The sequence below is a fragment of the Aquincola agrisoli genome (assembly GCF_036621135.1).
GTDB lineage: Bacteria > Pseudomonadota > Gammaproteobacteria > Burkholderiales > Burkholderiaceae_C > Aquincola > Aquincola agrisoli.
This window is the reverse complement of record NZ_JAZIBG010000024.1, coordinates 112,871-199,362: the sequence shown is the minus strand read 5'-3', so window position 1 is coordinate 199,362 and position 86,492 is coordinate 112,871. Positions and strand designations below refer to the sequence as shown.

The window sequence follows — 86,492 nt, the reverse complement described above, 5'->3', positions numbered from 1 at the left end:
TCGGGCAGGTCATGAAGTCGATCCTGCCCTTCTACGGCGCGCTCACCGTGTGCCTGGCGCTCGTCACCTACGTGCCGGCGTTCTCGCTCTGGCTGCCGGGGCTCTTCAAGTAAACAGGCGGCGCTGCCGCGACCGGGGCCACGGCGGGCGACCGCCGTGGCTCTTTTTCCTGGAGGTGATAACAACCGGCAGAGATGGCGCCAGGCCCGCGCGGCAAGCTGCGCACGATTGCCCAAACCGCCCGCCGCGGGCCCGCGCGCCGCACTCACGGCAGCGGCGGGCGCGGCCGATATTCCCCAGCGGCACGTCGGTTTGCGTGTCGCCTGACGCAGGGAGTGGGTGCCATGAAACGCAGCGGTTGGAAGCAGTGGCTGGGCCTCGGGCTCGTGGTGGTGTCGGCCTGGGCAGCCCCCGCGGCCGCGGCCGACCTGAAGGAGATCCAGGCCCGGGGTGAGCTGCGCCATCTGGGCATCCGCTACGCCAACTTCGTGACCGGCGACGGCGACGGTTTCGATGTCGAGCTGGTAAAGGGCTTCGCGAAGCACATCGGCGTCGACTACAAGCTCGTCTACACCGACTTCTACTCCGTGCTGCGCGACCTGCTGGGCCAGGAGGTGGGCCGCGACGGCGGCAAGGTGGTGCTGTCGGGCAGCTTCCCGGTCAAGGGCGACATGATCGCCACCGGCTTCACCGTACTGCCCTGGCGCGAGCAGGTCGTGCTGTACTCAGCGCCTACCTTCCCGTCGCAGGTGCTGCTGGTTGCCCGGGCCGATTCGCCGCTGAAGCCGATCGCCGGCAGCGAAGACCTGGCCAAGGACGTCGCGCAGACCAAGGCCCTGATCGGCCGCAGGAGCCTGCTGGTGATGGAGCGCACCTGCCTGGACCCGGCCAACTACGGGCTGAAGGGCATCGGCCTGGACCTGCGCGCCTACACCCGCAGCACCAACCTCAACGAGATGGTGCCCGCGCTGCTGAACGGCCACGCCGAACTGACGCTGCTCGACGTGCCCGATGCGATCCTCGACCTGCAGAAGTGGGCCGGCAAGATCAAGGTGCTGGGCCCGATCTCGGAAGAGCAGGCGCTGGCCGCCGCGTTCCCGAAGGGGTCGCCCGAGCTGCGCGACGCATTCAACGCCTACCTCGCGAAGATCAAGGCCGACGGCAGCTACGGCAAGCTCGTCGACAAGTACTACCGGGGCATCCGGCGCTACTTCCCCGCGTTCTTCGCCCAGCGCTGAGCGGTCCGGCGGATCCTTGTCCATGCGCCTGCTGACACGCTGGCCGGTCCTCGTGGCGCTCATGTTCGGCGCCTACGCCGCCGCGCTGCTGTTCAACGCGTTCCAGGCCCAGGCGCAGCTGCGTTCGGCCGCGGAGGCCCGCGTGGTGGCCGACAGCAAGCGCGTGGGCATCCTGATGAGCGACGTGCTCGCCGACCGCATGCAGGACGCCGCCGGCCTCGCGGAGCTGCCGGAGATCCGCAGCTACTTGGCCAACAAGTCGCTGGGCATGTCGGGGCGCTACGGGCTCGACGCCAACCTGGGCGCGATCGAGGCCGCCTTCCACGGCGAACGCAGCCGCCAGACCACCCGCGGCGGCCTGGTCTCGGCCCAGATCGCCTTCTACGACGAAGAAGGCCGGCTGCTGGCCGAGATGGTGCCGGGCGCGCCGCCACGCATCGCGCCGGCGGAGGGTCCGGCGTCGCCGCAGCAGTCGGTCGACCGCGCCGCCGCCCGCCTGGTGACCACCGTGCCGGTGATCCACAAGGACACGGCGGCGGGCACCGTCGTCACGGTGGCCGAGCTCGCGCCGCTGACCCGCTCGCTGATCGCGTCGGACACCTACCGGGAGCTGCTGCTCACCGACCGCGGCGAGGAGCTGAAGCTGGCCGCCGCCAGCGGGCTGGGCGCCGAACTGCTGCGCAGGCTGGCCGCGATGCCGGCGCACACGCCGGTACCGATCGACGGCGGCCTGCTGGCGATCAACTCCCCGGTGGCCGGTGCCGGGCTGACAGTGGTGTCGCTGCTCGCTGCCGCCGACGTCTACAACCACCTGACCTCCCGGCCGATGCTGTACGCCGCCTGCGCGGTGCCGCTGCTGCTGCTGCTCGCGGCGTTGATGTACGAGCGCATGCGCAGCCGCACCGAGCGCCTGCAGTTCGCGCTCGACGGTGGCGGCGAATGTGTCTGGGAATGGGAGATCGAACGCGGGCGCTGGCGCTACTCGCCGGGCTGGCTGCGCATGCTCGGCCTGTCGGCAGCCGCGGCGGGCACCTCGCTGCGCGCATGGGAGGAGCGCATCCACCCCGACGACCGCCACCGCGCCCTGGCCGAGCTGCGCGGCCACCTCGGCGGCACGCGCGACACCTACGACAGCGAGCACCGCGTGCGCACCGGCGAAGGCCGGTGGCTCTGGGTGCACGACAGCGGCATCGTCGCGCGCCGCACGCGCAACGGCGCACCGGCCACCATGGTGGGCACCTGCAGCGACATCGGCGAGCGCAAGCAGGTGGAGGCCTCGCTGCTGTCCAGCGAGCAGCGCCTGCGCACCATCTACAACGGCATCGGCGAGGCGCTGCTCATCCTCGACCTCCAGGCCGACCGCATCCTCGACGGCAACGACCGCGTGCTGGAGATGTTCGGCTGCACGCGCGAGGCACTGTATTCGCTGACCTTCGCGAGCCTCGGGGAGGGGACGCCGATGTCCTGCGCCCCGGAGATCGAGCAATGGGCGTCGAAGGCGGCCGGCGGCACGCCCCAGTCCTTCGAGTGGCGCGCACGGGCGCGCGACGGCCGCGAGTTCTGGGTCGACGTGAGCATGCGCCGTGCCGACCTCGGCGAGAGCGAGGACCGCCTGCTGGTGCTGATGCGCGACATCTCGGAACGCAAGGAGTCCGAGGAGACCATCTGGCGCCAGGCCAACTTCGACGGGCTCACCGGCCTGCCCAACCGCCGCATGTTCCATGCGCGCCTGGAGCAAGAGATCCGCCAATCGCGCCGCACCGGCACGCCGATGGCGGTGATGTTCCTCGACCTCGACCGCTTCAAGGAGATCAACGACACGCTCGGCCACCACATCGGCGACGTGCTGCTGCTGGAGGCGGCGCGCCGCGTCGGCCTGTGCGTGCGCGAGTCGGACCTGGTGGCCCGGTTGGGCGGCGACGAGTTCACCGTCGTGCTGACCGGCCTGCAGGACCTCGACGGCGTGGACCGCGCCGCGCAGGCCATCCTCGACAAGCTCAGCGAGCCTTTCGAGCTCGACGACGAGCGCGTCTACATCACCGCCAGCATCGGCATCACGCTCTACCCGCGCGACGCCGCCGACGCGCACACGCTGCTGAAGCAGGCCGACCAGGCGATGTACGCCGCCAAGGCGCAGGGCCGCAACCGCTTCAGCCACTTCACGCCCTCGATGCAGACCGCCTCGCAGTCGCGGCTGCGGTTGGCCGGCGACCTGCGCGCGGCGATCGGCGGGCCGCAGTTCAGGCTGCTCTACCAGCCGATCGTCGACCTGCGCACCGGCGCCTTGCGCAAGGCCGAGGCGCTGCTGCGCTGGCAGCACCCGGCACGCGGCGCCGTGAGTCCTTCGGAGTTCATCCCCGTCGCGGAGGAAACCGGCCTGATCGTCGAGCTCGGCGACTGGGTGTTCCGCGAGACGGCGCGCCAGGTGCAGGCCTGGCAGCTGCGCCACGGCATCGACCTGGAGGTGAGCTTCAACGTCTCGCCGGTGCAGTTCCACCGCATGGACGGCCTGCAGGCGCAGTGGGCGCGGCACCTGCGCGAGATCGGCCTGCCGCAACGCTCGCTGACGCTGGAGATCACCGAAGGCCTGCTGCTCGATGCCAACCAGGCCGTCACCGAGCAGCTGCTGAAGTTCCGCGACGCGGGCCTGCGGGTGGCGATCGACGACTTCGGCACCGGCTACTCGTCGCTGTCGTACCTGAAGAAGTTCACGATCGACTACCTGAAGATCGACCAGTCGTTCGTGCGCAACCTGTCGCCGGACTCCGAGGACATGACGCTGTGCGAGGCCATCATCGCGATGGCCCACAAGCTGGGCATCCAGGTGATCGCCGAGGGGGTGGAGAGCGAGGCCCAGCAGGCCCTGCTGGCCCGCGCGGGCTGCGACTTCGGCCAGGGCTACGCGCTGTCGCGGCCGCTGGAAGCCCAGGCCTTCGACGCCCTGCTCGCTCGGCGGGCCGAGCGCCCTGCCCGGCCGGCCGCGGCGGGCCTCGGGGGCGCGGCGGCGCAGAGCGCGACGGTCAGGCCGGCATCGGGCGCCAGGGTCCGCAGGCGGCCCCGGCCCTTGTCCACCCGCTGGTAGCGCGCGGACGCGGTCAGCCCGCGAACGTCAGCACCTGGCCGTCGCGGAAGAAGGCCTGCAGGTTGTCGAAGGTGAGGTCGGCCATGGCTTGGCGCGTCTCGCGGGTGGCGCTGGCGATGTGCGGCAGCAGCACCACGTTGTCGAGGTGCATCAGCTCGCCGGGCACGTGCGGCTCGCGGTCGAACACGTCGAGGCCGGCGCCGGCGATGCGCTTGTCGACCAGCGCCTTCACCAGCGCCGCCTCGTCGATCACGCTGCCGCGGGAGACGTTGACGATGAAGCCGTCGGGGCCCAGCGCGTCGAGCACCTCGGCGTCGATGAGGTGGTGGGTGCCCGCGCCGCCGGCGGTGATGACGATCAGGTAGTCGGCCCAGCCCGCGAGCGCCAGCAGCGACGGCTCGTGCTGCCAGGGCACGTCGGCCACCGGGCGGCGGCTGTGGTAGCGGATGTCCATCTCGAAGCCGCCGGCACGGCGCGCGATGGTGCGGCCGATGCGGCCCAGCCCGACGATGCCCAGTTTCGCGCCGCTGACGCGGCGGCCGAGCGGGAAGCGGTGCTCCAGCCATTCGCCACGGCGCACGAAGCGGTCCGCCGCGGCGGTGCGGCGCGCGACGTCGAGCATCAGCGCGATCGCGAGGTCGGCCACGCAGTCGTTCAGCACCTCCGGCGTGTTGCCCACGGCGATCCCGCGGCGCGCAGCGGCGTCGAGGTCGAGCTTGTCGAGGCCGACGCCGAAGCTGGAGATCACCTTCAACGCCGGCAGCGCATCGATCAGCGCCGCGTCCGCCCCCACGGCCGCCGAGGTGACCAGCCCGACGAAGCCGTCGCCGTGCTCGGCCAGGAAGGTCTCGGGGTCGGCCTGGGTGTCGAGCCGGTGCAGGTCATAGGCCTCGGCCAGCCGGGCCTCCAGGCCGGGCATCAGCGGACCTTGCTGCAGGATGCGCTGCTTGTTGTTCATCAGGACTCCTCATGGATGGCAAAGAAGCAAAAAGCCCCGGCTGCGGTGGACCGCGCCGGGGCTGTCGGAGGTCGCCCGGCATCATGCCGCCAGGCGAGCCCGAATGGCACATCACGCTTGCGTGTATGCGGTTTTGACGGTGGTGAAGAACTCGGCCGCGTAGCGGCCCTGTTCGCGCGGGCCGTAGCTCGAGCCCTTGCGGCCGCCGAACGGCACGTGGTAATCGACCCCCGCGGTGGGCAGGTTCACCATCACCATGCCGGCCTGCGCGTGGCGCTTGAAGTGCGTGGCGTGTTTCAGCGAGGTGGTGGCGATGCCCGAGGCCAGGCCGAACGGGGTGTCGTTGGCCAGGTGCAGGGCCTCGTCGTAGTTCTTCGCGCGCTGCACGCTCACCACCGGGCCGAAGATCTCCTCGGTGTTGATGCGCATGCCGGGCGTCGTTTCGCTGAAGAGCGCCGGCGCCATGAAGAAGCCGGGCTGGCCATCCACGTTGGTCGGGATGGCTTCGCCGCCGGCCACGAGCCGGGCACCTTCGTTCTTGCCGATGCCCACGTATTCGAGGTTCTGCGCGAGCTGCTTCTCGTCGACCACCGGGCCGATGTCGGTGCCGGCCTTGCGGGCGTCGTCCACCTTCAGCGTCTTCATCTTCTCGGCCATCGCCGCGACGAAGCGGTCGTGGATGCCTTCGGTGACGATCACGCGGCTCGACGCGGTGCAGCGCTGGCCGGTGGAGAAGAAGCCGCTGTTGACGGCGGCGCCGACGGCGACGTTCAGGTCGGCGTCGTCCAGCACCACGAACGGGTTCTTGCCGCCCATCTCGAGCTGGAACTTGGCCATGCGCGCGACGCAGGCCGCGGCGACGCGCTGGCCGGTGGGCACCGAGCCGGTGAAGCTGATCGCATTGACGCGCGTATCGTCGAGCAGCACCGCCCCCACCTCGGAGCCGCGGCCCATCACGAGGTTGAACACGCCGGCGGGCAGGCCGCTGCGCGAGAGGATGTCGGCCAGCGCCCAGGCCGAGCCGGGCACCAGGTCGGCGGGCTTGAAGACGACCGTGTTGCCGTGCGCCAGCGCCGGGGCGATCTTCCAGGCCGGGATGGCGATCGGGAAGTTCCACGGCGTGATGAGGCCCACCACGCCGACGGGCTCGCGCGTCACCTCGACGCCCACGCCGGGACGCACCGAGGCCAGCAGGTCGCCGGCCGCGCGCAGCGCCTCGCCGGCGAAGAACTTGAAGATGTTGCCGGCGCGGACCACTTCGCCGATGGCCTCGGGCAGCGTCTTGCCTTCCTCGCGGGCCAGCAGGTCGCCCAGTTCCGCCTTGCGGGCCAGGATCTCGCTGCCGGCGGCGTCGAGCACGTCGAAGCGCTGCTGGGGCGTCGACACGCCCCAGGCCGCCTGCGCGGCGTGCGCCGCGGCGATGGCTTGCCTGGCCTGCGCCGCGTCGGCCTGCGCGTACTCGCCGATCACGTCGCGCGTGTCCGACGGGTTGATGTTGCGGCTCGTGCGGGCGCCCTGCACCCACTCGCCGCCGATGAAGTTCTGGTGAATCGTCATGGCTTCTCCTTGAAGCGGAACACCGGCTGCCACGCCGTCGCCGCCGACCCCGCAGCAACCGCGGATCCGGCTCCGCCGGTCCGCTGGTTGCGTCCCCTTGAGGGGGAGCGGCGAAGCCGCTACGGGGGTGGTCCGTTATTGCGGTCCGAGCTTGGTGATCAGGGCCTGCAGTGCGTCGACTTCGGCGGCCTGCAGGTCCGACAGCGGCGGGCGCACGGGGCCGGCGCTGTGGCCGACGAGGGTGGCACCGGCCTTCACGATGCTCACCGCGTAGCCTTCGCCGCGGTTGCGGATGGCGAGGTAGGGCAGGAAGAACTCGTCGATCAGGCGGTTGGTCGTGGCGGTGTCGCCGGCGGCCAGCGCGTTGTAGAAGTCCATCGCCGTGCGCGGGATGAAGTTGAAGACGGCCGACGAATAGACCGGCACGCCCAGCGCTGCGTAGGCCGAGGCATATACCTCGGCGGTGGGCAGGCCGCCCAGGTAGGCGACGCGGTCGCCCAGCGCGCGGCGCACGCCGACCATCTTCTCGATGTCGCCCACGCCGTCCTTGTAGCCGATCATGTTCGGGCAGGCGTCAACGAGGCGCTGCAGCGTCTCGGGGCTGTAGCGCGAGGCGCCGCGGTTGTAGACGATGACGCCGATCTTCACGCTGTCGCACACCGCCTTGGCGTGCTGGAACAGGCCTTCCTGGGTGGCTTCGGTCAGGTAGTGCGGCAGCAGCAGGATGCCCTGCGCCCCGGCCTTCTCGGCCTCCTGAGCGTACTTGATCGCCAGCGTGGTGCCGCCGCCGGCACCGGCGACGATGGGCACCTGGCCGCGGCAGGTCTCGGAGGCCACCTTGATGACCTGGCTGAACTCAGTGGGCTCCAGGGAGAAGAACTCGCCGGTGCCGCCAGCGGCGAACAGCACGGTCGCGCCGTAGGGCATCAGCCATTCCAGCCGCTGGGCGTAGCCGCGAGGATCGAACTGCAGGTCAGCGCCAAAGTCGGTCAGCGGAAAGGACAGCAGTCCGGACGACATCGCTTGCTTGAGTTCCTGGGGGGTCATGGGCTCTCCGGTGGGCCGCGGCGCGCGGCAGGGGGGTGGACGGGCTAGTGCGCTTTGTTGTCCGTCATCGTACAACATGCGCCTTCACGGCCACAAGCCCGCGCGGTATCCGTATTTCTGCTTACTAAGAAGCACGTCCACCCCCTTGACGCAACCGCTGCGTTTCGCACAAGATGGTTGTACGACAACTGACCTCATGCCGTCGTTGCGCACCCGCGTTGGCCGCCTTTCCCGTCCGCGCACCTGCCGTACCGGCGCCGTCCGCGGCGCTTCCCCGGAGACAACCGATGTCCACCTCCCCGACCCGCTCCCACGACACCCGCCGCCGCCTGGCGCTCGCCACGGCCGCCCTGCTCGGGCTGGCGGCCGCCGCGCCCGTCCTGGCGCAGGACAGCTGGCCGTCCAAGCCGATCCGCATCGTCGTGCCGTTCGCGGCCGGTGGCACCTCCGACGTGCTGGCCCGCACCCTCGGCGCGCAGCTGCAGACCGCGCTGAAGCAGACCGTCATCATCGACAACAAGGCAGGCGCCGGAGGCGTGATCGGCGCGGACAGCGTGGCCAAGTCGCCCGCCGACGGCTACACCATCCTGCTGGGCACGATCGCCACGCACGCGATCAACCCGGCCCTGCTGCCCAAGATGCCCTACAACGCCGCGAAGGACTTCGCGCCGGTCATGCTGCTGGGCAGCATCTCCAACGTGCTGCTGGTCGGCCCCGACCAGCCCTTCAAGAGCGTCAAGGACGTGATCGCCGCCGCCAAGGCCAAGCCGGGCTCGCTGAGCTTCGCGTCGGCCGGCCAGGGCACCTCGCAGCACATGTCGGGCGAGACCTTCAAGCTGCTGGCGGGCGTCGACATCTCGCACGTGCCCTACAAGGGCAGCGCGCCGGCCATCCAGGACGTGATGGGCGGCCAGGTGCCGATGAGCTTCGAGACGGCGCTGGTCGCGCTGCCGCAGGTCAAGGCCGGCAAGGTGCGCGCGCTGGCCGTGACCTCGGCCAAGCGCACGCAGGTGCTGCCCGACGTGCCGACGCTGCAGGAAGCCGGCGTGGCCGGCTTCGACGTCGCGAGCTGGCAGGCGCTGTGGATGCCCGCCGGCACGCCGCCCGCCATCGTCGGCAAGCTCAACGCCGAGCTGCAGAAGATCATCGCCCAGCCCGAGACCAAGGCCAGGATGGACGGCCTGGGCCTGGAGTACACGCCGAACACGCCCGAGCAGTTCGCCGAATTCCAGCGCGCCGAGCAGGCCAAGTGGGCCAAGATCGTCAAGGACGGGAACGTCAAAGCAGAATGAGCCCGGCCGTCGACGAGACGCCCCGGAGACCGCGCCGATCCATCCCCACCGAACCGCCATGCCCGCCACCACGCAAGCCCCGCTCACGATCCTGATGCACGAGCGCGACAACGTCGCGATCGTGGCCAACGACGGCGGGCTGCCGGCCGGCACCACGCTCGCGTCCGGCCTGGTGCTGCGCGACCATGTGCCCCAGGGCCACAAGGTCGCGCTGGCCGATGTGCCGGCCGACGGCGCAGTGCGCCGCTACAACGTGCCCATCGGCTACGCGCTGAAGGACATCCCGGCCGGCAGCTGGGTGCACGAGCGGCTGCTGAAGATGCCTTCGGCGCGAGGGCTCGACGACCTGCCGATCGCCACCGTCAAGCCCGCACCGCTGCCGCCGCTGGAGGGCTACACCTTCGAGGGCTACCGCAACCCCGACGGCTCGGTCGGCACGCGCAACATCCTGGCCATCACGCAGACGGTGCAGTGCGTGGCCGGCGTCACCGAGTTCGCGGTGCAGCGCATCAAGTCCGAACTGCTTCCCAAGTACCCGAACGTCGACGACGTGGTGGCCCTGGAGCACACCTACGGCTGCGGCGTGGCCATCGACGCGCCCGACGCGGTGATCCCCATCCGCACGCTGCGCAACATCAGCCTGAACCCCAACTTCGGCGGCGAGGTGATGGTCGTGAGCCTGGGCTGCGAGAAGCTGCAGCCCGAGCGCCTGCTGCCGCCCGGCAGCATCCCGCTCCAGGCGGCCCCCGGGACGCCTGCGGCGTCGGCCCCCCAGGGGGGCGCTGCCGGCTTGGGGCGGCCCGGCGCCGGCACCGACGAGCGCAACGTGGCCGACGTCGGCACCACCGAGGAAGCCAAGCTCGACGTGGTCTGCCTGCAGGACGACAGGCACGTCGGCTTCATGTCGATGATCGACTCGGTGATGCGGCAGGCCGAGGAGCACCTGGAGCGCCTGAACGCCCGGCGCCGCGAGACGGTGCCCGCGAGCGAGCTCGTGGTCGGCGTGCAGTGCGGCGGCAGCGACGCCTTCAGCGGCGTCACCGCCAACCCGGCCGTGGGCTTCTGCACCGACCTGCTGGTGCGCGCCGGCGCCACGGTGATGTTCTCGGAGGTGACCGAGGTGCGCGACGGCATCGACCAGCTCACCTCGCGCGCCACCACGCCCGAGGTGGCCGAGGCCATGATCCGCGAGATGGCCTGGTACGACGCGTACCTGAACAAGGGCCGCGTCGACCGCAGCGCCAACACCACGCCCGGCAACAAGAAGGGCGGGCTGTCGAACATCGTCGAGAAGGCGATGGGCTCGATCGTCAAGAGCGGCAGCGCGCCCATCTCCGGCGTCGTCCCGCCCGGCGAGAAGGCCCGGCAGCGCGGCCTGCTGTACGCGGCCACGCCGGCCAGCGACTTCATCTGCGGCACGCTGCAGCTCGCCGCCGGCATGAACCTGCACGTTTTCACCACCGGCCGCGGCACGCCCTACGGGCTGGCCCAGGTACCGGTGATCAAGGTCGCCACGCGCAGCGACCTGGCCCGACGCTGGCATGACCTGATGGACGTCGACGCCGGCACCATCGCCACCGGGGAGAAGACCATCGAGCAGGTCGGCTGGGAGATGTTCCGGCTGATGCTCGACGTCGCCAGCGGCAGAAAGACCTGGGCCGAGCACTGGAAGCTGCACAACGCCCTGGTGCTGTTCAACCCCGCCCCCGTGACCTGAGCCCCTGCGCCCCGCCCATTGAACACCTCCGCCTTCTTCACCCGCCCCCGCAACGTCTTCGCGCTCGCGCTGCTGTGCTGCCTGCTGTGGGGCAGCTCCTATCCGGCCATCAAGAGCGGCTACGCGCTGTTCGGCATCGCCGCGGGCGACCTGCCCGCCAAGCTGCTGTTCGCCGGCTGGCGCTTCCTGGCGGCGGGCCTGATGCTGCTGGCCTTCTCGAAAGCGATGGGCCGGCCGGTGGGCGTGGCCGGCGGCGCGCAGTGGGCCCGCCTCGGGCTGCTGGGGCTGACGCAGACCACCCTGCAGTACGTGTTCTTCTACGTCGGCCTGGCCTACACCACCGGCGTGAAGGGCTCGATCCTCAACGCCACGGGCACGTTCTTCAGCGTCATGCTGGCGCACTGGCTGCATGCCAACGACCGGCTCACGCCGCGCAAGGTGCTGGGCTGCATGCTGGGCTTCGCCGGCGTGATGGTGGTCAACGTCGGGCGCGGTGCGCTGGACTTCGAGTTCACGCTGCTCGGCGAAGGCTTCATCGTCATAGCGGCCTTCGTGCTGGCCGCCTCCAGCATCTACGGCCGGCGCGTGTCGCAGGGCATGGACCCGGTGGTGATGACGGGCTGGCAGCTCACGCTCGGCGGTGCCGCGCTGCTGGGCCTGGGCTGGGGCTTCGGCGGCTCGCTGCACGGCTTCACGCCGGCCTCGACCACGCTGCTCGGCTACCTCGCGCTGCTGTCGGCCGCCGCGTTCTCGCTGTGGAGCCTGCTGCTCAAGCACAACCGCGTGAGCCTGGTGACGGCCTTCAACTTCATGGTGCCGGTGTTCGGCACCGCGCTGTCGGCGATCTTCCTCGGCGAGCGGGTGCTCGAATGGAAGAACGCGCTGGCGCTGGTGCTGGTATGCGCCGGCATCTGGCTGGTCACGCAGCAGGCGGCGGCACGCCGGGCGCCGGTGCCGGCCGGCGGGCCGGCGTAGCGGCGCGCGGCAGGGCCTCAGCCGACAGGCCGCCGGCATGGCCGCCGACACGCGCGGCACGCCGCCCGGTGCAGCATCGCGTTCGCCGCTGCCCGAGCGGCGCCCCCACCGCACCCCCATGCCCCCTGCCTCCCCGCTCCACCAGATCCTCGGCCTGATCGCCTGGCTGGCGCTGTGCGCCGCCGCCGGCGCGGTCGGCGCCATCGCCTCGTCCGACGCACCGGCCTTCTATGCCGAACTGGCGCGCCCCGGCTGGGCGCCGCCGGCATCGGCCTTCGGACCGGTCTGGTCCCTGCTCTACACGCTGATGGGCGTGGCGGCCTGGCTGGTGTGGCGCCGCCATGGCTGGCGGCAGGCCGGGCCCGCCCTGCTCCTGTTCGTGGTGCAGCTCGCGCTCAACGCGTTGTGGAGCTGGCTGTTCTTCGCATGGCGCCTGGGCGGGGCGGCATTGGCCGACATCGTGCTGCTGGTGCTGCTGATCGCCGCGACGAGCGTCGCCTTCTGGCCGCTGCAGCGGGCGGCCTCCGTGCTGCTGTGGCCCTACCTGGCCTGGGTGGGCTTCGCGACGGCGCTCAACTACACGCTGTGGCGCATGAACCCGGCGCTGCTGGGCTGAGCAGCCCGCGCGGCCGGCGCCTCAGGGCCGGCGGAACGACACCTGCTGGCGCGACCAGTACGGCCCGTCGAGCCGATCCATGCGCACCACGCCGCCGGTGGACGGCGCATGCACGAAGCGGCCCTCGCCGACGTAGATGCCGGCATGGGTGGGCGCCGCGGCACGCGCGCCGAAGATCACCAGATCGCCAGTGCGCAAGGCCTCGCCGGACACCTGCTGGCCCCAGTCGCCCAGCATCGCGACCGTGCGCGGCGCGAGCACCGGCGTGCTGCCATGGCGGTACACGTAGCCGATCAGCCCGCTGCAGTCGAAGCCGCCTTCCGGCGTGTTGCCGCCGTAGCGGTACGGCGTGCCGACCAGGCCCAGCGCGTGCATCGCGACGTCGCGCGCGGCCTCGGGGCCGAGGCGCGAGGCGACCGGGCCGCCGGGGCCCTTCGGTGCCGTTCCGCAGGCGCTCAACAACAGCACGGCCGCCAGCAGCAGCGCCGGCAGCGGGCCGGCGGCGAACAGGCGGCCGCGGCCAGGGGGGCCAGCCGGCAGGCAGCGGTCTCGTGGTGGCATCAAGCGGGCTCCGGCGTGGGGGTCGCGGGAGCGTACCGCGCCTGGGCGGGCGCAGCGGTCCGCCGGGGCTAGATCCGGAAGCTGCCGACGGCATGCACCAGCGCCTGCGCCTGGTCCTTCAGGCTCTCGGCGGCGGCCGCGCTTTCCTCGACGAGCGCGGCGTTCTGCTGCGTCACCTGGTCGAGCTGCGTCACCGCGGTGTTGACCTGGCCGATGCCGTCGCTCTGCTCGGAGGCGGCGGCCGTGATCTCGCCGATGATGTCGGAGACTCGCTGCACCGAGCTGACGATCTCCTGCATCGTCTGGCCGGCATCGGCCACCAGGCGCGAGCCCGAGGCCACCTTGTCGACGCTGGCGCCGATCAGGCCCTTGATCTCCTTGGCGGCTTCGGCGCTGCGCTGCGCGAGCGTGCGCACCTCGCCGGCCACCACCGCGAAGCCCCGGCCCTGTTCACCGGCCCGCGCGGCTTCCACCGCGGCGTTCAGCGCCAGGATGTTGGTCTGGAACGCGATGCCGTCGATCGTGCCGATGATGTCGGCGATCTGCTTGGAGCTGGCCTGGATGTCGTCCATCGTCGAGACGACCTGCGACACCACGCTGCCGCCGCGCGCGGCCACATCCGCGGCCGAGGCGGCCAGCTGGTTGGCCTGGTAGGCGGAATCGGCGCTCTGCTTCACCGTGCCGGTGAGCTGCTCCATCGACGCGGCGGTCTGCTGCAGGTTGCTCGCGGCCTGTTCGGTGCGGCTCGACAGGTCGGCGTTGCCCACCGACACCTCGCTCGACGCGACCTGGATCGAATCGGCCGACTGGCGCACCTGGTGCACCATGCTGCGCAGGTTGACGGTCATCGTGTTGAGCGAACCGACCAGGCGGGCGATCTCGTCGCTGCCCTCGACCGCCACCTGCCGCGACAGGTCGCCCTGCGCGACCGCATCGGCCAGGCCCGCGGCCCCGGCCACCGGCCGCGTGATGGACCGGGTGATGACCCAGGCGAAGCCGCTGCCCAGCGCCAGCGACAGCACCGCCAGCACCGCCAGGCCGGTGCGGGCGTGGAGTGCGCTCTCGTCGATGTGCTGCGCGGTCTCGTCGATCGCGCGGCGCTGGAAGTCGAGCAGGCGCTGCATGCTCTCGATGTAGGTCTGCGAATGCGGCACGAAGGTGCTCGCGAAGATACGCTCGGCCTCCTCGGCCTGGCCGTCGCGCTTGGCCTTCATCACCGCGTCGCGCGCGGCGAGGTAGTCCTTGCGCTTGGCGGTGATGGTCGCCATCAGCTGCTTCTCTTCCTCGCTCGCGGGCAGCGCCTCGATCGCCTTGATGATCTCGTTGCCACGCGCGGTGGAAGCCTTGGCCTCCTCGGCGAAGAAGGTCTCCAGGCTCGCATCGGCACTCTTGGCGATCGCGGCCGTACGGCGGACGCCGACGTTGAGGTTGCGGAACCATTCGGAGGCGAGGCGCTCCTTGGCGAGCGGCACGTCCATCATGTCGCGCGTGGCGTCGGCCACCGCGGACAGGCGCCAGCAGCCGATCAGCGCCATGAGCGCAGCCAGGGCGAGCACGACGGCGAAGCCGCCACCCAGGCGGGTGCCGATGCGAAGGGCATTGAGGTTCAAAGGGAACTCCAGTCGGATGACGGGCCGGGCCCGATCGCGGGGCCGCGGCGCGAAGTAGGAAGGATCAGGGCAGAGCGCGGGCGCCCGGGCTCAGAAGCGGGTCCAGTCGTCGGTGCCGGTCGCGCTGCGCGCGGGGGCAGCCGCGGGCCGGGCAGCGTGGAGCGCGGGCTTCGGCACGAGGCGGCTGACGTTGGTCGCGCGGCCCGGGCCGCGGCGTTCGCTGCCGTTCCAGGCCACGGGCGCGGCAGGCGCTGCTGCGGCGCCGGCCTCGAGGCGGAACACCGCGACCGCTTCGACGAGCTGGTTCGCCTGCGTCTTCAGGCTCTCGGCCGCCGCGGCGCTCTGCTCGACCAGCGCGGCATTCTGCTGCGTGGCCTGGTCCATCTGCGTGACCGCCTCGCCGACCTGGCTGACGCCGGCCGACTGCTCGGTGCTTGCCGAGCTGATCTCGCCGACGATGTCCGCCACGCGGCGGATCGAGGCGACCACCTCCTGCATCGTCGAGCCCGCCTGGTCGACCAGCGCGGTGCCGTGCTCCACGCGTTCGACGCTGGTCGAGATCAGCGTCTTGATCTGCTTGGCGGCCTCGGCGCTGCGCTGCGCGAGGCTGCGCACCTCGCCGGCCACGACCGCGAAGCCGCGGCCCTGCTCGCCGGCGCGGGCGGCCTCCACCGCCGCGTTCAGCGCCAGGATGTTGGTCTGGAACGCGATCCCGTCGATCGTCCCGATGATGTCGGCGATCTGCTTGGACGAGTCGTTGATGCCCTTCATCGTCTCGACCACCTGGCCCACGACCTCGCCGCCGCGCACCGCGACGGTGGAGGCGCCCAGCGCGAGCTGGTTGGCCTGGCGGGCGTTGTCGGCGTTCTGCTTGACGGTGCTCGACAGCTCTTCCATCGACGCGGCGGTTTCCTCCAGCGCGCTGGCCTGCTGCTCGGTGCGGGCGCTCAGGTCGGCGTTGCCGCTGGCGATCTCGGCCGAGGCCGTGGCCACGCCTTCGGCATTGCGGCGCACGCCGCTGACGATGCCGCCGAAGCGCTGCTGCATGTGGGCGAGTGCCTGCAGCAGGCGCGCGGTTTCGTCGCGGCCCTCCACGGGAATGCGGGCGGCCAGGTCGCCGTCGGCCATCGCGGTGGCCGAGGCCACGGCCTGCTGCACCGGGCCGGTGATCGATCGCGTGACGAGCCACGCCGTCAGCACGCCCAGCACGATCGCGAGCACCGTGCCGCCCACCAGGATGGCCTGGCCGGTGCTGGCCGCCTGCGCCGCCTGGGCCTGGCTCTCGGCCAGTTCGCGGTCCATGTGCTTGAGCAGCGCATCGAGCGACGCGGTGTAGGTATCGGCCAGCGGGCGCAGGTCGCGCTCCACGGCAGCGGAGACGTCCTCGCCCGCATCCTTGCGCTTCATCAGCGCGGAGCGTGCGCTGCGGTAGGCCTCCCGCGGCGCGGCGACGCTGCCCAGCAGGTCGGCGCCGCCGCCTTCGAGCAGTTCTTCCAGGCGCTTGAGCTTGGCCGAGGTGGTCGCCGAGGTGGCGTCCATGTCGGCCCGCAGCTTGGCGATCTGTGCGGCGTCCTGGGTCGTCAGGGCGGCCGCGGTGCGCACCCAGTTCAGCCGGATGTCGTTGGTCCACGCCTGCGTCACGGTGGCGCGCTCCAGCTTCGTGGTGGCCAGGTCGTGGCTGGTGGCAGCCAGGCTGCCCAGCCGCCAGACGCCGACCACGGCGATGAGCACGGTGATCGCGAGGATCAGGGCGAACGCGGCGCCCAGGCGCGTGCCGACGCGGAATCGATTCAGATTCATGCGAACTACTTTCTTTTCCAGGCCATGCTGCGGCCGCCCAACGAGGTCCGCCCTTCGCGGAGCGGTGAGCAAATTACGGCGTGTAGGTAAAAGACTTGAGTTGCCCGAAGCTGCATCAAGCGAAGCGATCGAAGTGATCGAGCCGCACCGCCGCTGCGGCGCCGGCCCCGTGCCTCCCGCTCAAGGGGGAGGCTGCGGCGGCCGGGAAGCACAGCCGCGGAGGTATCCTCGCCCGCCTGTGCCGCCCACCGGCCGAAAGGAACGCATGACCCCGCCTTTCCCCCGACGTTCGCGCTGGCCCTGGATGCCCTTGCTGGCCTGCCTGGCCACACCGGCCTGGGCACAGACCCCTTCCTCTCCACCGGCGCCGGCGGACGCCTCGGCCTCCGCCCCCGCCGCGGCCCGGGTGCGCGTCGCAGGCTTCAAGGTGGATGGCAACACGCTGCTGCCGCCGGGGCGCATCGATGCCGCGCTGGCCCCCTTCACCGGCGAGCGCACCGCCGCCGAGCTGAACCAGGCCGCTGCCGCCGTGCAGGCGCTGTATGCGCAGGCCGGGTACGGCGGGGTGGTGGCCTTCCTGCCTCCCCAGTCGTCCACCGACGGCACGGTGGCCATCACGGTGGTCGAGGGCAAGTTGGCGCGGGTGCAGGTGGACGGCGCGCGGCAGTTCAGCGCGGGCAACGTGCGCGCCGCGCTGCCCGCGCTGGTGCCGGGTCGCACGCCCCGCCTGCCCGAGATCGACACGCAGATCCAGATGTCGAACGAGAACCCCGCCAAGCAGGTGCAGGTGCTGCTGCAGCCCGGCGCGGGCCCGGGCGAGACGGACGCCCGCATCGCGGTGACCGAGGAGCCGGTGCAGCGCTGGACGGCCACGCTCGACAACCGCGGCAACGACAGCACCGGCCGCCTGCGCGCGAGCCTGGGCTGGCAGCACGCCAACATCGGCGGCCGCGACGACGTGCTGTCGCTGCTGGCGCAGACGGCGCCCGACGAGCCCGACGCGGTCAAGGTGCTCAGCGGCAGCTACCGCCTGCCGCTGTATGCGCAGCAGCTGTTCCTCGACGCGTACGCGGCGTGGTCCGATGTGGACGGCGGCACCACCAGCACCGTGGTCGGCGACCTGAGCTTCGCCGGCCGCGGCCGGCTGGCCGGCGTGCGCGCCACGCGCCTGCTGCCGCGCTGGGGCGAGGCCGACCAGCGCGTCGCGCTGGGCCTCGACTACCGTGCCTACCTCAACAGCTGCGAGATCGCCGGCCTGCCGCCCGGTGCCTGCGGGCCGGCGGGCGAAAGCATCTCGGTGCAGCCGATCTCGCTGGAGTACACGCTGCGCCGCCTCGGCGGCACGGTGCCGGTGGGCATCGTGATCGGCCTGCACCACAACCTGCAGGTCGGCGGCGGGCGCTCGGACGACGACCGCTTCGAGGCGGTGCGCGAAGGCGCCAAGCCGCGCTACACGCTGCTGCGCGGCTCGCTCTTCGCGGCCGCCTCGCCGGCCGAGGGCTGGGACCTGCAGTTCCAGGCCAACGGCCAGTTCACCGGCGACGCGCTGGTGCCGGGCGAGCAGTTCGGCGTCGGCGGCGCGGGCTCGGTGCGCGGCTACCAGGAGCGTGAACTCGCCGGTGACCGCGGCGTGCAGGCCTCGGTCGAATGGATCGGCCCGCAACTGCTGGCCGGCAACGAACGCACGCTGCGCGCCCTCGTCTTCGCCGACGCCGGCTGGGTCGGCAACCGCCGCGGCACGCCCTGCCTCGGCCAGAAGGACGAATGCACGCTGGGCTCCCTCGGCCTGGGCCTGCGCGGCTCGGCCGGGCGGCTGCAGGCCCACCTCTACGTCGCGCAGGCGCTCAAGACCGCGCTGCGCACCGACCGCAACGACATCCGCGCCCACGTCGGCGTGAGCTACAGCTTCTGAAGCTGCAGCCTGCCGCCCCCGGAGACACGCCATGCGATCCAGATTCCCCACCCGCCCCCACCCGCTCGCCGCCGCGCTCGCGATGTGCCTGGCCGGGCCCGCCGTCCAGGCGCAGACCCTGCCCAGCGGCCTGCAGACGGTCAACGGCAAGGCCACGGTGACCACCGCCGGCTCGCAGATGACCGTGACCAACACGGCCAACGCGATCCTCAACTGGCGCTCGTTCTCGATCGGCGCCGACGCGTCGGTGCACTTCCAGCAGCCGGGCACGACGAGCCAGGTGCTCAACCGCGTGACGGGCAACGACCCGTCGAGCATCCTCGGCAGCCTGACGAGCAACGGCAAGGTCTGGCTGCTGAACCCGCACGGCGTGCTGTTCGGTGCCGGCGCGCGGGTCGACGTGGCAAGCATGGTCGTCTCGACGCTGAACCTCAACGACGCCGACTTCCTCGCCGGCCGCTACCGCTTCGGCCTCGAAAGCGGCCTCGCGGGCGAGGGGCGCATCGTCAACCAGGGCGAGCTGCGCACCGCGTCGGGCGGCCGCGTGGCGCTGCTGGCCTCGGCCGGCGTCGCCAACGAAGGGCTGATCCAGGCGGACGGCGGCCAGGTGATGCTGGCGGCGGGCCGGCAGATCGAACTCGTCGACACGCACGCGCCGAACCTGGCGCTGCGCGTCACCGCGCCGCAGGGCGAGGCGCTGAACCTCGGCCGCATCATCGCCCCCTCGGGCCGCATCGACGTGCAGGCCGCCATCGTCAACCAGCAGGGTGTGCTGCGCGCCGATGCACTGGCCGCCGGCCCGGCGGGCGAGATCGTGCTGCAGGCGGCCGACGGCCTGACGCTGGCGGCCGGCAGCCGCACCAGCGCCTCCGGCGGCACGGGCGGGCAGCTCACGCTGGACGCCGGCCGCACTGGCACCGCGCTGGTGGCGGGCACCGCCGAGGCCACGGGCACCGAAGGCGCCGGCGGCCGCGTCAAGCTGCTGGGGCGCCACGTGGGCGTGCTCGACGGCGGCGTGCTCGACGCCTCGGGCGCCGCGGGCGGCGGCCAGGTGCTGGTGGGGGGCGGGCCGCAGGGGCGCGACGCCTCGGTGCCCAACGCCGAAGCGGCCTACATCGCGCCGGGCGCGCGGCTGTCGGCAGATGCCACCGGCCGCGGCGACGGTGGCCGCGTGATCGTCTGGTCCGACCTCGCCACCCGCGCCTACGGACGCTTCAGCGCCCGCAGCGGCGCACTGGGCGGCGATGGCGGCCTGGTCGAGACCTCGGGCGGCTGGCTCGACGCGCGGCCGGCCGCGGTGTCGGTGCAGGCCGCCGCCGGCGGGCGGGCGGGCACCTGGCTGATCGACCCGTTCGACATCACGATCAGCGACAGCGCGAGCGACATCGGCGTGGGCACCGGCCCGGTCTTCGAGAGCACGGGCGCGAGCGCCACCCTGTCGACCGCCAGCATCGAGACCGCGCTGCAGCAGGGCAACAGCGTCACCATCACCACCGGCGCCGGCGGTGCGCAGGCCGGCGACATCACGTTGCAGAGCGGCTCGTCGATCGATGTCTCGCTCAGCGCACCGGTGACGCTCACGCTCAGCGCGCACCGCGACATCGTGATCAGCGGCGGCATCAACGCCACCGGCGCGGCGCTGGACATGAACTTCAACGCCGCGCAGGCCGGCTCGGGCAGCGTGCAGTTCCTTGGCGCTTCGCTGTCCACCGCCGGCAGCATCACGGCCACCGGCTCGACCTCGCTGGCCGACCCGCAGGGCTCGTACGGCGTCTATGCGTCGGGCGGCCAGATCGCGGCCCGCGCGATCCAGCTCAACGGCACCTCCGTGGGCGGCACCAACCAGGCCGGGGTCTTCCTCGCCAGCACGCGGCTCGTCGCGACGGAATCGCTGCAGATCACCGGGACGGCGCAAGGCACCACCAACGCGGGCTCGCCGAGCCTGCCCACCGAGCGCGTGGCCGGCGTGCGCATCCTCAACTCGCGGCTGGAGGTCCAGCCCTCGAGCCCCAACACCGGCGCGGTGATGCGCATCACCGGCACCGCCACGATGCGCGGCGCGGCCTCCGGCAGCCCGATCCCGGAGGTGGCCGGCGTCTACGTCAGCACCGATTCGTTCGGCCAGCTGCTGGCGGCCAACGGCGCCGCGCTGGACATCGCGGGCACCGTCACCTCGGCGGACGTCGCCTACTCCGTGCTGCTGAACGGCAGCGACTACGGCGGCGACCTGGTCAACGCCGACACCGGCAGCGCCGTCACCGTGCGCGGCACGGGCAGCGGCGGCGGATCGCACCGCGTCGAACTGAACGGGGCCTCGCTGCTCGCGCCGGCAGGCGGCACGCTCAGCATCGAGTCGAACGGCGACCTCCTGCTGACCAACAACACGCTCGGCAGCTTCTCGGGCTCGACCACGCTCGGCGGCGTGCCGGCCAGCGTGGTGCTGCAGGCGGGCGGCTCCGTCATCATGACCGGCGACACCCGCCTGGCGCTGGACGACAGCAGCGCGGCAGTGCGCATCGAGTCGCTCAACGGCGCCGTCACGCTGGCCGACACGTCGATCCGCACCGGCGGTGCCGTGCAACTGCTGGGGAGCGTGGTGAGCCTGGGCGACGGCGTCACCGTGTCGAGCACGGCCACCGGGGATGCCATCGTGGTGGCGGGCAGCGGCGGGGGCAACCTGACCGGCTTCCTCCACCTCTCCGAAGGCCCGGCGCTGGAGGTCTCGGACGGTGGCCGCTGGCTGGTCTACGCCACCACGCCCGACAGCAGCGTCTTCAACAGCGGCACGCTGGACCATGCCTTCCGGCAGTACAACGCCACCCGGGGCGCGGGCACCGTGCTGGGCAGCGGCAACGGCCTGCTGTTCTCGCAGGCGGCGTCGCTCTCCTTCACCGGCACCCCCACCAAGACCTACGACGGCTCGACCGGCATCGGCCTGTCGGCGGCCAACCTCGGCGTCACCGGCGCGCTGAGCGGCGACGTGGTGCAGGTCGCCACCGGCAGCGGCAACTTCGCCGACGCCCATGCGGGCACCGGCAAGGCCATCACCTTCGACCCCGCGCTGATCACCGTGACCGGCAGCGACGAGCGGCCGGTCTACGGCTACACGCTGGGGCCGCTCACGGGCACCGTCACGCCGCGGCTGATCTCGGCCTCGGCGGTCACGGCGGCCAACAAGGTGTACGACGGCAACAACCTCGCCGCCGTGACGCTGGCCGGCGCCGCCGGCCTGGTGGAGGGCGAGACGCTGAACTACGTGCTCGACGGCCGGTTCAACGACGCCAACGCCGCCACCGGCAAGCTGGTGACGGTGGGCATCACGCTGGCCGACGGCACGGCCGGCGCGGGCACCGTGGCCGGACGCGCCAGCGACTACCAGCTCAGCACCCCCACGGCCACCGCGCGTGCCGACATCACGCCGCGCCCGCTGTCGCTCACCGCCGCCGTCGCCAGCAAGCTCTACGACGGCAGCACGGGCGCGAGCGTCACGCTTGGCGGGCTGGACGGCTTGGTCGCCGGGGAGCAGCTCACGTTCACCACCCGTGCCAGCTTCGGCGACGCCAACGCCGGCAACGGCAAGTCGGTGCTCGTCGGCGTGACGGCCGCCAACGGCGCGGGCGGGCTGGCCAGCAACTACGCCGTGCCCGCGTCGCTGGTGGCGTCCGGCGACATCCTCCAGCGCACGCTGACCTACACCGCCGACGCGCTCACCCTGCCCGCCGGCAGCGCGCTGCCGGCGCTCACCGGCAGCGTCAGCGGCTTCATCGAGGGCGAGAACCTTGGCAACGCGACGTCCGGCACGCTGCGCTTCACGACCCCGGCCACCACGGCCTCGCCGGCAGGCAGCTACGCGATCGACGGCGGCGGGCTCGTCGCGGCCAACTACCGCTTCGAGCAGGCCGAGGGCAACGCCGTCGCGCTGACGCTGACCCCGTCGCAGCCCCCGCAGGACGCGGCCACGCCCGCGCAGCAGGCCACGCCGGCCGAGCTGGCGCGCACCCTGTCGCTGCTGGCGCCGCTGAGCAACCTCACGATGCCGCTGCAGGACCGGGCGCTCGATGCCACCCAGGCGCTCGCCACCGGCGGCGGGCTGCGTTTCCGCAGCGTGCCGGTCGGCTCGATGTCGCAGGACGAACTGGCCGCGCTGCTGGCCTCGCGCGACCGGCTCAAGCAGGCGATCTTCGCGGATGCACTGGCGCAGCTGGCGGCCGACCCGCAGGCGGCCGACGTGAAGCCCTGCGAGACCCCGGAACAGGCTGCCAGCGGCACCTGCATGATCACCGAGTCGCAGCGCGACATGCTGCGCAATGCGCGGGCGGGCAGCCTGACGGTGGCCGACGCCCCGGCCCCGGCCGCGTCCCCCGCGCCGCCGGCGGCGCCCGCACCGGCCCAGGCGCCCGCGGTCGCACCGCCGCCCGCGCCCGTGCCGCCTCCCACGAACGCGGTGGCGGCGCCCCAGGCCCCGCTGTTCCCGGCCCGGGCTTCGGTGCGCACGGCGGCGCTGCCGCAGATCCAGCGCAAGCTCGCGGTGCTGATCGGCACCGACCGCTACCAGGACACCCGCATCCCGCAGCTCGACAACGCGGTATCCGACGCACGCGCCGTGGCGCGCATGCTCGAGACCGCGCTCGGCTACGAGACGCTGGTGATCGAGGACGGCCGCAAGGACACCGTGCTGCGCACGCTGAACCGCCTGGCGGTGGAAGCCGGACCGAACGACTCCATCGTCATCTACTACGCCGGCCACGGCGCGGTGGTGCAGGGCACCGGCGAGGGCTACTGGCAGCCCAGCGACGCCGACGCGACGAAGCCGCAGACCTGGATCTCCAACGCCGACATCGGCCGCGCCGTCGAGCGGCTGGGCGCGACCCAGGTGGCGCTGATCTCCGACAGCTGCTATTCGGGCTCGCTGGTGTCCGATGCGCGCATCCGCGCGGCCACCAGCGCGCTGGACCCGGCGCAGGTGCTGTCGCGGCGCACCGCGGTGGTCATGTCCTCGGGCGGCAACGAGCCGGTGTTCGACGCCGGCAAGGACGGGCACTCGACCTTCGCCTGGAACCTGATGCGCACGCTGCAGCAGGTGCCCACCTGGCAGCCGGGCGGCAACGTCTTCGAGCGCGTGCGCTTCGCGGTCGCGCGCGAGCTGCCGCAGCGCCCGCAGTACGGCGCGTTCTCGAACAGCGGCTACGCGGCCGGGGCCGACTACCTGTTCGAGAAGCGCGACATCGCGCGCTGATCAGCGGTTGGTGACGATGGTGACGCGCCGGTTCTCCGGCGCGTCGGGCCGCTGCGGATCGGCCAGTTCGGTCGAGCCCTTGCCCTGCGGCGCGAGCCGCTCGGGCAGCACGCCGCGCTGGTTGACAAGGTAGTCGACCACGGCCTGCGCACGGGCCTGCGACAGCGTCATGTTGTGATCGGCCTGGCCGCGCGGGTCGGCGTGGCCCTCGACGCGGAAGCCGAAACCGGCGAGCTTGTCGGACTGCAGCGCCTTGGCCACCGTGTCCAGCGCGGCCTTGGTGTCGGCCGTCAGTTCGGCCGAGTTGGTCGGGAAGGTGATCAGCAGCGAGGCCTTGCCCGGCCCGGCCGGCTTGCTGCCCGCCGGCCGCACGGCAGGGCGGAAGCCGCGTGTCTTCGCATCGGCGGGCGGCTCGGGCGCGTCGATCGCCAGCGCGTCGACCAGGGCGGATTCGGTCACGTCGCCGCTGCGCAGCATCGGCTCCGCGGGGGTGGCCTGTGCCGACGCCAGGCCCGTCGCGCCCGCCAGGGCGAGGCCGCTCAACAGGTGGAAAGTGCGGTGCTTCATGGGGTCCTCTGCTTGTGCACGGGCGCCGCGGGGCGGCCGCCTTCTCGTCCTAGTTTAGGGCGGGCCCAGCCCTTCGGTTCCGCCCCGCCATCCCGCAGAAAAATGCCACCTTGACTGGAAATAGTTTCATTTTTGTCATATAAATCATCTTAACCCCCTCAAATTGGGGGCGCCGCATGCCAAGGAGCCCCGATGGATACGTGCCTGCCGCAAACGGTCTCTGCCCTGGCGCCGCGCTGCGCCGCCGCGCTGCTGGCCGCAGCCATTGCGTGCCTGCCGGCACCGGTGCAGACGCAGACGCTGCGCTGGGCGGCCCGGGCGGACGCGGAGAGCATGGATCCGCACACCTTGGCCGAAACGCAGACGATGGGCATGGCGATGCTGGTGCACGACGCACTGGTCGAGCGCGACCGCCAACTCGCCATCGTGCCCGCCCTGGCCGTGCGCTGGCAGGCGCTGACGCCCACGCGCTGGCGTTTCGAGCTGCGGCGCGGCGTGCGCTTCCACGACGGCACTCCGCTCACGGCCGACGACGTGGTGTTCTCGGTGCTGCGGGCGCAGCAGCCGACCTCGCAGCTCAGCTTCTACGCGCAGCCGCTCGGCACCCCCGTGAAGCTGGATGACCACACCGTCGAGCTGCGGCAGGCGCAGGTGAACCCGCTGCTGCTGCAGCACCTGGCCCAGGTGGCGATCATGAGCCGCAGCTGGACCGAGGCCCACCGTGCCGGCCGCGTGCCCGACTACCAGGCCCGCGAGGAGGCGCACACCACCCGCCACGCGATGGGCACCGGGCGCTTCGTGCTGAAGGAGCGCCAGCCGGGGCTGCGCACCGTGTACGAGCGCCATCCGGACTGGTGGGGCCAGGCCGCCGGCAACGTGCAGCGCATCGTGTTCACGCCGGTCGCCAACGACGCCACCCGCACGGCGGCGCTGGTCGCCGGCGACGTCGATTTCGTGAACGACCTGCCGGTGCAGGACGCCGAGCGCGTGCGCGGCACGCCGGGGCTGCAGGTCGTCGAGGCCCCGGAGAACCGGTTGATCCTCCTCGGCTTCAACCAGGGCGATGTCGGCCCGCAGCCCGGCGCGGCCGCGGCCGCCAACCCCTTCCGAGACCGCCGCGTGCGCGAGGCCTTCGCGCTCGCCATCGACACCGAGGTGCTGCGCACGACCGTGATGCGCGGCATGGCGGCGCCCACACGCTGCATGGCGGTGGCGGCCCCGGGGTGCATGGCGCCCGCCCTCGAAGCGCCCCGCCGCGCCGATCCCGGGCGCGCCCGGCAGCTCATGGCCGAGGCCGGCTACGCCCACGGCTTCGCGCTGGCGATGGACTGCCCGAACGATCGCTACCTGCGCGACCAGGCGCTGTGCCTGGCGCTGGTGGGGATGCTGTCGCGCATCGGCGTGCAGCTGCGCATCGACGCACGCCCCAAGTCCACCTGGCTGCCGCGCATCCAGTCCGGCCGCAGCAGCGCGTTCCTGTTCGGCTGGGCGGGTGCCTTCGCCGACGCGCAGCCGCTGCTCGACCCGGTGGTGCACAGCGCCGGCACCGTGCCCGGCAAGGGCGGCAGCAACTTCGCACGGGTGTCGGATCCGGTGGTGGACGACCTGATCGACGCGGCCGGCGCCGAGGCCGACCCGGCGCGCCGCGCCACACTGATCGGCGCCGCCCAGCAGCGCATCGCCGACGAAGCGCTGTACCTGCCCCTGCACCGCCAGACGCTGCTCTGGGCCGCCCGCGACGGCCTGGCGTTCACGACGACGCCCAACGGCGTGGTGCGTCCCGACTGGATGCACCTGCGATGAACACGACCACGGTCAACGACCTGCCCGCCCGGGCGGCGGGCGTGCCGCGCACGGGGCCGCCGGGCGCCACCGGCCGCCCGCTGGCCGCCGAGCAGCCGCGGCTGCAGGGCGACGCCGCCGCATGCATCCGCTACGCGCTGTCGCTGCTCGACACGCTGCAGGCGCTGCACCGCGCCGGCGTGCTGCACGGGCACCTGCATCCGGCCAGCCTGTTCATCGGCGACGACGGACTGGCCGTGCTCGGCGACCTCGCGGACGCCCAGCCGCTGCGCCACGCCCATGCCGAGGTCGAGACGGCGCGCCGGCCGCTGCGGATCAGCGCCTTCCACGCGCCCGAGCAGACGGGCCGCCTCGACGGCCCGCTCGACTACCGGGCCGACCTGTACGCGCTGGGCGCGGTGCTGTACTGGCTGCTGAGCGGCCGACCGCCCTTCGATGAGCGCCATGCGCTGCAGCTGCTGCACGCGGTGCTGGCCGTGACGCCGCCGGCGCTGGCCGAAGCCGGGGCACCGGTGCCGGCGGCGCTCTCGGCGGTGGTGGCGAAGCTGCTCGCCAAGCACCCCGACCAGCGCTACCAGTCCGCCCACCACCTGCGGGCCGACCTGCGGCACTGCCTGGCGGTCGCCGAAGGCGGCCCGGCCGCGGACGCCTTCCAGGCCGGCGCGCTCGACCGCCGCGTGCGGCCGATGCCGCCGTCCCGCCTGGTGGGGCGGGACGACGCGCTGGCCCGGCTCGAACAGGCGCTGTGCTTCGACGGGCCGCAGCGGCGCGTGGTCGCGGTGCACGGCGGGTCGGGCTGTGGCAAGTCGGCGCTGGTGGCGGCGCTGCTGCCGGCGGCGCAGGCGCGCGGCACGCTGGTGGCGCTGGGCAAGTACGACGAGTACCGGCGGCCGATTCCCTTCGAGGGGCTGGCGCAGGCGCTGGCCGACCTGGCCGCCTTCGCGCTGACGCTGCCGCCGCAGGAGCTGGCCGCCCTGCGCAGCGGCCTGGCGTCGGCGATCGGCCCGAACGCCGCCTTCCTGGCGCGCATGGCCCCGGGCTTCGCGGCGCTGCTGCCGCCCTGCCTGCCCGAGGCGTCCGACGACGTCAACGTGCTGGAGCGGATGAAGCGCTGCCTCAGCGCAGCAGTCACCGTGCTGCGGGAGCGCGGCGCTCGGCTGCTGCTCTTCGTCGACGACGTGCAGTGGGCCGACCGCGATTCGATCGCGCTGCTCGAGCACCTCGCCGAGGAGAGCTGGGGCACGCTGCTGCTCGTGCTGGCCTACCGCGACGACGAGGTGCCGCCAGGCAGCACGCTCGCCGCCGCGCTGGCGCGCATGCGCGCGGCCACGCCGGGCTGGTGCGAACTCGCGCTGGCCGGCCTGGCGGTGCCGGCCGTCGAGGCCCTGCTGGCCGACGTGCTCGACGCCGCCCCCGGCGAGACCGCGCCGCTCGCCCGCGCGCTGGCGGGGCGCACGCAAGGCAACGCCTTCCTGGTGCTCGAGTACCTGCGCCAGCTGTTCGAGGCCGGCCACCTGCACCGCGACCAGGCGACCTGGGCCTGGGACGGCATGGCGCTCGAGGCACTGCCCGCCGCGGCCGACAGCGGGCCCGGGCTGCTGCGCCGCCTGCCGCCCGCGCTGCAGCGGCTGGCGGGGGCCTGCGCCTGCCTGGGCGGCGAGTGGGACCTGCCGCTGCTCGCCGCCATGCTGGGCCAACCTCCCGAAGCTACGCAGCCTCTGGCACAGCAGCTGGTGCGGGCCGGACTGCTGGCGACCGCCGGCCCGATGGCGCATGCCCGCGGCCACACCGGCACGCCGCACTACCGCTTCGCCCACGATCGCCTGCACGAGGCAGCGCGGCAGCTGCTGGACGAGGCGGGCCGGAGGCGCTGGCACCGGCGCGCGGCCCGGGCCCTGCTGGCACGCCATCCTGCCGGCGCACCGGCGGCGGACTTCATCGCCGCCGGCCACCTGCTGGCGGCGCTGCCGGACCTCGCCAGCGACGCCGAGCGGCGCAGCGCAATGGCGCTGCTGGCGGCGACCTCACGCGCCGCGCTGGCCGGCGGCGCGCTGGAGCACGGGCTGCGTTTCATCGACGCGGCACGCCGCCTCGCCACGACACTGGCGGCCTGCGGGACGCTGCCGCTGCCCGACCGCGTGGTGCACTACAAGCTGCTGATCGGCCTCGGCCGCTTCGACGCCGCCGACGCGGTCTTTGGCGAGCTGCTCGCTGCGGCCACCGACAGCCCTGCCGCCGTCGCCGAGGCCATCGTGATCCAGATCCGCACGCTGGTCACCCGCGGCCTGGTCGATGCCGCCGTCGATGTGGCGCGGCACGGCGCGCAGGCCATCGGCTTCGCGCATCCCGCCCCGGCCGAACAGGCGCAGGCCGTGCAGGCCGAATTCGACGCCCTCGCCCGGCTGATCGCGGAGCGCGGCTGCGGCCACTTCGACACCCTGGCACCGCTGCAGGACGAGCGCCTCGCCGCCGCCGCCGCCATCCTCCACGCGTTCCCGTCGCGCGCTCAGTCGCGCCAGCCGCTGGTGCGCGACTGGTGCGTGCTGCGGGCGCTGCGCATCGGCTGGGAGCATGGCCGCTATCCGATGCTGCCGGTCGTGATGATCGACATCATCGGCGTGCTGATGGACCAGCAGGCGCAGGCCCTCGCGCGGGAACTGGCCGACACGGGCCTGCGCATGGCGCAGCAGGCGAGCACGCCCGAACTGCAGCACCGGCTGCACATGCGCCGGGCCTTCCTCTCCGGCTTCTGGTTCGAACCCCTGCCCCTCACGCTGGCGCATGCCGATCAGGCACGCCGCCTGGCCACCGACCTCGGCAACCGCGTCGACGCCTGCGGCTGCTGCACCGCCACCCTCGCGGTGCACCTGGAGCTGGCACGCCACCTCGACCTGGCCGTGGCCGAGATCGACCGCGAATTCGAGCTGGCCTGCCGCGTCGGCCACTACAGCGCGCTCGGGCTGATCCAGGTCTGCCGGCAGTTCGCACGTTGCCTGAGGGGCGAGACCGGCGGCCCCGGCCTGCTCGAAGGGCCCGGCTTCGACACCCGCGACTACGGGCCGCACACCCAGGGCAACCGCCTGGGCCGCGGCTACTGGCTGGTGTACCGCGGCGTGGCCAGCGCGCTGTTCGGCGACTGGCCCGCGGCGCTGGCTCGCAGCCGGGAAAGCCGCGAGCCGATGGACGTGCTGGGCCTCTACCCCGTGGTGCTGCAGCGGTGGATCCACGGCCTGGCGGTGTGCCAGGCGCTGCGCAGCGCGGCACCCGGCGAGGCGCCCGACGCCCTGCGGCGGGAGCTGGCGGACATCGACGCCTGGCTGCGTTCGCGCGCCGCGCACGTACCCGAGAACTTCGCGCACATGCTGCACCTGCTGGACGCGATGGCGGCCTGGGCCGAGGGCCGGCACGGCGCGGCGATGGCGTCTTTCCAGGCCGGCATCGACGCCTCGCTCGCGCAGGGCTACGCCTGGCACCACGCCATGGCCTGCGAGCTGGCGGGCGAGTTCTGCGCCTCGCAGCACTTCGGGCTCGCGGCGGACACCTACCTCAACGCCGCGGCCCAGGCCTTCGACGAATGGGGCGCCTGCGGCAAGGCGGCGCAGCTCCGCCGCGTGCACCCCGGCCTGCGCCCGCCGGCGCTGCCACCGCCCGGGCCGGGGCAGGAGCCGCCGCTGGCCGGCTGCGGCGTCGACCTGGCGACCGTCGCGCAGGTGAGCCGCCTGCTCGCCCACACCCGCGAACCGGCGGCGCTGCCGGGCGTGCTCTTCGACCTGCTGCGCCAGTACGCCGGGGCCGAACGCGGCGTGCTGTTCTGGCGGCAGGACGAGCAGTGGACGGCCCGCGCCGGCTTCACGCACGAGCGGCACTGGATCGACACGGGCGGCGCGGCACCCGAGCCTGTGCCCGAGGTGGCCGAGACGCCGCAGACCGTGCTGAACTACCTGTGCCACAGCCTGGAACCGCTGGTGCTGCCCGACGTGTCGCACCACGTGCGCTTCGGCCGCGACCCGGCGGTGCGGCGCCACGGCATCCGCTCGATCTTCGGCCTGCCGCTGCAGCACCGCGGCGAGACGGTGGGGCTGATCTACCTCGAGAACCGGCTCGCCGCGGTGGTCCTCGACGCCGGCCAGCTGCAGACGCTGGACCTCGTCGGCCTGCAGTTCGCGGTGGCCTACGACAACGCCTTGATGAACCACGGCCTGGAGCGCGAGGTGCAGCAGCGCACGCGCGAGCTGCGGCAGGAGAACGCCGAGCGCCGCCGCGCCGAACTGGCGGCCGAGGCGGCCAGCCGCGCCAAGAGCGAGTTCCTCGCGACCATGAGCCACGAGATCCGCACGCCCATCAACGCGATCATCGGCATGTGCTACCTCGCGCTGCGCAGCGGGCTGGACGCGCGGCCGCACGACTACGTGCGCAAGGCCGAACGCTCGGCGCAGGCGCTGCTGGGCATCATCAACGACATCCTCGACTTCTCGAAGATCGAGGCCGGCAAGCTCACGATCGAGCAGCGCCCCTTCGACCTCGCCGAAGTGTTCGAGAGCCTGGGCAACCTGCTGTCGCTGCGCGCGCAGGAGAAGGGCCTGGAGCTGCTGTTCGATCTGCCGGCCGGGCTGCCCGCCACCTTGGTGGGCGACCCGCTGCGGCTCGGCCAGGTGCTCGCCAACCTCGGCAGCAACGCGATCAAGTTCACCGAGCAGGGCGAGGTCGTGGTGCGCGTGGCCGAGGTCGACCGCAGCGCCGACGCGGTGCAGCTGCAGTTCTCGGTCGCCGACACCGGCATTGGCATGGCCACCGAGCAGCAGCAGCGGCTGTTCCTGCCCTTCGAGCAGGCGGACAGCTCCACCTCGCGGCGCTTCGGCGGCACGGGGCTCGGCCTGCCGATCAGCCGCAGCCTCGTGCAGCGCATGGGCGGCGACATCGCGCTGCACAGCAGGCCGGGGCAGGGCAGCCGGTTCGAGTTCCGCGTGCGGCTGGGCCGCCCGCCTCAGGCCGGCGCCGACGCCGACGCCGCGGCGCTGCAGCTGCTGCGGGGCCACCGGCTGCTGCTGGTGGAGCCGAACGCGGTGGCCCGCGGCCTGCTGTCCGGCATGGCGCGGTCGCTGGGCCTGCAGGTGCAGGAGGCCGCCGACGCAGCGCAGGCGCTTTCGGCTGCAGCCCAGGCGGCGGCGGCCGGCCAGGCCCCTGACTTCGTGCTGCTCGAGGCCCAGCTGCCCGACATGGACAGCATCGAGTGCGCGCGGCTGCTGGCCCGCCGCCATGGGCTGGGCCGGCTGCTGCTCAAGTCCCCCGCCTTCGGCCAGGAGGCCCTGGCGCAGCGGCTGCACCGCGCGCACATCGCCGGCTGCACGCTGCTGGCCAAGCCGCTGACGCCCGGCGCGTTGTTCGCCGCGGCGCTCGCCGCGCTCGGCCAGGGCGGCGAGCACGACGCCGCGGCCCACCCGCCGATGCCGGCGGCCGCGGCCGCCCATGCGCACCTGCGGGGCCTGCGGGTGCTGCTGGCCGAGGACAACGCAATCAACCAGGAGGTGGCCGTCGAGGTGCTGCGCGGCATCGGCCTGGAGGTGGTCGCCGTCGCCAACGGCCAGCAGGCGCTGGAGCGGCTGGCCCAGGAGCGCTTCGACGGCGTGCTGATGGACTGCCAGATGCCCGTGCTCGACGGCTATGCCGCCACGCGCCGGCTGCGCGCGGACCCTCGGTGGGCGGACCTGCCGGTGCTGGCGATGACCGCCGACGCGATGGCCGGCGACCGCGACAAGGCGCTGGCGGCGGGCATGAACGACCACATCGCCAAGCCGATCCAGGTCGACAGGATGTTCGCCACCCTGGCGCGCTGGCTGGCCCCCGCCACGGCGCAGGCGTCCCCCGCCCCGCCGCCGATGCCACCCTCGCCGCCGGCGCCGGTGCCGGCGGCCGCGGCGTTCGGCGCGGACCCGGGCTCGGTGCTCGCCGATCCACAGCTCTGCCGGCGCGTGCTCTCGGCCTTCGAGGCCGATTGCCGCGACCACGGCGCCCGCGTGCGGCAGTCGCTGCAGCAAGGCGACCGCCGGCAGGCCCTGCGGCTGCTGCACGACCTGCGCAGCACCGCGGGGCTGCTGGGCGCGCAGGCGCTGGTCCGCACCGCGCAGCGGCTGGAAATCGCCTGCCGGCAGGCCGGGGACGCCGAGGTGCCGGGCCCGCTGGTGGACGAGGTTGAGCAGCAGCTGCAGTCGCTGCTGTGCGAGGTGAGGCACTCGCTGCAGGCGGCGGCGTAGCGTGCGCGCCGCACCGCCGTGTGCAATCGACGGAAGGCCCGGGCGGCGCTCATGTCCGGCGCGCCGGTGACGAATACCCCGAGATGGCCCCCGACCCGACACCGTCCGCGCCGCCGCCGGACACCGAAGCGCATGCCGCGCTGCTGGCGCTGCACCACGCGAGTCCGCTGGTGGTCGGTCTCTTCGACCCGGCCGACCGGCTGCGCTACGCCAACCCGGCGTTCCGGCAGGCCTACGACCTTGCGGAGGGCGAAGCGCCGACCTGGGCCGAACTGATGCGGCTCAACCACCGGCGCGGCAAGGGCGCGGCGATCCGCAGCGACGACATCGAGCGCTGGATCGCCACCGCGCTGTCGCGGCGCGGCAAGGTGCCCCACCGTGCGTTCGAGGCCGACCTCTGCGACGGCCGCTGGCTGTGGATGCAGGAGCACCTCGACGCGGCGGGCTGGATGCTCTGCGTGGCCTGCGACATCACCCAGCTGCGCAGCGAGGAGCGGCTGCTGCGGCAGGCCCGCGACGTCGCCCAACGCGCCGCGCTCACCGATCCGCTGACCCACGTGAGCAACCGCCTGCACATCCTGCAGCTGCTGGATGCGGCCGTGGCCAAGGCGCGCAGCGAAGCAGCGCCCTGCTGCCTCGCGATCCTCGACCTGGACCACTTCAAGGGCATCAACGACCGCCATGGCCATCCGTTCGGCGATGCGGTGCTGGTCGATTTCGCGCGCCGCGTGCAGGCCCTGCTGCGCAGGAGCGACTGCCTGGGACGCCTGGGCGGCGAGGAATTCATGGTGCTGCTGCCGGAGCTGACGCTGGACGGCGCCCGCGAGGTGCTGGAGCGCCTGCCCGCCCACGTCGCCGAGCCCCACCGGGTGGCGGAGCGGCAGGAGGTCTGCTACACGCTGTCGGCCGGGCTCACGATGCTGCTGCCCGGCGACAGCGCGCACAGCGCGTACCAGCGCGCCGACCGGGCGATGTACGAGGCCAAGCGCCGCGGGCGCAACCAGGTGCGCGTCTCCCGCGGCGGCTGAGCGCCCGGGGCGCCCGCCGGCGCGGCATCGTCAGGCGACGATGCCCTTGCTGCGCAGCTCGGCGATCTGCGCAGGCCCCAGCCCCATGCCGGCCAGCACCGCGTCGGTGTCCTCGCCCAGCCTCGGCGCCGCGCTGCGGATGCCGCCGGGCGTGCCGGTGAGCCGCGGCACGATGCCCGGCACGTCGAGCTCGTGGCCGTCGCGCGTGGTTTGGCGCAGGATCATGTTGCGCGCCCGGTAGTGCGGGTCTTCGGCGATGTCCTTCGCGGTGTAGACCTTGCCGGCCGGCACACGCGCCTCGGCCAGCGGCCGCAGCACCTCGTCCACCGTGCGCTCCAGCGTCCACGCCTCGATCGCCGCGTCGATCTCGGCCACGCGTGCCACGCGGCCGGTGTTGTCGCACAGGTCGGGAGCGCTGCCGAGGTCGGGCCGTCCGATCACGGCCATCAGCCGCTTGAAGATGCTGTCGCCGTTGCCGGCGACCAGCACGTAGCCGTCGCGGCAGCGGTACGCGTTCGACGGCGCGATGCCCGGCAGCGCGCTGCCCGCGGCCTCGCGCACCGCGCCGAACGCGCTGTACTCTGGCAGCAGGCTCTCCATCACGTTGAACACCGCCTCGTGCAGCGCGACGTCGACGACCTGGCCCCGGCCGCCGTGCGCCTGGCGGTGGTACAGGGCCATCATCACGCCGATGACGCCATGCAGCGCGGCCAGCGTGTCGCCGATCGAGACGCCGCAGCGCACCGGCACGCGGCCGGGCTCGCCGGTCAGGTGGCGCAGGCCCCCCATCGCCTCGCCGACGACGCCGAAGCCCGGCAGGTCGCGGTAGGGGCCCGTCTGGCCGTAGCCCGAGATGCGCAGCATCACGAGCCCGGGGTTCAAGGCGCTCAGGTCGTCGTAGCCCAGGCCCCAGCCCTCCAGCGTGCCGGGCCGGAAGTTCTCGATCAGCACGTCGGCCTCGGCGATCAGGCGCCGCGCGATGTCCTGGCCCTCGGGGCTGCGCAGGTCGACGGCGACCGAGCGCTTGTTGCGCGACTGCACCTGCCACCACACCGAGGTGCCGTCCTGCAGCAGGCGCCAGCGGCGCAGCGGGTCGCCGCCTTCGGGCGGCTCGATCTTGACGACGTCGGCGCCGAAGTCGCCCAGCGTTTTCGCCGCGAAGGGGCCGGCGATGAGCTGCCCCATCTCGACGATGCGCACCCCCTGCAGCGCAAGGGTGCCGGGGGCAGGCGGGGGGGGCGGTGTCATGGCGTTCATCGGGTCGGCGGCTCCATCCGGCAAGGGCGCGAATTGTCCGCCGGAGCGGGCGCCACTGTTGACGCTTTCGCAATGGCCCATTGGCGCCGGCACGCTTTTTCCCGCAGGGGGCGCTGCCTAAAGTTCACCCCATCGACGGACCGCACAACACACCACTGCAGTCCACCGACGCTCCCTCCTCCACCCGATACCGAAAGGAAACACCATGAACACCAAGTCCCTCATCGCCGCTTCCGTGCTCGCCCTGCTGGGCTCCGGCGCCGCGTTCGCACAGGTCAACGGCGATACGGGCGGCTACGACGTGCCCGAGCTGCACGCCCCGTCGACCAAGACCCGCGCCGAGGTCATCGCCGAGCTGCAGGCCGCGCGCGCCAACGGCGAACTGCGCATCGGCGCGGAAGGTGAGACCTACGTGCCGAACACGAAGTTCGTGTCGACCAAGAGCCGCGCCGAAGTCCGCGCCGAAGTCGTCAAGGCGCTGCAGGCCGGCGAACGCCTGAGCTACGGCGACACGCAGGGCTGAGCCCCGAAGGCGCCGCAGGCCGGCGCCGCTTTTCCCACCGTCATCGCAAGGAAACGATCATGAACACCCCCTCCCTCGTCGCGGCGGCGCTCGCCGCCTTCATCGGCACCGCCGCCTTCGCACAGGAGGCCGGCGTGCAACAGGTCGTCGTGCAGAAGACGCGCGCCGAAGTCATCGCCGAACTGCAGGCCGCACAGGCCCGGGGCGAACGCAGCTTCGGCGATTCCTACGGCTACGACATCACGGCCCGGCCCTTCGTGTCGACCCGCACGCGCGCCGAAGTGAAGGCCGAGCTCGCGCAGGCCCGTGCGAACGGAGAGATCGGCTTCGGCGACACCTACGGCTACGACGTCGCCAGCAAGCCCTTCGTCTCGACGAAGACCCGTGCGCAGGTGCAGGCCGAAGCGGCCCAGGCGCTGCGCTCGGGCCAACGCCTGAGCCAGGGCGATTTCCTAGGCGGCTGACCGCAGACCCGCACGCAAGACCGCCTTGGACGGGCAGGCCCCCGAGGGCCGCCCGTCCGACAGGACACCTCCATGAAGACCGCCCTCGCCTTCACCATCGCCGCCCTGGGCTTCGCCGCCAACGTGGCCTGGGCCACGGAGATCCCCAGCCCCCGGGCCGCAGCCTCCACGCCCGCCGCACGGACCGCCGCGCCGCGGACGCCGGCCAGCGCGCCCGCGGCGCCGGCGGCACCGCTGCGCCCGGCCACGCGGCCGGCCCAGGCCGCCGACACGCCGCCCACCACCCTGTGCGCCTGCGCGTCAGGCGACCCCTTCGCCTGACGCCGCTGCGCCGCCGCGGCAACAATCGCCGCCATGCAAGCCCTGATGACCCTGCTCGTCGAACACGGCGTGTTGATCGTGTTCGCCGTGACCATGGCCGCACGCGCCGGCGTGCCGGTGCCGGCGGCGCCGCTGCTGGTGGCCGCCGGCGGCGTCGCGATGCACTCGCCGCAGCCGGCCGCCGTCGCGTGGACGCTGGCGCTGCTGGTGGCCATCGCGGCCAACGTGGCCGGCGACGGCGTGTGGTTCTATGCCGGCCGCCGCCACGGCCACCGCATCATGGGCCTGCTGTGCAGGCTCTCGCTGTCGCCCGATTCCTGCGTGCGGCAGAGCGAAGACCTGATGACCCGGTGGGGCGGCGGCGCGCTGGTGGCCGCGAAGTTCGTGCCGGGCGTGTCGGTCGTGGCCGCGCCGATGGCCGGGGCACTGGGCATGTCGGTGCCGCGCTTCGTGGCCTACGACGTGCTGGCCGGCGCCATCTGGTCCGCGCTCTTCCTGGGGCTGGGCGCGGTGTTCAGCCGGGAGGTCGAGGCGGTGATCGCGGCATTGGCCGATGCGGGCCTGGCGGCCGGCGCGCTGCTGCTGGCCGTGGTGGCCGCCTTCGCCGGCTGGCGCTGGCTGCGGCGCCAGCGCTTCCTGCGATCGCTGGCGATGCAGCGCATCAGCGTCGACGAACTGAAATCGCTCGTCGACAGCGCGCAGGCCAGCCCGGGAGCCGGGGCCGAGCGCGCCGCGCCGATGATCATCGACGTGCGGTCGAACGGCGTTGCGCAGATCGACGGCCGCCGCATCCCCGGCGCCAGCGCGGTGGCCCTCGCGGAGATCGAGCGGCATGCGGCCCGCCTGCCGCGCGACCGTGACATCGTGCTCTATTGCAACTGCCCGAACGAAGCATCGGCGGCCCTCGCCGCCCAGCGGCTGGCCCGCCAGGGCTTCAGCCGCGTGCGGCCGCTGGCCGGCGGGCTCGATGCCTGGGCCGCCGCAGGGCACCCGGTGGCCACGGATTGACCCGGCCGCCGCCCTCGCCGGCGCTGCTGCATTGCACAATGCTGCGCCGGAGAGGGACCACCAGGGGAATGCCGCATGCGCCGAGTCGTTTTCAACCAGAAGGGGGGCGTGGGCAAGTCCACGATCACCTGCAACCTCGCCGCGGTCAGCGCCCAGCAGGGCCTGCGCACGCTGGTGGTCGACCTCGACTCGCAAGGCAACACCACCCGCTACCTGATGGGCCAGGCCGCCGACGGCGACCTCGGCGCGGGCGCCGCCGAGTTCTTCGACCAGACGCTGAAGTTCAGCGTGCGGCCGCCGGCCACCACCGACTTCATCGTCGCCACGCCCTGGGACCGGCTGAGCCTGATGCCGGCCAGCGGCAAGCTCGACGAGCTGCACGGCAAGCTCGAATCGCGCTACAAGATCTACAAGCTGCGCGATGCGCTGGCGGAGCTGGCCGACGAGTTCGATGCCATCTACATCGACACGCCGCCGGCGCTCAACTTCTACACCCGCTCGGCACTGATCGCGGCCGAGGGCTGCCTGATCCCGTTCGACTGCGACGACTTCTCGCGCCGCGCGCTCTACGGCCTGATGGAGACGGTGCAGGAGATCCGCGCCGACCACAACGATGCGCTGGAGGTCGAAGGCATCGTCGTCAACCAGTTCCAGCCCCGCGCCAGCCTGCCGCAGCGCACTGTGCAGGAGCTGGTCGACGAGGGCCTGCCGGTGCTGCAGCCCTACCTGAGCGCGAGCGTGAAGATCAAGGAATCGCACGAGCAGGCCAGGCCGATGGTGCACCTGGACCCGAGGCACAAGCTGACGCTGGAGTTTGTGGCGCTGCACGGCGCCATAGCCGGCAAAACATAGCGCATAGCGCAGCCGCCCGCCGTGGGGCACGCCTAAAATTGGAATAATTTCCACCAGCACGGCACCCGATGAAGAAGGCCCCCGCCAAGAAAACGTCCACTCGGGTGGAGGAGCCTTCCGACCATCTCGCGCGGCTCTCGCAGGCCCTGCGCGACCGCCGTCGCCGCGCCCACCTGTCGATCGAGCGGCTGGCCGAGCTGTCGGGCGTGAGCCGCTCGATGATCTCGAAGGTGGAGCGCGCCGAGGCCACGCCGTCGACCTCGGTGCTCTCCAAGATCGCCGTGGCGCTCGACATCACCTTCTCCGACCTGCTGGCCGAGCAGGAGGAGCAGGAGGTCGTGCTGCTGCCCGCCCGCGTGCAGCCGGTGATCCAGGACCGGGAATCCGGCTTCACCCGCCGCTGCCTCTCGCCCATCCTGCCCGGCCGCGGCATCGACTGGGTGCTCAGCACGCTGCCGAGCGGCGCCACCACCGGCGAGCTGTCGGCGCACCGACGCGGCACCGAGGAGTACATCTACGTGCTCACCGGCACCCTGGAAGCCAGCGTGGGCCAAGCGACGCACCGGCTCGAGGCGGGCGACGCGATCTTCTTCCAGGCCGCCGCCACCCACCAGTTCTTCAACCCCGGCCAGGGCGACTGCCAGTACTTCCTCGTGATCGACAGCAGCCGGCTGCGGCGCTGACCACCGCGCGCGGATGGTGCGGCGCCGGGCCAGCCGGCACCGCCGGCGTGCGGCCATGCCTCGTTCGGGTGTTTCCTTTGGTGGAAAAACCTCCACTTAACGTGGCACGGGCATTGCTCATCCAGTGGAGATTTATCCACTGGAGTGTTCTGCCATGGCCTTGCCGTCCCGCCCAGCCCAGTCTCCCGCCGCGCCCGCTGCGGCCAGCCGACGTACTGCCCTGAAGGTGGCGGTGGCCGCAAGCGCCGGCCTCGCGGCGCCCGCGGTGTCGGTCGCGCAGACCACCACCTGGCGCTTCCAGAGCGCCTGGCCCGCCAAGGTCATCTTCCAGGAGTTCGCGGTGGACACCTGCCGCCGCATCGAGCAGAACACCGGCGGCAAGCTGAAGATACAGATGCTGGCCTCGGGCGCCGTGGTGCCGCCTTTCCAGGTGCCCGACGCCGTCTCGAAGGGCACGCTCGACGGCGGCCACACGCTGCCGGTGTTCGGCTTCGGCCGCAACACCGCCTTCGGCCTCTTCGGCGCCGGCCCCAACTTCGGCATGGACTCCAACCAGCTGCTGGGCTGGGTGGAGCACGGCGGCGGCAAGCAGCTGTATGCCGAGCTGCTTGCCGCGGCCAAGCTGGAGGTCGTCTCGTTCCTGCACGGCTCGGTCATCACCGAGCCCTTCGGCTGGTTCCGCAAGGAGATCAAGGGCCCCGACGACCTCAAGGGTCTGAAGTACCGCACCGCCGGCCTGGCCGTCGACATGATGAAGGAGCTGGGTGCCGCGCCGGTGCAGATGGCCCCCACCGACACCCTGCCGGCGCTGGAGCGCGGCGTGATCGACGCCGCCGAGTACGCCAACCCGACCGACGACCGCCTGGTGGGCTTCCCCGACGTGGCCAAGAACTACTACCTGCAGAGCTACCACATGGCCAACACGCTCTTCGAGCTGCTGTTCAACAAGGCCAAGTTCGACGCGCTGCCGGCCGAGATGAAGGAGGCGGTGCACACCGCGGTGCTCGCCTCCAACAGCGACATCGCATGGAAATCGATGGACCGCATGTCGACCGACCTGATCGACATGCAGTCGAAGAACGGCGTGAAGGTGCACCGCACGCCGGCGTCGATCCTGGCCGCGCAGCTCGATGCGTGGACACGCGTGATCGCCCACCGCAGCGCGGAGAACCCGCTCTTCGCGAAGATCATCGACTCGCAGAAGGCCTGGGCCAAGAAGGTCGTCTACTGGTCCGAGATCATGACGGTGGACGCCCAGGCGCCCTACCGCAAGTTCCTGGGCTGAACGGCCGCCGGCATGCCGCCATGAACGCCTACCTGCGTTTTGCCGACCGGCTGTCCACCCGCGTCGGCCAGGCCTTCGCCTGGCTGATCGTGGTGCTGGTCGCCATCATGGTCTACGAGGTCTTCAGCCGCTACGTGCTGGGCAACCCGCACGACTGGGTCTTCGACGTGTCGATCATGTGCTACGGCGCGGTCTTCCTGATGGGCGGCGCGTACACGCTGGCCAAGGAGAACCACGTGCGCGGCGACATCCTCTACGGCTTCCTGCCGCCGCGGGTGCAGGCCGGGCTCGACCTGCTGCTGTACGGCCTCTTCTTCTGCCCCGGCGTGCTCGCGCTGATGTGGGCCGGATGGGGCTTCGCCGGCGAATCGTGGGCGGTGCGCGAGCACTCGGCCAACACCGCCGACGGCCCGCCGATCTACCCGGTGAAGATGCTCATCCCGCTGGCCGGCGCGCTGCTGCTGATGCAGGGTGCGGCCGAGGTGCTGCGCTGCATCGCCTGCCTGCGCAGCGGGCACTGGGCGCCGCGCGAGCAGGACGTGGAGGAGGTCGACGTCGACAAGCTCAAGGCCCTGGTCCGCGAGGAGGGCACGCCATGAAGAAGGAACTCTGGTTCGGCCTGTCCATCATGTCGCTCGTCGTGCTGATGGCCATGGTGCTCACGCCGTGGGGTGCGCTGGAGAACGGCCACATCGGGCTGCTGATGCTGGCGCTGATCGTGGTGGCCATCATGCTGGGCTTTCCCACCGCCTTCACGCTGATGGGCATGGGCATGATCTTCACGTTCATCGCCTACTGGCGGGTCGAGCCGGGCACCGCCTGGCGGCTGACGCTGGAGCTGATGGTGCAGCGCGCGTATTCGGTGGTGACCAACGACGTGCTGATCTCGGTGCCGCTGTTCGTCTTCATGGGCTACCTGGTCGAGCGCGCGAACCTGATCGCCAAGCTCTTCCGCAGCCTGCACCTGGCGATGTTCCGGGTGCCGGGCTCGCTGGCCGTGGCCACGCTCTTCACCTGCGCGATCTTCGCGACGGCCACCGGCATCGTGGGCGCGGTCATCACGCTGATGGGCCTGCTGGCCATGCCGGCGATGCTGCGCGCCGGCTACGACCCGAAGGTGGTCGCCGGCGCCATCACGGCAGGCGGCTGCCTGGGCGTGCTGCTGCCGCCGTCGGTGCTGCTGATCGTCTACAGCGCGACGGCGGGCGTGTCGGTGGTGCAGCTGTACGCGGGCGCGGTCTTCCCGGGCCTGATGCTGGCGCTGCTGTACGTCGGCTACGTGATCGTGCTGGCCAAGCTCAAGCCCGCGCTGATGCCGCCGCTGCCCGAATCCGAGCGCGTGATCACGCTCTCGCCCGCCGTGCAGGCGATGGGGGCCGACGGGCGCAGCCGCGTGCTGCCGGTGCTCTGGCACGCGCTGCGCACCCGCGCCCTGCGCCCGCAACTGCGCCGGGCGTCGCTGGAGATCGCCACGTTCGCGTTCCCCGTGGTGATGCTGCTGAGCGCCTTCACGCTGGCCCAATGGCCCGCCGCCGGCACGATCGGTCCGCTGGCCAGCCTGGGCGCCGCCATGCCGGCAGCGGTGGCGAGCGAAGCCGAGCCGCAGGACATGTTCAGCCTCGGCGCCCCGGTCGATGCCGCGGCCCCGCAGGCCGGCACGCCCGAGGCCCCGGCGTCGATGCTCTCCGGCACCGCGCCCTGGATCGCGGGCGGCGTGCTGCTGCTCGCGCTGCTGTGGTTCTATGCCCGGCTCGATTTCGAGCACCTGGAGATCCTGAAGATGCTGGCCGGATCGTTCTTCCCGCTCGCCTTCCTGATGGCGGGCGTGCTGGGCAGCATCGTGATGGGCCTGGCCACGCCCACCGAGGCCGCCGCGGTGGGCGCCTTCGGCGGCGCGCTGCTGGCCGCGATGTACCGGCGCCTGAGCCTGCCGGTGGTGCGCGAGTCGGTCTACCTCACCGGCAAGACCAGCAGCATGGTGTGCTGGCTCTTCGTCGGCTCGGCGATCTTCTCGGCGGCTTTCGCGCTGCTGGGCGGGCAGGACATCATCGAGCGCTGGGTGCTGTCGCTGGGCCTGACCAAGCTGCAGTTCCTGCTGCTGGCGCAGGCCATCATCTTCCTGCTGGGCTGGCCGCTGGAGTGGACGGAGATCATCGTGATCTTCATGCCGATCTTCGTGCCGCTGCTCGGCCACTTCGGCGTCGATCCGCTGTTCTTCGGCCTGCTGGTGGCGCTGAACCTGCAGACGGCCTACCTGTCGCCGCCGGTGGCCATGGCCGCCTTCTACCTGAAGGGCATCTCGCCGCCGCACGTCACGCTCAACCAGATCTTCGCGGGCATGCTGCCCTTCATGGGCCTGCAGATCGTCGCGCTGTTCGTGCTGTATGCCTTCCCGCCGATCGGGCTGTGGCTGCCGCAGGTGCTGTACCGCTGAACTTGCTTTCACAAGGAGACCCGATGACCACCGACTGGACCGGCGGCAAGCTGCTGCACATCCACATCGCCCCCGCCGCCTCGCACGAGATGGAGGAAGTGCCCGAGGCCACCTGCGTGGCGGGCCAGGGCATCGTGGGCGACCGCTACTACCTGAAGACCGGCACCTACTCGGCCAAGCCCGACATCCGCGAGGTGACGCTGTTCGAGGCGGAGACGCTGGCCGCCCTGGCGAAGAACGATCCCCCGCTGCAGGACGGCCCGATCGCGCTGACCCCCGCGGACCACCGGCGCAACTTCACGGTGCAGGGCGTGCCGCTCAACCACCTCGTCGGCAAGCGCTTCCGCGTGGGCGAGGTGGTGCTGCGCGGCGGACGGCTCAACTTCCCCTGCAAGTACCTCGACGAGCTGCTCGGCCTGCCGCTGTACCTGCCGCTGTACAACCGCTCGGGGCTGAACTGCTCGATCGAGGTGGGCGGCGTGGTGCGCCAGGGCGACGTGATCGAGCCGCTGGACTGAAGCCCGCCCGCGCACGCCACGCCATGACCGCCCGACTTGTCATGAAGCTCACCGTCGCAGCGGTCCGCCGCGAGACGGACGAGGTGATGCACCTGGAGCTGCGCCACCCCCGGCGCCCGCAGCTGCCCCCGCCTTCGCCCGGCGCGCATGTCGACGTGCACCTGCCGGACGGCCGCATCCGCCAGTACTCGCTGTGCGGCGACCCCGACGACGCCGGCGCGTACCGCATCGCGATCAAGCGCGAGGCGCCCGGCCGCGGCGCCTCGCGGTGGCTGCACGCGCACGTGGAAGCCGGCATGGCGATCGGGGTCAGCGCGCCGCGCAACAACTTCCCGCTGGCCGCGGGCGCCGCGCGCCACGTGTTCGTGGCCGGCGGCATCGGCGTCACGCCCTTCGTGCCGATGGCGCAGGCCGCGCTGCGGCGCGGCGAGTCCGTCACGCTGCACTACTGCGCGCGCAGCGAGGCGACAGCGCCCCTGCTGGGGGCCGTGCGCAGCATCGAAGGGCTGGCCCTGCACACCTGGTTCGGCGACACCGTGCCGCGCGTGCGCTTCGATGCCGCGGCGCTGCCGCCGCCCGAGCCGGGCATGCACCTCTACTGCTGCGGCCCCGCGCGCCTGATCGACGCCGTGCGAGACGCCACCGCGCACTGGCCGGACGCGCAGCGGCACTTCGAGGTCTTCCAGCCGACGCTGGACGAGCACTTCAAACCCGAGCCCTTCGACGTCACGGTGGCCTCCACCGGCCAGACGCTGCGTGTGCCCGCCGACCGCTCCGCGCTGGCCGTGCTGCGCGAGCACGGCCTGTCGCTGCCTTCGTCGTGCGAACTGGGCGTGTGCGGCGCGTGCGAATGCGGCTACCGCGACGGCGTGGTGATCCACCGCGACGTGGTGCTTGGCCCTGCGGCGCGGCAGGACCGGATGATGCTGTGCGTGTCGCGCGCCCGCGGGGGCGTCACGCTCGACCTCTGAGGAACGTGCTCACCAGGCGGCCGGATCGACCTGGTAGTACAACCTGAACTCGGCATACAGCGCCGGGTGCTCGGCCGCCATGCGCACCGGCTGCTCGAAAAACACCTCCGACGCGACCGCGAAGAACTCGGCCGGCTCGGTGGCGCCGTAGGCGTCGAACAGCGTGGGCTCGCCCACCGCATGCCGGTGCCGCAGTTCGGCGAACGCGGTGCCCAGCACCTGCGACCAGCGCGCATAGTGGCTGCGGCGCGCCAGTGCGGGGGCGCCGTTGGCCGCGCCGTTGGCCTGGTCGAGCTGGTGCGCGAACTCGTGGATCACCACGTTGCGGCCGTCACCGGGATCGCCGGCCCCTTGCAGCACGTCGGCCCACGACAGCAGCACCTGGCCCTGCGACCACGATTCGCCCGACAGCACGCGCCGGTCGTCGTGCTGCACGCCGGCATCGCCGGTGCGCACGCGGTCGACCACGAAAGCGCCGGGGTACAGCAGCACCTGCCGCAAGGCATCGAAGCGCACGCCGGGCCGGTTGAGCAGCAGCAGGCTCGCCTGCGCGGCGACGGTGACGCGCATCTCGTCGGTGACCTTCAGGCCGTTGCAGCCGATGAAGGGCACTTCCGCCAGGAACTCGTTGATGCGCTGCTTGAGCTGCAGCTGCAGCGGCGCCGGCAGGCGGCCCGCCAGCGGCACGCGCCGGCGCAGGATGCGCCGCCATGCCGCCGGGAACGGCTGTGCCCGCCAACGGCGCCGGCGGCGCTCGGCCAGCCACGGCTGCCCCAGGAACCACAGGGCCAGCAGCAGCGCAAGAACGGTGGCGACGATCATCGGCATGGCAGGTCGATCACAGTGTGCGCCCGGCAGGCCCTCGGCGGGATGGCTGTCACGCCAGCAAGGTCGTGTGATCAGATGGCGGCCGCCGGGCGCTTCTTCAAGCGCCAGCGTTCCAGCCGCCGCCCAAGGCGCGCACCAGGCCGACGGTCGCCTGGTACTGCGCCGCCCGCACCTGCAGCGCCTGCCGCCGGTTGCGCAGCTCGGTGCGCTGGGCATCGAGCAGGTCGAGCTGGCTGACGAAGCCGTTGCGGTAGCGCGAGTTCGACAGCGTGGTGGCCCGCGTGGCCGACTCGACCGCGCGCGACTGCGCCTCGGCCTGGTCGGCCAGCAGGCGCAGCGTGGAGAGCTGGTCTTCCACGTCCTTGAAGGCCACCAGCACCTGCTCGCGGTAGCCGGCCAGCGCGCCGTCGAGCTCGGCGCGCGCGCTGTCGACGCCCGCCTGGCGCCGGCCGCCGTCGAAGACCGGCAACGACAGCAGCGCGCCGATGCCCCAGCTGCGCATCGACCACCTGAAGAGGTCACCGACCTCGGGCGACGCATAGCCGCCTTGGGCCGTGAGCGACACGCTCGGGAACCACGCCGCCTGCGCGACGCCCACGCGGGCCTGCGCGGCCAGCATGCTGCGCTGCGCGGCCGACACGTCGGGCCGGCGCTGCAGCACCGTGCTGGGCACGCCCGGCGGGATCACCGGCAGGCTCGCCGACCAGGCCTGCGGCGCCACTTCGAACGACGAGGCCGCCTCACCCACCAGCACGGCCAGCGCGTGCTCCAGCACCGCGCGGCGCTGGTCGAGCGCCAGCGCCTCCGATTCGGTGGCCGCCACCTCGGTGCGCACGCGCGCCACGTCGAGCTCGGCGATGTCGCCGGCCTGCTGGCGGCGCTCCGTCAGCCGCAATGTGTCGCGGTAGGCGAGCACGGTGTCGCGCACCAGCTCACGCTCGGCATCGAGCACACGCAGCGCCAGGTAGGTCTGCGCCGTTTCGGCCTGCACCAGCAGCCGCGCGCTCTGCAGCAAGGCTTCGCGGGCCTGCGCATCGAGCGCGGCGGCCTGGCTGGCCTGCGACAGGCGGCCGAACAGGTCCAGCTCGTACGACAGGGTCAGCCCCGCGGTGGCCAGCGTGTTGACATCGCCGTTGTTGTTGGCGCCGGCCTGGCGCGACACGCCCGCCCCCACGCCGACCTGCGGCGCGCGGTTGGCGTCGGCCGAACGCGCCAGCGCCCGGGCCTGCGCCAGCCGCGCCGCGGCCTGCTGGATGCTGGTGTTGCGCTCGGCGGCCTGCTCGACCCAGCGGTCCAGCTCGGCGTCGCCGAAGCTCTTCCACCATTCGCCGCGCGGCTGCGCCTCGGCCGGCGTGGCACGGGCCCAGCGGCCGTCGGTTTCCTTGAAGGCGGCCGGCGTGGCGGGCAGCTGCCGATCCTCCACCGGCGGCAAGGCGGTCGCGCAACCGGCCAGCACCAAGGCCGCGACCAGCGGTGTCCAGCGGATCCATCGTTTCATGTGGTTCATGTTGTTCTCCTCGTTCAAGCGTCGTGCGGGTGGCGAGGCGCGGCCGGCATCGGCTGCGCGTGGCCGCCGCCCTGGGCCGCGTGGGCGCCCGCGAAGGCCTCCATGTGCGGCACCTCGCCGTGCAGCTTCAGCGGCCGGTTGCCGGTGAGCTTGCGCAGCAGCACGTAGAACACCGGCGTCAGGAAGAGGCCGAAGGCCGTCACGCCGATCATCCCGGCGAACACCGCCACGCCCATCGCGCTGCGCATCTCGGCACCGGCGCCGGTGGCCAGCACGAGGGGCAGCACGCCCATCACGAAGGCCAGCGAGGTCATCAGGATCGGGCGCAGGCGCAGCCGCGCGGCCTCGATCGCCGCCTCGATCGGCGTGCGCCCGGCGAATTCCAGCTCGCGCGCGAACTCCACGATCAGGATCGCGTTCTTCGCGCTCAGCCCCACCAGCACCACCAGCCCGATCTGGGTGAAGACGTTGTTGTCGCCGCCGTCGAGCCACACGCCGGTCATCGCGGCGAGCAGGCCCATCGGCACGATCAGGATGATGGCCAGCGGCAGCGTCAGGCTCTCGTACTGCGCCGCCAGCACCAGGAAGACGAGCAGGATCGCCAGGGGGAAGACGATCACCGCCGAGTTGCCGGCCAGGATCTCCTGGTAGGTCAGCTCCGTCCATTCGTAGCCGATGCCGGGCGGCAGCGTCTCGGCCGCGATGCGCTGGATCGCGTCCTGCGCCTGCCCGCTGGAGTAGCCGGGCGCCGGGCCGCCGTTGATGTCGGCTGACAGGAAGCCGTTGTAGCGCATCGCGCGCTCGGGGCCGAAGCTGGGCTGAACGCTCATCAGCGCGGCCAGCGGCACCATCTCGCCCGAGGCCGAGCGCACCTTCAGCAGGCCGATGTCCTCGGCGCGCGCGCGGTGGCCGGCATCGGCCTGCACGCGCACGGAGTAGGTGCGGCCGAACTTGTTGAAGTCGTTGACGTACAGGCTGCCGAGGTAGATCTGCATGGTGTCGAACACGTCGGTCACCGACACGCCGAGCTGCCGCGCCTTGGTGCGGTCGATGTTGGCGTAGAGCTGCGGCACGTTGACTTGGTAGCTGGAGAACATGCCGGTGAGCTCAGGCGCCTGGTAGGCCTTGGCCATGAAGGCCTTGGTGGCGGCATCCAGCGCCTCGTAGCCGAGCGACGCGCGGTCTTCCAGCTGCAGCTTGAAGCCGCCCGTGGTGCCCAGCCCCTGCACCGGCGGCGGCGGGAACATCACGATGAAGGCGTCCTCGATCTGCGCGAACTGCTGGTTCAGCGCCATCGCGATGGCGCCGGCGCTCTGGTCCTTCGCGGTGCGCTGGTCGAAGGCCTTGAGGCCGACGAAGACGACGCCGGAGTTGGAGCTGTTGGTGAAGCCGTTGATCGACAGGCCCGGGAACGAGATGGCGTGCTCCACGCCGGGCTGCTTCAGCGTGATCTCGCCCATGCGGCGGATCACGTCGTCGGTGCGGTCGAGCGTGGCGCCGTCGGGCAGCTGCGCGAAGCCGATCAGGTACTGCTTGTCCTGCGCCGGCACGAAGCCGCTGGGCACGGCCTTGAAGAGGCCGAAGGTCACGGCCACCAGCGCCAGGTAGATGGCCATCATCAGCGCCTTGCGCGTGACGACCTTGGCCACGCCGCCGGCGTAGGCCTCGGAGCCGCGGCCGAACGCCTTGTTGAAGCCGCGGAAGAACCAGCCGAAGGCGCGGTCCATGCCGCGGGTCAGCGCGTCCTTGGGCGCATCGTGGCCCTTGAGCAGCAGCGCGGCGAGCGCGGGCGACAGGGTCAGCGAGTTGATCGCCGAGATGACGGTGGAGATGGCGATCGTCAGCGCGAACTGGCGATAGAACTGGCCCGTGAGCCCGCTGATGAAGGCCAGCGGCACGAACACGGCCACCAGCACCAGCGCGATGGCGATGATGGGGCCCGACACTTCGCGCATCGCGCGGTAGGTGGCCTCGCGCGGGCTCAGGCCCGCCTCGATGTTGCGCTCGACGTTCTCGACGACCACGATGGCGTCGTCGACCACGATGCCGATGGCCAGCACCAGGCCGAACAGGCTGAGCGCGTTGATCGAGAAGCCGAACACGTGCATCACCGCGAAGGTGCCCACCACCGACACCGGCACGGCCAGCAGCGGGATGATGGAGGCGCGCCAGGTCTGCAGGAAGACGATGACGACCAGCACCACCAGCAGCACGGCTTCGAGCAGCGTGTGCACCACCGATTCGATCGACGCCCGCACGAACTGCGTGGTGTCGTAGACGATGGAGTGCTCCACGCCTTCGGGCATGGCCTTCTGCGCGTCGGCCATGGTGGCGCGCACCTGGTCGGCGATGTCGATGGCGTTGGAGCCGGGCGCGGCCAGGATGGCGATGGCCACGGCTTCCTTGTTGTCGAGCAGCGAGCGCAGCGCGTAGTCGGAGGCACCGAGTTCCAGGCGGGCGACGTCGCGCAGGCGGGTCACTTCGCCGCCCTGGCCGCTCTTGACGATGATGTCGCCGAACTGCTCGACGTCCTCGAGCCGGCCCTGGGCGTTGACGGAAAGCTGGAAGTCGACCCCCGGCAGGCCGGGCGAGGCGCCCACCACGCCGGCGGCGGCCTGCACGTTCTGCTGGCGGATGGCGTCGGCCACGTCGCCGGCCGAGAGGCCCCGCTCGGCCACCTTGGCCGGGTCGAGCCACACGCGCATGGCGTAGTCGCCGCTGCCCCACAGCTGCACCTGGCCCACGCCCTTCAGGCGCGCGAGGCGGTCCTTCAGGTTGATGGCGGCGTAGTTGCGCAGGTAGGTGTTGTCGTAGCGGCCGGTGGGCGATGACAGGTGCACCACCAGCGTGAGGTCGGGCGAGCTCTTGATGGTGGTGACGCCCAGGCGCCGCACTTCCTCGGGCAGCCGCGGCTCGGCCTGCGAGACGCGGTTCTGCACCAGCTGCTGGGCCTTGTCGGGGTCGACGCCGAGCGCGAAGGTGACGGTGAGCTGCATCACGCCGTCGGTGGTGGCCTGGCTGCTCATGTAGAGCATGCCTTCGACGCCGTTGATGGATTCTTCCAGCGGGGTGGCCACGGTCTCGGCGATGACCTTGGGGTTGGCGCCGGGGTATTGCGCGCGCACCACCACCGAGGGCGGCACGACTTCGGGGTACTCGGAGATCGGCAGCACGCGCAACGCGAGCAGGCCGCCGATCAGCATCAGCACCGACAGCACGCCCGCGAAGATGGGGCGGTCGATGAAGAATTTGGACAGGTTCATGGGTTCCTCCCTCGTGAGGGGACAACGCTTGTTCTTCGGCTCGTTCCGGGTGGCGCGGGGTTTCAGGAGGCGCTGCCGGCGCCCGCCTTGGCCGTCACTTCGGGCTTGGCGTTCATCGGCACCAGCTTGGGCGCCACCTGCACGCCCGGGCGCACGCGCTGCAGGCCGTTGACGACCACGCGCTCGCCGGCCTGCAGGCCGCTGGTGACGATGCGCAGGCCGTCGACCGTGGCGCCGAGCGTCACTTCGCGCCAGACCAGCTTGTCGCCCTCGCCCACCACCATCACGAAGCGCTTGCTCTGGTCGGTGCCGACGGCGCGTTCGTTGAGCAGCAATGCCTCGCTGGTGCGGGCCTGGCCCATGCGCAGCCGGGCGAACTGGCCGGGCGTGAGCTGGCCCTGCGGGTTGTCGAACACCGCGCGCACGCGCACGGTGCCGCTCCTGGCGTCGACCTGGTTGTCGATGAGCTGCAGCTTGCCGTCGACGCCCACGCCGTCGGCGGTTTCCATGCGCACCGGAATGCGCTGGAGCTGCTCGCGCCCACCCTGGGGCAGCGCCGCCAGCGCCCGGGTGACGATCTGCTCGTCGGCGTCGAAGCTCGCGTAGATCGGGTTCACCGACACCAGCGAGGTCAGCACCGGCGCGCCGGCGCCGGCGGAGATGAGGTTGCCCACCGTCACCTCGATGCGGCCGACGCGGCCCGAGACCGGCGCCTTCACCTGCGTGTAGCCGAGGTTGAGGCGCGCTGACTGCAGCGCAGCCTGCGCGGCGCGCAGGTTGGCCGCCGCCTCGCGCTGGGCGTTGCCGCGTTCGTCGAGCTCGCGCTGCGCGATGGCCTGTTCCTGCCACAGCCGCTGTGCGCGTTCGTATTCGCTCTGGGTGAAGGCCACGCGCGCCTGCGCCGCGGCCACCTGGGCTTCGGCGCGGTCGACTTCGGCGGCGTAAGGCGCCGGGTCGATCGTCACCAGCAGGTCGCCCTGCCGCACGAGCGAGCCTTCGCGGAAGTGCACGGCCTGCACCGCGCCGGCCACGCGCGACCGCACCTCGACGCGGTCGACCGCTTCGAGGCGGCCGGAGAATTCGTCCCAGGCGACGACGCCGCGGCGCTCGACCGCGGCCACGGAGACGGGGACGGCCGCGGGCACCTCGGCCGCCGGCGGATTGGCCGCGTCGCTGCTGGGCGACAACGTGAGCGTGGCCGCGGCGGCCAGCGCCGACAGGGCCACGCCGCCGAGCCACCAGGTGCGCGGGTGGCGGATGAGCTTGCTGTTCATGTGAAAAACTCCTGGTGAAGATGGATCGGGGTGCCGCAGGCAACACCGCCCCCTGCCGGCTGCAAGCGGCATGTGAAGTACGGTGAACGGGAACTTGGGCTCTACAATGCGATCTTGATTTCGAATCGACAAGTACCCACCTTTTGGTAAGTACCTAAATTTTTCGGAGTCCCGTATGGCGAGGAAGACTTATGGCTGCGGCCTGGAAGCGGCGCTGTCGCTGATCGGCGGCAAGTGGAAGCTGCTCATCCTCTACAACCTGGCAGAAGGCGAGCCGAGGCGGTTCGGCGAGTTGCGCCGGCTCACCGCGGGCATCAGCGAGAAGATGCTGATCCAGGAGCTGAAGGAGCTGGAGCTCGACGGCGTGGTGAACCGCAAGAACTACCAGGAAGTGCCGCCGCGCGTGGAGTACACGATCACGCCGTTCGGCGAATCGCTGATGCAGGCGCTCGGGCCGCTCTGCGAGTGGGGCACCAAACACATGAAGCGCATCGGCAACTTGCCGACGCAGGCAGTGCCCGAGGAGGATGCGGCCTGACGGCCTGCCCGCCGATGACCCTTCGCCGCGCAGGCCGTCAGGCCGGCATGGCACGCTGCGGCTGCCGAACCTTCACCACCGGAGAACTCCTGCCATGAGCATCCAGGCCACCTGGGAACCGAAGGACGCTGCCGCCGAGGGCGCCAGCGCAACCGCCTGCGAGATCCTCCTGCCGGGGGGCGCGCTGATCGCGGACGTCGATCCGCGCCCCGGCGAAGCCGCGCTGCGGCCCTCCCCCCACGACCTGCTCGACGCGGCGCTGGCCGCCTGCACCACGTTGACGCTGGAGCTCTACAGCCAGCGCAAGGGCTATGCGCTGCGGCAGATCCGGGTGCAGGTCAAGCATGCGCAGTCGGAAGGCGTGTACCGCATGACACGCACCATCCAGGTCTTCGGCGCGCTCACCGACGAACAGCGCGCCTCGCTGCTGCGCGTGGCCGAGGCCTGCCCGGTGCACAAGACCCTCGTCGGCGACATCCACATCGAAACCCACCTGGACGCCGACGTGCTCTAGCAGCCGCCGGCCCGCGCCGTCAGCCCGGCCCGCCCTGCGGACGGCGCGGCACGCCCAGCCGCGCCGCCAGCCGCGCCAGGTTGCCGCGGTCCACCCCCAGCGCGCGCGCGGCAGGCGCCCAGCGATGGCCGTGGCGCTGCAGCGTGCCGGTGATCAGCTGGCGCTGGAAGGCATCGACCGCTTCGCGCAGCGGCATCGTGGCCAGGTCGCCGCCGCCTTCGGCCGCATCGGCCCCGGGGCCCGCCGCGGGCGCGGCAGCCGCGCCGGGCGGCCGCGCCCGCAGGTCCAGGTCATCCGCCGTGAGGCTGAGGATGCGCGGCGGCACGCCCTGGCGCGAGGTGGCGCCGGCCAGCGCCCGCAGCACGCTGCGGCCCACCAAGTGTTCCAGCTCGCGCACGTTGCCCGGCCAGTCGTGCGCCAGCAGCGCCGCCTGCGCGGACGCGTCGAGCCGCAGGCCGCCCAGGTGCAGGCGCGCGCGGTTCTCTTCCAGGAAATGGCCGCAGATCAACAGCACGTCGCGTCCGCGCTCGCGCAGCGGCGGCACGTGCAGCGGGTAGACGCTGAGCCGGTGGTAGAAGTCGGCACGCATGCGGCCGGCGCGCACTTCCTGCGCCAGGTCGCGGTTGCTGGCGGCGATCACGCGCACATCCACATGGCGCTCGCGGTCGGAGCCCAGGCGCTGCAGTTGCCCGCTCTGCAGCACGCGCAAGAGCTTGGCCTGCACGGGCTCGGGCAGCTCGCCCACCTCGTCGAGGAACAGCGTGCCGCCGTGGGCGAGCTCGAACTTGCCGGCGCGGTCGGCCACGGCACCGGTGAAGGCGCCTTTGACGTGGCCGAACAGCTCGCTCTCGACCAGCGTGTCGGGCAGCGCCGCGCAATTGAGGCTGACCATCGGCTGCCCGGCGCGCGGCGACGCGGCATGCAGCGCCTGCGCCACCAGCTCCTTGCCGACGCCGGTCTCGCCCTGGATCAGCACGCACAGCTCGCTCGCGCCGACGATGCCGATCTCCTTCACCATCTGCCGGTGCACGGGGCTCTGGCCCAGCAGCTGGCGCGCGCCCGGCGCCGCAGCCAGCCGGTAGCCCTCCGCCCGCCGGCGCTCGGCATCGGCGCGCGAGGCCAGCTGCGCCATGCGCTGTGCCGCGCTGACGGTAGCGGCCGCCAGGCTGGCGAAGGTCTCGAGCACGCCCAGGTCGATCTGCGAGAAGCGCTGCGGCTGCAGCGCATCCAGGGTCAACAAGCCCCAGGGGCGCTCGTCGACCTGCAGCGCGCAGCCCACGCAGTCGTGCACTTCCAGGTGCCCGGTGATCCCTTCCACGAGCCCGTCGTACGGATCGGGCAGCCCGCAGTCCGCCGCGAAGCGCAGCGGCCCCCGTGCCGCCAGCAGCGCCTGCAGGCGCGGATGCTGGGCCACGCGGAAGCGCCGGCCCAGCGTGTCGGGGCTGAGCCCGTCGATCGCCAGCGGCCGCAGGGTGTCTCCCTCCAGCCGCAGCAGCGCGACCGCGTCGCACGGCAGCAGCGTGCGCAGGCCTTCGAGCAGGCGCCGGAAGCGCTCGGCCTCCGGCAGGTCGCGCGAGAGGTCGGCGACCAGCGGCACGACGGCGTCGAGCAAGGCGTTCGATGTCATATCGACTTCATGTGCGTGAATATGACTTCATCATAGTGATGTCATAAGCACATCACCACGGCCAAGTCATTGATTTGCCGAGCCTTCGGGGTTGGCCTGCGCGTTGCAATGCACCACGCATCCCCAAGGAGCCATCGACATGCTGACCGAAGCCCAACGCGCCATCGTCCGTGCCACCGTCCCTCTGCTGGAGACGGGCGGCGAGGCACTCACCACGCACTTCTACCGGATCATGCTGGCCGAGCACCCCGAGGTGCGGCCGCTCTTCAACAGCGCCCACCAGGCCAGCGGCGCCCAGCCGCGTGCACTCGCCAACGGCGTGCTGATGTACGCCAAGCACATCGACCGGCTGGAAGCGCTGGGCGACCTGGCGGCGCAGATCGTCAACAAGCACGTCGCCCTGCAGGTGCTGCCTGCGCACTACCCGATCGTCGGCGCCTGCCTGCTGCGCGCGATCCGCGAGGTGCTGGGCGCCGAGGTGGCGACCGACGAAGTGATCGCGGCCTGGGCCGCGGCCTACCAGCAGCTCGCCGACCTGCTGATCGGCGCCGAGGCCCAGCGCTACGACGCCCTGGCCGCCGCGCCAGGCGGATGGCGCGGCGCACGCGCCTTCACCGTGGCCGACAAGGTGAAGGAGAGCGAGGAGATCACGTCCTTCCACCTGGTGCCGGCCGACGGCGGTGCGGTGGTCGGCTTCATGCCTGGGCAGTACATCGGCCTGCGGCTCTGGGTCGACGGCGAGGAGATCCGGCGCAACTACTCGTTGTCCGCCGCGCCCAACGGGCGCAGCTACCGCATCAGCGTCAAGCGCGAGCCGGGCGGCAAGGCATCGAACTTCCTGCACGACACCGTGCACGCCGGCGACTGCATCGAACTCTTCCCGCCCGCCGGCCACTTCACGCTGGCGGAAGGCGACCGGCCGGTGGTGCTGATCAGCGGAGGCGTCGGCATCACCCCGACGCTGGCGATGCTGGAGGCGGCGCTGGCCGGCACACGGCCGGTGCACTTCATCCACTGCGCGCGCAACCATGCGGTGCACGCCTTCCGCTCGGCGGTGGACGCACTGGCCGCCCGCCACCCGCAGCTGCGGCGCTTCTACTGTTACGACGAACCTGCGGCGGCCGATGTGCCGCATGCCGTGGGCCGGCTGGACGAAGGCCGGCTCGCCGGCTGGCTGCCCGCCGCGCCTGCCGACGTGGACGCCTATTTCCTTGGACCCAGGCCCTTCATGCAGCAGGTCCGCCGCACGCTGCGTGCGCTCGGGGTGCCGGACACGCAGGTGCGCTACGAGTTCTTCGGCCCGGCCTCCGCCCTGGAATAGCGGGATGGCAACACCCGCGGCCTGACGAGGTCGCTGGCTCCGGACGGAGGCTATCCGCCACCGCTTCCCGTTCATACAATATTGAAACAACGTTTTGATATCGAGGGAACAACGTGGCAAATGCTCCGCGGGTGGCGCTGTTCGGTGAATGCATGCTGGAACTGCAGGGCGAGGCGTTCGGCACGATGCGCCAGGCCTTCGGCGGCGACACGCTGAACACCGCCGTGTACCTGGCGCGATGCGCCGGCCCCGCGGTGCGGGCCACCTACGCCACCGGCCTGGGCGAAGACCGTCTGAGCGACGGTCTGGTGCAGCGCTGGCAAGCTGAAGGCCTGGACGTCGGCCTCGTGCGGCGAGTGCACGGGCGCACGCCGGGGCTGTACCTGATCGAGGTGGATGCCAGCGGCGAACGCACCTTCAGCTACTGGCGCGACCAGAGCGCCGCCAAGGCCTACTTCGATGCGCCGCAGACGCCGCTCGAGGAGGCCGCGGGCCGGCTCGATGCGCTGTACCTGAGTGGCATCAGCCTGGCGATCCTCCCGCCCGCGGGCCGCGAGCGGCTGCTCGCGCTGATGCGGGCGATGCAGGCGCGCGGCGCACTCGTCGCCTTCGACAACAACTACCGTCCGCGCCTGTGGGCCGAGCCCGAGGAAGCGCGGCACTGGTATGCGCAGGCCTACGCCGCCAGCAGCCTGGCCCTGATCACCGCCGACGACGAGCAGGCGCTGCATGCCCTGCCGGCGCTGGAAGACGCCGTCACCCGGGCGCTGGCGCTGCCAACGCCGGAGGTGGTGGTCAAGCGCGGCCGCCTCGCCACCCTGGTGCGCGCCGGGCAGGCCCCGGTCGCCGAGGTGCCGACGCTGGACGTGAAGCCGGTGGACACGACGGCCGCGGGCGATTCCTTCGCCGGCGCGTACCTGGCGGCGCGCCTGGCGGGCCGCTCGCCGCAGGAAGCCGCGGCCCGCGGCAACCAGCTGGCGGCCCGTGTCATCCAACACCGCGGCGCGCTGATTCCCCGCGAGGCGATGGCCGACCTGATGTGACGCGGCCGGCCCTCGCCGGGCCGGTCAGAAGTTGTGGCGCAGTGCCAGCTCGAAGCCGTTGCCGGAGAAGTCCGTCTTCGTGCTGCCGTTGGCGTTGAAGGTCTTCACCTGGTCGTTCACCAGCGAGAGGTTCAGCGTCGAGCGCTTGCTCAGGAAGTACTGGTAGCCGACGCCCAGCCGATGGCTCTTGCGGTCGGCGGCGTGGGTGCTGCCGTTGACCCTGTCGCCGTCGATGCGGCGGAACGACACCCGCAGCTCGCCCGGGCCGGCCGGTATGCGAGCGCCGACGGTCCACACCGTTTCCTTGCCCTCGTCGCTCGCGCCGAGGTCGGTCGACCGGGCGTAGGTGAAGCTCGGCTTCGCGAAGCCGAACTGGTATGAGCCGCCCAGCGTCACCGTGCGGATGCCGTTGCCGGACGGCGCGCCCGACACCGGGTCCTGCTCGGTCTGGAAGGTGGTGGCCAGCACCAGCGGGCCGTTGGCGTAGTCGAGGTGGAAGCCCTGCGCGCGTTTGCGCGTGCCTTCGCCGGCCGCCACCGCCACGCCGGCCGTGAAGCCCGACAGGAAGGGCGTCGTGTAGTAGACGGTGTTGTCCCACTTGGCGGCCGACTTCGCGCCGCGGCTGCCGTTGGAGGCATAGGAATCGCCGCCGAAGGCCTCGAAGCGGCCGTTCACGCCGAGGTTGTCCTGCGGCGAGCTCATGCGGCCGAGCTGCACCGAGCCCAGCGTCTTGCTGGCCAGCCCGACCCAGGCCTTGTCCTTCCAGAACACGCCGCCGTCGACCATGCCGGTGTCGGCCTTCAGCCGGTGCTCCAGCTGGAAGAACGCCGACACGCCGCCGCCGAGGTCTTCCACGCCGCGAAAGCCGATGCGGCCGGTGGAGCTGTCCTCCACGGCCCACATCCGGTCGTCCGACTTCAGCAGGTCGGCCGGGCCATAGCGCACGCCGAGGTCGATGCGGCCGTAGATGGTGACGCTCGATTGCGCGGCGGCGGCGCCGGCCGCCAAGGTGAGGGCCGCGCAGGCCAGCAAGGGCGCGCCGCGCCGGGGGATCGTTTGCATGGGAGAGGTCTCCTGGTGTTTGCGTTTTTTAGGGACGTGCGCACCCCGCCCTGCGGACGCAGGGACACAACCAGCGGGTGCAGCCAACCATCGGTGCGACGCAGGGCACCGGCACAACAAGGCCTCGCGGCGGCAGTGCCGCAGGCCGGCGGGGTCAGAGGTAGTCGTCGCGCCGCGGTGAGAACTGGTCGAGCAGCAGGCTGCCGGGCGCCAGCGAGACGACGCCGTGCGGCACCTCCCGCGGCGCGACAAAGGCATCACCCGGCCCGAGTCGGCGCTTGACGCCGCCCACGTCGGCTTCGAACGCCCCGGCAAGCACGTAGGCGATCTGGTCGTGCGCGTCGTGCGCATGCACGGCACCGACGGCACCCTCGTCGAACTGCACCAGCACCGACATCAGTTCGGGCGTGTGGCCCACCACCTTGCGGCGGATGCCATCGCCCAGTTCCGTCCAGGGATGGTCGTCATCGATGAAGTAACTCAAGGCTCCTCCTCCAGCCTCACCGCCCCGGGATTTCCCGGGGATGAACTTCTTGTGGAACGGTGATTTGTTGATACTATACGTTGGACTGATTAATTTGAAACGATGGTTCAACTTCAAAGAACCCATCTTTCGGGTAAGTCCCAAGGCTGCCCCACACGCCCAGATCCGCCACCGCCAAGCCAACAGAAAGCCCGTTCCATGGAGATCCGCCAACCCATCCACAGCGCCCACGCGAAGACGTTGGACACCACCGGCCTGCGCGAGCAGTTCCTGGTCGAGTCGCTCTTCCGCGCCGACGAGGCGGTGATGACCTACAGCCAGATCGACCGGATCATCGTGGGCGGCGTGATGCCGGTGACGAAGCCGGTGACGTTCTCGCCCGAGCTGGGCAAGCACACCGGCACCGACTTCTTCCTGCAGCGCCGCGAGCTGGGCCTGATCAACGTCGGCGGCCCGGCCACCGTGCAGGTCGACAACCGCAACTTCGAGGTCGGCGCGCGCGAGGCGCTGTACGTGGGCCAGGGCGCCAAGGTGCTCGAGTTCCGCAGCACCGATCCGGCCAACCCCGCCAAGCTCTACTTCAACAGCGCGCCGGCCCACACCACCTATCCGCACAAGAAGGTCACGCTCGCCGAGGCATCGCCCGAGACGCTGGGCGACCCGAAGACCAGCAACCGCCGCACGATCTACAAGTTCCTGGTGCCCGACGTGCTGCCCACCTGCCAGCTGCTCATGGGCATGACGCAGCTGCAAGAAGGCAGCCTCTGGAACACCATGCCCTGCCACACGCACGACCGGCGCATGGAGGTGTACTTCTACTTCGACATGGCCGACAACGGCGCCGTGTTCCACATGCTCGGCGAGCCCACCGAGACCCGCCACATCGTCGTGCGCAACGAGCAGGCCGTGATCAGCCCGAGCTGGTCGATCCACTCCGGCGTCGGCACGCAGGCCTACACCTTCATCTGGGGCATGGTCGGCGAGAACCAGGTCTTCAAGGACATGGACCACGTGCCCATGACCACGCTGCGTTGAGCACCCGGGAGCCTCACGACATGATCCTCGAACAGTTCCAACTCGCCGGCAAGGTCGCCATCGTCACCGGCTGCGACACCGGCCTCGGCCAGGGCATGGCCTGCGCGCTGGCCGAAGCCGGCGCCGACGTCGTCGGCATCAACGTGGTCGAGCCGAAGGACACGGCGCGCCGCATCGAAGCCATGGGCCGCCGCTTCCTCGACCTTCGCGCCAACCTCGCCGACATCTCGGGCCTCGAAGGCCTGGTGCAGCAGGCTCTGGGCGTGGCCGGCAAGATCGACATCCTCGTCAACAACGCCGGCATCATCCGCCGCGACGATGCGCTGAAGTTCAGCGAGAAAGACTGGGACGACGTCGTCGACCTGAACCTGAAGACGGTGTTCTTCTTCTCGCAGGCGGTGGCGCGGCAGTACGTCGCCCAGGGCACGGGCGGCAAGATCATCAACGTCGCGTCGATGCTGTCGTTCCAGGGCGGGGTGCGCGTGCCCTCGTACACCGCCTCGAAGAGCGGCGTGATGGGCATCACCCGCCTGATGGCCAACGAGTGGGCGGCGCACGGGATCAACGTCAACGCCATCGCGCCTGGCTACATGGCCACCAACAACACCGCGCCGCTGCGGGCCGACGAGGGCCGCAGCGCCGCCATCCTCGAGCGCATCCCGGCCGGCCGCTGGGGCACGCCCGACGACCTGGCCGGGCCCGTCGTGTTCCTCGCCTCGAAGGCGTCCGACTACGTCAACGGCTATACCGTTGCCGTCGACGGCGGCTGGCTCGCACGCTGAGCACGCTGTCCTGATCGCCGGGGTGCGGCGGCCGTACGGCCGCGCCCCTTTCCTCGCCGCGGAGCAGTCAGCCGCCGGCTGACCCACGCCGGGCGGGCTCGATCCTGCCCGGCCGAACAAGGCGCGCCGCCACGGTGGTCCGCCGGCAGGAGTGAGACTGCATGTACGAGAACAAGAGGCTCGGCTTCATGTTCGTGCTGCCCTTCGTCTTGGGCGTGCTCGGCTTCAAGCTGTTCCCGTTCGTGATGAGCTTCGCGCTCAGCTTCACGCAATACGACGTGATCAACCCGCCCGAATACATCGGGCTCGACAACTACAGGGAACTCTTCGGGGCCGACCCGCTGTTCCACAAGTCGATGGGGGTCACGCTGCTGTTCGTGGCGATCTCGGTGCCACTGCGCGTGGGCTTCGCGCTCTTCATCGCGCACGTGCTGAATTTCAAGCTGCGCGGCATCAACTTCTTCCGCTCGGCGTTCTACCTGCCCTCCATCCTCGGCGGCTCCATCGCCGCGGCGGTGATGTGGCGCTTCATCTTCTCGCAGAACGGCCTGGTCAACATCGCGCTGGCCAAGCTGGGCATCGAGCCCATCGCCTGGCTGGCCGACGAGCACTACTCGATCTGGACGGTGATCCTGCTGTTCACCTGGCAGTTCGGCTCGGCGATGGTGATCTTCCTGGCCGCGCTGCAGAACGTGCCCACCTCGTTGTACGAGGCGGCGGAGATCGACGGCGCCAGCAAGACGCAGCAGTTCTTCCGCATCACGGTGCCGCTGATCACGCCGGTGATCTTCTTCAACCTGATCATGCAGATGGTGCACGCGTTCCAGGAGTTCAACGGCCCCTACATGATCACCGAGGGCGGCCCGCTGCACTCCACCTACGTGCTGTCGCTCTACATCTACGACCAGAGCTTCAAGTACTTCAACCTAGGCTACGGCAGCGCGCTGTCGTGGGTGCTGTTCGCGCTGGTCGGCACGCTCAGCGCGGTCTCCTTCATCACCTCGAAGTACTGGGTCTTCTACTCCGGCGAAAAGGACACCAAGAAATGAGCGCCAACCTCTCCGTGCTGCATGCCGACCAGAGCCTGGTCTCCGATGCGGAGGCCGCCCGCTCACGCCGCCGCGAGCGCTTCAGCGCCTTGATGCGCTACGTCGTGCTGGGCCTCGTCGGGCTGCTGATGCTGTACCCGATGATCTGGCTCGTCGGCGCCTCGTTCAAGACCAACACCGAAATCTTCACCGAGATCGGCTTCTGGCCTTCGCGCTTCGACCTCACGGCCTACGCCAAGGGCTGGAAGACGAGCACCGAGTACACCTTCGCGACCTATTTCCTCAACTCCTTCCTGATCACGCTGCCGCGCATCGTGGTGACGGTGGTCTCGTGCACGCTGGTGGCCTACGCCTTCGCGCGCTTCGAGTTCTGGGGCAAGAAGGTGCTGTTCGGCATCATGGTCGGCACGATGATGCTGCCGCTCATCATCCTGCGGCTGCCGCAGTACCTGATGTTCAAGGAGTTCGGCTGGCTCGACAGCTACCTGCCGCTGATCGTGCCCTCGGCCTTCGCGACCGACACCTTCTTCGTGTTCATGCTCGTGCAGTTCCTGCGCGGCATTCCGCGCGACATGGAAGAGGCCGCGCAGATCGACGGCTGCAATGCGCTGCAGCTGCTCTGGCACATCATCGTGCCGCTGCTCAAGCCGGCCATCATCAGCGTGATCGTCTTCCAGTTCATCTGGACGATGAACGACTTCATGGGCCCGCTGATCTACCTCTCGACCGTCGAGAAGTACCCCGTGTCGCTGGCGCTGAAGATGAGCATCGGCGCCACCGAGGAGGTCGAATGGGCCAGCGTGCTGGCGATCTCCGTGGTCGCGCTGCTGCCCTCCATCGCGGTGTTCTTCGCCGCCCAGCGCCACTTCATCGAAGGCGCATCCAGCAGCGGCATCAAGGGCTGACGCCCCCTACGGAGACAAAGACATGGCCCAAGTCAACCTCAAGAAGATCCAGAAGACCTACGCCAACGGCTTCACCGCCGTGCACGGCGTCGACCTCGACATCCGCGACGGCGAGTTCATGGTGTTCGTCGGCCCCTCGGGCTGCGCCAAGAGCACGCTGCTGCGCATGATCGCGGGGCTGGAGACCATCTCCGGCGGCGAGTTGCACATCGGCGGCCAGGTGGTGAACAACCTCGCGCCCAAGCAGCGCGGCATCGCGATGGTCTTCCAGAACTACGCGCTCTATCCGCACATGAAGGTCTACGACAACCTGGCCTTCGGCCTCAAGCTGGCCGGCACGCCGAAGGCCGAGGTCGACAGCCGCGTGCGCGACGCCGCCAAGCTGCTGGAGATGGACCACCTGCTGGAGCGCTACCCGAAGCAGCTCTCCGGCGGCCAGGCACAGCGCGTGGCGGTGGGCCGCGCCATCGTCAAGAAGCCCGAGGTGTTCCTGTTCGACGAGCCGCTGTCGAACCTCGACGCCAAGCTGCGCGCGTCGATGCGCGTGCGCCTGACCGAACTGCACCGCACGCTGCGCGAGGCGGGACGGCCGTCCACCGTCGTCTACGTCACGCACGACCAGGTCGAGGCGATGACGATGGGCGAGCGCATCTGCGTGCTGAAGGAAGGCACGATCCAGCAGGTGGACGTGCCGACCGCGCTCTACAACCATCCGGCCAACGCCTTCGTCGCGGGCTTCATCGGCTCGCCGGAGATGAACATCCGCGAGGCCACCGTCCAGGCGCTCGGCTCGGGACTGGCGATCGCCGTGGGCGGCGTGGCCCTGCCGGTGCCCACGCACCGCGAGGCCCGGCTGAAGCCGTTTGCCGGCCAGAAGATCCGCTTCGGCATCCGCCCCGAGCACATCACCGCCGGCGTCGAGAAGGACGGCCAGTTCAGCGTCGAAGGCACGCTGCGCTTCACCGAGCACATGGGCAGCGAGCTGTTCGTGCACTTCGACCTCGGCGACGTGCCCTTCACCGCCCGCGTGCCGGCCGACCAGATGTTCGGCGTCGACGCCAAGCAGCGCGGCGAGCGCCACCGCTTCGGCTTCCAGCTCGCGCACGCCCATGTGTTCGAGCACGGCGGCGATGGCCGCAACCTGTTCCTCTGACCTCGAAGAAACAAAGGGAGACTTCCGATGCAACGACGTTCCTTGATCGCCACGACAGCCGCCGCCTGCGCGCTCGCCGCCTTGGCCCCGCTCGCCCATGCCCAGGACGCCACGCTGCGCTTCTCGTGGTGGGGCGGCGGCGAACGCCATGAAAGCACGCTCAAGGCGATCGCCGCGTTCGAGGCCAAGAACCCGGGCGTGAAGATCAAGGGCGAGTACATGGGCTTCAACGGCTACCAGGAGCGGCTGTCGACCCAGATCGCCGGCGGCTCCGAGCCGGACATCATGCAGATCAACTGGGCGTGGCTGGCCAGCTACTCCAAGTCGGGCGAAGGCTTCCTCGACCTGCACAAGCACCGGGCGCTGCTGGGCCTGGACCAGTTCTCGCCAGAGGAACTGAAGATGGGCGAGGTGCGCGGCAAGCTCAATGCGCTGCCGGTGTCGTACAGCGCCCGTGTGTTCGTCTGGAACAAGTCGACCTTCGACCGGGCGGGCGTGCCGCTGCCGAAGACCTGGGACGACGTCTTCGCCGCCGGCAAGGCGCTCCAGGGCAAGCTCGGCGACAAGGTGTTCGCGATGGACGGCGAGCCCTACGACGTCATCCTCGCGTCGCTGGCCTACGTGCAGCAGAAGCACGGCACGCCCTACGTGAGCCCGACCGAGCCCAAGGTGGCGATGAGCCCGCAGGCGCTCCTCGAATGGGTCCAGACCTACAAGCGGTTCACCGACGCCAAGGTCGCCACGCCGCTGCCCTACCGCGCGAGCCTGGGCGGGGCCGAGAAGCCCACCGAGCAGCAGCAGGACTGGACCAACGGCAACTGGGCCGGCAACTACACCTGGGACTCGGTGCTGCCGCTGCGCACCAGTTCGCTCGACAAGCAGCAGAAGCTCGTCATCGGCGAGTTCCCGACGCTGCCCGGTGCCAAGAACTCCGGCATGTTCGGCCGGCCGTCGCTGATGTTCTCGGTGAGCAAGCGCAGCAAGCACCCCGAGGTTGCGGCCAGGTTCCTGAGTTTCCTGCTGACCGACCCGGAAGCCGGCCGCATCCTGGGCCTGTCGCGCGGCGTGCCCGCGGCCGACAGCCAGTTCCAGGCCCTGGTCAAGGACAGCCGGATCGGGCCGCTGGAGCTCGCGGCCTACACCCAGATCAAGCAACAGAACGAGGCCGGCAGGATCGACCTGCCCTCGCCGCTCTTCGAGAACCAGCGCTTCTCCAAGTTCATGCGCGAGGTGTTCGAGACCGTGGCCTACGGCAAGGCCACCGAGCAGGACGCCGCCAAGCGCCTCCTCGAGGAAGGCAACGCGCTGCTCAACCGCATCAAGTAAGCAAGGCGCTGGCGCAGCGCCACACGCACCCATGAGCAAATCGACCGTCCGACAACTCGCCTTCGAATCCTTCTGCGATCCCGACACCGGAGCCGGCGTCACGCGGCTGACCCCGCACGACGTCACCTGCCATCGGCCGTACTTCTATCAGAAGTGCTTCACCAACGACGGCAGGAAGCTGCTGTTCGGGGGCGAGTTCGGCCCGGGCGCCGACTGGAACTACCACCTGCTCGACCTCGACACGCAGACGGCGACGCAGCTCACCGACCAGCCCGGCGAGAACACCTTCGGCGGCTTCCTGAGCCCCGACGACCGGCACCTCTACTTCGTGCGGGGCGACCGCCGGCTCATCCGCCTCGAGCTGGCGACGCTGCGCGAGCAGGTGGTGTACGTGGTGCCGCCCGAGTGGGTCGGCTACGGCACCTGGGTGGCGAACTCCGCCTGCACCAAGATGGTCGGCATCGAGATCCTCGCGAGCGACTGGATGCCGCTGACCGACTGGCAGCAGTTCCGCGACATGTTCCTGCGCAAGCCGCGCTGCCGGCTGATCCGCATCGACCTCGCCACCGGCCGGCGCGACGTGATCCACGAGCAGGACCTCTGGCTCGGCCACCCGCAGTACCGGCCCTTCGACGACCGCACGGTCGCCTTCTGCCACGAAGGCAACCACGACCTCGTCGACGCGCGCATGTGGTTCATCGACGAGGACGGCAGCAACCTGCGCTGCGGCAAGGCCCACGCCGAGGGCGAGAGCTGCACGCACGAGTTCTGGGTGCCCGATGGCTCGTTGATGATCTACGTCGCCTACCTCAAGGGCCGCACCGAGCGCTGGATCTGCTCGCTCGACCCGGTGACGCTGGAGAACAAGCGGCTCTTCGAGATGCCGCCGTGCTCGCACCTGATGAGCAACTTCGACGGCAGCCTGATCGTGGGCGACGGCTGCGGCACACCGATCGACGTCGACGACACCGGCGGCTACGCGATCGACAACGACCCGTTCCTGCACCTGTTCGACCTGAAGACCGGCACCGGCCGGCGGATCGCACACCACGACAGCTCGTGGGGCGTCTACAAAGGCAACCGGCAGGTGACCCATCCCCACCCCTCCTTCACGCCCGACGAGACGCAGGTGCTGTTCAGCGCCGACGGCCGCGGCGAGCCGGGCCTCTACCTCGTGGACCTCCGATGAACATGCCTCTCCGAGCCGCCGCGCCGTCGCGCCGCCGCCTGCTGCACACCCTGGGCGCCGTGGCCGCCGCCGCGGCGCTGGCTGCCACCGCCGGCTGCGGCTCGGCGCCGCCAGCCTCCTCCTCCACCGCCGCCTGGGAGCGCGAGGGGCTGCCGGCCGGGGACGGCTGGGCGTCGGCTGAAGGCGGCACACGGGGCGGGGCGGATGCGCAGCCGAGCCACGTGTTCGATGTGCGCAACCGGGCCGAGCTGGTCGCCGCGCTGGCCGCCGGCCCGGCGGGCGCGCCGCGCATCGTGCGGGTGCATGGCCGCATCGACCTCAGCGTCGACGGGCAGAACCGCCCCGTCGGCGCCGAGGCCTTCCGCGACCCGGCCTTCGATTTCGAGGCCTACCTGCGCGCCTACGACCCGGCCGTGTGGGGCAAGCGCCCGCCCGCGGGCCCGCTGGAGGACGCCCGGCAGCGCTCGGCCGAACGCCAGCAGGCCACCACCGTGGTGGCCGTGCCGTCGAACACCACGCTGCTGGGCGCCGGCCGGGACGCTGGCATCGTGCACGGCACGCTGCTGCTCAAGGGCGTGCGCAACGTCATCATCCGCAACCTGCATTTCGCCGACGCGTTCGACCACTTCCCGGCGTGGGATCCGAAGGACAACGCCAACGGCGAGTGGAATTCCGAGTACGACAACATCTCTCTGGTCGGCGCCACGCACGTGTGGGTGGACCACTGCAGCTTCAGCGACGGCGAACGGCCGGACCACACGGCGCGCACCGCGCTCGGCCGCCCGATGCAGCACCACGACGGCCTGCTCGACATCACGCAGGGCTCGAACTACGTGACGGTCTCGTACAACCGCTTCCACGACCACGACAAGACGCACCTCGTCGGGTCGAGCGACAAGGCGGTGGAAGACGACGGGCGGCTGAAGGTCACCTTCCACCACAACTGGTGGGACCGCATCAAGGAGCGTGCACCGCGGGTCCGCTACGGCCAGGTGCACGTCTACAACAACCTCTACACCGGCAGCAGCGAGCCGCCCTACGCTTTCGGCTATTCGATTGGCGTCGGCGTCAACTCGCGGGTGTTCAGCGAGCACAACGTGTGGCGCCTGACGGGCGACGTGCCCGCCACCGCGATCGTCAAGCTCTGGAAGGGCCAGACGTTCTTCGACCGCGGCAGCCTGCTCAATGGCCAGCCGGTGGACCTGCTGGCCCAGCTGCGCCAGGCCAACCCCGCTGCGGCGCTGAGCGCGGACGTCGGCTGGCAGCCCGCGCTGGCGGGACGGGTCGAGCCCGCCCGGGACGTGGAGCGCAACGTGCGCGCCTCCGCCGGGGCAGGCCGGCTCTGACCGGCCGCGGCAGTGCGCGGCGGCCATCCACCCCGGCGTGCAGGCGCGCGCCGGGCGATGCCTCGTGCCTCGGCGACGCACGCCGGATCGGGTTCTCGGGAACAGGTGACAATGTTCAATGAAACACCATACCGAGGCAGTTAAAACGTGATGGATGACGATCCCAGCGACCTGCGGCAACCCGAATCCGTCGCCGCCGTACTGAAGGTCTTCGCGATCCTGCAATCGCTCGCCGACCGCAGCGAGACCGGCATCTCCGAACTATCGATGCGGCTGGCGATGCCCAAGGCCACGGTCTACCGCTTCCTGCAGACCATGAAGAGCCTGGGCTACGTGCGCCAGGAGGCCGACACCGAGCGCTACGGCCTGACGATGAAGATGTTCGAGCTGGGCACGAAGGCGCTGCAGTACCCCGACCTGGTCGAGCTCGCAAAGCCGCACATGGAGGCGCTGTCCGAGCGCACCGGCGAGACAATCCATCTCGGCACGCTGCTCGACAGCGAGATCATCTACGTCCACAAGATCGATTCGCGCCACACGCTGGGCATGTACTCGCGCGTGGGCCGCCGCGCGCCGCTGCACTGCACCGCGATCGGCAAGGTGCTGCTGGCCTGGCAGGGGCCCGCCAAGCGAGACGCCATCCTGGCCGGCGCCGAGTTCAAGCGTTTCCGCGACAAGACCATCGTCGAGCCCGCGGCCTTCCTCGCCGAGCTCGAGCGCACGCGCGCCCAGGGCTTCGGCGAGGACCGCGAGGAGTTCGACGACCACATCCGCTGCCTGGGCATGCCCATCTTCGACCGCCTGGGCGAGCCGGTGGCCGGGATGAGCGTGTCCTTCCCGACCTTCCGCTACGACGAGGCGCAGGCGCCGGGGGTGATCAGCATGCTGCACGAGGCGTGCAAGGACGTGTCGCGCCGCCTGGGGTGCGTGCGCTATCCGCTCGAGGCCGACCAGGCCGTGGCCGGCCGCTGAGCGCACCGCATCGGCCGATGGCTGCCTCGCATGCGCTGGGGGACTGCCTGCGCGAGTGGCGCAAGCGCCGCCGCGTGAGCCAGCTCGAATTCGCCCTGCAGGCCGACGTCTCGCAGCGCCATCTCAGCTGCATCGAAAGCGGCCGCGCCACGCCCAGCCGCGAGATGGTGCTGCGGCTGGCCGAACGCCTGGAGGTGCCGCTGCGCGAGCGCAACGTGATGCTGGCGGCCGCCGGCTATGCCCCGGTCTATGCGGAGCGACCGCTCGACGACCCGGCGCTGCGGCCGGCACGCGAGGCCATCGAACTCGTGCTGAAGGGCCACGAGCCCTACCCGGCGCTGGCCATCGACCGCCACTGGCAGCTCGTGGCAGCCAACGCGGCCGTGGCGACGCTGATCGCCGGTGCCAGCCCGGCGCTGCTGGCGCCGCCCGTCAACGTGCTGCGGCTGAGCCTGCATCCGCAGGGCCTGGCGCCGCGCATCGCCAACCTCGGCCCGTGGCGGGCCCACCTGCTGGAGCGCCTGCGGCAGCAGATCGCGGCCACCGGCGATCCGGTGCTCGCTGCCCTGCGCGACGAGCTGGAAGCACTGCCCGGGCCGGCGGCGCCGGCAGCGGCGCTGGCCGCGGCGCAGGCGTTCGGCGGCATCGCGGTGCCGCTGCAGCTCGACACGGCGGCGGGCCGGCTGTCGCTGTTGTCCACCACGACCGTGTTCGGCACGCCGCGCGACATCACGCTGGCCGAACTGGCGCTCGAGGCCTTCTATCCCGCCGACGAAGCCAGCGCCGCGTTGCTGCGCCGCCTGCACGCACCCGGCCTGCCGCAAGGCGGCTGAGCCCGCACCTACAATCCGGGCCATGCCCTCCCGGGTCATCGCCTTCCTCCTCTCGCTCGTGCTCCTGTGGTCCGGCATCGGCACGCAGGAACTCCCCACCCTCTCGCCGCCTGCTTCCGGCGTGCAGGCGATGGCACCCGCGGGCCTGCCGGGCGATGTCCGCAAGGGATCGGTGGAAGACCACCACCTCGACGACCAGCCGTCCCAGGCCCAGGGCGACCTGCCCGGTGAACTGCCCGACCAGCTCCTGGCCGTGGCGGCGCACGGACGCTCCGTGCTGCCGATGCCGGGGTTCTCGCGCCTGCCGCCGGCGCCGCATGGCGCGCCGTGCCTCGAAGGCCTGCTGCGCCCGCCCTGCCCCGCCGCGCGCACCTGACCGCACGCCGCACGGCCCCGCGCCGCGCGATCCGCACCGCGCCCTCCACCGGCCGCGCCGCAAGGGCGCGCCGGCGGGGGGCGGCTGCAACCCTCCGCTGAAACCATCCCCATGACAGGAACCATGACGGGCGCCACCGTCGGCTGGCTCGAGGCCGCCGTGCTGGGCCTGCTGCAGGGACTCACCGAGTTCCTGCCCGTCTCGTCGAGCGCCCACCTGCGCATCTTCGGGCCGCTGCTGCCCTCGGGCGGCGACCCGGGCGCCGCCTTCACCGCGATCACCCAGATCGGCACCGAGGCGGCCGTGCTGCTGTACTTCCGCCGCGAGCTGGCCGGCATCTCGCGATCATGGTGGCGCTCGATCGCCAGCGGCGGCGGCCATGCGGACGCCGATTCGCGCATGGGCTGGCTGATCCTGGTCGGCACCCTGCCGATCGCGGTGCTGGGCCTGCTGTTCAAGGACGCGATCGAGACCTCGCTGCGCAACCTCTACCTCACCGCGGCGATGCTGATCGTCTTCGGCTGCTGCTGTGGGCGGCCGACCGCTTCGGGCGCCGCGAACGCACGCTGCGCCAACTCTCGTGGCGCGACGGGTTGCTGTTCGGGCTGGCCCAGGCCATGGCGCTGGTGCCCGGCGTGTCGCGCTCCGGCGGCACCATCACCGCCGGGTTGCTCATGGGCTACAGCCGCGAGGCCGCGGCGCGCTATTCGTTCCTGCTGGCGATACCGGCGGTGCTGGCTTCGGGGCTGTACCAGCTCTACCGCAGCGCCGAGCTCGGAAGCCCCGTGCCGCGGGGGCCCACGGCGCTGGCCACGCTGGTGGCCTTCGGTGTCGGCTACGGCGTGATCGTCATCTTTCTCAAGCTCGTCTCCAGCCGCGGCTACCTGCCCTTCGTGGTGTACCGCATTGTTCTGGGCATCGGCGTGCTGGCCCTGCTCTGCCTTGGCGTCCTGAGTCCGCTCTGACGCTTCCCGGCCTTCCGGCCATCTTGGAAACCCCATGGAAATCGCCTTACTTTTCGCCCTGATCCTCCTCAACGGTGTCTTCGCCATGTCGGAGATCGCGCTCGTCACGGCGCGCAGGGCCCGGCTGCAAAAACTCATCGACGAGGGCGACGGCAGCGCTGCCGCCGCCGTGAAGCTGGGCGAGGACCCCACGCGGTTCCTGTCCACCATCCAGATCGGCATCACCTCCATCGGCGTGCTCAACGGCATCGTCGGCGAGGCGGCGCTGGCGGCACCGCTGTCCGAATCGCTGGCCTCGCTGGGCGTGCCGGCGCCCTATGCCTCCTATGGCGCGACGGGGCTGGTGGTGGTGCTGATCACCTACTTCTCGATCGTCGTCGGCGAACTGGTGCCCAAGCGCCTCGGCCAGACGCACCCCGAGACGCTGGCGCGCCTCGTCGCCCGGCCCATCGACTGGCTGGCCACGGCGACGAAGCCGTTCGTGCGGCTGCTGACGATCTCCACGCAGGCGCTGCTGCGGCTGCTGGGCGTGAAGGAAGGCAGGTCCTCCGCGGTGACGGAGGAGGAGATCCACGCAATGCTGGCCGAAGGCACCACGGCTGGCGTCATCGAATCGCACGAGCACACGATGGTGCGCAACGTGTTCCGCCTCGACGACCGCCAGATCGGCTCGCTGATGGTGCCGCGTGCCGACGTGGTCGTGCTCGACGTGGATGCGGCGTTCGAGGAGAACCTGGCCCGCATCGAGCAGAGCGACCACGCCCGCTTCCCGGTGATCAAGGGCCGGCTCGACAACGTGCTGGGCGTCGTCAATGCCCGGCAATGGCTCTCGCGCACCCTGCGCGACGGCGACCGGGTGCTCGCCGACCAGCCGCTGCAGGAGCCGCTGTACGTGCCCGAGACCCTGACCGGGATGGAACTGCTCGACAGCTTCCGGTCGTCCGACGTGCACATGGCCTTCGTGATCGACGAGTACGGCGAAGTGCAGGGCATCGTCACGCTGCAGGACCTGATCGAGGCGATCACCGGCGAATTCCGCCCGCGCGATCCGCAGACCTCGTGGGCCGTGCAGCGCGAAGACGGCAGCTGGCTGCTCGACGGCCACATCCCGGTGCCGGAACTGAAGGACCGCCTGGCCCTCGAGGGCGTGCCGGAGGAGGCGCGCGGCCGCTACCACACGCTGAGCGGGATGATGATGCTGCTGACCGGCCGGTTGCCGAAGGTCGCCGACACGGTGAGCTGGGAAGGCTGGCGCTTCGAGATCGTCGACATGGATGGCAAGACGATCGACAAGGTCCTGGCCAGCCGGGAAGCCGGCCCCGCCGATGCCCCACCGTTGCCGCCCGATGGCAGGCCCTGACCGGCGGCAGGGCCCGCGCGTGGCGGCCGGCCGCGCGATGCTGGCCGCCGCCGTCGCCCTTGCCGCGGCAGCCTGCGCGGACGGCTACCCCACCGAGGACGTGCCGCAGGTGCTGCCTTCCGAGATGACCGAGGCACAGTTGATCGGCGCCCTCAACCACCTGGGCCGCGGCGCCCACCTGGAGCGCGAGTGGCGCTTCGGCCTGGAGCCCGGCTGCCGGCTCTCGATCACCCAGGACAACGGCACCGCCACTCGCACCACCGTGTCGCTGGCGGGCGCGGTGGTGGAATCGCCCTTCGACGAGGAGGGCCGCCACTACGACATCCGGCTGCTGCCGGCGAGCGGGGACGCCGAGGCGCCGGCGTCGGTGCTCGTCACGGGCAAATGGACCGACAGCGTGCAGGCGAAATCCTTGCTGTCGCACCTCCAGCACCGCTGCGGCATGACAGGAAACGATTCACCCCCTTGAATCGACAGTGGCCGTCCCTATAATCCGTGCTGCTAGCACTCACCACGATCGAGTGCTAACGACCACCAGGGCCGCATCCCTTTCCGGGATGCCGGTCTCCGGTCGGTCACCGACATCGGGCACGGCGCAGGCCGGCCCCGAACGCCACCAAAGTGTCATTGCACTAGGAGATCCCATGAAACTTCGTCCGTTGCACGATCGCGTGATCGTCAAGCGCCTGGAACAAGAAACCAAGACCGCCTCGGGCATCGTGATCCCCGACAACGCCGCCGAAAAGCCTGACCAAGGCGAAGTGCTGGCCGTCGGTCCTGGCAAGCGCAACGACAAGGGCGACTTCGTGACCCTGAACATCAAGGTCGGCGACCGCGTGCTGTTCGGCAAGTACAGCGGCCAGACCGTCAAGGTCGACGGCGACGAACTGCTGGTGATGCGCGAGGAAGACCTCTTCGCCGTGGTCGAGAAGTAAGCCGCTTCTCCCGCACACCCTCTTCACCTCTATTCGGAGTAACTACTCATGGCAGCAAAAGACGTCATCTTCGGCGGCGAGGCCCGCGCCCGCATGGTCGAAGGCGTGAACATCCTGGCCAACGCGGTCAAGGTCACCCTGGGCCCCAAGGGCCGCAACGTGGTGCTCGAGCGCTCGTTCGGCGCCCCCACCGTCACGAAGGACGGTGTCTCGGTCGCCAAGGAAATCGAGCTGAAGGACAAGCTCCAGAACATGGGCGCCCAGATGGTCAAGGAAGTCGCTTCCAAGACCTCGGACAACGCCGGTGACGGCACCACCACCGCCACCGTGCTGGCCCAGGCCATCGTGCGCGAAGGCATGAAGTACGTGGCCGCCGGCATGAACCCGATGGACCTGAAGCGCGGCATCGACAAGGCCGTCGTGGCCCTGACGGAGCAGCTGAAGAAGGCCTCGAAGGCCACCACGACCTCGAAGGAAATCGCACAGGTCGGCTCGATCTCGGCCAACAGCGACGAATCGATCGGCAAGATCATCGCCGACGCGATGGACAAGGTCGGCAAGGAAGGCGTCATCACCGTCGAAGACGGCAAGTCGCTGGACAACGAGCTCGACGTCGTCGAAGGCATGCAGTTCGACCGCGGCTACCTGTCGCCCTACTTCATCAACAGCCCGGAAAAGCAATCGGCGCTGCTGGACAACCCGTTCGTTCTGCTCTTCGACAAGAAGATCAGCAACATCCGCGACCTGCTGCCCACGCTGGAGCAAGTGGCTAAGGCTGGCCGTCCGCTGCTGATCATCGCTGAAGAAGTCGAAGGCGAAGCGCTGGCGACCCTGGTGGTCAACACCATCCGCGGCATCCTGAAGGTCGTGGCCGTCAAGGCGCCTGGCTTCGGCGACCGCCGCAAGGCCATGCTGGAAGACATCGCCATCCTGACGGGCGGCAAGGTCATCGCCGAAGAAGTGGGCCTGACGCTCGAGAAGGTCACGCTGGCCGACCTGGGCCAGGCCAAGCGCGTCGAAGTGGGCAAGGAAAACACCACCATCATCGATGGCGCCGGTGCCGCTGCCGACATCGAAGCCCGCGTCAAGCAGATCCGCATCCAGATCGAGGAAGCCACCAGCGACTACGACCGTGAGAAGCTGCAAGAGCGCGTGGCCAAGCTGGCCGGCGGTGTTGCCGTGATCAAGGTTGGCGCGGCCACCGAAGTCGAGATGAAGGAAAAGAAGGCGCGCGTCGAAGACGCCCTGCACGCCACGCGTGCAGCCGTCGAAGAAGGCATCGTGGCCGGTGGTGGCGTGGCCCTGCTGCGCGCCAAGCAAGCGGCTGGCGAGATCAAGGGCGACAACGCCGACCAGGAAGCCGGCATCAAGCTGGTGCTGAAGGCCATCGAAGCCCCGCTGCGCGAGATCGTCTACAACGCCGGCGGCGAAGCCTCGGTGGTGGTGAACGCGGTGCTGGCCGGCAAGGGCAACTACGGCTTCAATGCCGCCAACGACACCTACGGCGACATGATCGAGATGGGCATCCTGGATCCGACCAAGGTGACCCGCACGGCGCTGCAGAACGCGGCCTCCGTGGCCTCGCTGATGCTGACGACCGAAGCCATGGTCGCCGAAGCGCCGAAGGAAGACGCCCCCGCGATGCCCGGCGGCGGCATGGGCGGCATGGGCGGCATGGGCATGGACATGTAAGTCCGGCCCTCCAGCCTGTACTGCAGGAAGCCCGCGGCCCGCGCCGCGGGCTTTTTTTTGGGCGCTTTTTGGGCGATCGATGTCGGCGGCGCGCTGTTGAAATCGCCACCGCCCACCCCCGCCACCCGCCCGCCGCAGCCCGACATGACGCACCGCCCGTCACTGCCGCAGTTCATCGACGATGAAGTCGCCCGTGCCCCGCTGCTCATGGAGGCCGTGCTGCACGCGCTGGCGCCCGCCAGCACGGCATCGGCCGCCAGCCCGCCGCATCCGGAAGTGCAGAGGCTGGCCCGGCACTACCGGGCGGAACTCGTCGCCACCTTCTGCCGCACGCTGGCCGGCCTGCTCAGCACCCCCGCGCAGGCGCCACGCCGGCCCGCGGCCATGACGCTGTCCCTGGTGGAAGACGATGCCGTCGCGAGCGATGTCGAACTCTCGCGGGCGACCGAACTCATCCGCAGCACCGCCGAATTCGAGCTGCGGGAGCTGCGGGCCTTCACCTCCGCGCTGGTCGGCGACCTCCACGTGGCGCGCGACACCAACCCGCTGCGGCCGGACCACTACGTGCGCGCCCTGTGGGCCGCGATCACCGGGCTGCCGTCGTCGCACAACCTTCGCATCGCGTTGCTGCGGGCGGCCGCCGCGCCGCTGGCGCAGGCACTGCGGCTGGCCTACGCCGCTGCATGCACGCGCCTGGAAGATGCCGGCGTCGTGCCGAGCAGCTACCGCACCATCGTCACCAGCACCGGCTCGCGCAGCTGGCACCGCAGCCACACGCTGCCTCCCGATCTCGATCGCCTGCGCCAGCTGCTGCCACCGGCTGCGCCTGCGGCGGCCGGAGCAGGCGATGCGGATCCCGACACGGTGCTTCCCAGCATCTTCGCGGCGCTGCGGCAGGACGCGTCGGTCGGCACCGACCTGCAGGCGCTGCTGGGCCGTCTGCAGCCCATCGCCCTGTGTGTTGCCCGGCAGGACGCCACCACGCTCGACGCCTACACCCACCCCCTGTGGGTCTTCATCGACCGGGTTGCCTTCCTCGCCGCACTGCATCCGCAGGCGGATGACCCCGCACGCACCGAGGTCCTTGCGCAGGCTGCTGCGCTCATCGAGGCGATCGCACACGAAGCCACGCCCGACGCTGCCTCGTTCCGATGGGCGCACCAGCGCCTGGCCCACTGGGCACGGCAACAGCACGAAGCGCGGCTGCGGTCCGCCTCCGCGCACATCGCGATGCTCGACACCCTGGGCCCGGCGTTTTCGCCCACCGCAGCCGAAGGGGGCACGCCGCTGCCGCTGGATGCGGACAGCCTCGACACGGTGCGTGCCGACCTGCTGGCCAGCGCCAACGGCGATGCGCAAGCGGACGCCGCCGCCGCGAGCGACGCCGCTGCCTGGCTCGACAGCCAGCTGCCGGAACAATGGGTGCGCGTCTTCGTCGATGCACGCTGGCGCCATGCACAGCTGCTGTGGCACGCGGACGACCTGTGGCTCTACGCAGAGGCCGGCAGCACGCGCCAGACCTGGGCATTCCGGCAATCGGCGCTGGAGCGCCTGCATGCCGAAGGCCTGTTGCGCGCCCTGCGGGAACGCTCGCTCGTCAGCCGCGCCGCGGCCCGGCTGATGCGGCAGGGCAGCCAGAACCGCCCGAGCTGAGCGCGTCGCGGGCCCCGCGCTCGCGGGGATGTTGGCCCGGGAAGCCCTTCCTACACTTTTCGCCGGTCCAGCGTATCGATACCACCAGGGAGCTGCAGTAACTCAAAGAGGTGCGCGGGCCACCCCTTCATCCCCCTCCTGACCCGCGCCCGGCAGCGCCGCAGCAGCCGCAGCCGCCGGATGGGTCCATCCATGCAACGTGATCGCGGCGTCGTCGATGCCGCTGCGCTTGAGGGCCGAGAACAGGGCCAGGCTCACGTCGGCGTCGTCGGTGCTCAGCTGGCCCAGCACCTCCGTGGCACCGCGCACGGCCGCATCGGCCTCCTTGCGCGAGAGCTTGTCGGCCTTGGTCAGCAGCACCAGCAGCTTGACCTCGCCCGTACCGACACGCGGCGCGACGAACTGCAGCAGCTGCTGGTCCAGCTCGGTGAAACCCAGCCGCGAATCGACCATCAGCACCACCCCCGACAGGCTGCGGCGGATCTCCAGGTAGTCGGCCATCACCTGCTGCCAACGCAGCTTGGCGGTACGCGCCACCGCCGCGTAGCCGTAGCCGGGCAGGTCCGCGAAGAGCGCATCGGGCGCGTCCTTGGGGCCCAGCTCGAACAGGTTGATGTGCTGCGTGCGCCCCGGTGTCTTCGACGCGAAGGCCAGCCGCTTCTGCTGTGCCAGCGTGTTGATGGCGGTCGATTTGCCGGCGTTGCTTCGACCCACGAAGGCGATTTCCGGCAGCTCGGTCACGGGCAGCTGGTCGAGCCGGCTGGCCGTGGTCAGGAAGCGCGCGGTGTGGGTCCAGGCAAGCGCTGTGCGGGCGTCAGGTGATTCGGTCATTCGGCATTGTAAAATCCGACGGTTTGAACACCCAACGCCGCCGCAACGACATGAAGTCGATCATCGCCTTGACCCTTGCCGCCGCTCTGGCGCCCGCGCTGGCCGCTGACGCCAAAGCGCCTGCGAAGCCCGATCTCAACAAGGGCCAGGCGGTTGCCACGCAGGTCTGCGTGGCATGCCACAGCGCCGATGGCGGCCGCGGCAGCCCGGCCTACCCGATCCTGCAAGGCCAGCATCCGGAATACCTGGCGAAGCAACTGCACGAGTTCAAGTCCGGCAAGCGCAAGAACCCCGTCATGCAGGGCTTCGCGGCGACGCTGTCGGAAGACGATATCCGCAACGTCAGCGCGTTCTACGCGTCCAAGCAGGCCAAGACCGGCTTCGCGACCAACAAGGACACGGTGTCCCTCGGTGAGCGCATCTACCGCGGCGGCATCCTCGAGAAGCAGGTTCCGGCGTGCGCCGGCTGCCACAGCCCGTCGGGCGCCGGCATCCCGGCCCAGTACCCGCGCATCGGCGCACAGCACGGCGCCTACACCGAAGCGCAGCTCGTCGCATTCCGCACCGGCGTGCGCGGCAACAGCGCGCAGATGACGGCGATCGCCGCGAAGATGAACGACCTCGAGATCAAGGCCGTCTCCGACTACATCGCCGGGCTGCGCTGACCCCCGTCGGCTCCGCTGCCCGAGGCCGGTCGACGACCGGCCTTTTTTCCGCCCGCCGATAATCGCATCCTCGAGCCCGCCGGTCCCGCCGCCGGACCCGGCATGCGCTCGCACGAAGGTAAGCCCACGATGACCCTGCCCACCACCGGCCTCGAAGTCAGCAGCCGTTCGCGGGCATGGCGCGACGCGGTCGAGCTCGTCTCGTCGATGCGCTTCGCGATCTCGCTGCTCACGGTGATCTGCATCGCCTCGGTGATCGGCACCGTCGTGCAGCAGCACCAGCCGCAGAACAACTATGTCAACCAGTTCGGCCCCTTCTGGGCCGAGGTGTTCGACGCCGTGGGCCTGTACGCGGTCTACAGCGCCTGGTGGTTCCTGCTGATCCTGGCGTTCCTCGTGGTCTCCACCAGCCTGTGCATCGCGCGCAACCTGCCCAAGATCACCGCCGACCTGAAGGCCTACAAGGAGCACCTGCGCGAACAGTCGCTCAACGCGTTCCACCACAAGGCGCAGGGAACGCTCGACGAAGGACGTGACGCGGCCTACGCCCGCATCGGCCAGCTGCTGACCTCCGCCGGCTGGAAGGCCAAGGTCCAGCTGCGGCCGCACGGCACGATGATCGCCGCGCGCAAGGGCATGGCCAACAAGCTGGGCTACCTCGCGGCGCACGCGTCGATCGTGCTGATCTGCCTCGGCGGCCTGTTCGACGGCGACCTCGTCGTGCGCGCCCAGATGGCCGCGCTGGGCAAGACGCCCTTCATGGGCGGCGGCATGCTGCGCGACGTGCCGCCCGAGCACCGCCTCTCGGCCAACAACCCGACCTTCCGCGCCAACCTGCTGGTGCCCGAGAACGCCCGCGCCGGCACCGCGGTGATCAGCATGTCCAGCGGCGTCGTGCTGCAGGACCTGCCATTCGACATCGAGCTGAAGAAGTTCATCGTCGACTACTACGACACCGGCATGCCCAAGCTCTTCGCGAGCGAGATCGTGATCCACGACCGCGACACCGGCGAGGCCAGGGCCGCGACCGTGAAGGTCAACGAGCCGGCCTTCCACCGGGGCGTGGCGATCTACCAGAGCAGCTTCGACGACGGCGGCTCCAAGCTGAAGCTGCACGCCATGCCACTCACGCCGGGCGGCACCGCCTTCGACGTCGAGGGCCGCGTCGGCGACAGCACCACGCTCGCCAGCGCCGACCAGCAACTCACGCTGGAATTCGCGGGGCTGAGGGTGATTAACGTCGAGAACCTCGGCGCCGCCACCGCGGGCGGCGCGACCGACGTGCGCAAGGTCGACCTCGTCAACACCCTGCAGGACCACCTCGGCTCCGGCGCGAAGGTCAAGACGACCAAGACCCTGCAGAACGTGGGGCCCTCGGTGTCCTACCGCCTGCGCGATGCCGCCGGCCAGGCGCGCGAGTTCAACAACTACATGCGCCCGGTCGACATCGACGGCCAGCGGGTGCTGCTCGCCGGCGTGCGCGAGAACCCGAACGAGAACTTCCGCTACCTGCGCATCCCCGTCGACGAGGAAGACTCGATCGAAGGCTGGATGCGCCTGCGCCGCGCGCTCGTCGACCCGGCCCTGCGCAGCGAGGCCGCGCGCCGCTACGTGGCCAAGGCGACGCCGGCGGACAAGCCCGAGATGGCGGAGCAACTCGCCGTCACGACCCAGCGCGTGCTGGGGCTCTTCGCGGGCGCGGAGTCGCCGGGTGCCGGCAAGGACGACGCCCCGCAGCCCGCCGGCGGCCTGATGGCTCTGTCGCGCTTCCTGGAGACCACCGTGCCGGAAGCCGAGCGGCCCCGCATCTCCGAAGTGCTGCTGCGCATCCTCAACGGCGCGCTGTTCGAGCTGCTCAACACCGCGCGTGAACGCGACGGCCTGAAGGCGGCCGAGCCGGGCGACACCGCCCAGGCCTTCATGTCGCTGGCCGTGCTGTCACTGTCGGACAGCTTCCTGTACCCGGCGCCGGTGATCCTGCAGCTCGCGACGTTCGAGCAGATCCAGGCGAGCGTCTTCCAGGTCGCGCGGGCCCCGGGCAAGACCCTGGTTTACATCGGCGCCGTCCTGCTGATCATCGGCGTCTTCGCGATGCTCTACGTCCGGGAACGCCGGCTCTGGGTCTGGCTCCAAGACGAAGGCGACGGCCGCACGCGCATCAGCACCGCGCTGTCGACCACCCGCCGAACCCTCGACGCGGACGCCGAATTCGACCGCCTGAAGCACGCCATCCTGAAGGAGGCCCCATGAACACCACCACGCTCACCCTTCAAGGCCAGCGCCGCTTCACGCGCCGCAGCGCATTCGACTGGCTCTTCGCCGCCCTGGTGGTGGCCGGCGCGGCGTTTGCGTTCAACCGCTACGCCGGCTCGATGGACGTGTACGAGAAGGCCATCCTGGTCGGCACCGTGCCCTGCCTGGTCGCGCTGGGGTGGTTCTGGGGTGCGCTGCGGGTGCTGGGCCTCGCCGTGGGGGCCGCGACGCTGCTGGCCATCGCCCTGTACAACCGGCAGACCGACGGTTTCGGCGCCGACCTGGCCCAGGCCGACAACGTCTTCCTGCTGAAGTATTTCCTGTCGAGCCAGAGCGCCATCTTGTGGATGAGCGTGCTCTTCTTCATGAGCACGGTCTTCTACTGGATCGGGTTCTTCGTGCGCAGCGACGACAACACCGCGCAGCGCCTGGGCTCGCGGCTGGCCTGGGCGGCCGTGTTCATGGCCCTGGTCGGCACCATGGTGCGCTGGTTCGAGAGCCACCAGATCGGCGCGGACATCGGCCACATCCCCGTCAGCAACCTGTACGAGGTGTTCGTGCTGTTCTGCTGGATGACGGCAGCCTTCTACCTGTACTTCGAGCAGCACTACCGCACCCGCGCGCTGGGCGCGTTCGTGATGCTGGTGGTCAGCGCGGCCGTCGGCTTCCTGCTCTGGTACACGGTGGCGCGCGAGGCGCACGAGATCCAGCCGCTGGTGCCGGCGCTGCAGAGCTGGTGGATGAAGCTGCACGTGCCGGCCAACTTCATCGGCTACGGCACCTTCGCGCTCGCGGCGATGGTGGCCTTCGCCTACCTCGTCAAGCAGCAGGCCGGCGAGACCCGCTGGTACAAGCTCGCGCCGCTGTGGCTGCTGGGGGTGGTGCTCTGCTTCGAGCCGGTAGTGTTCAGGCAGGGCGCGGGCACGGGCGGCAGCGCGTACTGGATGGTCTATTTCGGCCTCAGCGCCCTGATCGTCGCGGCCATCCTGATGGCGCGCCGGCGCATCGCCGCACGGCTGCCCTCGTTCGACCTGCTCGACGACGTGATGTACAAGTCGATCGCGGTGGGCTTCGCGTTCTTCACGGTGGCCACCATCCTCGGTGCCTTCTGGGCCGCCGAGGCCTGGGGCGGCTACTGGAGCTGGGATCCGAAGGAAACCTGGGCGCTGATCGTCTGGCTCAACTACGCCGCCTGGCTGCACATGCGCCTGATGAAGGGGCTGCGCGGCGCGGTGTCGGCGTGGTGGGCGCTGGTCGGGCTGGCCGTCACGACCTTCGCCTTCCTCGGCGTGAACATGTTCCTGTCCGGCCTGCACTCGTACGGCGAACTGTAAAGAATCGTCCCGGCCCCCGGGGCCGGCGCGTCTTCCCGCCAAGGTCATTGAACTGCGCGTAAGGTGCGCGGGTCCACTCCGACGAACGGGGCGAACGCACCCATCGAAGCAGACCGGAGAACCTCCATGCACCTCCTCCACGACCGCGGCTTCCAGCATCCCACGCCGTCGGACATCACGCCGCGCGCCCTCTACGAAGACCGGCGCCGCTGGCTCCAGTTCGCCGCGGCCGGCGCCGCGCTGGCGGCCGGCCTGCCGGCGGCCCAGGCCCAGGCCCAGGCCGCGGGCCCCGGCAAGCTCGCCAAGCTGCCCGGCGCGCGCAGCGCGGTGGCCGGCGCGGCGACGATGGAAAAGCTCACCAGCTACGACGACGTCACCAGCTACAACAACTTCTACGAGTTCGGTACCGACAAGGCCGACCCGGCCCGCAACGCCACCAAGTTCAAGACCACGCCCTGGGCCGTGGCCGTCGAGGGCGAAGTCCGCAAGCCCAAGGTCTACGACCTCGCCGAGCTGCTCAAGCTGGCACCCATGGAAGAGCGCGTGTACCGGCTGCGCTGCGTCGAAGGCTGGTCGATGGTGATCCCCTGGGTCGGCTATTCGCTGGCCGAGCTGATCCGTCGGGTCGAGCCCACCGGCAACGCCAAGTTCGTCGAGTTCGTGACGCTGGCCGACCCGAAGCAGATGCCCTACGTCGGCTCGCGCGTGCTCTCCTGGCCCTACGTCGAGGGCCTGCGCATGGACGAGGCCATGCACCCGCTGACGCTGCTGACCTTCGGTCTGTACGGCGAGGTCCTGCCCAACCAGAACGGCGCGCCGGTGCGGCTGACCGTGCCCTGGAAGTACGGCTTCAAGTCGGCCAAGTCGCTCGTCAAGATCCGCTTCGTCGAGCAGCAGCCGGTCAGCTCCTGGACCAAGGCCGCGCAACAGGAGTACGGCTTCTACTCCAACGTCAACCCGAAGGTGGACCATCCCCGCTGGAGCCAGGCGACCGAGCGGCGCATCGGCGAAGGGCTGTTCGCCAAGAAGCGGCCCACGCTGATGTTCAACGGCTACGAAGCCCAGGTCGGCCAGCTGTATGCGGGCATGGACCTCGCCAAGCACTACTGATCGCCATGGCCATCGCCTCTTCCGCCCGGGGCGCGGCGCCGGCGGCGCGCAGGCGTCCGCTGCTGCTGCATCCGGCCGTCAAACCGGTCGTGTTCATCGCCAGCCTCGGGCCGCTGGCCTGGCTGGTCTGGGGCGCCTTCATGAACACGCTGGGCGCCAACCCGGCGGAAGCGCTGATCCGCTCGACCGGCGACTGGACGCTGCGCTTCCTGTGCCTGACGCTCGCCATCACCCCGCTGCGCCAGTGGCTGCAGCAGCCGGCACTGGCGCGGCTGCGGCGCATGCTGGGCCTCTTCACGTTCTTCTACGGCCTGCTGCACTTCCTCTGCTACGCCTGGCTCGACATGGGGCTCGTGCCGGCCGACATCGTCGCCGACATCCCGAAGCGGCCGTTCATCCTCGTCGGCACCGCGGCGCTGCTGCTGATGCTGCCGCTGGCCGCTACCTCGTTCAACCGGGCGATCCGGGCCCTCGGCGCCGCGCGGTGGCAGGCGTTGCACCGCGCGGTGTATGCGGTCGCGCTGCTGGCGCTGCTGCATTTCTTCTGGATGCGCGCCGGCAAGAACGACTTCGGGGAATGGTCGATCTACGCGGCGGTCATCGGCGTGCTGCTGGGTGCGCGCATCGTGCACGCGTGGCGCGCGCGGCGCTGAGCGCCGGCCCCGATCCAGCCCGGTTCATACCAGCCGCGCCAGCAGGCGCGGTACGCCCGAGGCCAGCAGGGCCACGCCCGACGCCGTGAGCAGGCCCAGGACGACCTGCCGGAACCGCGCCTCGCTGATGCCGATGTAGAGCCGCGCCCCGAGCAGCGTGGGCACCAGCATCGCCGGCGCCACGATCGCGAACAGCGGCAGGTCGGCGCGCGTGACGACGCCGCTGGCCAGGTAGCTGCCCATCGTCACGAAAAGCATCGACAGGTTGAAGTTCTGGATCACCGCCCGCTGCGCATCCTTCTCGAGGCCGCGCATGGTGCACCACAGCGTCGGCAAGGTGCCGGTGAAGCCGCCGAGCCCGCCCATCACGCCTCCGGCCAGGCCCACCGCGCCGTCGGCGATCCGCCCGCCTGCCGTCACCCGGGGCAGGTCCCTCGCCATCAGCATCGCGGGGCACCACAGCACCAGCAGCGTGCCCATCAGCACCTTGAACACCTCCATGTCCAGCCGCGGCAGCAGCGCGACGCCCAGCGGCACGCCGGCCAGGCCGCCCAGCACGAAGGGCAGCAGCCGCCGCAGGTCGAAGCCGCGGCGAACCGACAGCGCCGCGATGACCTGCCCCGTCAAGCCGCCGAAGACGGCCAGCGTCGCCGCCATGCGCGGCTCCAGCGCCCAGGCCCAGAAGGACATCGCGACCATCGAGAACGCGAAGCCCGACAGGCCCTGCACGAAGCCCGCCACCATGGCGCCCAGCGCCACCACCAGGTAGACCGAATCCATCCGCTCAGGCCCTCACCGCTCGCGGCGCGCGATGTCGGCGCGGTAATCGGCGAGCAGCTTGCCCGGATCGGCGATGCCCCGGGCACGCGCCGCCTCGGCCCACTGCGCCTCCAGCGGCGCGGTGCGGTCCTTCACCGCCTGCACGAAGTCCGGGTCGGCGGGCGTGAACTGCACGCCCGAGACCTGCATCATCGCCATCGCGCGGCGGTCGATGCGGTCCCAGCCGCGGCCGAACAGCCGCGCGGCGAATTCGCCCGAGAGCGCGTCGACCACCGCCCGGTCCTCGGCCGGCAACCGGTCGTATCGGCCCTGGTTCATCATGAACACGAAACTCGTGTTGTAGAGGCCGCCCGGGAACGTGGTGGCGTAGCGCACGACGCCGTCGAGCCGATAGGCCTCGACCGACTCCGGCGGCATCAGCGTGCCGTCCACCGCCCCCGCAGACAACAGCGCGAGGTTCTCGGCCGAAGGCCTGCGCAACACGTTCATGCCCAGGGCCGCGCCGATGTCCTGGACCCTGCCGCCGCCGATGCGGAACTTCAACGCCTGCAGTTCTTCCAGCCGTGTGACCGGCCCCCGGGTGTTGAGCACCATGCCGGGCCCGTGCACGAACACCGCGAGCACCTTGACCCCCTCGTGTTCCGCCTGCATCGCCGGCGTGCGCTCGAACACCGCCTGGTAGGCCAGCGACACCGCCTCGGCCGACTGGCCGAGGAACGGCAGTTCCGCCAGCGCCGACAGCGCGAAGCGGCCCGGCGTGTAGCCGTGCACCGTGAACGAGACGTCGGCGAGCCCCTGGCGCACCGCGTCGAAGGTGCCCGGCGCGGGGGCTGCGGCGCGCGGCAGGATGCGGCACCGCAGCCGGCCTTCGCTGCGCTCCTCCAGCAATCCGCACCACGCCTGCTGCGTCTGCGACAGCATGTGCGCCGGCGGCGTCCACGACGAGACGGTCAATTCGGTCTGGGCCGAGGCGGCCACCGCACCGAAAAGGGCCATGGATGCAACAAATGGCAAGCGGACGGGCATGCGGCGGAGCTTCCTGTCGAACGGTCGGACGGCGACGCCGGCGATTATTGACCTGCCGCCCGCGGCAGCACCATCCCGGGGCAGGCCCGCCACGTGCTTAGGGCTGGTCAGTCGTTTGCCAATGAGGGGAGCCGCGATGAATCCGAGCGTGAATGCCGTTCCTCCCTGCCCGGTGCCGCGGCACCGGGCGCTCGATGTGCAGCCCGGACGGGCGCGCGATGCGCTGGCCGAGGCGCTGCGCCAGCTCGACGAGGCCGAGCAGCAGGACCAGCCTGCCATCCATGCCCTGGCCTTGGCCCAGGTGGGGCGCTGCTACCGCCGCATGGGCGACGGCGGCACCGCCGAGTGGTATCTGCAGCAAGGCTTGCGCAAGGCCCGCACGCTGTGTGCGCCCGAGGCCTGCATCGAGCTGCTGTGCGACCTCGCGGAGCTGGTGTCCATCCTGGCCACCGAGCTCACCCGCGACGAACCCCGGGGCGCCCATGCGGTGCGCGAGCGGGCCCGCGACCACGGCTACGAGGCAGCGCAGATGGCCGGCCTGGTCGGCGACTGGGAGTGGGAGGCCGCGGTGCTGCAGCGTATCAGCCGGGTGCTGGAACGCTGCGGCGACCGCGAGGACGCCGAGGCGCTGCGCCAGCGTGCCGCCACGCTGCAGGCGCAGGACCTGCGCTCGCTGCAGGCCGCCAACGACGCCTCCACCTGGGCACGCGCGGCGCAGTAGCGCCGCCGCCGGTTCAGCGCCGCGCCAGCACGGGCGCCAGCGCCTTGCCGGTGTGGCTGCCCGCCGCCACCACCGTTTCCGGCGCACCGGCCACGACGACGCGCCCGCCGGCGTCGCCGCCCTCGGGCCCCAGGTCCAGCACCCAGTCCGCCTCGGCGACGACGTCCAGGTCGTGCTCGATCACCACCACGCTGTGCCCGCCGTTGACCAGGCGGTGCAGCACGTGGATGAGCCGCTCCACGTCGGCCATGTGCAGCCCCACCGTCGGCTCGTCGAGCACGTACAGCGTGTGCGGCGCCTTCTGGCCGCGGCGGCCCACCTCGTCGCGCACCTTGCTCAACTCGGTGACGAGCTTGATGCGCTGCGCCTCGCCGCCCGACAGCGTGGGCGACGGCTGGCCCAGCGTCAGGTAGCCCAGGCCCACGTCCTTCAGCAGCTGCAGCGGATGCGCGATGGCGGGCATCGACGCGAAGAAGTCCACCGCCTCGTCGACCTCCATGTTCAGCACGTCGCCGATGCTCCTGCCGCGCCAGCTCACCGCCAGCGTCTCCGGGTTGAAGCGCTGGCCGTGGCACACGTCGCAGGGCAGCTTCACGTCGGGCAGGAAGCTCATCTCGATCGTGCGCAGGCCCTGCCCTTCGCAGGCCGGGCACCGGCCCTCGCCGGTGTTGAAGCTGAAGCGGCCCGGGCCGTAGCCGCGCGCCTTGGCTTCCAGCGTCTCGGCGAAGAGCCTGCGCACCGCGTCCCAGAAGCCGATGTAGGTGGCCGGGCACGAGCGCGGCGTCTTGCCGATCGGCGTCTGGTCGACTTCCAGCACGCGGTCGACCGCCTGCCAGCCCTCGAGCGCGCTGCAGCCCGACAGGGCCGGTGCCTTGGCGCCCCTGCTGTTCTTCTGCGCCACCAGCGCCTGCACGTTGGCCAGCAGCACGTCGCGCGCGAGCGTGCTCTTGCCCGAGCCGCTGACGCCGGTGATGGCCACCAGCCGGTGCAGCGGCACGTCCACGTCGACGAGCTTCAGGTTGTGCAGGTCGGCACCACGCAGTTCCAGCCGGGGCGCAGTGGCATCGACGGCGCGCCGCTCGTGCAGCGGGTGCTTCAGCGGCTCGCGCAGGAAGCGGCCGGTGACCGACTCGGTCTGCGCCGCCAGCTCGCTCGCGGTGCCCTGCGCGATGACGCGGCCGCCACGCTTGCCGGCGCCGGGGCCGATGTCGATGATGTGGTCGGCGCGGCGGATGGTGTCCTCGTCGTGCTCGACCACCACCAGGGTGTTGCCCTTGCTGCCGAGCTGATGCAGCGCGTTCAGCAGGATCTGGTTGTCTCGTGGGTGCAGCCCGATGGTCGGCTCGTCGAGCACGTAGCACACGCCCTGCAGGTTGCTGCCGAGCTGCGCCGCCAGCCGGATGCGCTGCGCCTCGCCGCCCGACAGCGTCGGCGCCGCACGGTCCAGCGTCAGGTAGCCCAGGCCCACCTCCTCCAGGAACAGCAGGCGGTTGCGGATCTCGCTGACCACATCGCGTGCGATGCCCGCGTCGCGGCCCTCGAGGCCCAGCCCCTCGATCCATTGCCGCGAGTCCTGCACCGACGACGCCGCGATGGTGCTGATCGCCTCGCCGGCAAAGGTGACGGCGCGCGAGGCGGGATTGAGCCGCGTGCCTTCGCAATCCGGGCACTCGGCGTCCGCCACGCCTTCGGCTTCCGCCTCCTCGGCCGGAAAGCTCTGTTCTCGCCCGCGGTTGTCGTCGTCGCGCACGGAATCGTCGTACACCTTGCGCTGCTCGCGCGTCAGCGCGAGGCCGGTGCCGACGCAGGTGTTGCACCAGCCGTGCTTGCTGTTGTACGAGAACATGCGCGGGTCCAGCTCCGGGTAGCTGGTGCCGCAGGTGGGGCAGGCCCGCTTGGTGGAGAACACCTTCACCTGCCCGATGCCGGCGGTGCTGCCGCCCTCGTCCATCGCGGCGGCCAGCCCGTCAAGCGGGTGCAGCAGGTGCAGCACGCCCTTGCCCAGTTCGAGCGCGCGGGCCAGCAGCTCGCGCAGCAGCGCTTCGTTCTGGGGCTGCACGACGAGGTCGCCCACCGGCAGCTCGATCGTGTGCTCCTTGAAGCGGTCGATGCGCGGCCACGGGTCGACGCGCAGGAACTCGCCGTCCACCCGCAGGTGCGTGTGGCCGCGCGCCTTGGCCCACTTCGCCAGGTCGGTATAGACGCCCTTGCGGTTGACCACCAGCGGCGCCAGCAGGCCCACGTGCTGGCCGCGGTGGTCGCGCAGCAGCTGCGCGGCGATGCTCTCGGCGCTCTGCGGCATCACCGGCGTGCCGTCGTGGATGCAGTGCTGGATGCCCAGCTTCACCCACAGCAGCCGCAGGAAGTGCCACACCTCGGTGGTGGTGGCCACCGTGCTCTTGCGGCCGCCGCGCGACAGGCGCTGCTCGATCGCGACCGTGGGCGGGATGCCGTACACCGCGTCCACCTCCGGCCGGCCCGCGGGCTGCACGATGCTGCGCGCATAGGCGTTCAGCGATTC

General features: G+C 71.1%; 67 protein-coding genes and 1 pseudogene (1 of these 68 cut by a window edge). 49 read left to right on the top strand and 19 right to left on the bottom strand.

Features of this window, described 5'->3' with window-relative positions; genetic code table 11:
• Positions 1-344 precede the first annotated feature (344 nt).
• A complete protein-coding gene (locus V4F39_RS10965) occupies positions 345-1,238 on the top strand; it encodes a transporter substrate-binding domain-containing protein (RefSeq protein ID WP_332289409.1) in 894 nt (297 codons plus the stop codon).
• A 22-nt stretch (positions 1,239-1,260) separates the two neighbouring features.
• Positions 1,261-4,320, top strand: coding sequence for a putative bifunctional diguanylate cyclase/phosphodiesterase (locus V4F39_RS10960; RefSeq protein ID WP_332289408.1), 3,060 nt, complete (start codon positions 1,261-1,263; stop codon positions 4,318-4,320).
• 13 nt (positions 4,321-4,333) lie between these two features.
• Here the strand turns inward: V4F39_RS10960 and V4F39_RS10955 are convergent, their stop codons facing one another.
• The 3 genes from V4F39_RS10955 to kdgD form a co-directional block, all read right to left on the bottom strand.
• Positions 4,334-5,278 (bottom strand): 2-hydroxyacid dehydrogenase, encoded by a 945-nt coding sequence (locus tag V4F39_RS10955; protein ID WP_332289407.1) that lies wholly within the window; start codon positions 5,276-5,278, stop codon positions 4,334-4,336.
• A 111-nt stretch (positions 5,279-5,389) separates the two neighbouring features.
• A complete protein-coding gene (locus V4F39_RS10950) occupies positions 5,390-6,829 on the bottom strand; it encodes an aldehyde dehydrogenase family protein (RefSeq protein WP_332289413.1) in 1,440 nt (479 codons plus the stop codon).
• A gap of 141 nt (positions 6,830-6,970) precedes the next feature.
• Positions 6,971-7,882, bottom strand: a complete 912-nt coding sequence (gene kdgD / locus V4F39_RS10945) for a 5-dehydro-4-deoxyglucarate dehydratase (protein ID WP_332289406.1) — start codon at positions 7,880-7,882, stop codon at positions 6,971-6,973.
• A 287-nt stretch (positions 7,883-8,169) separates the two neighbouring features.
• Here kdgD and V4F39_RS10940 point away from each other — a divergent pair, with 287 nt between their 5' ends.
• The 4 genes from V4F39_RS10940 (at position 8,170) to V4F39_RS10925 (ending at position 12,482) form a co-directional block, all read left to right on the top strand.
• On the top strand, positions 8,170-9,174 hold the full coding sequence (locus V4F39_RS10940) for a tripartite tricarboxylate transporter substrate binding protein (RefSeq protein WP_332289405.1): 1,005 nt from the start codon (positions 8,170-8,172) through the stop codon (positions 9,172-9,174).
• 58 nt (positions 9,175-9,232) lie between these two features.
• The gene (gene garD / locus V4F39_RS10935) at positions 9,233-10,891 is read left to right on the top strand and encodes a galactarate dehydratase (RefSeq protein WP_332289403.1); all 1,659 of its coding nucleotides are present in this window, start codon (positions 9,233-9,235) and stop codon (positions 10,889-10,891) included.
• Between the two features lie 18 nt (positions 10,892-10,909).
• Complete coding sequence (locus V4F39_RS10930; RefSeq protein ID WP_332289402.1) at positions 10,910-11,866, top strand: DMT family transporter; 957 nt, start codon at positions 10,910-10,912, stop codon at positions 11,864-11,866.
• Between the two features lie 118 nt (positions 11,867-11,984).
• Positions 11,985-12,482, top strand: coding sequence for a TspO/MBR family protein (locus V4F39_RS10925; RefSeq protein ID WP_332289401.1), 498 nt, complete (start codon positions 11,985-11,987; stop codon positions 12,480-12,482).
• Positions 12,483-12,503: 21 nt separating this feature from the next.
• Here the strand turns inward: V4F39_RS10925 and V4F39_RS10920 are convergent, their stop codons facing one another.
• From V4F39_RS10920 to V4F39_RS10910, 3 genes are all read right to left on the bottom strand, one after another.
• Positions 12,504-13,043, bottom strand: coding sequence for a C40 family peptidase (locus V4F39_RS10920; protein ID WP_332289400.1), 540 nt, complete (start codon positions 13,041-13,043; stop codon positions 12,504-12,506).
• A 68-nt stretch (positions 13,044-13,111) separates the two neighbouring features.
• Positions 13,112-14,653 carry a methyl-accepting chemotaxis protein gene (locus V4F39_RS10915; protein ID WP_332289399.1) on the bottom strand — a complete coding sequence of 514 codons (1,542 nt, stop codon included), beginning with the start codon at positions 14,651-14,653 and terminating at the stop codon, positions 13,112-13,114.
• A 90-nt stretch (positions 14,654-14,743) separates the two neighbouring features.
• Complete coding sequence (locus V4F39_RS10910) at positions 14,744-16,453, bottom strand: methyl-accepting chemotaxis protein (protein WP_332289398.1); 1,710 nt, start codon at positions 16,451-16,453, stop codon at positions 14,744-14,746.
• A gap of 265 nt (positions 16,454-16,718) precedes the next feature.
• Here V4F39_RS10910 and V4F39_RS10905 point away from each other — a divergent pair, with 265 nt between their 5' ends.
• Together V4F39_RS10905 and V4F39_RS10900 are read left to right on the top strand one after the other, a co-directional pair.
• Positions 16,719-18,365, top strand: coding sequence for a ShlB/FhaC/HecB family hemolysin secretion/activation protein (locus V4F39_RS10905; protein WP_332289397.1), 1,647 nt, complete (start codon positions 16,719-16,721; stop codon positions 18,363-18,365).
• 31 nt (positions 18,366-18,396) lie between these two features.
• Complete coding sequence (locus V4F39_RS10900; protein ID WP_332289396.1) at positions 18,397-23,601, top strand: two-partner secretion domain-containing protein; 5,205 nt, start codon at positions 18,397-18,399, stop codon at positions 23,599-23,601.
• Here the strand turns inward: V4F39_RS10900 and V4F39_RS10895 are convergent, their stop codons facing one another.
• Positions 23,602-24,168: an OmpA family protein gene (locus tag V4F39_RS10895; protein WP_332289395.1), complete on the bottom strand. Its 567-nt coding sequence runs from the start codon at positions 24,166-24,168 to the stop codon at positions 23,602-23,604.
• A gap of 192 nt (positions 24,169-24,360) precedes the next feature.
• Between V4F39_RS10895 and V4F39_RS10890 the strand changes: the two genes are divergently transcribed.
• From V4F39_RS10890 to V4F39_RS10880, 3 genes are all read left to right on the top strand, one after another.
• On the top strand, positions 24,361-25,971 hold the full coding sequence (locus V4F39_RS10890) for an ABC transporter substrate-binding protein (RefSeq protein ID WP_332289394.1): 1,611 nt from the start codon (positions 24,361-24,363) through the stop codon (positions 25,969-25,971).
• Positions 25,968-32,222 (top strand): response regulator, encoded by a 6,255-nt coding sequence (locus V4F39_RS10885; RefSeq protein WP_332289393.1) that lies wholly within the window; start codon positions 25,968-25,970, stop codon positions 32,220-32,222. The genes V4F39_RS10890 and V4F39_RS10885 overlap by 4 nt, the downstream gene beginning before the upstream one ends.
• 83 nt (positions 32,223-32,305) lie before the next feature.
• On the top strand, positions 32,306-33,250 hold the full coding sequence (locus tag V4F39_RS10880) for a sensor domain-containing diguanylate cyclase (RefSeq protein WP_332289391.1): 945 nt from the start codon (positions 32,306-32,308) through the stop codon (positions 33,248-33,250).
• A 30-nt stretch (positions 33,251-33,280) separates the two neighbouring features.
• Here the strand turns inward: V4F39_RS10880 and V4F39_RS10875 are convergent, their stop codons facing one another.
• Positions 33,281-34,498: a CaiB/BaiF CoA transferase family protein gene (locus tag V4F39_RS10875; RefSeq protein ID WP_332289390.1), complete on the bottom strand. Its 1,218-nt coding sequence runs from the start codon at positions 34,496-34,498 to the stop codon at positions 33,281-33,283.
• A 214-nt stretch (positions 34,499-34,712) separates the two neighbouring features.
• Between V4F39_RS10875 and V4F39_RS10870 the strand changes: the two genes are divergently transcribed.
• The 11 genes from V4F39_RS10870 (at position 34,713) to V4F39_RS10820 (ending at position 43,566) form a co-directional block, all read left to right on the top strand.
• Complete coding sequence (locus V4F39_RS10870) at positions 34,713-35,030, top strand: DUF4148 domain-containing protein (protein WP_332289389.1); 318 nt, start codon at positions 34,713-34,715, stop codon at positions 35,028-35,030.
• Positions 35,031-35,089: 59 nt separating this feature from the next.
• Positions 35,090-35,494, top strand: coding sequence for a DUF4148 domain-containing protein (locus V4F39_RS10865; protein ID WP_332289388.1), 405 nt, complete (start codon positions 35,090-35,092; stop codon positions 35,492-35,494).
• 72 nt (positions 35,495-35,566) lie between these two features.
• The gene (locus tag V4F39_RS10860; RefSeq protein ID WP_332289386.1) at positions 35,567-35,815 is read left to right on the top strand and encodes a hypothetical protein; all 249 of its coding nucleotides are present in this window, start codon (positions 35,567-35,569) and stop codon (positions 35,813-35,815) included.
• 33 nt (positions 35,816-35,848) lie between these two features.
• Positions 35,849-36,823: a major capsid protein gene (locus V4F39_RS10855; protein ID WP_332289385.1), complete on the top strand. Its 975-nt coding sequence runs from the start codon at positions 35,849-35,851 to the stop codon at positions 36,821-36,823.
• 75 nt (positions 36,824-36,898) lie between these two features.
• The gene (locus tag V4F39_RS10850) at positions 36,899-37,675 is read left to right on the top strand and encodes a ParA family protein (RefSeq protein WP_332289384.1); all 777 of its coding nucleotides are present in this window, start codon (positions 36,899-36,901) and stop codon (positions 37,673-37,675) included.
• A gap of 68 nt (positions 37,676-37,743) precedes the next feature.
• Complete coding sequence (locus V4F39_RS10845; RefSeq protein WP_332289383.1) at positions 37,744-38,358, top strand: helix-turn-helix domain-containing protein; 615 nt, start codon at positions 37,744-37,746, stop codon at positions 38,356-38,358.
• 232 nt (positions 38,359-38,590) lie between these two features.
• Positions 38,591-39,643 carry a TRAP transporter substrate-binding protein gene (locus V4F39_RS10840; protein ID WP_332289382.1) on the top strand — a complete coding sequence of 351 codons (1,053 nt, stop codon included), beginning with the start codon at positions 38,591-38,593 and terminating at the stop codon, positions 39,641-39,643.
• 20 nt (positions 39,644-39,663) lie between these two features.
• Positions 39,664-40,242, top strand: a complete 579-nt coding sequence (locus V4F39_RS10835) for a TRAP transporter small permease subunit (protein WP_332289381.1) — start codon at positions 39,664-39,666, stop codon at positions 40,240-40,242.
• The gene (locus tag V4F39_RS10830; RefSeq protein ID WP_332289380.1) at positions 40,239-42,077 is read left to right on the top strand and encodes a TRAP transporter large permease; all 1,839 of its coding nucleotides are present in this window, start codon (positions 40,239-40,241) and stop codon (positions 42,075-42,077) included. The genes V4F39_RS10835 and V4F39_RS10830 overlap by 4 nt, the downstream gene beginning before the upstream one ends.
• A gap of 23 nt (positions 42,078-42,100) precedes the next feature.
• Entirely contained in the window at positions 42,101-42,595 is a 495-nt protein-coding gene (locus tag V4F39_RS10825; RefSeq protein ID WP_332289379.1) for an MOSC domain-containing protein, read from the top strand.
• Positions 42,596-42,618: 23 nt separating this feature from the next.
• Complete coding sequence (locus V4F39_RS10820) at positions 42,619-43,566, top strand: PDR/VanB family oxidoreductase (protein ID WP_332289378.1); 948 nt, start codon at positions 42,619-42,621, stop codon at positions 43,564-43,566.
• 9 nt (positions 43,567-43,575) lie between these two features.
• Here V4F39_RS10820 and V4F39_RS10815 read toward each other — a convergent pair whose 3' ends face one another.
• From V4F39_RS10815 to V4F39_RS10800, 4 genes are all read right to left on the bottom strand, one after another.
• A complete protein-coding gene (locus V4F39_RS10815; RefSeq protein WP_332289377.1) occupies positions 43,576-44,394 on the bottom strand; it encodes a M90 family metallopeptidase in 819 nt (272 codons plus the stop codon).
• Between the two features lie 97 nt (positions 44,395-44,491).
• The gene (locus V4F39_RS10810; protein WP_332289376.1) at positions 44,492-45,901 is read right to left on the bottom strand and encodes an efflux transporter outer membrane subunit; all 1,410 of its coding nucleotides are present in this window, start codon (positions 45,899-45,901) and stop codon (positions 44,492-44,494) included.
• Between the two features lie 14 nt (positions 45,902-45,915).
• Positions 45,916-49,164 (bottom strand): efflux RND transporter permease subunit, encoded by a 3,249-nt coding sequence (locus tag V4F39_RS10805; RefSeq protein ID WP_332289375.1) that lies wholly within the window; start codon positions 49,162-49,164, stop codon positions 45,916-45,918.
• Between the two features lie 62 nt (positions 49,165-49,226).
• Positions 49,227-50,438 (bottom strand): efflux RND transporter periplasmic adaptor subunit, encoded by a 1,212-nt coding sequence (locus V4F39_RS10800; RefSeq protein ID WP_332289373.1) that lies wholly within the window; start codon positions 50,436-50,438, stop codon positions 49,227-49,229.
• Between the two features lie 175 nt (positions 50,439-50,613).
• On the opposite strand from V4F39_RS10800, the gene V4F39_RS10795 reads away from it, so the two are divergent.
• Entirely contained in the window at positions 50,614-50,976 is a 363-nt protein-coding gene (locus V4F39_RS10795; protein ID WP_332289372.1) for a winged helix-turn-helix transcriptional regulator, read from the top strand.
• A 94-nt stretch (positions 50,977-51,070) separates the two neighbouring features.
• Complete coding sequence (locus tag V4F39_RS10790) at positions 51,071-51,490, top strand: OsmC family protein (protein WP_332289371.1); 420 nt, start codon at positions 51,071-51,073, stop codon at positions 51,488-51,490.
• A gap of 19 nt (positions 51,491-51,509) precedes the next feature.
• Here V4F39_RS10790 and norR read toward each other — a convergent pair whose 3' ends face one another.
• On the bottom strand, positions 51,510-53,117 hold the full coding sequence (gene norR / locus V4F39_RS10785) for a nitric oxide reductase transcriptional regulator NorR (protein WP_332289370.1): 1,608 nt from the start codon (positions 53,115-53,117) through the stop codon (positions 51,510-51,512).
• Between the two features lie 139 nt (positions 53,118-53,256).
• On the opposite strand from norR, the gene hmpA reads away from it, so the two are divergent.
• Positions 53,257-54,438: an NO-inducible flavohemoprotein gene (hmpA, locus tag V4F39_RS10780; protein ID WP_332289368.1), complete on the top strand. Its 1,182-nt coding sequence runs from the start codon at positions 53,257-53,259 to the stop codon at positions 54,436-54,438.
• A gap of 113 nt (positions 54,439-54,551) precedes the next feature.
• On the top strand, positions 54,552-55,481 hold the full coding sequence (locus V4F39_RS10775; RefSeq protein ID WP_332289367.1) for a sugar kinase: 930 nt from the start codon (positions 54,552-54,554) through the stop codon (positions 55,479-55,481).
• Positions 55,482-55,505: 24 nt separating this feature from the next.
• Here V4F39_RS10775 and V4F39_RS10770 read toward each other — a convergent pair whose 3' ends face one another.
• Entirely contained in the window at positions 55,506-56,543 is a 1,038-nt protein-coding gene (locus tag V4F39_RS10770) for a porin (protein ID WP_332289366.1), read from the bottom strand.
• Between the two features lie 154 nt (positions 56,544-56,697).
• Positions 56,698-57,027 carry a cupin domain-containing protein gene (locus V4F39_RS10765; RefSeq protein WP_332289365.1) on the bottom strand — a complete coding sequence of 110 codons (330 nt, stop codon included), beginning with the start codon at positions 57,025-57,027 and terminating at the stop codon, positions 56,698-56,700.
• Between the two features lie 198 nt (positions 57,028-57,225).
• Between V4F39_RS10765 and kduI the strand changes: the two genes are divergently transcribed.
• The 17 genes and pseudogenes from kduI (at position 57,226) to V4F39_RS10675 (ending at position 74,598) form a co-directional block, all read left to right on the top strand.
• Complete coding sequence (gene kduI, locus V4F39_RS10760; protein WP_332289364.1) at positions 57,226-58,062, top strand: 5-dehydro-4-deoxy-D-glucuronate isomerase; 837 nt, start codon at positions 57,226-57,228, stop codon at positions 58,060-58,062.
• Positions 58,063-58,082: 20 nt separating this feature from the next.
• A complete protein-coding gene (kduD, locus tag V4F39_RS10755; protein ID WP_332289363.1) occupies positions 58,083-58,844 on the top strand; it encodes a 2-dehydro-3-deoxy-D-gluconate 5-dehydrogenase KduD in 762 nt (253 codons plus the stop codon).
• Positions 58,845-59,005: 161 nt separating this feature from the next.
• Positions 59,006-59,893, top strand: a complete 888-nt coding sequence (locus V4F39_RS10750) for a carbohydrate ABC transporter permease (protein WP_332289362.1) — start codon at positions 59,006-59,008, stop codon at positions 59,891-59,893.
• Positions 59,890-60,798: a carbohydrate ABC transporter permease gene (locus tag V4F39_RS10745; protein WP_332289361.1), complete on the top strand. Its 909-nt coding sequence runs from the start codon at positions 59,890-59,892 to the stop codon at positions 60,796-60,798. The genes V4F39_RS10750 and V4F39_RS10745 overlap by 4 nt, the downstream gene beginning before the upstream one ends.
• A 22-nt stretch (positions 60,799-60,820) precedes the next feature.
• On the top strand, positions 60,821-61,951 hold the full coding sequence (locus tag V4F39_RS10740; protein ID WP_332289360.1) for an ABC transporter ATP-binding protein: 1,131 nt from the start codon (positions 60,821-60,823) through the stop codon (positions 61,949-61,951).
• 27 nt (positions 61,952-61,978) lie between these two features.
• Positions 61,979-63,277 (top strand): ABC transporter substrate-binding protein, encoded by a 1,299-nt coding sequence (locus V4F39_RS10735; RefSeq protein WP_332289358.1) that lies wholly within the window; start codon positions 61,979-61,981, stop codon positions 63,275-63,277.
• A gap of 31 nt (positions 63,278-63,308) precedes the next feature.
• Positions 63,309-64,466, top strand: a complete 1,158-nt coding sequence (locus V4F39_RS10730; protein WP_332289357.1) for an oligogalacturonate lyase family protein — start codon at positions 63,309-63,311, stop codon at positions 64,464-64,466.
• Entirely contained in the window at positions 64,463-65,812 is a 1,350-nt protein-coding gene (locus tag V4F39_RS10725; RefSeq protein ID WP_332289356.1) for a pectate lyase family protein, read from the top strand. The genes V4F39_RS10730 and V4F39_RS10725 overlap by 4 nt, the downstream gene beginning before the upstream one ends.
• 150 nt (positions 65,813-65,962) lie before the next feature.
• Positions 65,963-66,784, top strand: a complete 822-nt coding sequence (gene kdgR, locus V4F39_RS10720) for a DNA-binding transcriptional regulator KdgR (RefSeq protein ID WP_332289355.1) — start codon at positions 65,963-65,965, stop codon at positions 66,782-66,784.
• Between the two features lie 17 nt (positions 66,785-66,801).
• Positions 66,802-67,617: a helix-turn-helix domain-containing protein gene (locus tag V4F39_RS10715; RefSeq protein WP_332289354.1), complete on the top strand. Its 816-nt coding sequence runs from the start codon at positions 66,802-66,804 to the stop codon at positions 67,615-67,617.
• A gap of 22 nt (positions 67,618-67,639) precedes the next feature.
• Positions 67,640-67,993 carry a hypothetical protein gene (locus tag V4F39_RS10710; RefSeq protein WP_332289353.1) on the top strand — a complete coding sequence of 118 codons (354 nt, stop codon included), beginning with the start codon at positions 67,640-67,642 and terminating at the stop codon, positions 67,991-67,993.
• A gap of 111 nt (positions 67,994-68,104) precedes the next feature.
• Positions 68,105-68,958 (top strand): annotated as a pseudogene (locus tag V4F39_RS10700) (undecaprenyl-diphosphate phosphatase).
• Between the two features lie 34 nt (positions 68,959-68,992).
• Entirely contained in the window at positions 68,993-70,318 is a 1,326-nt protein-coding gene (locus V4F39_RS10695) for a hemolysin family protein (RefSeq protein WP_332289352.1), read from the top strand.
• Positions 70,305-70,787, top strand: coding sequence for a hypothetical protein (locus V4F39_RS10690; RefSeq protein ID WP_332289351.1), 483 nt, complete (start codon positions 70,305-70,307; stop codon positions 70,785-70,787). Before V4F39_RS10695 ends, V4F39_RS10690 begins: the two co-directional genes overlap by 14 nt.
• Before the next feature lie 175 nt (positions 70,788-70,962).
• Positions 70,963-71,253: a co-chaperone GroES gene (gene groES / locus V4F39_RS10685; protein ID WP_332289350.1), complete on the top strand. Its 291-nt coding sequence runs from the start codon at positions 70,963-70,965 to the stop codon at positions 71,251-71,253.
• 48 nt (positions 71,254-71,301) lie between these two features.
• Positions 71,302-72,945: a chaperonin GroEL gene (gene groL, locus V4F39_RS10680; RefSeq protein ID WP_332289349.1), complete on the top strand. Its 1,644-nt coding sequence runs from the start codon at positions 71,302-71,304 to the stop codon at positions 72,943-72,945.
• A gap of 144 nt (positions 72,946-73,089) precedes the next feature.
• On the top strand, positions 73,090-74,598 hold the full coding sequence (locus V4F39_RS10675) for a DUF1631 family protein (RefSeq protein ID WP_332289348.1): 1,509 nt from the start codon (positions 73,090-73,092) through the stop codon (positions 74,596-74,598).
• Positions 74,599-74,700: 102 nt separating this feature from the next.
• Here V4F39_RS10675 and yihA read toward each other — a convergent pair whose 3' ends face one another.
• Positions 74,701-75,429 (bottom strand): ribosome biogenesis GTP-binding protein YihA/YsxC, encoded by a 729-nt coding sequence (yihA, locus tag V4F39_RS10670; protein ID WP_332289347.1) that lies wholly within the window; start codon positions 75,427-75,429, stop codon positions 74,701-74,703.
• A gap of 50 nt (positions 75,430-75,479) precedes the next feature.
• On the opposite strand from yihA, the gene V4F39_RS10665 reads away from it, so the two are divergent.
• The 5 genes from V4F39_RS10665 to V4F39_RS10645 all read left to right on the top strand — a co-directional run bounded on the left by V4F39_RS10665 (position 75,480) and on the right by V4F39_RS10645 (position 81,444).
• Complete coding sequence (locus tag V4F39_RS10665; RefSeq protein WP_332289346.1) at positions 75,480-76,094, top strand: c-type cytochrome; 615 nt, start codon at positions 75,480-75,482, stop codon at positions 76,092-76,094.
• Between the two features lie 129 nt (positions 76,095-76,223).
• Positions 76,224-78,344 carry a cytochrome c biogenesis protein ResB gene (locus V4F39_RS10660; RefSeq protein WP_332289345.1) on the top strand — a complete coding sequence of 707 codons (2,121 nt, stop codon included), beginning with the start codon at positions 76,224-76,226 and terminating at the stop codon, positions 78,342-78,344.
• Positions 78,341-79,681: a c-type cytochrome biogenesis protein CcsB gene (gene ccsB, locus V4F39_RS10655; RefSeq protein WP_332289344.1), complete on the top strand. Its 1,341-nt coding sequence runs from the start codon at positions 78,341-78,343 to the stop codon at positions 79,679-79,681. Before V4F39_RS10660 ends, ccsB begins: the two co-directional genes overlap by 4 nt.
• 126 nt (positions 79,682-79,807) lie before the next feature.
• Positions 79,808-80,791, top strand: a complete 984-nt coding sequence (msrP, locus tag V4F39_RS10650; protein ID WP_332289343.1) for a protein-methionine-sulfoxide reductase catalytic subunit MsrP — start codon at positions 79,808-79,810, stop codon at positions 80,789-80,791.
• A 5-nt stretch (positions 80,792-80,796) separates the two neighbouring features.
• Positions 80,797-81,444: a protein-methionine-sulfoxide reductase heme-binding subunit MsrQ gene (locus tag V4F39_RS10645; protein WP_332289342.1), complete on the top strand. Its 648-nt coding sequence runs from the start codon at positions 80,797-80,799 to the stop codon at positions 81,442-81,444.
• Positions 81,445-81,468: 24 nt separating this feature from the next.
• On the opposite strand, the gene V4F39_RS10640 is transcribed toward V4F39_RS10645, so the two are convergent.
• Together V4F39_RS10640 and V4F39_RS10635 are read right to left on the bottom strand one after the other, a co-directional pair.
• Positions 81,469-82,224 (bottom strand): sulfite exporter TauE/SafE family protein, encoded by a 756-nt coding sequence (locus tag V4F39_RS10640; RefSeq protein WP_332289341.1) that lies wholly within the window; start codon positions 82,222-82,224, stop codon positions 81,469-81,471.
• Between the two features lie 12 nt (positions 82,225-82,236).
• A complete protein-coding gene (locus V4F39_RS10635; RefSeq protein WP_332289339.1) occupies positions 82,237-83,220 on the bottom strand; it encodes a TRAP transporter substrate-binding protein in 984 nt (327 codons plus the stop codon).
• Between the two features lie 166 nt (positions 83,221-83,386).
• On the opposite strand from V4F39_RS10635, the gene V4F39_RS10630 reads away from it, so the two are divergent.
• Complete coding sequence (locus V4F39_RS10630; protein ID WP_332289338.1) at positions 83,387-83,971, top strand: hypothetical protein; 585 nt, start codon at positions 83,387-83,389, stop codon at positions 83,969-83,971.
• 13 nt (positions 83,972-83,984) lie between these two features.
• Here V4F39_RS10630 and uvrA read toward each other — a convergent pair whose 3' ends face one another.
• Positions 83,985-86,492, bottom strand: the end of a protein-coding gene (gene uvrA / locus V4F39_RS10625; protein ID WP_332289337.1) for an excinuclease ABC subunit UvrA. The gene runs 3,288 nt beyond the window's last position; only the last 2,508 of its 5,796 coding nucleotides appear in the window; its start codon lies beyond the right edge, outside the window — the gene reads right to left on this strand; its stop codon occupies positions 83,985-83,987.

Bases quoted from the DNA above. Each gene is read 5' to 3' on its own strand.
- V4F39_RS10645 (WP_332289342.1), top strand. From the start codon at position 80,797: ATGGCCATCGCCTCTTCCGCCCGGGGCGCGGCGCCGGCGGCGCGCAGG.
- V4F39_RS10890 (WP_332289394.1), top strand. From the start codon at position 24,361: ATGGATACGTGCCTGCCGCAAACGGTCTCTGCCCTGGCGCCGCGCTGC.
- V4F39_RS10710 (WP_332289353.1), top strand. From the start codon at position 67,640: ATGCCCTCCCGGGTCATCGCCTTCCTCCTCTCGCTCGTGCTCCTGTGG.
- V4F39_RS10795 (WP_332289372.1), top strand. From the start codon at position 50,614: ATGGCGAGGAAGACTTATGGCTGCGGCCTGGAAGCGGCGCTGTCGCTG.
- V4F39_RS10745 (WP_332289361.1), top strand. From the start codon at position 59,890: ATGAGCGCCAACCTCTCCGTGCTGCATGCCGACCAGAGCCTGGTCTCC.
- V4F39_RS10920 (WP_332289400.1), bottom strand. From the start codon at position 13,043: ATGCCACCACGAGACCGCTGCCTGCCGGCTGGCCCCCCTGGCCGCGGC.
- V4F39_RS10820 (WP_332289378.1), top strand. From the start codon at position 42,619: ATGACCGCCCGACTTGTCATGAAGCTCACCGTCGCAGCGGTCCGCCGC.
- V4F39_RS10805 (WP_332289375.1), bottom strand. From the start codon at position 49,164: ATGAACCTGTCCAAATTCTTCATCGACCGCCCCATCTTCGCGGGCGTG.
- V4F39_RS10895 (WP_332289395.1), bottom strand. From the start codon at position 24,168: ATGAAGCACCGCACTTTCCACCTGTTGAGCGGCCTCGCCCTGGCGGGC.
- kduI (WP_332289364.1), top strand. From the start codon at position 57,226: ATGGAGATCCGCCAACCCATCCACAGCGCCCACGCGAAGACGTTGGAC.
- V4F39_RS10635 (WP_332289339.1), bottom strand. From the start codon at position 83,220: ATGGCCCTTTTCGGTGCGGTGGCCGCCTCGGCCCAGACCGAATTGACC.
- V4F39_RS10770 (WP_332289366.1), bottom strand. From the start codon at position 56,543: ATGCAAACGATCCCCCGGCGCGGCGCGCCCTTGCTGGCCTGCGCGGCC.
- V4F39_RS10835 (WP_332289381.1), top strand. From the start codon at position 39,664: ATGAACGCCTACCTGCGTTTTGCCGACCGGCTGTCCACCCGCGTCGGC.
- groL (WP_332289349.1), top strand. From the start codon at position 71,302: ATGGCAGCAAAAGACGTCATCTTCGGCGGCGAGGCCCGCGCCCGCATG.
- V4F39_RS10630 (WP_332289338.1), top strand. From the start codon at position 83,387: ATGAATCCGAGCGTGAATGCCGTTCCTCCCTGCCCGGTGCCGCGGCAC.
- V4F39_RS10660 (WP_332289345.1), top strand. From the start codon at position 76,224: ATGACCCTGCCCACCACCGGCCTCGAAGTCAGCAGCCGTTCGCGGGCA.
- V4F39_RS10715 (WP_332289354.1), top strand. From the start codon at position 66,802: ATGGCTGCCTCGCATGCGCTGGGGGACTGCCTGCGCGAGTGGCGCAAG.
- V4F39_RS10810 (WP_332289376.1), bottom strand. From the start codon at position 45,901: ATGAACCACATGAAACGATGGATCCGCTGGACACCGCTGGTCGCGGCC.
- V4F39_RS10815 (WP_332289377.1), bottom strand. From the start codon at position 44,394: ATGCCGATGATCGTCGCCACCGTTCTTGCGCTGCTGCTGGCCCTGTGG.
- V4F39_RS10885 (WP_332289393.1), top strand. From the start codon at position 25,968: ATGAACACGACCACGGTCAACGACCTGCCCGCCCGGGCGGCGGGCGTG.
- V4F39_RS10880 (WP_332289391.1), top strand. From the start codon at position 32,306: ATGGCCCCCGACCCGACACCGTCCGCGCCGCCGCCGGACACCGAAGCG.
- kdgR (WP_332289355.1), top strand. From the start codon at position 65,963: ATGGATGACGATCCCAGCGACCTGCGGCAACCCGAATCCGTCGCCGCC.
- V4F39_RS10870 (WP_332289389.1), top strand. From the start codon at position 34,713: ATGAACACCAAGTCCCTCATCGCCGCTTCCGTGCTCGCCCTGCTGGGC.
- V4F39_RS10725 (WP_332289356.1), top strand. From the start codon at position 64,463: ATGAACATGCCTCTCCGAGCCGCCGCGCCGTCGCGCCGCCGCCTGCTG.
- garD (WP_332289403.1), top strand. From the start codon at position 9,233: ATGCCCGCCACCACGCAAGCCCCGCTCACGATCCTGATGCACGAGCGC.
- V4F39_RS10730 (WP_332289357.1), top strand. From the start codon at position 63,309: ATGAGCAAATCGACCGTCCGACAACTCGCCTTCGAATCCTTCTGCGAT.
- V4F39_RS10960 (WP_332289408.1), top strand. From the start codon at position 1,261: ATGCGCCTGCTGACACGCTGGCCGGTCCTCGTGGCGCTCATGTTCGGC.
- V4F39_RS10640 (WP_332289341.1), bottom strand. From the start codon at position 82,224: ATGGATTCGGTCTACCTGGTGGTGGCGCTGGGCGCCATGGTGGCGGGC.
- V4F39_RS10900 (WP_332289396.1), top strand. From the start codon at position 18,397: ATGCGATCCAGATTCCCCACCCGCCCCCACCCGCTCGCCGCCGCGCTC.
- V4F39_RS10940 (WP_332289405.1), top strand. From the start codon at position 8,170: ATGTCCACCTCCCCGACCCGCTCCCACGACACCCGCCGCCGCCTGGCG.
- kdgD (WP_332289406.1), bottom strand. From the start codon at position 7,882: ATGACCCCCCAGGAACTCAAGCAAGCGATGTCGTCCGGACTGCTGTCC.
- V4F39_RS10855 (WP_332289385.1), top strand. From the start codon at position 35,849: ATGCAAGCCCTGATGACCCTGCTCGTCGAACACGGCGTGTTGATCGTG.
- V4F39_RS10850 (WP_332289384.1), top strand. From the start codon at position 36,899: ATGCGCCGAGTCGTTTTCAACCAGAAGGGGGGCGTGGGCAAGTCCACG.
- V4F39_RS10845 (WP_332289383.1), top strand. From the start codon at position 37,744: ATGAAGAAGGCCCCCGCCAAGAAAACGTCCACTCGGGTGGAGGAGCCT.
- V4F39_RS10825 (WP_332289379.1), top strand. From the start codon at position 42,101: ATGACCACCGACTGGACCGGCGGCAAGCTGCTGCACATCCACATCGCC.
- V4F39_RS10750 (WP_332289362.1), top strand. From the start codon at position 59,006: ATGTACGAGAACAAGAGGCTCGGCTTCATGTTCGTGCTGCCCTTCGTC.
- V4F39_RS10695 (WP_332289352.1), top strand. From the start codon at position 68,993: ATGGAAATCGCCTTACTTTTCGCCCTGATCCTCCTCAACGGTGTCTTC.
- V4F39_RS10675 (WP_332289348.1), top strand. From the start codon at position 73,090: ATGACGCACCGCCCGTCACTGCCGCAGTTCATCGACGATGAAGTCGCC.
- V4F39_RS10830 (WP_332289380.1), top strand. From the start codon at position 40,239: ATGAAGAAGGAACTCTGGTTCGGCCTGTCCATCATGTCGCTCGTCGTG.
- hmpA (WP_332289368.1), top strand. From the start codon at position 53,257: ATGCTGACCGAAGCCCAACGCGCCATCGTCCGTGCCACCGTCCCTCTG.
- V4F39_RS10865 (WP_332289388.1), top strand. From the start codon at position 35,090: ATGAACACCCCCTCCCTCGTCGCGGCGGCGCTCGCCGCCTTCATCGGC.
- ccsB (WP_332289344.1), top strand. From the start codon at position 78,341: ATGAACACCACCACGCTCACCCTTCAAGGCCAGCGCCGCTTCACGCGC.
- V4F39_RS10800 (WP_332289373.1), bottom strand. From the start codon at position 50,438: ATGAACAGCAAGCTCATCCGCCACCCGCGCACCTGGTGGCTCGGCGGC.
- V4F39_RS10735 (WP_332289358.1), top strand. From the start codon at position 61,979: ATGCAACGACGTTCCTTGATCGCCACGACAGCCGCCGCCTGCGCGCTC.
- V4F39_RS10740 (WP_332289360.1), top strand. From the start codon at position 60,821: ATGGCCCAAGTCAACCTCAAGAAGATCCAGAAGACCTACGCCAACGGC.
- kduD (WP_332289363.1), top strand. From the start codon at position 58,083: ATGATCCTCGAACAGTTCCAACTCGCCGGCAAGGTCGCCATCGTCACC.
- V4F39_RS10665 (WP_332289346.1), top strand. From the start codon at position 75,480: ATGAAGTCGATCATCGCCTTGACCCTTGCCGCCGCTCTGGCGCCCGCG.
- V4F39_RS10965 (WP_332289409.1), top strand. From the start codon at position 345: ATGAAACGCAGCGGTTGGAAGCAGTGGCTGGGCCTCGGGCTCGTGGTG.
- norR (WP_332289370.1), bottom strand. From the start codon at position 53,117: ATGACATCGAACGCCTTGCTCGACGCCGTCGTGCCGCTGGTCGCCGAC.
- V4F39_RS10860 (WP_332289386.1), top strand. From the start codon at position 35,567: ATGAAGACCGCCCTCGCCTTCACCATCGCCGCCCTGGGCTTCGCCGCC.
- V4F39_RS10955 (WP_332289407.1), bottom strand. From the start codon at position 5,278: ATGAACAACAAGCAGCGCATCCTGCAGCAAGGTCCGCTGATGCCCGGC.
- V4F39_RS10690 (WP_332289351.1), top strand. From the start codon at position 70,305: ATGGCAGGCCCTGACCGGCGGCAGGGCCCGCGCGTGGCGGCCGGCCGC.
- V4F39_RS10875 (WP_332289390.1), bottom strand. From the start codon at position 34,498: ATGACACCGCCCCCCCCGCCTGCCCCCGGCACCCTTGCGCTGCAGGGG.
- V4F39_RS10910 (WP_332289398.1), bottom strand. From the start codon at position 16,453: ATGAATCTGAATCGATTCCGCGTCGGCACGCGCCTGGGCGCCGCGTTC.
- V4F39_RS10905 (WP_332289397.1), top strand. From the start codon at position 16,719: ATGACCCCGCCTTTCCCCCGACGTTCGCGCTGGCCCTGGATGCCCTTG.
- groES (WP_332289350.1), top strand. From the start codon at position 70,963: ATGAAACTTCGTCCGTTGCACGATCGCGTGATCGTCAAGCGCCTGGAA.
- yihA (WP_332289347.1), bottom strand. From the start codon at position 75,429: ATGACCGAATCACCTGACGCCCGCACAGCGCTTGCCTGGACCCACACC.
- V4F39_RS10925 (WP_332289401.1), top strand. From the start codon at position 11,985: ATGCCCCCTGCCTCCCCGCTCCACCAGATCCTCGGCCTGATCGCCTGG.
- msrP (WP_332289343.1), top strand. From the start codon at position 79,808: ATGCACCTCCTCCACGACCGCGGCTTCCAGCATCCCACGCCGTCGGAC.
- V4F39_RS10790 (WP_332289371.1), top strand. From the start codon at position 51,071: ATGAGCATCCAGGCCACCTGGGAACCGAAGGACGCTGCCGCCGAGGGC.